At 70.4% G+C, this 85,721-nt stretch carries 77 protein-coding genes (1 of these 77 only partly in view); 32 read left to right on the top strand and 45 right to left on the bottom strand.

The window, feature by feature from the left end:
• The first annotated feature begins 425 nt into the window (after window positions 1–425).
• Entirely contained in the window at window positions 426–1,220 is a 795-nt protein-coding gene (locus ACSVDD_RS16565; protein WP_448190476.1) for a sulfite exporter TauE/SafE family protein, read from the top strand.
• Between the two features lie 7 nt (window positions 1,221–1,227).
• Here the strand turns inward: ACSVDD_RS16565 and ACSVDD_RS16560 are convergent, their stop codons facing one another.
• The 12 genes from ACSVDD_RS16560 to ACSVDD_RS16505 all read right to left on the bottom strand — a co-directional run bounded on the left by ACSVDD_RS16560 (window position 1,228) and on the right by ACSVDD_RS16505 (window position 11,241).
• A complete protein-coding gene (locus ACSVDD_RS16560; RefSeq protein WP_448190475.1) occupies window positions 1,228–1,356 on the bottom strand; it encodes a hypothetical protein in 129 nt (42 codons plus the stop codon).
• Between the two features lie 129 nt (window positions 1,357–1,485).
• On the bottom strand, window positions 1,486–2,640 hold the full coding sequence (locus ACSVDD_RS16555) for a thiolase family protein (protein ID WP_448190474.1): 1,155 nt from the start codon (window positions 2,638–2,640) through the stop codon (window positions 1,486–1,488).
• Window positions 2,637–4,121, bottom strand: a complete 1,485-nt coding sequence (locus ACSVDD_RS16550; protein ID WP_448190473.1) for an AMP-binding protein — start codon at window positions 4,119–4,121, stop codon at window positions 2,637–2,639. Before ACSVDD_RS16550 ends, ACSVDD_RS16555 begins: the two co-directional genes overlap by 4 nt.
• Window positions 4,121–4,669, bottom strand: coding sequence for a biotin transporter BioY (locus ACSVDD_RS16545; RefSeq protein WP_448190472.1), 549 nt, complete (start codon window positions 4,667–4,669; stop codon window positions 4,121–4,123). Before ACSVDD_RS16545 ends, ACSVDD_RS16550 begins: the two co-directional genes overlap by 1 nt.
• 28 nt (window positions 4,670–4,697) lie before the next feature.
• On the bottom strand, window positions 4,698–5,297 hold the full coding sequence (locus ACSVDD_RS16540; RefSeq protein WP_448190471.1) for an energy-coupling factor transporter transmembrane component T family protein: 600 nt from the start codon (window positions 5,295–5,297) through the stop codon (window positions 4,698–4,700).
• A complete protein-coding gene (locus tag ACSVDD_RS16535) occupies window positions 5,297–5,971 on the bottom strand; it encodes an energy-coupling factor ABC transporter ATP-binding protein (protein WP_448190470.1) in 675 nt (224 codons plus the stop codon). The genes ACSVDD_RS16540 and ACSVDD_RS16535 overlap by 1 nt, the downstream gene beginning before the upstream one ends.
• A 13-nt stretch (window positions 5,972–5,984) precedes the next feature.
• A complete protein-coding gene (locus ACSVDD_RS16530; protein ID WP_448190469.1) occupies window positions 5,985–6,968 on the bottom strand; it encodes a zinc-dependent alcohol dehydrogenase family protein in 984 nt (327 codons plus the stop codon).
• 72 nt (window positions 6,969–7,040) lie between these two features.
• Complete coding sequence (locus tag ACSVDD_RS16525; protein ID WP_448190468.1) at window positions 7,041–7,685, bottom strand: carbonic anhydrase; 645 nt, start codon at window positions 7,683–7,685, stop codon at window positions 7,041–7,043.
• Between the two features lie 204 nt (window positions 7,686–7,889).
• The gene (gene modC, locus ACSVDD_RS16520) at window positions 7,890–8,984 is read right to left on the bottom strand and encodes a molybdenum ABC transporter ATP-binding protein (RefSeq protein ID WP_448190467.1); all 1,095 of its coding nucleotides are present in this window, start codon (window positions 8,982–8,984) and stop codon (window positions 7,890–7,892) included.
• A gap of 8 nt (window positions 8,985–8,992) precedes the next feature.
• Window positions 8,993–9,661: a molybdate ABC transporter permease subunit gene (gene modB, locus ACSVDD_RS16515; RefSeq protein WP_448190466.1), complete on the bottom strand. Its 669-nt coding sequence runs from the start codon at window positions 9,659–9,661 to the stop codon at window positions 8,993–8,995.
• 25 nt (window positions 9,662–9,686) lie between these two features.
• Complete coding sequence (gene modA, locus ACSVDD_RS16510) at window positions 9,687–10,433, bottom strand: molybdate ABC transporter substrate-binding protein (RefSeq protein ID WP_448190465.1); 747 nt, start codon at window positions 10,431–10,433, stop codon at window positions 9,687–9,689.
• Window positions 10,434–10,449: 16 nt separating this feature from the next.
• Window positions 10,450–11,241, bottom strand: a complete 792-nt coding sequence (locus tag ACSVDD_RS16505; RefSeq protein ID WP_448190464.1) for a TOBE domain-containing protein — start codon at window positions 11,239–11,241, stop codon at window positions 10,450–10,452.
• Window positions 11,242–11,584: 343 nt separating this feature from the next.
• Here ACSVDD_RS16505 and ACSVDD_RS16500 point away from each other — a divergent pair, with 343 nt between their 5' ends.
• The 4 genes from ACSVDD_RS16500 to hcrB all read left to right on the top strand — a co-directional run bounded on the left by ACSVDD_RS16500 (window position 11,585) and on the right by hcrB (window position 15,903).
• The gene (locus tag ACSVDD_RS16500; protein ID WP_448190463.1) at window positions 11,585–11,791 is read left to right on the top strand and encodes a TOBE domain-containing protein; all 207 of its coding nucleotides are present in this window, start codon (window positions 11,585–11,587) and stop codon (window positions 11,789–11,791) included.
• 329 nt (window positions 11,792–12,120) lie between these two features.
• Window positions 12,121–12,594 (top strand): 4-hydroxybenzoyl-CoA reductase subunit gamma, encoded by a 474-nt coding sequence (hcrC, locus tag ACSVDD_RS16495; RefSeq protein ID WP_448190462.1) that lies wholly within the window; start codon window positions 12,121–12,123, stop codon window positions 12,592–12,594.
• Window positions 12,591–14,888 (top strand): 4-hydroxybenzoyl-CoA reductase subunit alpha, encoded by a 2,298-nt coding sequence (hcrA, locus tag ACSVDD_RS16490; RefSeq protein WP_448190461.1) that lies wholly within the window; start codon window positions 12,591–12,593, stop codon window positions 14,886–14,888. Before hcrC ends, hcrA begins: the two co-directional genes overlap by 4 nt.
• Window positions 14,889–14,892: 4 nt before the next feature.
• Window positions 14,893–15,903 carry a 4-hydroxybenzoyl-CoA reductase subunit beta gene (hcrB, locus tag ACSVDD_RS16485; protein WP_448190460.1) on the top strand — a complete coding sequence of 337 codons (1,011 nt, stop codon included), beginning with the start codon at window positions 14,893–14,895 and terminating at the stop codon, window positions 15,901–15,903.
• On the opposite strand, the gene ACSVDD_RS16480 is transcribed toward hcrB, so the two are convergent.
• From ACSVDD_RS16480 to ACSVDD_RS16435, 10 genes are all read right to left on the bottom strand, one after another.
• Entirely contained in the window at window positions 15,880–17,667 is a 1,788-nt protein-coding gene (locus tag ACSVDD_RS16480) for a PTS fructose-like transporter subunit IIB (protein WP_448190459.1), read from the bottom strand. The genes hcrB and ACSVDD_RS16480 overlap by 24 nt on opposite strands.
• A 17-nt stretch (window positions 17,668–17,684) precedes the next feature.
• Window positions 17,685–18,620: a 1-phosphofructokinase gene (pfkB, locus tag ACSVDD_RS16475; RefSeq protein WP_448190458.1), complete on the bottom strand. Its 936-nt coding sequence runs from the start codon at window positions 18,618–18,620 to the stop codon at window positions 17,685–17,687.
• On the bottom strand, window positions 18,617–21,118 hold the full coding sequence (gene ptsP / locus ACSVDD_RS16470; RefSeq protein WP_448190457.1) for a phosphoenolpyruvate--protein phosphotransferase: 2,502 nt from the start codon (window positions 21,116–21,118) through the stop codon (window positions 18,617–18,619). The genes pfkB and ptsP overlap by 4 nt, the downstream gene beginning before the upstream one ends.
• Window positions 21,119–21,238: 120 nt before the next feature.
• Window positions 21,239–21,499, bottom strand: coding sequence for a hypothetical protein (locus ACSVDD_RS16465; protein WP_448190456.1), 261 nt, complete (start codon window positions 21,497–21,499; stop codon window positions 21,239–21,241).
• A 92-nt stretch (window positions 21,500–21,591) separates the two neighbouring features.
• Window positions 21,592–24,522, bottom strand: coding sequence for a PAS domain S-box protein (locus ACSVDD_RS16460; protein ID WP_448190455.1), 2,931 nt, complete (start codon window positions 24,520–24,522; stop codon window positions 21,592–21,594).
• A gap of 557 nt (window positions 24,523–25,079) precedes the next feature.
• Window positions 25,080–25,298, bottom strand: a complete 219-nt coding sequence (locus tag ACSVDD_RS16455; protein ID WP_448190454.1) for a hypothetical protein — start codon at window positions 25,296–25,298, stop codon at window positions 25,080–25,082.
• A gap of 137 nt (window positions 25,299–25,435) precedes the next feature.
• Entirely contained in the window at window positions 25,436–27,430 is a 1,995-nt protein-coding gene (locus ACSVDD_RS16450; protein ID WP_448190453.1) for a methyl-accepting chemotaxis protein, read from the bottom strand.
• Window positions 27,431–27,547: 117 nt separating this feature from the next.
• On the bottom strand, window positions 27,548–28,516 hold the full coding sequence (gene egtD / locus ACSVDD_RS16445; RefSeq protein WP_448190452.1) for an L-histidine N(alpha)-methyltransferase: 969 nt from the start codon (window positions 28,514–28,516) through the stop codon (window positions 27,548–27,550).
• Window positions 28,516–29,793: an ergothioneine biosynthesis protein EgtB gene (egtB, locus tag ACSVDD_RS16440; RefSeq protein WP_448190451.1), complete on the bottom strand. Its 1,278-nt coding sequence runs from the start codon at window positions 29,791–29,793 to the stop codon at window positions 28,516–28,518. Before egtB ends, egtD begins: the two co-directional genes overlap by 1 nt.
• Before the next feature lie 156 nt (window positions 29,794–29,949).
• A complete protein-coding gene (locus ACSVDD_RS16435; RefSeq protein WP_448190450.1) occupies window positions 29,950–30,441 on the bottom strand; it encodes a PRC-barrel domain-containing protein in 492 nt (163 codons plus the stop codon).
• Between the two features lie 238 nt (window positions 30,442–30,679).
• Here ACSVDD_RS16435 and ACSVDD_RS16430 point away from each other — a divergent pair, with 238 nt between their 5' ends.
• The 4 genes from ACSVDD_RS16430 to ACSVDD_RS16415 all read left to right on the top strand — a co-directional run bounded on the left by ACSVDD_RS16430 (window position 30,680) and on the right by ACSVDD_RS16415 (window position 33,613).
• The gene (locus ACSVDD_RS16430) at window positions 30,680–32,197 is read left to right on the top strand and encodes a diguanylate cyclase (protein WP_448190449.1); all 1,518 of its coding nucleotides are present in this window, start codon (window positions 30,680–30,682) and stop codon (window positions 32,195–32,197) included.
• 92 nt (window positions 32,198–32,289) lie between these two features.
• Window positions 32,290–32,862: a hypothetical protein gene (locus tag ACSVDD_RS16425; protein WP_448190448.1), complete on the top strand. Its 573-nt coding sequence runs from the start codon at window positions 32,290–32,292 to the stop codon at window positions 32,860–32,862.
• Window positions 32,859–33,374 carry a hypothetical protein gene (locus tag ACSVDD_RS16420; RefSeq protein WP_448190447.1) on the top strand — a complete coding sequence of 172 codons (516 nt, stop codon included), beginning with the start codon at window positions 32,859–32,861 and terminating at the stop codon, window positions 33,372–33,374. The genes ACSVDD_RS16425 and ACSVDD_RS16420 overlap by 4 nt, the downstream gene beginning before the upstream one ends.
• A 116-nt stretch (window positions 33,375–33,490) precedes the next feature.
• Window positions 33,491–33,613: a hypothetical protein gene (locus ACSVDD_RS16415; protein WP_448190446.1), complete on the top strand. Its 123-nt coding sequence runs from the start codon at window positions 33,491–33,493 to the stop codon at window positions 33,611–33,613.
• 1 nt (window position 33,614) lies between these two features.
• On the opposite strand, the gene pspC is transcribed toward ACSVDD_RS16415, so the two are convergent.
• The 4 genes from pspC to ACSVDD_RS16395 form a co-directional block, all read right to left on the bottom strand.
• Window positions 33,615–34,022 carry an envelope stress response membrane protein PspC gene (gene pspC, locus ACSVDD_RS16410; RefSeq protein WP_448190445.1) on the bottom strand — a complete coding sequence of 136 codons (408 nt, stop codon included), beginning with the start codon at window positions 34,020–34,022 and terminating at the stop codon, window positions 33,615–33,617.
• A 12-nt stretch (window positions 34,023–34,034) separates the two neighbouring features.
• Entirely contained in the window at window positions 34,035–34,262 is a 228-nt protein-coding gene (gene pspB / locus ACSVDD_RS16405; RefSeq protein WP_448190444.1) for an envelope stress response membrane protein PspB, read from the bottom strand.
• Window positions 34,263–34,386: 124 nt separating this feature from the next.
• Window positions 34,387–35,058 carry a phage shock protein PspA gene (pspA, locus tag ACSVDD_RS16400; RefSeq protein ID WP_448190443.1) on the bottom strand — a complete coding sequence of 224 codons (672 nt, stop codon included), beginning with the start codon at window positions 35,056–35,058 and terminating at the stop codon, window positions 34,387–34,389.
• Window positions 35,059–35,078: 20 nt separating this feature from the next.
• On the bottom strand, window positions 35,079–35,234 hold the full coding sequence (locus tag ACSVDD_RS16395; protein ID WP_448190442.1) for a hypothetical protein: 156 nt from the start codon (window positions 35,232–35,234) through the stop codon (window positions 35,079–35,081).
• A gap of 153 nt (window positions 35,235–35,387) precedes the next feature.
• Here ACSVDD_RS16395 and pspF point away from each other — a divergent pair, with 153 nt between their 5' ends.
• From pspF to ACSVDD_RS16380, 3 genes are all read left to right on the top strand, one after another.
• Complete coding sequence (gene pspF / locus ACSVDD_RS16390; RefSeq protein ID WP_448190441.1) at window positions 35,388–36,368, top strand: phage shock protein operon transcriptional activator; 981 nt, start codon at window positions 35,388–35,390, stop codon at window positions 36,366–36,368.
• A gap of 140 nt (window positions 36,369–36,508) precedes the next feature.
• The gene (locus ACSVDD_RS16385; protein WP_448190440.1) at window positions 36,509–38,686 is read left to right on the top strand and encodes a transglycosylase domain-containing protein; all 2,178 of its coding nucleotides are present in this window, start codon (window positions 36,509–36,511) and stop codon (window positions 38,684–38,686) included.
• A 12-nt stretch (window positions 38,687–38,698) separates the two neighbouring features.
• Window positions 38,699–39,073, top strand: coding sequence for a cyclic nucleotide-binding domain-containing protein (locus ACSVDD_RS16380; protein WP_448190439.1), 375 nt, complete (start codon window positions 38,699–38,701; stop codon window positions 39,071–39,073).
• On the opposite strand, the gene ACSVDD_RS16375 is transcribed toward ACSVDD_RS16380, so the two are convergent.
• The 4 genes from ACSVDD_RS16375 to ACSVDD_RS16360 all read right to left on the bottom strand — a co-directional run bounded on the left by ACSVDD_RS16375 (window position 39,070) and on the right by ACSVDD_RS16360 (window position 42,509).
• Window positions 39,070–40,293 (bottom strand): BaiN/RdsA family NAD(P)/FAD-dependent oxidoreductase, encoded by a 1,224-nt coding sequence (locus ACSVDD_RS16375; protein ID WP_448190438.1) that lies wholly within the window; start codon window positions 40,291–40,293, stop codon window positions 39,070–39,072. The two genes, ACSVDD_RS16380 and ACSVDD_RS16375, sit on opposite strands and share 4 nt — an antisense overlap.
• Window positions 40,294–40,365: 72 nt before the next feature.
• Entirely contained in the window at window positions 40,366–41,514 is a 1,149-nt protein-coding gene (locus ACSVDD_RS16370; protein ID WP_448190437.1) for a serine hydrolase domain-containing protein, read from the bottom strand.
• A gap of 131 nt (window positions 41,515–41,645) precedes the next feature.
• Window positions 41,646–41,945, bottom strand: coding sequence for a hypothetical protein (locus ACSVDD_RS16365; RefSeq protein WP_448190436.1), 300 nt, complete (start codon window positions 41,943–41,945; stop codon window positions 41,646–41,648).
• Window positions 41,946–42,119: 174 nt separating this feature from the next.
• Window positions 42,120–42,509, bottom strand: coding sequence for a HEPN domain-containing protein (locus ACSVDD_RS16360; RefSeq protein WP_448190435.1), 390 nt, complete (start codon window positions 42,507–42,509; stop codon window positions 42,120–42,122).
• A 164-nt stretch (window positions 42,510–42,673) separates the two neighbouring features.
• Here ACSVDD_RS16360 and ACSVDD_RS16355 point away from each other — a divergent pair, with 164 nt between their 5' ends.
• Window positions 42,674–44,653 (top strand): methyl-accepting chemotaxis protein, encoded by a 1,980-nt coding sequence (locus tag ACSVDD_RS16355; RefSeq protein WP_448190434.1) that lies wholly within the window; start codon window positions 42,674–42,676, stop codon window positions 44,651–44,653.
• Window positions 44,654–44,663: 10 nt separating this feature from the next.
• Here ACSVDD_RS16355 and ACSVDD_RS16350 read toward each other — a convergent pair whose 3' ends face one another.
• The 3 genes from ACSVDD_RS16350 to ACSVDD_RS16340 all read right to left on the bottom strand — a co-directional run bounded on the left by ACSVDD_RS16350 (window position 44,664) and on the right by ACSVDD_RS16340 (window position 47,577).
• Window positions 44,664–45,512 carry a GNAT family N-acetyltransferase gene (locus ACSVDD_RS16350; RefSeq protein ID WP_448190433.1) on the bottom strand — a complete coding sequence of 283 codons (849 nt, stop codon included), beginning with the start codon at window positions 45,510–45,512 and terminating at the stop codon, window positions 44,664–44,666.
• A gap of 65 nt (window positions 45,513–45,577) precedes the next feature.
• Window positions 45,578–46,723, bottom strand: a complete 1,146-nt coding sequence (locus ACSVDD_RS16345) for a DUF5666 domain-containing protein (protein ID WP_448190432.1) — start codon at window positions 46,721–46,723, stop codon at window positions 45,578–45,580.
• Window positions 46,720–47,577 (bottom strand): DUF6502 family protein, encoded by an 858-nt coding sequence (locus ACSVDD_RS16340; protein ID WP_448190431.1) that lies wholly within the window; start codon window positions 47,575–47,577, stop codon window positions 46,720–46,722. Before ACSVDD_RS16340 ends, ACSVDD_RS16345 begins: the two co-directional genes overlap by 4 nt.
• Window positions 47,578–47,908: 331 nt before the next feature.
• On the opposite strand from ACSVDD_RS16340, the gene ACSVDD_RS16335 reads away from it, so the two are divergent.
• Both ACSVDD_RS16335 and ACSVDD_RS16330 read left to right on the top strand, forming a co-directional pair.
• Window positions 47,909–48,640, top strand: coding sequence for a hypothetical protein (locus tag ACSVDD_RS16335; protein WP_448190430.1), 732 nt, complete (start codon window positions 47,909–47,911; stop codon window positions 48,638–48,640).
• Window positions 48,641–48,753: 113 nt separating this feature from the next.
• Window positions 48,754–49,890, top strand: a complete 1,137-nt coding sequence (locus tag ACSVDD_RS16330; RefSeq protein WP_448190429.1) for a PQQ-dependent sugar dehydrogenase — start codon at window positions 48,754–48,756, stop codon at window positions 49,888–49,890.
• A gap of 112 nt (window positions 49,891–50,002) precedes the next feature.
• Here the strand turns inward: ACSVDD_RS16330 and groL are convergent, their stop codons facing one another.
• A complete protein-coding gene (gene groL, locus ACSVDD_RS16325; RefSeq protein ID WP_448190428.1) occupies window positions 50,003–51,646 on the bottom strand; it encodes a chaperonin GroEL in 1,644 nt (547 codons plus the stop codon).
• A gap of 58 nt (window positions 51,647–51,704) precedes the next feature.
• Window positions 51,705–51,995 carry a co-chaperone GroES gene (groES, locus tag ACSVDD_RS16320; RefSeq protein WP_448190427.1) on the bottom strand — a complete coding sequence of 97 codons (291 nt, stop codon included), beginning with the start codon at window positions 51,993–51,995 and terminating at the stop codon, window positions 51,705–51,707.
• A gap of 277 nt (window positions 51,996–52,272) precedes the next feature.
• On the opposite strand from groES, the gene ACSVDD_RS16315 reads away from it, so the two are divergent.
• A complete protein-coding gene (locus tag ACSVDD_RS16315; protein WP_448190426.1) occupies window positions 52,273–52,536 on the top strand; it encodes an usg protein in 264 nt (87 codons plus the stop codon).
• A gap of 40 nt (window positions 52,537–52,576) precedes the next feature.
• Here ACSVDD_RS16315 and ACSVDD_RS16310 read toward each other — a convergent pair whose 3' ends face one another.
• Entirely contained in the window at window positions 52,577–56,068 is a 3,492-nt protein-coding gene (locus ACSVDD_RS16310; RefSeq protein ID WP_448190425.1) for an FAD-dependent oxidoreductase, read from the bottom strand.
• 184 nt (window positions 56,069–56,252) lie between these two features.
• On the opposite strand from ACSVDD_RS16310, the gene ACSVDD_RS16305 reads away from it, so the two are divergent.
• On the top strand, window positions 56,253–57,320 hold the full coding sequence (locus tag ACSVDD_RS16305; RefSeq protein WP_448190424.1) for a COX15/CtaA family protein: 1,068 nt from the start codon (window positions 56,253–56,255) through the stop codon (window positions 57,318–57,320).
• Window positions 57,321–57,503: 183 nt separating this feature from the next.
• Here ACSVDD_RS16305 and ACSVDD_RS16300 read toward each other — a convergent pair whose 3' ends face one another.
• Both ACSVDD_RS16300 and ACSVDD_RS16295 read right to left on the bottom strand, forming a co-directional pair.
• A complete protein-coding gene (locus tag ACSVDD_RS16300; protein WP_448190423.1) occupies window positions 57,504–58,316 on the bottom strand; it encodes an endonuclease/exonuclease/phosphatase family protein in 813 nt (270 codons plus the stop codon).
• Window positions 58,313–60,493, bottom strand: a complete 2,181-nt coding sequence (locus ACSVDD_RS16295) for a VTT domain-containing protein (RefSeq protein ID WP_448190422.1) — start codon at window positions 60,491–60,493, stop codon at window positions 58,313–58,315. Before ACSVDD_RS16295 ends, ACSVDD_RS16300 begins: the two co-directional genes overlap by 4 nt.
• Before the next feature lie 162 nt (window positions 60,494–60,655).
• Between ACSVDD_RS16295 and ACSVDD_RS16290 the strand changes: the two genes are divergently transcribed.
• From ACSVDD_RS16290 to ACSVDD_RS16275, 4 genes are all read left to right on the top strand, one after another.
• A complete protein-coding gene (locus tag ACSVDD_RS16290; protein WP_448190421.1) occupies window positions 60,656–61,384 on the top strand; it encodes an ABC transporter permease subunit in 729 nt (242 codons plus the stop codon).
• 3 nt (window positions 61,385–61,387) lie between these two features.
• Window positions 61,388–62,158 carry an ABC transporter permease subunit gene (locus tag ACSVDD_RS16285; RefSeq protein ID WP_448190420.1) on the top strand — a complete coding sequence of 257 codons (771 nt, stop codon included), beginning with the start codon at window positions 61,388–61,390 and terminating at the stop codon, window positions 62,156–62,158.
• On the top strand, window positions 62,155–63,765 hold the full coding sequence (locus tag ACSVDD_RS16280) for an ABC transporter ATP-binding protein (protein WP_448190419.1): 1,611 nt from the start codon (window positions 62,155–62,157) through the stop codon (window positions 63,763–63,765). Before ACSVDD_RS16285 ends, ACSVDD_RS16280 begins: the two co-directional genes overlap by 4 nt.
• Before the next feature lie 129 nt (window positions 63,766–63,894).
• Window positions 63,895–65,754, top strand: coding sequence for a PAS domain-containing sensor histidine kinase (locus ACSVDD_RS16275; protein WP_448190418.1), 1,860 nt, complete (start codon window positions 63,895–63,897; stop codon window positions 65,752–65,754).
• 107 nt (window positions 65,755–65,861) lie between these two features.
• Here ACSVDD_RS16275 and ahcY read toward each other — a convergent pair whose 3' ends face one another.
• Together ahcY and ACSVDD_RS16265 are read right to left on the bottom strand one after the other, a co-directional pair.
• Window positions 65,862–67,160: an adenosylhomocysteinase gene (gene ahcY / locus ACSVDD_RS16270; RefSeq protein WP_448190417.1), complete on the bottom strand. Its 1,299-nt coding sequence runs from the start codon at window positions 67,158–67,160 to the stop codon at window positions 65,862–65,864.
• A 103-nt stretch (window positions 67,161–67,263) separates the two neighbouring features.
• A complete protein-coding gene (locus tag ACSVDD_RS16265; protein WP_448190416.1) occupies window positions 67,264–68,445 on the bottom strand; it encodes a YbfB/YjiJ family MFS transporter in 1,182 nt (393 codons plus the stop codon).
• Window positions 68,446–68,680: 235 nt separating this feature from the next.
• Between ACSVDD_RS16265 and fdxA the strand changes: the two genes are divergently transcribed.
• The 4 genes from fdxA (at window position 68,681) to ACSVDD_RS16245 (ending at window position 72,002) form a co-directional block, all read left to right on the top strand.
• Window positions 68,681–69,022: a ferredoxin FdxA gene (fdxA, locus tag ACSVDD_RS16260; RefSeq protein ID WP_448190415.1), complete on the top strand. Its 342-nt coding sequence runs from the start codon at window positions 68,681–68,683 to the stop codon at window positions 69,020–69,022.
• Window positions 69,023–69,359: 337 nt separating this feature from the next.
• Window positions 69,360–69,860, top strand: coding sequence for a CarD family transcriptional regulator (locus tag ACSVDD_RS16255; RefSeq protein WP_448190414.1), 501 nt, complete (start codon window positions 69,360–69,362; stop codon window positions 69,858–69,860).
• 128 nt (window positions 69,861–69,988) lie between these two features.
• The gene (locus ACSVDD_RS16250; protein ID WP_448190413.1) at window positions 69,989–70,807 is read left to right on the top strand and encodes a metallophosphoesterase family protein; all 819 of its coding nucleotides are present in this window, start codon (window positions 69,989–69,991) and stop codon (window positions 70,805–70,807) included.
• Window positions 70,808–71,114: 307 nt separating this feature from the next.
• Window positions 71,115–72,002 (top strand): RNA polymerase factor sigma-32, encoded by an 888-nt coding sequence (locus ACSVDD_RS16245; RefSeq protein ID WP_448190412.1) that lies wholly within the window; start codon window positions 71,115–71,117, stop codon window positions 72,000–72,002.
• A 146-nt stretch (window positions 72,003–72,148) separates the two neighbouring features.
• Here the strand turns inward: ACSVDD_RS16245 and ACSVDD_RS16240 are convergent, their stop codons facing one another.
• From ACSVDD_RS16240 to ACSVDD_RS16230, 3 genes are all read right to left on the bottom strand, one after another.
• Entirely contained in the window at window positions 72,149–72,595 is a 447-nt protein-coding gene (locus ACSVDD_RS16240; RefSeq protein ID WP_448190411.1) for a PRC-barrel domain-containing protein, read from the bottom strand.
• Between the two features lie 76 nt (window positions 72,596–72,671).
• A complete protein-coding gene (locus tag ACSVDD_RS16235; protein WP_448190410.1) occupies window positions 72,672–74,543 on the bottom strand; it encodes an adenylate/guanylate cyclase domain-containing protein in 1,872 nt (623 codons plus the stop codon).
• A gap of 74 nt (window positions 74,544–74,617) precedes the next feature.
• Window positions 74,618–75,988, bottom strand: coding sequence for a M48 family metalloprotease (locus ACSVDD_RS16230; protein WP_448190409.1), 1,371 nt, complete (start codon window positions 75,986–75,988; stop codon window positions 74,618–74,620).
• A gap of 126 nt (window positions 75,989–76,114) precedes the next feature.
• On the opposite strand from ACSVDD_RS16230, the gene ACSVDD_RS16225 reads away from it, so the two are divergent.
• From ACSVDD_RS16225 to ACSVDD_RS16195, 7 genes are all read left to right on the top strand, one after another.
• Window positions 76,115–77,008 carry a thermonuclease family protein gene (locus tag ACSVDD_RS16225; RefSeq protein ID WP_448190408.1) on the top strand — a complete coding sequence of 298 codons (894 nt, stop codon included), beginning with the start codon at window positions 76,115–76,117 and terminating at the stop codon, window positions 77,006–77,008.
• Between the two features lie 119 nt (window positions 77,009–77,127).
• Entirely contained in the window at window positions 77,128–78,078 is a 951-nt protein-coding gene (pip, locus tag ACSVDD_RS16220) for a prolyl aminopeptidase (RefSeq protein WP_448190407.1), read from the top strand.
• Window positions 78,079–78,214: 136 nt separating this feature from the next.
• Window positions 78,215–78,415, top strand: coding sequence for a 50S ribosomal protein L35 (gene rpmI / locus ACSVDD_RS16215; RefSeq protein ID WP_448190406.1), 201 nt, complete (start codon window positions 78,215–78,217; stop codon window positions 78,413–78,415).
• 17 nt (window positions 78,416–78,432) lie between these two features.
• On the top strand, window positions 78,433–78,801 hold the full coding sequence (rplT, locus tag ACSVDD_RS16210) for a 50S ribosomal protein L20 (protein WP_448190405.1): 369 nt from the start codon (window positions 78,433–78,435) through the stop codon (window positions 78,799–78,801).
• Window positions 78,802–78,904: 103 nt separating this feature from the next.
• A complete protein-coding gene (gene pheS, locus ACSVDD_RS16205; RefSeq protein WP_448190404.1) occupies window positions 78,905–79,972 on the top strand; it encodes a phenylalanine--tRNA ligase subunit alpha in 1,068 nt (355 codons plus the stop codon).
• Between the two features lie 16 nt (window positions 79,973–79,988).
• Window positions 79,989–82,397: a phenylalanine--tRNA ligase subunit beta gene (gene pheT, locus ACSVDD_RS16200; protein WP_448190403.1), complete on the top strand. Its 2,409-nt coding sequence runs from the start codon at window positions 79,989–79,991 to the stop codon at window positions 82,395–82,397.
• Window positions 82,398–82,702: 305 nt separating this feature from the next.
• Window positions 82,703–83,092, top strand: coding sequence for a response regulator (locus tag ACSVDD_RS16195; protein ID WP_448190402.1), 390 nt, complete (start codon window positions 82,703–82,705; stop codon window positions 83,090–83,092).
• A gap of 36 nt (window positions 83,093–83,128) precedes the next feature.
• Here the strand turns inward: ACSVDD_RS16195 and ACSVDD_RS16190 are convergent, their stop codons facing one another.
• Window positions 83,129–84,718 carry a DUF3369 domain-containing protein gene (locus ACSVDD_RS16190; RefSeq protein WP_448190401.1) on the bottom strand — a complete coding sequence of 530 codons (1,590 nt, stop codon included), beginning with the start codon at window positions 84,716–84,718 and terminating at the stop codon, window positions 83,129–83,131.
• 103 nt (window positions 84,719–84,821) lie between these two features.
• A protein-coding gene (locus ACSVDD_RS16185) for an SH3 domain-containing protein (RefSeq protein WP_448190400.1) crosses the window boundary here: on the bottom strand, window positions 84,822–85,721 show its 3' portion. It continues 24 nt past the right edge of the window; the window shows 900 of its 924 coding nt (coding positions 25–924); its start codon lies off the right edge, out of view — the gene reads right to left on this strand; its stop codon occupies window positions 84,822–84,824.

Here is an 85,721-nt window from a genome sequence, read left to right as displayed (position 1 = left end):
GGGATGGTCTGAACCGGTCGAACAAAGGGATAAGGGCACACGCGATACCAGCCGACATTATCGAAGAGCAGGCACGCTATCCGGCCTTGACCCCGTAACCCCAATCAGAGAAGACTCTCAGTTTTTCGGGTTAACGGATCTCTGATTATGAGCCGAAAGGACTCCGGCCAGCGTGGAATTGTGCGGGCGCCGAATCTCACTTTATCGGTCGAACCACATGTCGTGTCAAGACTTTCTCTCGGCCGTATCATGCTGCCGGGTTGAACCGAAGGCGCTTGATGGAAGACATCAAGCGCCTTCGGTATTTAGCCGTCGTGCGGCCGGACCGGACGAAACTCACCGTTGCGCCTGGGCGTGATGTGCGCGACGCTCACGCTTCCCGCCAAGGGAAGCCGGATGACGCGACGCCAGGACTGTGAGGACGAGTGAGTTTCCTTGATTCCATCAACCCGCTCTATTCGGTGTCCGGATTCGTGGTCGGCGTGCTGGTCGGCCTGACCGGGGTGGGAGGCGGTTCGCTGATGACGCCGCTGCTCATGTTGGTGTTCGGCATCAATCCGGCGACGGCGGTGGGAACCGACCTGCTCTACGCGTCCATCACCAAGGCCGGCGGCACCGTGGTCCACAGCCTGAACGGCACCGTCGATTGGCCGGTCACCGCATGGCTGGCGGCCGGCAGCGTGCCGGCGACGGTGCTGACGCTGGCGATCCTCCATCAGTTCGGCATCAACGCGGAGGGCACGTCCCGGCTGGTTTCGGCCGTGCTCGGGGTGACGCTCGTCCTGACGGCCTTGTCGCTGCTCCTGCGCCGGACGATCCAGGACTACGCCCATCACCATCAGCAAAATCGCAGCCGGCGCCGCACGGCCGTCCTCACCGCGCTGGGCGGGGCCGTACTGGGCGTGCTGGTGTCGCTGTCGTCGATCGGTGCCGGCGCCATCGGCATCACCATGCTGCTGCTGCTGTACCCCAACCTTCCGACCGCCCGGATCGTCGGCTCCGACATCGCGCACGCGGTGTTGCTGACGCTGATCGCCGGCGTCGGTCACTGGATGCTGGGCTCGGTGAGCTGGCCGCTGCTGGTGTCTTTGCTGCTGGGGTCGCTGCCGGGCATTGGCATCGGCAGCCTCGCCTCGGCCCGCGTGCCGGACCGCGTGCTGCGCCCGATCCTCGCCACCACCCTGGCGGCCGTCGCCGGCAAGCTGCTGATCGCGATGTAACGGCCGGTCAGGCGCCGAGCGCGATGGTCACGGCCGCAGCCAGCGGTGCCGCGACGAGGAGTGCCAGCGCCACGATGCGCTCAAGGCGGCTCCAGGTGGCCCAATCGCGCTGAAGCGAGTGAAGGAACGGCTGCATGACGGTCTCGGCGGAAACGATGCTGCAATGCACTTTATTTAGTGTATTGGCCGCCGGGCGTGGCGTGAGATCGACCGCCTTGTTGCAATAACATCGGCACTGATGCCGGAAAGCCACACAGGAAGCCGACTACACCGCCTCGACCAGCGTCGCCAGCCCAATGCCGCCGCCGATACCGAGCGTGGCGAGGCCGCGCCGACCGGGGCGAAGGTCGCTGAACAGGCGCGTCACCAGGACGCCGCCGGACGCCCCGTAGGGATGGCCGAGCGCCAGCGCGCCGCCGCCGACGCTGACCCGCTCCTCGGGAATGCCGAGCGTGTCGAGGCAGGCCAGCACCTGGGCGGCGAAGGCCTCGTTGAACTCCACCAGATCGATTTGGTCCAGCGTGAGGTTCGGCTGGCGCGCCAGCAGGCGGCGGACGGCGGGGATCGGGCCGGTGCCCAGCAGGTTGGGATCGACGCCGGCGGCGGCCGAATCCAGCACAACCAAGCCGCGCGCCCCGCCCATAGCGGCGAATCGCCGTTCCGACACCAATGCGACCACCGCCGCCCCGTCGTTGACCGGGCAGGCATTGCCGGCGGTCACCGTGCCGCCGGGCACGAAGGCCGGGGCCAAGCGGGCCAGCTTGTCCAGATTGGTGTCGGGGCGCGGGCACTCGTCGCGCTCCACCACCAGGCCGTCCGGCAGCGTCAGCGGCCCGATCTCGCGGGTGAAGCGGCCGGCGGCCTGCGCCGCCACCGCCTTGCGATGGCTGGACAGCGCGAAGGCGTCCTGCCGCTCGCGGGTGATGCCGTAGGCGCGCGCGACGTTTTCCGCCGCCACACCCATCTCCGGGTCGCCGATGGCGTCGGGCGCGAAGGCCGCGCGGTCGAAGAAGGTGGGGGTGCTGTACAGGCTGGCCGGCTTGGCGACGCGCCAGGGGGCGGTGCTGGTGCTCTCCACCCCACCGGCCAGGAAGATTTCCCCGGCGCCGGACTCGATCAGCCGGGCGGCGAGGTTGATCGCCTCCAGCCCGGAGCCGCACTGGCGGTCCACGGTGACGCCCGGCACCTGCATCGGCAGTCCGGCGGCCAGCGCCGACAGCCGCGCCACGTTGCCGCCCGGCCCGACGGCGTTGCCCAGCAGGACGTCGTCCACCTCCGCCGGGTCCAGTCCGGCGTCGGCCAGCACGGCGCGGATGACTGGCGCCGCCAGCGCCGCGACGGGCAGATCCCGCAGGCTGCCGCCGATGCGGCCGATGGGCGTGCGGCGAGCGGCGACGATGACGGCGCGTTGGCGGCTCATGCGATCTCCTCGACGCGGGGGTCGCCGGACGCGGCCCAGGCGCGCAGCGTGGCGACGGCGATTTTGCCGCTGGAGGTCAACGGCAGTTCGGCGGCGGCGTAGAAATGGCGCGGGCACTTGTGCGCGTCGAGCCGGCCGCGGCACCAGACGCGCAGTTCCGCGGCGTCCAGGCGCCGCGCGCCGCGCCAGCGCAGCACGGCGCACACCTCGTGCCCCCAGTACGGGTCGGGGCGGCCGAAGACGTGCGCCTCCTCGATCTCCGGGGCGGCCTTCAGCGCCGCCTCGACCTCGGCCGGGTAGATGTTGAGGCCGCCGGAGATCAGCATGTCGCCCTCCCGCCCGATCAGGTGCAGGAAGCCGCGCTCGTCCAGCCAGCCGCGGTCGCCGACCGTGGCCCAACCGCCTTCAGCTATGCGGAAGCCGGCGCCGTCGTGCCCGCCCAGATAACCGGCGCTGAGCATGGCGCTGCGCACGTACACCAAGCCGGTCTCGCCGGGGGCCGCGGGGGCGCCATCGTCGCGGCGCAGCGACAGGTCCACGCCGCGGAACGGCCGGCCAACGGAGTCCGGCGGGCAGCCCTCGCGCGACGAGGCAAGGCTGACGAAGCTCAGCTCCGAGGCGCCGTAATATTCGAAGGTGTCGGCCGCGGGGAACACCGCCGCCACCTCGTCGCGCAGCGCCGGGGAGAGCTTGGAGCCGGCCGATACCACCCGCCGCACGTCGGGGAACCGCAGCGAGCGCGCCGCCGCCTCGCGCCCCAGCGCCACCAGCATGGTCGGTACCGCGACGATGGCGGTCAGTTGATGCTCCAGCAGCCGGTCGGCGGCGGCCGTGGCGTCGAAGGCGGGCAGCAGGTGGACACAGGCCCCGGCGGTCAACCCCTCCACCGCGCCGTACAGGCCCAGGCCGTGCACCAGCGGTCCGGGCACGAGGATGCGGTCGTCGGCGGTGACGCCGAACTCGGCCCAGCCTGCCTCTAGCGTGGCGCTCCACGAGCCCTGGTCGCGGGTGAAGGCTTTGGGGCGCCCGGTGGTGCCCGAGGTGAAGCCGATCAGGAACGGCCGGTCCGCCGGCACCGGTGCCGGCTGGGCGGGCGGGTGCGCCGCCTTCCACGCCGCGAAACCGTCCGTGGACACCAGGGGCACGCCGGCCGGCAGGGCTTGGCCGCCAAGCAGGGCCGGGTCGGCGAACAGCCGGTCGAGGGGCGTGTCCTCCAGCACGGATGCCCTCTGCGGCGCGCTCCATTTCGGGTCGAGCACGACGGCGACGCCGCCGGCCAGCACCGTGCCGAGGAACAGTTCCAGAAACGCCGGCCCGTTGCCCAGGAGCAAGCCGATGCGCTGCCCCGCCCCCACCCCCGCCGCCACCCGCTGCGCGCCATCGGCAAGGCTGCCGAAGCTCACCGGGGCGTCGCCGATCCACAGCGCCGGCCGGTCGGGCCGGCGTGCGGCGTGGGCGAGGAAGGGGGCGGCGAAGGACATCAGCGGACGGCCAGCGCTGGGTAGCCGCGCCGCACCGCGGCGGTGACGAAGGCGGCGATGCCGGCCTTGATCAGGTCGCCAGGGATGAAGGCGAGCGAGCCGCCGACCGCCTTCTCCACCGGCAGGCCGCCGACCAGCACCAGCCAGGGCACGCCCAGCAGATAGACGACGCCAATGCCGCCGATCACGCAGGCGATGAACAGCGACGGCACGCTGCCGCTGCGCGGCAGGCGTTCGGCCAGCCAGCCGATGACGGCGGCGCCCAGCGCGAAGCCGAGCACGAAGCCGCCGGTCGGCCCGAGGAAGACGCCGAATCCGCCGCGTCCGCCGGCCAGCAGCGGCAACCCGGCCGCAACCAGCAGCAGGAACAGCGTCAGCGCCAGCCCGCCGCGCCGGGCGCCCAGCATGGTGCCGGCCAGCATCACGCCCAGCGACTGCGCGGTGATCGGCACGGGAATGAACGCCAGGGGGATGGGCGGCAGCAGCCCCAGCGCCGCCACGACGGCGGCGAACAGGGCGCAATGGACGATGTCGCGGGTGTCCACCATGGGTGCTCTCACTGTTTCACGAAACATTTCATCGCGGGTCGTAGCCGCGAGCTTCCAGCGCCTCGGTCAGATGGTCGGCCATGCGCAACGTCTTCACCATGAGCGGTACCAGCAGCGCCAGCGCGCTGCGTTCCACCCCGCGGGCACGTTGCGCCATGCGGATCTCCTGCACCAGCCCCAGCAGCACCGGGATCAGCCGGATGGTCAGCGCCAGCATCAGGCTGAGCTTGCCGGCGTTTACGCCCAGCGGACGTAGCACGCCCAGCGCGCGTTCCAGCGTGTCGATCATGTCCGAGGCGCGCGTGGTCAGCGTCACCAGACTGGCCAGCAGAACCAGCAGGGTGAAGCGGCCGACCATCACCGCTCCGGTCTGCCAATCGACGAAGATCGCCTGCACGGCGAAGAACAGCGCCAGCACCGGCAACAGTGGGCGGAGCTGGTCGGTCACCGCGCCCAGCGGCAGCCGCGCCAGCGCGAACAGCGCCAGACAGGCCGCCAGCGCCGCGCCCAGCAAGGCGGGGTCGGAGACGAAGAACGCCGCCGTCGCCGTCGCCGCCAGCGCGACCAGCTTCCACCCCGCGGGCAGCGCGTGAAGCGGTGAATCGCGATGGATGTACAGGCCCAGCATCAGCCCATCCGCTCGACATAGGCGGCGAGCGCCGGGGAAGGGGCGTCGTCGGCCACCACCCGGCCCTCGTCCAGCACGATGACCCGGTCGGCCTCGGCGACGAGGTCGAGGTCGTGCGACACCAAAATGGCGGTCTCCGGCAAATCGCGGATCACCCGGCCGATGTGGCGGCGGTTGCGCAGGTCGAGCAGCGTCGTCGGCTCGTCGAAGACCACATAGGCGGGTTCCAGCACCAGCACGGACGCGATGGCCAGCAACTGCTTCTGGCCGCCGCTCAGCAGGTGCGCCGGCCATGTGCGGTGCCCGGTCAGGCCGAAGCGCGCCAGGGCCGCGTCGACGCGGCGGGTGATCTCGTCGCGCGGCAGGCGGAGGTTCTTCAGGCCGAAGGCGATGTCCTCCTCGACCGTCGGGTAGACGATCTGCATGTCGGGGTCCTGGAAGACGAAGCCGACCCGGCGCCGCACCGCCTTGCCGTCGCGGCGCGTGTCGATGCCGTCCACCAGCACCGTTCCCTCGCTCGGCACCAGCAAGCCGTTGAGCAGGCGCGCCAGCGTGCTCTTGCCCGAGCCGTTGCTGCCGACCACCGCGACGCGGCGCTCGGCCAGCGACAGGTCGATGCCGCGGAGCACCTCGCGCTCGCCGAACCGGTGCCGGACGTTCCGCAACTCGATCACCGGGCTCTCCTCCTCAACCGACCAGCAGAACCTTGCCGGTGCGCCCCGACGCCTCGGCGGCGCGCACGGCCGGGGCGATGTCGGCAAGGTCGTAGGTGGCCGCGACCGGCAGCGCAAGCCGGCCGTCGCTCACCCGGTCGATGACCGCGCCGAACGCGGCGCGCCACTCCCCGGCCGAGCAGCGGTCAACCCAGCGGCGCAGCCAGTAGTCGCGCACGCTCACCCCCCGGCGCGCGAGGTCCGCCGGGTCCGGGCGCAGCAGCGCTCCCGACAGCAGGCCGTAGGACAGCAGCACCCCGCCGGGGGCGAGGTGGTCGAGCAGCGCCGCACCATCCGCGCCGCCGATGGCGTCCAGGCCCGCCGCCGCCCCCTGCGCTGCGCCGAGGCGGGCGAGCACGGGGCCGAGCGGCTCGCGCGTCGTGTCCACCACGGCGGTGGCGCCGAGCGCCATAAGCTCTTGCGTGTAGACGCCACTGCGCACGATGCCGACCATGCGCACGTCCAGTTCGCGGCAGAGCTGGGCGGCGATGCGCCCGCAGGCGGAACCGGCGGCGTTGACCAGCAGGACGCTGCCCGGTGCCAGCCGCAATTCCTCCGTCAGCATCAGCCAGACGGCGATGGGATTGATGTAGAGCTGGGCGGCGGCCGTGTCGGGAACCGCATCCGGCACCGGCACCGCCCATTCGGCGGGCGCCGTCACCAGCGCCTGCCATGTGCCGGCACCGCGCAGCGGCAGCACGCGCCGGCCGACCAGTTCCACCGGCGCGCCGGGACCGGCGGCGAGCACCGTGCCGACCCCCTCCCAGCCCGGCGTGGCGGGCAGTGGCGTGTGCTTGGCGTAGGTGCCGCGGATGGTCAGCAGGTCCGAGGGGTTGATGGAGCGGGCGGTCATGCGCACCAGCAACTCGCCCGCGGCGGGCTGCGCGTCCGGTGTGTCGAGCAGCCGCAGCACCTCCGCCGGCTCGCCGAACCGGTCGTACTGTATGGCACGGGCCATGGCGGGACTCCTCCTTCGGAGCGCAGACTGATGCCTTGTCCGGGTGCGGCTCGTCAATCCGGGCGTGGCGCCTTACGCGGCGGTCGACTGCGTATCGGCGGCGCCGAGGGAGCGGAAGGTGCCGGTGGCGGGGTCGTGCAGTAGCAGGTCGGCGGCGCCGACGTCGAACAGGCAGCCGTGCAGCGCCAGGGTTCCGGCCGCAACCCGGTCGCAGATCCACGGGAACGTCATCAAATTGGCGAGCGACTGGCGGATGACCTCACGCTCGGCCGCCGCGCGCGCCTCGTCGGTGCCGGCCGTGCCGTCAGCCAGAACGCGGTCGCGCACGGACCCGGCGATGGACATCCACGAGCCGATGAAGTCGCCGTTGTCGGCGGCGCGCTCCAGCAGCGACCGCACGCCGCCGCACTGCGTGTGGCCCATGACGATGATCTCCCGCACGTCCAGTTGCCGGACGGCGAACTCCAGCGCGGCGCTGGTGCCGTGGTAGTCGGCGCTGGGCGCGTAGGGCGGCACGAGGTTGGCGACGTTGCGGATGACGAACAGGTCGCCCGGCGCCGCCGAGAAGATCAGCTGCGGATCGACCCGCGAGTCACAGCAGGCGATCACCGCCGTGCGCGGGCTCTGCCCGGCGAGGGAGAGCTGGCGATAACGCTCCTTGTGGTCCTGGAACGCCGTCGCGCGGAACGTCCGAAAGCCGTCGATGAGCGTGTGCATGGAGAAAACCTCGTCCGTCGAACTGAACTGGGCGGCTTGCGAAGGCCCTCGCAACGCGGTGCGCCCGTGCTTAAACGCATTATTCGCAACCTTCGCCAATTCGCAAGGGCCCGGCCCGAGAAATCATGTGAACTTGCGAGGGAATGCGCTGGGCGAGAGGTGGCTTTGCGAAGGTTGCGAATAAGGAGGAGGCAACGGGCCGGCTCAGGCGGCCGGCGCCTCCTGGTGAATCAGGGCGACGCCCTTGATCTGCACGAACACCGGCTGGTCCGGCGCCAAGCCGAGAAAATCCCAGGACTTGCGCGTGACACGGGCCAGCATGCGGGCGCCGCGTCCGTCCTCGCCGAGCGCCACCACAGCCATTACCTGGACGCCGTCCTGCGGTTCGGCGGCGGTCACGCGGCCGGGCAGGACGTTGAGGATCGTGCTGTCCAGCGGCGGATGGCGGGCCAGACTGACGTCGGATGCGGCGATGCGCACCCGGCGTCCCGCCCCCACCGGGCCGAGGTCGCCCGGCACCAGCAGCCGCCCGCCGGCCAGCGACAGCGCGGTCAGGCCGTAGGCCGGCTCGTGCCCCTCGACCAGCGCCGGCAGCGTCACGCCGGCCTCCGGCATGCGGGCGATGGGCAGCGTCGGGTCGGCCTGCAACTCCTGCATCGGTCCGGCGGCCTCCACCCGGCCGTCGCGCAGCAGCACCAGATGGTCGGCCAGCCGCTCGACCTCGGCGATGTCGTGGCTGACGTAGAGCACCGGCACCGACAGCGCGTCGTGCAGCCGTTCCAGGTAGGGTAGGATCTCGTCCTTGCTGAAGCGGTCCAGGGCGGCCAGCGGCTCGTCCATCAACAGCAGCTTGGGCTGCGACAGCAGCGCCCGCCCCACCGCGACGCGCTGGCGCTCGCCGCCCGAGAGGTGCTGCGGGTCGCGGTCGAACAGGCGGCCGAGGCCCAGCAGCTCGATCACCTCGTCGACGCGGATGGTCTCCGGCACGCCGCGCCCGACCGTGCGGCGGTGGCCGTAGAGCAGGTTGGCGCGCACGGACAGATGCGGAAACAGGCTCGCCTCCTGGAAGACGTAGCCCATCGGCCGCTGGTGCGTCGGCCGGAAACGGTCGCCGTCCTGCCAGATTTCGCCGTCCAGCACGAAGCAGCCATCCAGCTTCTGGAGCCCGGCGACGCAACGCAGCACCGTGGTCTTGCCGCACCCCGATGGGCCGAACAGCGCGGTGACGCCGCGCGCCGGCGCCTCGAACGCCACGTCGAGCGCGAAGGAACCGAGGGTGCCGCGAAAGCGCGCCTCCATGCCGCCCGTCACCGCTTCGCCCGCCCGATGCGCTTTTCCAGCATCATCATCACCAGGATCACGGTGAAGGAGAACGCCAGCATGCCGCCGGCCAGCAGATGCGCTTGCGCCCATTGCAGCGTCTCGACGTAATCAAGGATGGCCACCGAGAGCACGCGGGTCTTGCCGGGGATGTTGCCGCCGATCATCAGCACCACGCCGAACTCGCCCATGGTGTGGGCGAAGCCCAGCACCGCCCCGGTGAGGAAACCGCGTCGCGCCAGCGGCACGGCGACGGTGAAGAAAGTATCGAGCGGCGAGGCGCGCAACGTCGCCGCCGCCTCCAGCGGCCGGTCGCCGAACGCCTCGAAGGCGTTGCGGATCGGCTGCACCACGAAGGGCATGGAGTAGAGGACCGAACCGATCAGCAGCCCCTCGAACGTGAAGGCGAGCGAGCGCGCGCCCCACAGCGACGCCAGCCAGCCGCCCGGTCCGTTCGGCCCCAGCAGCATCAGCAGATAGAAGCCCAGCACGGTGGGCGGCAGCACCAGCGGCAGCGCCACCACGGTGGCCACCGCCTCCTTCCACCACGCACCGGACCGCGCCAGCCACCACGCCAGCGGCGTGCCGACGAGCAGCAGAATCGCCGTGGCGAGCGTCGCCAGTTGCAGGGTCAGCAGGATCGGCTGCCAGATCATCGGCCGGTCGTCCCTTTGGCGGGCGTCAGTTGGTCGCCGCCGTGCCGTAGCCGTACTTGGCGATCACCGCGCCGGCCTCCGGCCCCTTGAGGAAGGCGAGGAATGCCTTGGCGGCCTCGTCGGACGCCCCCTTCTTCAGCAGCACGGCGTCCTGGCGAATGGGGTCGTGCAGCAGATCCGGCACCGGCCAGCGCGACCCCTCGTTCTTTGCGATGACCTGCGAGAGCGCGACGAAGCCGACCTCGGCGTTGCCGGTTTCGACGAACTGGTAGGCTTGGGCGATGGTGTTGCCCTGCACCAGCTTCGGCTGGAGGGCGTCGTACACACCCAGCTTCTTCATCGCCTGCACGGCGGCGGCGCCGTAAGGGGCGACGGCCGGATTGGCGATGGCGACCTTCTCGAAAGCCGCTTTCCTCAACGTCTCCTCGCCGCCGACCTTGGCGGGGTCCTTGCTCCACAGCACGAGGCGCCCGATGGCGTAGGTGAAGCGGGAGGAGGTCTCCGCCAGCCCTTCCTCCACCGCCTTCTTCGGCGTCTCGTCGTCGGCCGCCAGCAGCACGGTGAAAGGCGCGTCCTGCTTGATCTGCGCATAGAACTGCCCGGTGGCGCCGAAGCTCAAGACCGCCGTGTGGCCGGTCTTCGCGGTGAACGCCTTGGCGATCTCCTTGGCCGGCTCGGTGAAGTTGGCGGCCACCGCGACGTTGGTCTCGGCGGCATCGGCCGCACCGACGGCGGACAGCAGCAGGACGGTGGCGAGCAGAAGCGTCTTCATTCTTGAACTCCTCTCTTCAATCGACGGCGAGGATGATGTGCGACGCGTCGATCAGCGCGCAGGCGGGCTGGCCGGCCGCAAAGCCCAATTCGTCGGCGCTGTGCAGGGTGATGATGGCGGTCAGCGTCTTGCCGCCGCCGATGTCGAGGGTGATTTCGGTGTTGACCGCGCCGTCCTCGCGCCGGGCAACGATGCCCTCGATGCGGTTTCGCACCGACGTCCGGCGCGCCTCGTCCACCGGCGCGAGGATGACGAAGGGAGCCTTGATCAGCGCCGTCGCCTCGCGTCCCGGAAACAGGCCCAGGTCGCGCACGCTGTCGCGGGTGATGACGGCGGTCAGCGTCGTGCCTTCGGACACGGCCAGCGCGACCTCGGTGTTCACCGCCCCGTCGGCGATGGCCGTGATGGTGCCGCGCAGCGCGTTGCGTGCACTGGTGCGCATGAAGAATCCCCACATCAGGTTGGCCGCGGACACGCCGGTGCCGGTCAGGTCCGGCTCCAGCGCGCCGAAGGCGCGCGCCAGTTCCCCCTCCAGCCGGTGGAACGTCTCGATCAGCCGCACGCCCTCCGGCGTGAGGGTGGCGCCGCCGCCGCGTTTCCCGCCGGTCTGCCCCGCCACCAGCGGGCGGCCGAACAGGTTGTTCATGGCGTCGATGGCATCCCAGGCCGCCTTGTAGGTGACGCCCATCGCCCGCGCCGCGGCGGAGATGCTACCCTCGCGCGCCACCGCCTCCAGCAGGCGGATGCGCTCCGCGCCCAGGGGCGACGCGTTGGGACCAGCGAAGGAAACCTGTGCACGAACGGACATGACCGGCCCTCGGTCAAGGTGATATGTATCACGACTATATAACGCGATTGACGGCGAGAGGGAACCCTGTATTCTCTCCATGAACGTGGTGTGGCACTGCCAATGCAAAGAAACGGTATCGGCAGGCCGGCGATGTGGGAGATGATCTGGGGTAATTGGCAATTATGGCGCGCCTATTTTTTACGCAGAATACCCTTTGAATCGTCTGAATGTGGAATGCATTGCGTGCTTGCTTTAAGAATTGAAGGTTGATCTGAGGATTTCGTTTGTGGGGTTCTGTCGATTGCCGCCTCACGCGGCGCTTGCCCTTTGCGGCGCCGTGCCATTCACAGGAGAATCCATCATGAAGCTCAGCGCTCGCAATCAGCTGAAGGGCACCGTCATCTCTGTCGACAAGGGACCGATTTCGGCCAAGGTGAAGATCGACGTGGGCGGCGGCAACACCATCACCTCGACGGTGACCACGGAGACCATCGAGGACCTGGGGCTTGCGAAAGGCGACAGCGTCGTCGCCATCATCAAGTCCTCCGAGGTCATCATCGGCAAGTGAGCCGATGAACCGGGGGCGCCGGGTCGGCAACGTGCAGCGGCGCGCCCCTGGGGCCGTACTTCTTCAGAAAACGGGGTGGAACCTTGCGGTTCCGCCCCGTCTCATTTCATAGCCGCAATCGCCGCCGCCTGAGTTCGGAGAAAGGACGCGCTGATCCTGGCGCTGCCGGCGCACGGCGCACGGCGCACGTACACCGGACCGGGAGCGCAATCGCCGAAAAACAGCATTCCAGCACCAAAATACCATTGCGCTTAACTGTACGTATGACCAACAATGTGTCCGACCGGAAGCGCCTCAGCCTTTGCCGGTCTGCTGAGGGAGGACAGCGCGTGGAATCGGTTCTCGGACTCACTCTCAACGGCCGCTCCAGGCAGGATCTGGTGGCTGACACCATGCTGCTCGTGGACTACCTGCGCGAGGTCGCCGGGCTGACCGGCACCAAGCAGGGCTGTGACGGCGGCGAATGCGGCGCCTGCACCGTTCTGGTCGACGACCGGCCGAGGCTCGCCTGCTCGACGCTGGCCCATCAGGTGGCCGGCCGCCGCGTCGAAACCATCGAGGGGCTGGCGCGCAATGGCCGCATGAGCCGCCTCCAGCAGACGTTCCACGAGAAGCTCGGGACCCAATGCGGCTTCTGTACGCCGGGGATGATCATGGCCGCCGAAGCCCTGCTGCGCCGTGACCCCGACCCTACGGCCGAGCGGATCCGCGAGGCGCTGGCCGGCAACCTGTGCCGCTGCACCGGATACGTGAAGATCGTCGAGTCGGTCCAGGCGGCCGTTGCGCCGGGAGGCATGGCATGACCGTCCTCACCCGACCCCAACGCATCGGCACGCCGACGCCGCTGGTCGACGGCATCGAGAAGGTCACCGGCCGCGCCAAGTACACCGCCGACCTGCCGGCGCAGGGCGCGCTGGCCGGGCGCATTCTGCGCAGTCCGATCCCGCACGCCCTCATCCGCGGTATCGACACCGCCGAGGCCGAGCGGCTGCCGGGCGTCGTCGCCGTCATTACCGGCGCCGACTGCGCCGTTCCCTTCGGCGTGCTGCCGATCGCCCAGAACGAGTACCCGCTCGCCCGCGACAGGGTGCGCTACCGGGGCGAGCCGGTGGTGGCGGTCGCCGCCATCGACGAGGAGACGGCGGTCCGGGCGCTGGCGCTGATCCGCCTCGACCTCGAGCCGCTGCCGGCCTACTTCGAGAGCGCCAAGGCGCGGGCTCCGGGCGCCGTCCCGCTGCACGACAACAGGCCCGGCAACGTCGAGCGCGAGGTGCACAACGAGTTCGGCGACGTCGCCGCCGGCTTCGCCGCCGCCGACCTCGTGTGCGAGCGCCGCTTCAGCTTTGCCGAGGTCAACCACGCGCACCTCGAGCTGAACGCCACGCTCGCCGAGTACGACCCCGAGCGTGGCTGGCTGACGCTGCATTCCACCACACAGGTGCCCTACTACGTACACCTGATCGTCGCCCAGTGCCTGGAAATGGACACCGCGCGCGTGCGCGTGATCAAGCCGTTCCTCGGCGGCGGCTTCGGCGCCCGCACCGAGGCGCTGGGCTTCGAGATCATCGCCGCCCTGCTGGCCCGCAAGGCGGGCGGCCAAGTGCGCCTGTTGCTCTCGCGCGAGGAGACGTTCCTCTGCCACCGCGGCCGGCCGCAGGCGGAGATAACCCTCAAGCTCGGCATGACCCGCGACGGGCGGCTCACCGCCTGTGCGGCCGAGTGCACGCAGCGAGGCGGCGCCTACGCCGGCTATGGCATCATCACCATCCTCTACGCCGGCGCGCTGCTGCACGGGCTCTACGATATTCCGGCGGTCAAGTACGACGGCTGGCGGGTCTACGCCAACCTGCCGCCGTGCGGGGCCATGCGCGGCCACGGCACGGTCGACATGCGCGCCGCCTTCGAGGCGCTGCTCGACGAGATGGCCGTCGAACTGGGGCTCGATCCCTTTGCGGTCCGCCGCGCCAACCTGCTGAGCGCGCCCACGACCACGGCGATGGCGCAGAAGGTCATGAGCTACGGCTTGCCCGAGTGCCTGGATCGGGTCGAGAAGGCGTCGGGGTGGAAGGAGCGCCGCAAGCGGATGCCGCCGGGGCGCGGGCTGGGTATGGCTTGCTCGCACTTCGTCTCCGGCACCTCGACGCCGAAGCACTGGACCGGCGAGCCGCACGCGGTGATCAACCTCAAGCTCGACTTCGATGGCAGCGTCACCATCCTGACCGGCGCATCGGATATCGGCCAGGGCTCGTCCACCATCGTCACCCAGGTGGTGGGCGAGGTTCTGGGCTGCGACTGGTCCCGGCTGCGCGTGGTCAGCACCGACAGCGCGCTGACGCCCAAGGACAACGGCAGCTACTCGTCGCGCGTCACCTTCATGGTCGGCAATGCCGCCATCCAGGCGGCGGAGAACCTCAAGACGATCCTGGTCGCCGCCGCCGCCCGCAGGCTCGACGTTCCGCCGGAGGAGGTCGAGTGCCTGGGCGAGTCCTTCCGCGTCGCCGGCCGGCAGGACCCCGGCCTGTCCTTCTCCGAGGTGGTGAAGCAGGCGCTGATCGATACCGGCACCATCACGGTGAAGGGCACCTTCACCTGCCCGAAGGAGTTCCAGGGCGACAAGGCGATCCGCGGCAGCGCCATCGGAGCGTCCATGGGATTCTCCTACGCCGCCGTGGTGGCGGAGGTCTCGGTGGATCCTGTCACGGCCAAGGTGAGCGTGCACAAGGTGTGGGTCGCCAGCGACGTCGGCCGGGCGCTCAACCCGCTGGCGGTAGAAGGACAGACCCAGGGGGCGGTGTGGATGGGCCTGGGGCAGGCGCTGTCGGAGGAGACACGCTGGGACGAGGGCCGCGGGCTCGCCGTCAACCTGCTCGACTACCGTATGCCGACCATGGCCGAGAGCCCGGACATCGAGGTGCACATCGTCGAGAGCATCGACCCCAACGGCCCGTTCGGGGCCAAGGAGGCCAGCGAGGGGCCGCTGGCCGGCAGCATCGCCGCGCTGATGAACGCCGTGCACGCCGCCGCAGGCGTGCGCGCCCGCGCCGTGCCGCTGACGCCGGACCGCGTTGCCGACCTGCTGGACGCCAAGGGAGAATGACGCCATGACGCTGATGCCTTCGTTCCGCCTGCACCGCCCGGCTTCCGTCGCCGACGCGCTGGCCTCGCTGGACGCGACGCCGGGCGGGCGGCCGCTGGGCGGCGGCACCGATCTGCTGCCCAACCTGCGCCGCGGCATGGGCGAGCCCGCGGCGCTGGTCGACCTGTCGTCAGTGGCCGGGCTCGACGGGCTGGAGGCCGGCGATGGCGGCCTGCGGCTCGGCGCCACCGCCAGCCTGGCGCGGATCGCCGAGGACTCACGGGTTCGCGAGGGCTGGCCGGCGCTGGCGCAGGCCGCGGAGTCGGTTGCCGGGCCGACCCATCGCGAGGCGGCGACGCTGGGCGGCAACCTGTGCCAGGAGACGCGCTGTGTGTTCATCAATCAGAGCGACTGGTGGCGCGCGGGCAACGGCTATTGCCTGAAGCTGCGGGGCGAGGTCTGCCACGTGGTCAAGAAAAGCGAGCGCTGTTACGCCGTGTACGCTGGCGACGTGGCGCCGGCGCTGATGGTGCTCGGCGCCGAGGTGGAGGTGCAGGGGACCGGGGGGGCGCGCCGCCTTCCGTTGGCCGACTTCTACCGCGAGGAGGGGCGCGCGCACCTGATGCTGCATCCGGGGGAGATCGTCACCGCCGTCCACGTGCCGCCGCCGGGCGGGTTCGTCGCCGGTTACGCCAAGGTGCGGATCCGCGACTCCGTCGATTTCCCGCTGGCCGGCGTCGCCATCGCGCTGCGTCGCGAGGGCGGCCGGTTGGCCGGATTGCGGGTGGCGCTGACCGGCGTCGCCTCGGCACCGGTTGCCGTAGCTGGCCTCGACGGCCTGGAGGGGCAATCCTGGTCGCAGAGTGCGGCGACCACTCTCGCCGAGGCCGTCCGCAAAGCGTGCAACGCTGTCAAAACCACCGTCGTGACGCCGAAGTACCGCCGCCGCGTCGCCGCCGCCTCGGCTGTCCGGCTGGCTGAAGCGCTGTGGGAATCCGGCGGCACCGGTCATTCAATCCCCGGCGCCGCTGGGTGAGGGTGCGGTGCCGGCGGAGGTCGGCAGGCCCGTCACGTCGACCGGCCGCTTCAGCGCGATCAGCGCCAGCGTCGTCACCACGGTGCCGGCGAGGATCGCCAGCACATAGGGGCCGAGCGGCGCCACCGCGTTGGGGATGGCCAGCACGAACACGCCGCCGTGCGGCGCGCGCAACGCGCAGCCGAACCACATCGACACCGCCCCGGCCGTCGCCGACCCGGCGATGCACGCCGGAATGACGCGCAGCGGGTCCTTGGCGGCGAACGGGATCGCCCCTTCGGTGATGAAGGCGAGGCCGAGCACGCCGGCGGCCTTGCCCGCCTCCTGCTCCTGCAGGGTGAAGCGGTTCTTCGCCAGCATGGTGGCGAGCGCCAGCCCGAGCGGCGGCGTCATGCCCGCCGCCATCACCGCGGCCATGGGCGTGAAGGTGTTGGAGGCCAGCAGGCCGACCGCGAAGGTGTACGCCGCCTTGTTGACCGGCCCGCCCATGTCGAGCGCCATCATGCCGCCGAGCAGCAGGCCGAGCGCCACGGCGTTGGCCCCGGTCATGCCTTGCAGGAAGGAGGTCAGCCCCGCCATGATCGCGGCGACCGGCGTGCCGATCACGTAGATCATCATCAGCCCGACCACCAGCGTGGCGAGCAGCGGGATGACCAGCACCGGCTTCAGCCCCTCCAGGTTGACCGGCAGCTTGATGGTGTCGCGCAGCCAGCGCGCCACGTAGCCGGCGAGGAACCCGGCGACGATGCCGCCCAGGAAGCCGGCGCCGATCTTCGCCGCCAGCATGCCGCCGATGAATCCGGGTGCCAGCCCCGGCCGGTCGGAGATCGAATAGGCGATGTAGCCGGCCAGCACCGGCACCATCAGCCCGAAGGCCGCCTCGCCGCCGATCTGCATCAGCACGGCGGGCAGCGTACCCTTCTCCTTGAACGCCTCGATGCCGAAGACGAAGGACAGCGCGATGATCAGCCCGCCGGCCACCACGAACGGCAGCATGAACGAGACACCGGTCAGCAGGTGCTTGTAGGGGCCGGACTGCGCTTCCTTCTGCTGCGTCTTGGCCTGCGCGACGGTGTCGGCGTAGCCGGGGGCGGCGGCGGGCAGCGCCAGCGCGTCGGTGACGACGCGGTCCGGGTGCTTCAGCGCGTCGCCCACCGAGGTCTTCAGCACGCGCTTGCCGGCGAAACGCTCGGTGGTGACGTGGGTGTCGGCGCCGATGATGACGGCGTCGGCCTCGGCTATCTCCTCAGGGGTCAGGGCGTTCTTGGCGCCGACCGAGCCCTGCGTCTCGACCTTGATCCGGTAACCCTTGGCCTGCGCCGCCTGCTTCAGCGCCTCGGCGGCCATGAAGGTGTGGGCGATGCCGGTCGGGCAGGCGGTGATGGCGACCAGCAGCCCGCCGGACGGCGGGGCCGGGGGAGGGGGAGCCGCTGGTGCCGGGGCTGGCTGGGCGATTGCCGGGGCGTGGGCCACCGCCTCGTCCAGGACGTGGCCGGTCTCGCGGATGGCGCGGGCGGTGGAGGTGCGCAGGATCGGCTTGCCGGCGAAGCGGGATTCGTCCACGGCGATGTCGGCGGCCACGATGACCGCGTCCGCCGCCCCGATGGCCGCGTCGCCGAGCCGGGTGCCGACGCCCTCGGCGCCCTGCGTCTCGATCTCGATGGTGTGGCCCTTGAGCGCGGCGGTGCGGCGCAACGCCTCGGCCGCCATGATGGTGTGGGCGATCCCGGTCGGGCAAGCGGTCACAGCCACGAGCCTAGCCATATCGAACCTCCTTGCCCTCAAAGGGCCTCGACGGTCACGGCGTCCATCAACTCGGCGATGCGGTCAGGCGGCGGCAGTTCCGGGCCGAGGCGCGCCAGCGTCCCGGCCGCGAAGGCCGTGCCACGGCGCGCGCAGGAATCCAGATCGCCGCCCTCCAGCCGGGCGGCCAGCACTCCAGCCACCATGGCGTCGCCGGCCCCCACGGTGCTGGCGACTGTCACCCGAGGCGGCACCGCCAGCAGGGCGCGGTCACCCTCGACGAACACGGCGCCCTCGGCGCCCAGCGACACGACGACCAAAGCGATGCCCGATCCGGCCAGTTCCTGCGCGGCACCGACCACATCGGCGCGGTTGCCGAGCGGGCGGCCGAGCAGTTCGGACAGCTCGTGCGCGTTGGGCTTCACCATGTCTGGCCGCGCGGCGACGGCGTGGCGCAACGGCGCTCCGCTGGCGTCCACCACGACGAAGCTCCGGTGCCGGCGCAGGCGCGGGATCATGTCGGCGTACGCGGTCTCCGGCACCCCCGCCGGCACGCTGCCGGCCAGCACGACGGTGCCGTTGGAGGCCGCAAGAGTGTCCAGCGCCGCCAGCAGGCCGTGCCAGGACTCCGCCCGGATCTGGGGCCCATGCAGGTTGATGTCGGTGACCGAGCCGCCCTCGCGGTCGACCACCTTGACGTTGACCCGGCTGGCGCCGGGCACCCGCAGGCAACGGTCGGTGATGTGGCGGCGGCGGAACAGCGCCTCGAACACGCCCGTGTTGTCCTCGCCGAGGAAGCCGGTGACGGTTACCGGCACCGGCCCGCCGGAGAGGAAGGCGGCGACGTTGATGCCCTTGCCCCCGGCGGTGCGCGTCTCGGCCACCGCGCGGTTGACCGCGCCGGCCGTGAAGCCCGGCACGTCCAGGGTCTGGTCCACCGCGGCGTTCAGCGTGACGGTGAGGACTCCGCTCATGCCGCACCTCCGGGGAAATGGTCCCGCACCAGAGCGCGCACCTCGGCCGCGTCGGCGCAGTCCAGCGCCTGGGCCGCGACGCGTTCGGCGTCGGCCAGGGAGATGCCGCGCAGGCGCGCCTTGACCGAGGGCACGCTGGGGATGGCGACGCTCAGTTCGGTCAGGCCGAGGCCGGACAGCAGCACCGCCCCCGCCGGGTCACCGGCGATGCCGCCGCAAGCACCCACCCAGATGCCGGCCGCCCGCGCGCCGGCCACCGTGCGCTCGATCATGCGCAGGACGGCCGGATGCAGCCCGTCGGCCTGCGGCGCCAGCACCGGGTGGAGGCGGTCCATCGCCAGCACGTACTGCGTCAGGTCGTTGGTGCCGATGGAGAAGAACGCCACCTCGCGCGCCAAGCGGTCGGCCATCATCACGGCCGAGGGCACCTCGATCATGATGCCGATCTCGACCGGATCGACGCCGACCTCGCGCCGCACCTCCTCGGTGATGGCCTTGGCCTTGGTGAGTTCGGCGGGGGCGGCGATCATCGGGTACATGATGCGCACCGGCCCCTCGGCAGACGCACGCAGCATGGCGCGCAGCTGCGTGCGGAACAAATCCTCGCGCTCGAAGCACAGGCGGATGCCGCGCACGCCGAGGAACGGGTTGCCCTCCGCCGGCAGGTGCAGGTAGGGGACGTTCTTGTCGCCGCCGATGTCCAGCGTGCGCAGGATGATCGGCAGGCCGTTCATCGCCCGCACCATGGTGCGGTAGGCCTCGAACTGCTCGTCCTCGTTGGGCGGGAACTCGCGTTGCAGGAAGAGGAACTCGGTGCGCATCAGGCCGATCCCCTCGGCGCCGGCCTCCACCGCCGTGGCCGCCTCCTTGGGGTCGGAGATGTTGGCGGCCACCTCGACGCGCTTGCTATCGGTGGTGATCGCCGGCTTGTAGCGGTCGAGCCGTTCGGCCTCGCGCCGGGCGCCCACCGCCACGCGGGCGGCGGCGGCGCGGGTGCGGTCGCGGTCGGAGGGGCCGGCCACCAGCACGCCGTCGTCGCCGTTGAGGATCACCTCCTGGCCGTTCTCCAGGTCCAGCACCGATGGCCCAGCCGCCACCACCGCCGGAATGTCGAGCGAGCGCGCGATGATCGCCGTGTGCGAGGTGGCCCCGCCACCCGCCGTGCACAGCCCCAGCACCATGGCCGGGTCGAGCTTGGCGGTGTCGGAGGGCTCCAGATCCTCGGCCAGCAGGATCACGGGATGGTCGGGCAGGGCGGCCACGCTCTCGGTCGCGTCGGCCAGCAGGCGCAGCACCCGGCGGCCGACGTCGCGCAAATCGGCGGCGCGGCCGGCCAGCAGGGCGTCGGTGAGCTGGGCCAGCATGCCGGCCCGGTCCTCGTAGACCTCGCGCCACGCCCAGCCGGCGCTGGCGCCCTGGTCGATGCGGGCGTGGGCGTCGGCGGCCATCTCCGGGTCGTCGAGCAGCTCCAGGTGCGCCTTGAAGATGGCGGCCTTGGCGGCGCCGGCCTTCTTCCAGAACTCCTCGTGCAGGTTGCGCAGGTCGGCGGCGGCGCTGGCCAGCGCCTGATCGAGGCGGCGGTGCTGCACGGCCGGGTCGGGCGCGGTCCGGGCGACGGTCAGCTCCTCGCGCTGGAACTTCCAGGCGGTTCCGGTGGACACCCCCGGCGAGGCGGAAATCCCGGCGATCACCTTGCCGTCGTAGTCCAGGTCGGCCGGCGGTGCGGCGCGCGCCGGGGCGGGCGGGGGCGGCGTCTCGGAAACGGTCGGCTCGTCGAGCCCAGCGTCGAAGGCGGCGCGGATGGCGGCCAGCGCGGCGTCGGCGTCGTCGCCGGCCGCGGTGATGGTCAGCGGCTGCCCGCCCGACACGCCGAGGCGCAGCAGCGATACCAAGCTCTTGGCGTTGCCCACGCCGCCGTCATGCCGGACCGCGATCTCCGCGCGGAAACGCTTCGCCACCTCGACCAGCGCCGTCGCCGGGCGGGCGTGCAGGCCGTGCGGCACCGGGGCTGCGACCGCGATGGACGGGCCGGCAACCGGTGCGGCGGGCTCCGGTCCGGCTTCCACCGTCGCGGTGCCGTTCAGCACCGCCATGACGTCGCCGGGGTTGCCGGTGACGCCCAGCCGCGCGGCCTCGGCCGGGTTGCCGAGCACGCCGGTCAGCCGTTGCAGCACGGCGATGTGCTCGTCGGACTTGGCGGCGATGCCGACCACGATGCGGGCCGGCTCGCCGGTCCCCCAGTCCACGCCGTTCGGGAACTGCACGACCACGACGCCGGTTTGGCGCACCAGATCGCGGGCCTGGGGCAGGCCGTGCGGGATGGCGATGCCGCTGCCGAGATAGGTGCCGGCGATGGCCTCGCGGCCCAGCATGCTGTCGATGTAGCCGGGCTCGATCAGGCCGCTGTCGACCATGGCGCGGCCGGCGATGCGGATCGCCTCGGTCTTGTCCGCCGCCGAGAGCCCAAGGCGCACCTGCGTCTCGGATACCTGGAGCATCGGCCGTCCTCCCCCCACGGAGACCCTTTTGCCAATCGTGCTCCGCGCAGGGGGGAGCGGCAAGGGCTCTCATGGAGAGGTTCAACGCCACATGACCGATGGCGTTCCTGGGTGCAGGAGTCAGCCGGCGTTGCGGTGCAGGTGGACGATTTTGCTCTCGTCGTCGTCCTCGCCGGTGGTGTCGGCGACCCGGCGGACCTTTTTCAACTGGATGACGTAGCGCTCGGCGCCGTTCTCCATCACGGCGATGGCGGTCGGGCCGTTCGACCACTGGCTCGGCACCAGGTGGAACTCCTTGATCGTCGCCGTGCCGACGGTCAGCTCCGCCAGATCCAGAACGACGTCGCCGACGCAAAACCCCAGGTAACCTTCGATCTTCATCAACACTCGATCCGTTGTGGGCGCCGGGGATGCGGCGCCCCTCACTGTCCATATTGGGTGCACTAGGCACCTCTTCCCGCTTTTTCTCAAGCTCACTCTGCTGCCCGCAACTGCCGCTCCAGCGCGGCGACGAGCTGGCGGGGCGTGACGGGCTTGTGGATCAGGCCGAAGCCGTGGCGGGCGGCGTCGCGTTGCGCCTCCGGGCCGATCTCGCCGGTCAGGATCATGCCGGGCACGTCGGTGCCGTAAAGGCGGCGCAAGGTCAGGATCGCCTCGGTGCCGATGCGGCCCTGGCGCAGGCGGTAGTCGGCGACGATCACGTCCGGCACCCGCGAGGCGGCTTGCAAGCGCTCGACCATGGTGTCGGTGGAGGGGGCGATCAGCACCTCGTACCCCCATTCCTCCAGCATGCTCTTGAGGCCCATCAGCACGATGGCGTCGTCGTCCACCACCACCGCGAAGCGCCCGGCACCGGAGTCCGGCTCGTCGACCTCGGACGTTGCCGCGGCTGCGGGCAGGGAAACGGGGTCCGCCGCGACCAGCGGCACCGTCACCGTGAACACCGAGCCCCGGCCGGCCGCCGAGCGCAGATCCACCTTGTGCCCCAAGAGCTCCCCCAACCGCTTGACGATGGCGAGGCCGAGGCCGAGGCCCTGCGCGCGGTCGCGTTCCGGGTTGCCGACCTGATGGAACTCCTCCCAGATCAGGCTGACGTGGTCCTGCGGGATGCCGATGCCGGTGTCCTCCACGGCGATCAGCAGCGTGTCGCCGTGCGGCTGGCAGGTGATGGCGATGCCGCCCTTCTCGGTGTAGCGCAGCGCGTTCTCGATCAGGTTGCGCAGCATGCGGCCGAGCAGGTTGCGGTCGGAGCGCACCCGCATCGGGCAGGTGGACACCCGCCAGCCCAGCCCCTTGCCGGCGGCGATCGGCGCGTAGGCGGAGCCGAGATGGTCGAGCAGGTCGGTCAGCGGGAACTCCTGCACCTGCGGCTGCACGATGCCGGCGTCCAGGCGGGAGACGTCCAGCAGGCTTTCCAAAAGATCCTTCAGCGCGTCCAGGCCGCGTTGCAGGTGCAGCAGCTTGTCCCGGCCGCGCTCGGTGGACAGGTCGGAGCGCAGCGCCTCGGCGAAGAAGAACAGGCTTTGCAGCGGCTGGCGTAGGTCGTGCGCGGCGGCGGCGAGGAACTTGGACTTGGCGAGGTTGGCGCGCTCGGCCTCCTCCTTGGCGGCGGCGAGGTCGTCCTCCATCGCCTTGCGCAAGGTGATGTCGCGGCCCACCGCCTGGACCTCGGCGAAGCTGCCGGACTCGTCGACGATGCCGTAGCCGTCCCAGGTGTACCAGCGCGGCCCGTCCACGGTGAGCAACAGGTTCTCCACCGTGGCGCGGCGTTCCGGCGGCAGCAGGGCGCAGGCGATCGCTTCCACGGTGGCGGCGATGGTGTCGGGGTGCACGAAGCGGTGCCAAGGCTGGCCGGTGACCTCCTCGCGCGTCAGGCCGAGGACGCGGGCGGCCGTGTCGTTCACGAAGGTGAGGGAGCCGTCCGCGCTGCTCAGGCGCAGCACGATGTCGGACTGCCGCTCGACCAGACCGCGGTAGCGGCTCTCGCTGACGCGCAGCGCCTCCTCCGCGGCGAGCTGCTCGGTCACGTCGGTGTTGGTGCCGAACCACAGGACGTCGCCCTGCGCGTCCCGCACCGGCAACGCCCGCGACAGGAACCAGCGGTACTGCCCGTCCTTGCGGCGCATGGGGAAGGTGTCTTCCCAGGGCTCGCCGGTTTCCCACGAGCGCTGGAAGCGCGCCACCACCCGCTCCAGGTGGTCGGGGTGGTGGATGGAGCGCCAGCCCCAGCCCTCCATCTCCTCGAAGGTCGTGCCGGTGAAGTCGTACCAGCGCTGATTGAACCAGAAGATCCCGCGGTCCGGCCGCGCCATCCAGGCGAGCTGCGGGATGCCGTCGGCCATGATGCGGAAGCGCTGCTCCTGCTGGGCCAGGGCGTCGGCCATCTCGTCAAAGGCGCGGCCCAGCGCCCCCAGTTCGTCGCGTCGGTCGTGCAGACCGGTGCGGGCGGTCAGGTCGCCGTGCGTCCAGCGCTCGACGGCCCCGGCCAGGGCGCCCACCGGGCGCAGCAGGAAGCGCCGTGCCACGATCCAGGCGCATAGCAGCGCCAGCCCCCACCCCGCGGCGATGAGCAGGAGCCCGCGCACCGTCGCCCGATCCACGTCCGCGAACGCCGCCGCCCGGCTCATGCCGACGGTGATGGACAGCCCGACCGGTTCGGTCCCCAGCGGCAGGTAGCTGATCACCCGGTCGTCGCCGTCGATGCCCGGCATCTCCACCGTGCCCGGCCGGGGGGCGGTGAGCAGGGCCATGAAATGCGGCGGCACCGGCTTGCCGACCCAGCGCTCGCCGTCCGGCTCGCGGGCGAGGACGGTGCCGTTGCGGTCGGCGACGGCGAAGGCCATGCCCGGCGGCAGCGGCTTGGCGACCAGATAGCGGCCCAGCCAGTCCAGGTCGAGCGCCGCGCCGACCACGCCGATCACGGTGCCATCGGGGTCGTGGATGGGGGTGGAGATGTGCAGGCTGGGGCGCCCGCTCTGCCGGCCGACCACGTACTCGCCGATGGCGAACCCATCGTTCTCCACCGCCAGCCGGAACCACGCCCGGTCGGCGACGCTGAGGCGGTGCCCCGGCGCGCCGGCGCACCGGCCCTGGCCGCGGATGTCCGCGGCGTCGATCAGGACATAGTGCGGGAACTGGGCGCGCAGGCGCTCCATCAGGTCGTGGCAGGCGTCCTCGTCGAAGTCGCGGACGGAACTGACCTGGGACAGCGCGGCCACCAACTGGCGGGCACCGTCGAGGATGCGGGCGAGATCGCTCGCCAGCAGTTCGGCGTGGCGGGTGGTGTCGTCGCGAGCTTCGGCGAGACGGGAACGCCGCAGGTCGATCTCATTGTTCGCCTGGATCGCGATGGCCGGAAGCAAGGCCACGGAGACAAGCACGGTCAGGCGGGCGAACAGCGTCATGGAGTCATGCGGCGAACGGTCTCAGCGCAGCGGCTGCCCTTTCCTGAAGGCTGTTCCGGTGGCCGCGTAGGTGGTTCCTGCACCGGACCTTTCAAGGCAGCCACCCCCTTTGCGCGCCCATGAACGAAAAAGGCGGGCCGAAGCCCGCCTTTCCGTGCGAATCCCTGTCCGGCATGAAACGCCGTGTTTCATCCGGGACCGCCGGTGTTGCATTCGGGCTTCGGCGGCAATTCCTGGGTTTTGTGGAAGGTCAAGGGCTTGGTCGAGCCTGACGGCGGCGGATGAAACGCTATGCAACACTATGAAACACGATTCGATGGAGTGTTGCATCCGTTCCGCGTCGGCCGAGCCAAAGCGCTGACACACCGGCGGATGCCCAGTTTCCCTCCTCGTCCTGGCCGGGCTTGACGGTGTGGGGAATGGGTCAATAGGTTCGCTCGATGGTGTCAGCCGCTCGGCGGCGTGCGGACACACTTCCGCCGACGGAGACTTTTATCCTACGCCGAAGGGCTGGCAAGAGCAAGCGCTGTTCGAACCGGCGCCCGCAGGAAGCCCGGTCAGGCCGCGCGGCGGAACTCGTCGGCGGCTTCGCCAGCGGCTTCCTGGGCCAGCCACGCCAGCCAGCCGTTGCGGTCGAAGATCGTCGCCGTGCCGGTTGGCTCCGCCATGCCGCGCTCGTGCACGGAATGCTCCAGCGTCACCAGCTTGCCGTCACGCAGTTCCTGGGTCACGTGAATGTGCCGGACCGTCTGGTCCACGTTCGAAGCGCCGCTCATCTTGGTTCTCACTGTCCAATGGCTGGCCCGTCCGAACTCGTACCGCCATTGGTCGTAGGCGTGCTGTCCATTCGGGTGGAATGGTCATACCACTTTCGTTGGTGCGGTGCAACATACTCTCGTAGGGGCGGGGCGGATTACGCCGCCCGTGTGACGCCCAGGGTGCGCTCCAGCCGGTCGAAGCGGGTGTTGAAGTCGTCTTCGTTGATGGCTTCGGTGCGGAAGCTGATGTGCAGCATGTCGCCGTCAATGGCCATGACGCTGAACGGCATCGGCATGCCCAGCCCGTCGTAGGACAGCGTGCCGCGCCCGCCCGGACCCATGCCGGCACCGGCGCCGCGAATGGCGGCGCCGCAGCGCGACAGGTCGATCAGCGTGGCCTCGACCCGGCCGGAGGCGGTCTCGATGGAGCAGCGCGCCTGGACGTTGTGGCGCGGGAAGCGGCGGCGGTCCACCTCGGAGGTGGCGGTGCGCACCACGCGCACCAGCACGCGCTTCAGCTCGTCGATGCCGTCCACCACGGTGCCGGCGAGGGTGCGCATCTCGGCGGCGCGGTCGCCGGTCACCGACGCCTCGCGCGACACCTCATGGATGCGCGTCGCCACTTCGGTGGCGGCGGCGGCGGTCTGGTTGACGTTGCGGCTGATTTCCTGGGTGGCGGCGGCCTGCTCTTCGACCGCGGTGGCGATCATCGACGAGATGGTGTCTATCTCGGTGATGGTGCGCGCGATCTCCTGCACGGCGCTGACGGTCGCCTGGGTGCTGGACTGAATGCCGGTGATCTGCTGGGCGATCTCCTCGGTGGCGTGGGCGGTCTGGCCGGCGAGGTTCTTCACCTCGTTGGCGACCACCGCGAAGCCGCGCCCGGCCTCGCCCGCGCGCGCCGCCTCGATGGTGGCGTTGAGCGCCAGCAGGTTGGTCTGGGCGGCGATGCTCTGGATGAGGTTCGCCACCTCGCCGATGCGGCCGACCGAGGCGGAGAGCGACTGGATCGTCTCCTGCGTGCCGGCGCTGGTGGCGACCGCCTGACGGGTGATGGTGCTGGCCTGATTGACCTGCCCGCCGATCTCGCGGATCGAGGCGGAAAGCTGCTCGGACGCCGAGGCGACGGTCTGCGCGTTGCTCAGCGCCTGCGCGGCGGCGGCGGCCACCTCCTGGGCGTTGGCGCCGACGCGGGTGGCGGAATCGGCCATCTTGCCGGCGTTGCCGTCCATGGCCTCGGTGTGCTGGGCGACGCGGTCGACGGCGTCGCGGCTCTCGCGCTCGACGGTTTCGGCCATCATCTCCAGGGCGCGGCGCTTCAGTTCCTCGGCTTGCTCGCGCTGGCGCTCCTGCTCGGCGCGCATGCGCTCGGCCTCGACCATGCCGTCGCGGAAGACGACCACCGCGCGCGCCATGTTGCCGATCTCGTCGCCGCGCGCGGTGCCGTCGATGGCGGCCGACAGATCGCCGCGCGACAGCGCGTCCATGGCCTGCTTCAGCACGCCCAGCGGGCGCAGCAGGCGGCGCAGCAGCAGGAAGCCGGGGAACGCCAGCAGCACCGCGAAGCCGGCCACGCCCAGCGCCGCCAGACGCATGTTGCCGTCGAAGGACTGGAACACCACGCTCTTCTTGATGCCGACGTAGAGGATGCCGACGACCGCGCCGCTCTTGTCCTTCAGCGGGTCGTAGGCGGCGAAATAATCCTCGCCGAGGATCTGCACGACGCCGCGGTAGGGCACGCCCTGCTTCAGCACCGCGTCGTAGGCCGGGCCGGCGGCCAGCGTGGTGCCGATGGCGCGGCTGCCGTCGGCCTTCAGCACGTTGGTGGCGACGCGGACGTCGCCCTGGAACAGGGTGGCGGTGCCGCCGGTGATCTGCTTGATGTTGTCGACGATCTCGTAGTTCTCGTTCAGCACCATGTCGCCGCGCTTCAGCTTGCCGCCGGCCACGGCGAAGTCGCCGCCCAGGTGGTTCAAGGAACTCCAGGCGATCTGCATGGACAGCGTCTGCATATCCACGGCCTGCCGCTCAAGATCGCGGGCCAGAACCTGACCGATCACGATCAGCACGGCGGCGCTGAGCAGCAGCATGCCGATCAGGTTGAGAAACGTGACCTTGGTGGAGATGGAAATCCGCGAGATCGACTGCATGATGACACCATTGCGTTCCGGCTGCCCTACCTGGGAGAGCGGCTGAAAGCTAACAGAACCACTGGAACGCGCACAGGTCATAGTTCGTAAAATTTGCGTCAAATTAGCATGTCTGGCCTACGAAACTTGCAGCCACAGCACGCCGAACAGTCCGGCCCCGTTTGTACCGGTTGCGTCCGTCCAGGTGGACACCGTCCGCCAGCCGGCACTCTGCGCCAGACGTTCGAACTCCGGCAGGGCGTATTTCCAGGAGTTCTCGGTGTGGATCGTCTCGCCCGCCCGAAAACGGAAGCTGCGGCGGCCGACCGCAACGGTCTGCGCGCGACGGCTGACCAGATGCATCTCGATGCGGCCGAGGGACTCATCATAGAAGGCGTGGTGCGCGAAGCTCTCCAGGTCGAAGGTGCCGTCCAATTCGCGGTTGATGCGGGCGAGCAGGTTGAGGTTGAAGGCCGCGGTGACGCCGCGGGCGTCGTTGTAGGCGGCCTCCAGCACGTCGCCGCGCTTCTTGAGATCGACGCCGATCAGCAGCCGGCTCCCCGTGCCCAGCCGGCGCGCCAGCCGGCCGAGGAAGGCCGCCGCCTCGCCGGGGTCGAAGTTGCCGATGGTCGAGCCGGGGAAGAAGGCCAGGATGCGCTCCGGCGGCGCCACCGGCGGCAGCGGGAAGCCCTGCACATAGTCGGCGGCCACCGGCACCACCGTCAGTTCCGGGTAGTCGCCGGCCAGCCGCGCCGCCGAGGCCAGCAGATGCTCGCGCGAGATGTCCACCGGCACGTAGGCGGCGGGGGTCTCCAGCGCGTCCAGCAGGATGCGCACCTTGACGCTGGAGCCGCTGCCCAGTTCCACCACCGCGGCGCCCGGCCCGGCCAGTTCGGCGAAGTCGGCGGCGTGGCGGTGCAGGATCGCCGTCTCGGTGCGGGTGGGGTAGTATTCCTCCAGTTCGCAGATGGCGTCGAACAGCGCCGAGCCGCGGCGGTCGTAGAAGTACTTGCACGGCAAGGACTTGCGCTCGCGCGACAGGCCGTCCAGCACGTCGGACAGGAAGCTGTCGCCGGTGCTCGTTTGAAGGGCGCGTTCGCCGTCCATCACACATCCTCCGCAAGGCGCACGCCGGCGAACATCCAGCGCTGGTGGGGGTAGAAGAAGTTGCGGTACGTGGCGCGCGCGTGCCCGTCCGGGGTGGCGCAACAGCCGCCGCGCAGGACGAACTGGTTCGCCATGAACTTGCCGTTGTACTCGCCGACCGCGCCGGCCGCCGGGCGGAAGCCGGGGTAGCGGGCGTAGGCGCTGGACGTCCATTCCCAGACGTCGCCGAACATCTGCGACGGCCGGCCGTCGTCGCGGGCCGGCGCCGCGAGCGGGCGCAGGGCGCCGCTGCCCAGGGTGTTGCCGGCGGGTTCGATGCCGGTGGCGGCCACTTCCCATTCGGCCTCGGTGGGCAGGCGCTTGCCGGCCCAGCGGGCGAAGGCGTCGGCCTCGTACAGGCTGACGTGGCAGACCGGGGCGGAATCGTCCACCGGCCGCTCGCCCATCAGCGTCAGCTGGAACCACTCGCCGTCGCGCTCGCGCCAATAGCCGGGAGCCTCCCAACCCTGCGCCTGCGCGGTCGCCCAGCCATCGGACAGCCACAGCGCCGGGGTGCAGTAGCCGCCGTCCGCGATGAACGCGCGCCACGCCGCGTTGGTCACCGGGTGGGAATGCAGGCGAAAGGGCTGGAGCAGCACCGCGTGCCGCGGTCCCTCGTTGTCGAAGGCGAAGCGGCCGTCATCGCCGTGGCCGATCTCGCGGATGCCGCCGTCGAAGCCGATCCAGCGGCCGGGGTCGGGCGCGACCGCGGGGGCGGGGCGGAACGGGCGGTAGGCGGGGTTCAGCGGGTTCAGCGAGAACAGGTGCAGGAGATCCATCAGGATCAGTTCCTGGTGCTGCTCCTCGTGCGCGAGGCCGAGGTCGAGCAGCGGCGTCAGCCGCTCGTCCCAGTCCTCCAGCAGCCGGGCCATCGCCGCGTCCACATGGGCGCGGTAGGCGGCAACGTCGGAGATTCCGGGGCGGGTCACCATGCCGCGCTGCGGGCGCGGGCAGCGGCTGCCGACGGCCTCGTAATAGGAGTTGAACAGGTACCCGTAGGCCGGATCGAAAGGCCGGTAGCCGGGATGGTGCGGGGTCAGCAGGAAGGTCTCAAAGAACCACGCGGTGTGCGCCCGGTGCCACTTGGTCGGGCTGCAATCCGGCATGGACTGGACGGTCTGGTCTTCCGGGGTCAGCCCGCGCGCCAGATCCTCGGTGCGCCTGCGGACGCGGTGGTAACGCTGAGCCGGCCCGCCCGGCCGTTCAGCCGCGGCGGTCGCCGTCCGTGCCTGCCCCATCGGCTGTCCCCCTCCCTGCTCGCCGGGAAAGGTAAGGTGCGAGCCGGCGGCCGGGTTCCAAGGTCATAACGCCTTTCGGCAGACGCGAATGGGGGCCCCAAATGGAGGGCCGGCGGTCGGCCAGCCCTCCGGGGCAGGTGTCACTGCATGCCGGCGTTACTGCTTGACGGTGCCGCCGGTCTGTTTGCGGCTGCGGTTGTAGGACACCGCGTTGTCGCTGTACTGGAATTCCGGCATGGCCTTGGCCTGATCCTCGGTCACCTGCTTGGCGACAAGGCGGTCGCCTTCCATGCCCAGCAGCGTGTAGTCGATGCCGATGTTCTTGCCGCCGATGCCCAGAACGCCGCCACGCTCGATCACCGCCAGTTGCGCCTTGCCGGTCTGCGGGTCGAGGATGATGTCATCGATGGAGCCGAGCTTCTTGCCGTCGGCGCCGTAGACGTCCTTGCCCATCATCTTCTCGATGCTGGCGGCGTCGCCCATCGCCGACTTGTCGCCGACCGCGTTCGGCCCGGTGGCGGGGTTCTGCGACTGCTGGACGCGGTTCTGCTGGGTGGCGCTGTTCGGCTGGGCGCTCGACTGGGCCATGGCGATGCCGGCGCCGAGCATGAGGATCGTGGCCGTGCTCAGGAAAAGGGTGCGCTTCATCGTGTGTCTCCTTACGGGTCCGTGGAAACGCATGCGGAGGACGCGCCTGCACGTCCGGGCGCATCGCCGTCCGCCATGCCCTAGCCAACCGTAAGGACGTGCCGAAGGTTCCTGCCTCTCAATTCCATTGCATGCTCTCGGTGGAATGGATTACCGCTATGCGGTCGCGGGCGGGGTCGCCGATTCGCGTCGAACGCGCATATCCCGCGCCTTGCGGGTACGAGGTCAGCACATCCCCATGGCAAAGGAATTCCTCTTCGCCGACGATCTGCCGCCGCCGGTCCCGGCCGAGCCCGACGCGGGCGAGCCGTGGCGGGTGCTCATCGTCGACGACGACCCGGAAGTGCACGCGGTCACGCGGATGGCGCTCGCCAAGGTGCGTTTCAAGGGCCGCAGCCTGAACCTGCTCAGCGCCTTTTCCGGCGCCGAGGCCGCCGGCACGCTGCGCGCGACGCCGGATGTGGCGATCGTGCTGCTGGACGTGGTGATGGAAACCGACGACGCCGGCTTGCAACTGGTGCGCACCATCCGCGAGGAACTGGACAACCACGCGATCCGCATCATCCTGCGCACCGGACAGCCCGGTCAGGCGCCCGAGGACAGCGTCATCCTCGATTACGACATCAACGACTACAAGGCGAAGACCGAGCTGACCACCCAGAAGCTGTTCACCACGGTGGTGGCGGCGCTGCGCGCCTATTCCGACATCGTGGCGCTGGAGACCAGCCGGCGCGGCCTGCGGCAGCTCATCGAGTCCACCGACCGGCTGTTCGAGCTGCGCTCCATGCGGCAGTTCGCGTCGGGGGTGCTGACGCAGCTCACCGCCTTTCTGGGCGTGAAGGCCGACGGCATTTTGTGCGCCCAGAACGGCGATGCGGGGGGCAGCATTCATGTGCTGGCCGGGGCAGGGTGCTTCGCCGGCCTGGGCGAGGGGCCGCTGGACAGCCGGTTCGCCGGCGTCGGCGCCATCAAGGCCGTGACCGAGGCGTTCCGCGTCCGCGGCAACGTCTTCGGCCCCGACCACATCACGCTCTGCATCGCCATCCCCGATGGGCGGGAGGTCGCCGCCTGGGTGCGGACCGGCCGGCCGCTGGACGAGATGGACCAGGCGCTGGTCGGCGTCTTCGCCTCGAAGATCGCTATCAGCTTCGCCAACGTCTGCCTGTACGAGCGCCTGCGCGAGGCCAACGAGCAGCTGGAGGCCCGCGTCGCCGAGCGCACCCGCGAACTGGAGGACGCCAACGCCAAGCTGGCGCTGCTCGCCACCATGGACGTGCTGACCGCGGTGTGGAACCGCCGCCACTTCATGGAGCAGGCGGCGGGCGAGGTGGCGCGCGCGTGGCGCTATGGCCGGCCGTTGAGCGTGCTGCTGTTCGACCTCGATCACTTCAAGCTGGTCAACGACACCTACGGGCACGCGGCGGGCGACGAGACGCTGCGCACGGTGGTCCTGCGGGCGCGCGACGCGCTGCGCGCCAGCGACGGCATCGGCCGCTACGGCGGGGAGGAGTTCGTGGTGCTGCTGCCGGAAACCGACGCCGACGCCGCCCTGATCGCCGCCGAGCGCGTCCGCGAGGCCATCGCCTCGGCCCCGGTGGATTTCGACGAGCACCATTTCCCGGTCACCGCCAGCATCGGCGTCGCCACGTGGCGGGATTCCGAACCGTCCATCGAACAGGCGCTGCGGCGCGCCGACGCCGCGCTGTACGAGGCCAAGCTGGCCGGCCGCAATCGGGTGTCGATGGCCGGGATGTAGCGCTTAACCTGCGGCTGAAATGCTGCTAAAATTGTTGATATGATTCGGTCGTCGGGGTACCTACGGGTTTGTTCCCGCCGGGATAACCTTCCATGTGGCAGACATACGTCCAGGCCCTGTTCTCCGCGCTGGCATGCTCCGGCATGGCGTTCGGCATCGCCAAGCTGGTGGTGATCGTCGGCGAGCGCATGATCGAGAAGCGCCACGGCACCGTCGGCATCCGCGACATGCTGGTCCGCCGCGCCCGCCTGGAAACCGGTCTGGAGGCGCGCCGCGGCCAGCGCCACAAGGAAATCAAGGCGGCCGATGACGAGGCGCGCGAGGTGCTGCGCCGGCGCAGCCAGCTCGAACGGCAGATCTCCGACACGTTGCGCGACGGCGAGCGGATCATCCACCTCATCGGCGAGGAGCTGAAGGGCACGCCCTGCTTCCACGCCCAGGTGCTGAACAAGTATGTCGGCAGCGCCGCCCAGCACCAGAACTCCTTCATCGACCCGCGGTGGGCGCAGCCGCAGAGCATGGAAGTGTGGGCCCCCACCGTCTCGGAGGCGCGCAAGATGATCGAGGGCCGCTACCCGCCGGCCTTCGGCTACAAGATCGTCACCCTGCACGAGGTCGGCGGCCTGCCGTACGAGCAGGCGGCCGGGTCGGGGAAGGCGGCATGATCGCTTATCTGTTCGCCGGCCTCGTCGGCCTGACGGCGCTCGCCTTCGCTTTGCTCCAGGCGGTGAAGCGGCTGCGCGAGACCGAGCAGATGGTTGCCAAGGCCGAGGCCCGCCGGACCCAGCAGGTGGAGCGCATCAAGCGCGCCGCCCGCCAGACCCTGGGTCTCGCCCGCGAGCTGAGCGCCGCCCGGCGCCGCAAGACCTCCATGGAGTTCGCCTGCGCGGACCTGGAGGAGCGGCTGCGCGTGGTCAGCGCGGTGGACCGGCGCATCTTCGTGCTGGACGACCGGCACACGCAGAACGACCAGGGCTGGCTGGTTCGGGTGTCCAACGGCGACTACGCCGGGCGCGTCAACGCCAATCTGGAACGCTCGGCGCTCGACAGCTGGAAGCGCGGCCGGCGCTTTCTGGTTTGGGGCCTGGACGAGCACAAGGTGCGCGAGAAAGTCTCGGCCCGCTTCCCGCACGCCAAGGGCTTCACCATCCAGTCGGTCGAGCCGCGCGCGGAGTAGGGTCGGCAAAAAAAGTTCGCCAAACCGTCACGCTGGCGCTGCGTCCACTTTTTTGTCCACCTCTTGTCAACGATTTGCACCCACCATCGTTATGAAGGGTTAAGGAGGTGCACGCGATGGATCTGCTTCTGCTCGGTGCGATGGGTTTGGTGCTGGCCGGCATGGCCGTGACCGCCGGTTCCGGCAGCCTGAAACCGGTGCGCATCCGCACGGACGACCGCCGGCGGACGCGCCGGTAAATCACCGCTCCAGATCGCGGATGGCGCGGTTGAGTTCGTACTCCTTGGAGGCGACGTAGGCCTCCAGGCCGACGACGCGCTTCTCGACGTCGCGGAACCGTTGTGCGAGGCCGGCCAGCGAGCGGTCGGGCTTCATGGCGACGGTGCGCCAGAACACCTCATCCTCCTCGGTGCGGTAGAGCTGCTCCGGCCGCGGCGGCAGCGCCAGCGCCGCGATGATGTAGGCGATCAGCAGCGGCAGGGTGAAGAAGATCAGCCCGATCAGCATCGCCAGACGGACCAGGAACGGCTCGACCCCGAAATAGTCGGCGAGACCGGCGCACACCCCGGCCACATAGCCGCGCCGCGGGTTGCGGTAGAGCCGGTGCGGGTTCGGCGATTCGAACGGCGACGGGTGATGGTGGGTCATGACGGCCCTCCCTCAGGTCTTGTTGCGCCAGCCCGGCGCCTCGGCGTCGAGCACGCGTTCCAGCGTGTGGATGCGGGTTTCCAGGCGGTTGGCGATGTCCCACAGCTCGGCGAGCAGGCGCTCGTCCTGTGCGGACAGGCCGCGCTGGGTGCGCCACTTGGTGACGTAATGGAAGACGATCCACACCGGCAGCACGACGGTGACGAGAAGGATCGACAGCACGAAGCTGAAGAAGCCCATGGTGAGGTCAGCCTCTTATTCGGTTGGCCGGCATGCAGTGAAGCATCATTGCACGGTGTGGAAAAGTCCCCCTCCCCAGCCGTTGGCGGGGGGAAGTGTGACCGGGGAGGGGGCGAGGCAACCCTTACGACCCCTTCCGCCCGGCGATGCGGGCCTTGAGCGCGGCCAGCTCCTCGTCGGCCTTGTGGGCGGCTTCCAGTTCGGCGATCTCCTCGGCCACCGACTTCTTGCGGCCCATGTCGTGGATCTCGACGCGGCCTTCCAGCTCATCCAGGTTCCGCTCGACCTGCTCGAAGCGCGACAGCGCGTCGTTGATGCGGTCGTCGTTCAGGCGCTCGCGCACCTTCACGCGGTTGGCGGCGGTCTTGGTCAGCGCCACCAGCGCCTTCTCGCGGTTCTTGGCGTCGGTCAGCTTGGCCTGGAGGCGGGCGATGTCCTCGTTGGCCTTGGACAGCGCCTCCTCGACCTGCGTCAGCTGGTGGGACAGCGCGTCGGCCTCCTCGGCGGCCTTGGAGCGGGCCATCAGGGCGCCCCTGGCGAGGTCCTCGCGGTCGCGGGTCAGCGCGATCTCGGCCTTGCGCTCCCACTCGTCGCGCTCGCGGGTGAGGTCGCCAATGCGGCGCTCGATCTCCTTCTTCTCGGCGATGATCTTCACCGTGGAGGAGCGCACCTCGACCAGCGTGTCTTCCATCTCCTGGATGATCAGGCGGATCAGCTTCTCCGGCTCCTCGGCGCGGTCGAGAAGGGAATTGATGTTCGACTGAACGATGTCCGTCAGGCGCGAAAAGATGCTCATGGGAGAATGTCCTTCAGGGTTCAGCCGAGCAGCGCGCCGGCAATGATGCCGGCGAAGAAGAACAGCCAGGACTCGGTCGGCCGGCTGCTCAGGTAAGCGCGCACGCGCGCCAGGGTGTCGCGCGTGTCGTAGGTCGGGCGGCGGTGGGTGCGGGAACGGTAGAAGTCTTCGCTCATCTCGGTCTCCATTGCCTGACCCTCGTATGGCAAGGGCCGTGCCAAACGCGGAAACCCAGGGAATCCGCCGACCGCCTTGATCGGCGGCGTCCGCGGGATTAGCTATGGCGGCGATATGTTCGCCGATTCCGCCACTCATTGGCTGATTTCGCCATGACCATTGCGTCCCCGCCACCGCTGATCGGCCAGTCGCCGGCCTTCCAGGCCGCTCTGGCGCACGTCTCCCGCGTGGCGCCGCTGGAGCGGCCGGTGCTGGTGATCGGCGAGCGTGGCACCGGCAAGGAGCTGGTGGCGGCGCGCCTGCACTATCTGTCGCGGCGCTGGGACCGGCCCTTCGTCAAGGTGAACTGCGCCGCCCTGCCGGAAACGCTGCTGGATTCCGAGCTGTTCGGCCACGAGGCCGGCGCCTTCACCGGCGCCACCCGCCGCCACACCGGCCGGGTCGAACTGGCCGACAGCGGCACGCTGTTCCTCGACGAGATCGCCACCTCCAGCCCCGCCGTGCAGGAAAAGCTGCTGCGCGCCGTGGAGTATGGCGAGATCGAGCGCGTCGGCGGGCGTACCCAGACCGTGGACGTGCGGGTGGTCGGCGCCACCAACGCCGATCTGCCGGCGCTGGCCGAGGCCGGGCGCTTCCGCGCCGACCTGCTGGACCGGCTGGCGTTCGATGTGGTCACCCTGCCACCCTTGCGCGCCCGGCCCGAGGATATCCCGGTGCTGGCCGAGCATTTCGCCCTGGGCATGGTGCGCGAGCTGGACCGGCCGCTGTTCCCCGGCTTTACGCCGCGGGCGCTGGACGATCTGCGGGGCCATTCCTGGCCCGGCAATGTGCGCGAGCTGCGCAACGCGGTGGAGCGCTCGGTCGCCGCGGCGGACCCAGACGCGCCGGTGGAGACGATCATCCTCGACCCGTTCCGCCCGTCCTACCGGCCTCCGGTGCGGGTGGAGGTGCCGCCGGAGCCGGTTGCGGAGGAGGGCGGATTCCTTGAGCGGGTGAAGGCGTTCGAGACGGGCATGCTCGCGGCCGCGCTGGAGCGCAACCGGCACAATCAGCGGCGCACCGCCGAGGATCTCGGGCTTACGTATCACCAACTGCGCGGGTATCTGCGCAAGTATGGGCTGATTGGGGGGTAAACGTCACCGTTTCGCCACGTTGCCGGGACAAAACTCGGCCCCGAGGCCCTACCTCTTTCGCGCAGCGCGAGCACGGCGTATATCACGCACGCAACCCGCTGAACGGCTGGGTGGGCAAACAAAGGGGCTGCGGCGGCGCCGTGACATCGAACCGGTCGGACGAACTGTTTGCGGGGGCCAAGCCCGTCCACTCGCACGAGGAGGACTCGCCGCTCCGTCTGCCCAAGCTGAAGCTGCCGAAGCTTGCGCGGCGCGCCAAGCGGCCGAAGTCCGAGCGCCCGCCGCCGGACCGTCCCACGCCCCCGCCCAAGCCCCCGCCCAAGCCCAAGTCCAACAAGCCCAAGGCGGCCAAGCGGTCGCGCTCCTGGCTGCGCACGCTGGGCACCTGGGCGCTGGTGGCCGGCATCTGGTGCGGCATGGCGTTCGCCGCGGTGATGGCGTACTTCGCGTACGACCTGCCGGACATCGGCACGGTGGCGCAGGCCGAGCGGCGCCCGGCCGTCATCGTGCTGGCCGCGGACGGCACCGAGTTCGCCCGCTTCGGCGACCTGCACGGCACCGTGCTGGGCGTCAAGGAGCTGCCGCCGCACCTCGTCAACGCCGTGCTCGCCATCGAGGACCGGCGCTTCTATTCCCACTTCGGCGTCGATCCGATCGGGTTGCTGCGCGCCGTCTACGTCAACTGGCGGTCCGGGCGGGCGGTGCAGGGCGGCTCGACCATCACCCAGCAGCTTGCCAAGAACCTGTTCCTGACCTCCGAGAAGTCGCTGAAGCGCAAGATCCAGGAGGCGATGCTGGCGCTGTGGCTGGAGCGGCGCTTCAGCAAGGACCAGATCCTCACCGCCTACCTGAACCGGGTCTATCTGGGCGCCGGGACTTTCGGCGTCGACGCCGCGGCGCGCACCTATTTCGGCAAGCCGGCGACGCAGGTCGATCTGCGCGAGGCGGCGATCATCGCCGGCCTGCTCAAGGCGCCGTCGCGCTACGCCCCCAGCTCCAACCCCGACGAGGCGGCGGAGCGCTCCAAGGTGGTGCTGGGCGCCATGGTGGACGGCGGCTTCATCACCGCGCAGGAACTGGAGGCGCAGCGCAACACCCCGCCCTCGCCCAAGCGCAAGCCGGGCGGCGACGGGCGTTACTTCGCCGACTGGGTGACCGAGCTGGTCAACGGCTTCATCGGCTCCGACCACGGCGACGTGGTGGTGAAGACGACGCTGGACCTCAAGGCGCAGCGCGCCGCCGAGAACCGCGTGCAGGAGATCCTCACCGGCCCCGGCGCCCAGCAGAACGCCGGTCAGGCGGCGCTGGTCGCCATGACCACCGACGGCGCGGTGCGCGCCCTGGTCGGCGGCCGGGACTACGACGCCAGCGAGTTCAACCGTGCGACGCAGGCGCGGCGCCAGCCCGGCTCGTCCTTCAAGCCGTTCGTCTATCTGACGGCCCTCCAGCAGGGCTGGAGCGCGGAGAGCCCCATCGAGGACTCGCCGCTGCGCATCGGCAATTGGGCGCCCGGCAACTACGAGGGCAAGTTCCGCGGCTCGATCACGCTGGCGACGGCCCTGGCGCATTCGTCGAACACCGGCACGGTGCGGCTGATCGAGAAGGTCGGCGTGGACAACGTCCGCCATCTGGCGGCGCAGTTCGGTGTCGCCTCGACCCTGGGGCGCGACCTGTCGCTGGCGCTCGGCACCAGCGAGGTGACGCTGCTGGAACTGACCCGCGCCTACGCCGGCCTCGCCAACCGCGGCGTTCCGGTGTTGCCCTACGCCATCACCGAGATCGCCGACCGCAACGGCAAGATCCTGTTCCGCCGGCAGGCCGGCGGCGCCGATCCGGTGGCCGACCCGGCGCAGGTGGCGCAGCTCGTGCGCATGATGACCGGCGTGATCGAGTTCGGCACCGGCAAGGCGGCGAAGCTCGACCGCCCGGCGGCCGGCAAGACCGGCACCACGCAGGATTACCGCGACGCGTGGTTCATGGGCTTCACCGCCGATCTGGTGGCCGGCGTCTGGCTGGGCAACGACAACAACGACGAGATGAAGCGCGTCACCGGCGGCAGCCTGCCGGCCAAGCTGTGGCACGGCTTCATGGCCGACGCCCACGCCGGCCTGCCGCCGCGCGCCCTGCCGGGCCTGGACGGTGTCGCCGGGCCGGCCTATGTGGCGGCGGGCGGTGATCCGGCGGTGGTCCCGGCGCGCGGGCGGGCGGCTCCGGCGTCGGGTGGCGGTGGCGGCATCGGCGGACTGATCGACCGGCTGATCGGCGGTGGCCTGCCGGCGCCGAGCGCCCCGGCGGCCAAGTTCGACCACACGCGCTGACGGAGGAGGGCCATGCCGTCGCCGCCGGCCTTCGAACCGAAGGCGTTCCCGCCCCGCCGTTTCGAGGACGGTTCGTTCATCATCCGCGAGGGCGACCCGCCCGGCTGCGCCTATGTGGTGCAGTCCGGCAAGGTGGAGATCTTCCGCGGCAAGGGGGTGAACCGCCGGCAGCTCGGCACCGTGCTGCCCGGCGGGATCTTCGGCGAGATGGCGCTGATCGACAACAGCCCGCGCATGGCCGACGCCATCGCCGCCGAGGACACCGTGTGTCTGGTGATCCCGCCCGCGGCCTTCCGCGACAAGCTGGACAAGGCCGACCCGTTCATCCGCGCGCTGCTGCGCATCCTGGTGCGGAACACGCGCTCGCTGGCGGAAGAGTTGGATTAGGCGGCGGCGCCCACATACGCCACCACCCCCTTGCCGGCCCGCACCCCCGTGGCGAAGCAGCCCTGGAGCAGGTAGCCGCCGGTCGGCGCTTCCCAGTCCAGCATCTCGCCGGCCACGAAGACCCCCGGCAGGCGGGTCAGCATCAGCCGGCCGTCCACCGCGTCGAACCGCACGCCGCCGGCCGAGGAAATCGCCCGCTCGATGGGCCGCACGCCGGTCAGCGGGATCGCCAGGCCCTTGATGTGACGAGCCAGCGCCGCCGGGTCGGACAGGTCGGCGACGGGCGTGAACTCGCGCAGCAGGGTGGCGCGCACGCCGGTCAGGTTCAGCGCCTTCTTCAGGAAGGTCGACAGCGACTCCGCACCCCGTTCGCGCAGGCGCTTGCGAAGCTCATCCTCGCGGCGGTCGGGCATCAGGTCGAGGGTCAGGGTTGCCCAGCCGTCGCGCTCGATGGCGTCGCGCACCGGGGCGCTCAGCGCGTAGACGGCGCCGCCTTCGATGCCGGTCTCGGTGATGACGAACTCGCCCTTCAGCCGGCGCTCGCCGAAGGACAGGGTGACGCTCTTGACCGGCTCGCCGGCGTGGCGGGTGCGCAGATGCTCCGACCACGGCACCTCGAAGCCCATGTTGGAGGGCCGCAGCGGCGCCACATCCACCCCGCGCGCCGCCAGAATCTCCGTCCACGCCCCGTCCGAGCCGGTGCGCGGCCAGCTCGCCCCGCCCAGCGCCAGCACCACCGCCCGCGCGGTGACGGACACCGCCTCGCCATCGGCGCGCGTGAAGCGGAGCGCGCCGTCCTCGCCCCAGCCGAGCCAGCGGTGCCGGGCGTGCAGCGTCACCCCCAGCCCGCCGAGCCGGCGCAGCCACGCGCGCACCAGCGTCGAGGCTTTCATGCCGGTGGGGAACACCCGCCCGCTGGAGCCGACGAACGTCTCGACGCCCAACCCCGCGGCCCAGGCCCGCAAATCGGCCGGCGCGAAGTCGGCGAGGCACCCGGCGAAGAACGCGGCGCGGTCGCCGTAACGGCCGACGAAGCTCTCCAGCGGTTCGGAGTGCGTCAGGTTCAGCCCGCCGCGCCCGGCCAGCAGCAGCTTGCGGGCCGGCGTCGGCATGTGCTCGAACACGGCGACGGAAAGGCCGGTTGCGGCCATCGTTTCGGCCGCCATCAGCCCGGCCGGGCCGGCGCCGATCACCGCAACGTCGGTCTGAAGCGTGGTCATCGGCAACCCCGGATGAGACGGAATGAGATGCTGTGCACCGTGTAGCACACCCCGCCGGATCCACAATGGGCGTCAGAACTTGCCGAATGCCCCGGCCTTGGACAGGCCGCCCTTGGACCCACGCCCGGAGAACACCGCCGCCGCGACCGAGTCGAGGAAGGTGTCGTCGGACGACTGGTTGCCGTTGGTCAGGAAGATCAGCGCCGTCTGCCGGTCGGGGTAGTAGCGGACGTCCGCCTCGAACCCGTCGTACAGGCCGGTGTGCCCGACGCCGCGGCCCCAGCGGTCGTCCCACACCGACAGCCCAAGCCCTTCGCCGTCCTCGACCGTCGCGCGCGTCTGCATGCGCTCCAGCATCGCCGGGCCGAGCAGGCGGCCGTCGCGGAACAGCGCGAACAGGAAGCGCTCAAGGTCGCCCGCCGTGGTGACCAGCGGGCCGTCGCCGGTGGTAGCGGCCCAGGACCGGCGGCTGACGTCGCCCTCGTCACTGGTATAGCCGTGGGCGAGCGTGCGGTCGCGCGGGTCGGCGCCCACCGTCGTCGCGGTCATGCCGGCGCGGTTCAGCACGCGGCGTTCCAGCACCTGCCCGAAGGGGGCGCCGTCCGCCAGCCCGGCGATGTGGCCGAGCAGGACGAAATTGCTGTTCGAATAGGCGTAGTGGTTGCCGACCGGGCCGGTCGCCGCCTCGCCGTGGGCGTAGGCCAGCAGCGTCGCCGCGTCGCGGGACAGATTGGGGCGGGCCTGCTCGGCCGCATCGTAGTCGTCGGTGATGTAGTCCGGGATGCCGGAGGTGTGTTCGAGCAAATTGACCAGCCGCGCCCGGTTCGCGTTCGCCAGACGGCCGAGCGGCAGGTCCCCCACCATCTCGCGCACCGGCCGGTCGAGCGACAGGCGCCCCTCCTCGACCTGCTGGAGCACGGCGACCGCCGTCGTCATCTTGCCGGCCGAGGCGACGTAGAAGCGCGTGTCCTCGCCGACCGGGACGCCGCCCTTGCGGTTGGCGATGCCGGACACCACGACCTGCCGCCCTTCCGGCCCGGAGACGAGCAGGATGCCGCCGTCCAGTTCCTCGTCCCGCAGGAAGCGGTCGAGCATGCGCTGGAGCCCGTCGTCGGCCCGCGCCGACGCCACGGTGCCGGCCAATGTCACGGCCAGCACGGCCCCGGCGCATGCCGTCCTGATCAGGGCGGCGCCGATGCCGTGCCCGCTGCTCATGCCCATGGGAACTCCTGTCCGCGGCTGCTTCGATGATTGTGAATGATGCGGCACCGGCTCAAGCCGGCGCCACAAACAAAACGGGGCCGTCCAATGGACAGCCCCGCCTGAAGACAAGCAATACGGGATGAACCGTATTACATGCAGGTCGCCTGCGCCGTCATCATGATCTCCACGCCCTTGGCGTGCTTGCTGGTGGCGGCGGCGGCTTCTTCCGCCTTGCCGCTGGTCATGGCGGCGTTCACGGCCTTCATGGCTTCCATGGCGGCGGTGCGGTCGGCGCCGGTCAGCTTGCCCGACGCGCACTTGCAGGACTTGACGGTCTCCGGGGTGCTGACCGAGCCGACGCACAGAGCCTCGAAGTCATCGGCGAAAGCAATCGACGGAGCCGAGACGGCAGTGAAGGCGGCGACGGCGGCAATCATAAGCATGCGCATCTTGAAAAACCTTACAAGCGTTTAGGATGATCGACGGATATGTGAAAATTGTACACGGCGCAATCGAATAATTTCTTGGATTATCGGCCACGGTAACTTCATTCGAAGATTTTTTCAAATTCAGGAAAATTGCATCAATACCCGACATTGGAGCTTGGACTTGGGGGCGCCCAATCAAGGGGCGAGGTGCGCCCGGATGCGGTCCGCCGCGGCGATGGCACCCTCGGCTTGGGCGCGGGAGATCAGCTCGAACGGCGCCACACCGCTGTAGGTGCACTGGCCGCTGAGAATGCCCAGCACCTGCATGAGGTCGCGCGCGTCCTCGACAAGGTCGTCGGACACCGCCACGCCCGCCTCGTCCCGCACGCGGCCCAACAGGAGCAGCAGGTTCTGCGAGCCCAGCACCTTGCCGCCGTGCGCCAGCAGCACCGCCTTGATGGCTCCCTCGGCCGCCTCGCCCGCGGCCCGGCACGCCCAATCGCAGTCGCCCGCGGCCAGCGCGGCGCGCGCGTGTTCCAGATCGTGCGCGGATTGACGCATCCAGGCGGCCGATTTGTCGGACATGCGCTCGCTCCCCGATTCCCTCATCAAGGGCAACGCGGCGGCGGGTTGTCAAGGCGGGCGCGTGCGTTCGAAACCGCGCCAATTTGTCTCAAGTTACTTTGTATATCCGTTAATACATAGATGGTATCACCATCCGGTTTGTGCGTTGGCAATGGAGATGAAGCGTGCGCGACAACGGCCCCGTCACCAACCGGGAAGTGGAGCTCGCCGAGGGCGACCTGATCGTGTCGCGGACCGACCCTAAGGGGAAGATCACCTTCGTCAACAAGGCGTTCGTCGACATCAGCGGCTTCTCGGAAGATGAGCTGATCGGCGCTCCGCACAACATCCTGCGCCACCCGCACATGCCCGCGGGGGCCTTCGCCGATTTGTGGAACACCATCAAGGCCGGGCGCCCGTGGGAAGGTCTGGTCAAGAACCGCACCAAGTCCGGCGACCATTACTGGGTGCGCGCCAACGTCACCCCGGCCATCGAGAACGGCCAGATCACCGGCTACATCTCCATCCGCTCCAAGCCGTCGCGCGCGCAGATCGCCGCGGCGGAACACGTTTATGAGCTGTTCCGCACCGGCCGCGCCGGCAACCTCACCGTTCGTGAAGGTGTCGTGGTGTCGAGTGGGCTGTGGGCGCGCTTCGCCGACACCCGCGCCAGCGTCGTCGGGCGCACCGCCGGGGCGTTCGCGCTGATGGGCGTGCTGCTGGCGGTGGCCGGCGCCTCGACGCAGACCGACACGCTGATGGCGGCGCTGACGGCGGGTGGCGCGCTGGCGCTGGCCGGCGGCCTCGCCGCGCTGGTGCTGGCGACCGTGCGCAGCCCGTTGCGGCGCTTCGAAGATCATCTGGACGCGGTGGCCCGCGGCGAGCTGATGCACGAGGTGGAAACCGAGGCGACCCCGGAATTCCGCCGTCTGGGCGCGCTGCTGCGCACCATGAAGGCGACCATCGCCTATTCGATCCAGGAGCGCGCCGAGCGCGAGCGGCAGGCCGCCGAGGACCGGCGCCGGGCGCTGATGGACATGGCGAACACCGTCGAAAAGGAAGCCGGCGCCGCCGTCGAGCAGGTCGCCGTCCGCACCAAGACGATGGCCCAGGGCGCCGACGTCATGGCCGGCACCGCCGACCGTGTCTCCAACAACTCGCAGGGCGTCGCCGCGGCGGCCGAGGAGGCGCTGGCCAACGCCCAGGCGGTGGCCGCGGCCACCGAGGAGCTGGCGGCCTCCATCCGCGAGATCACCAGCCAAGTCGCGCACGCCGGCTCCGTCACCAAGACGGCGGTGGACGACAGCCGGCAGTCGGAGCAGACCATCGTGTCGCTGTCCGAGGCGGTCGGCCGCATCGGCGAGGTGGCGGGCCTCATTCAGGACATCGCGGCGCAGACCAACCTGCTGGCGCTGAACGCCACCATCGAGGCCGCCCGTGCGGGCGAGGCTGGCAAGGGGTTTGCAGTCGTTGCCGGCGAGGTGAAGAACCTCGCCAACCAGACCGCGCGCTCGACCGAGGAGATCACCCGGCAGATCGCCGAGATCCAGAGCGCCACGAAGAACGCCGTGGCCGCGGTTTCGGGCATCGGCCGCACCATCGCCGACATCGACCACATCTCCGCCTCCATCGCCGCCGCCATGGAGGAGCAGGCCGCCGCCACCCAGGAAATCAGCCGCAACGTGGCCGAAACCAGCGCCGCCGCGCAGGAGGTTGCGTCGCTGATCTCGTCGGTGTCGCGCGACGCCGAGGAGACGCGTGGGCAGGCGTCCGGCGTGCACTCCACCTCCGACGAGGTGGCGGACGGCATCCAGACGCTGCGCCAGGTGCTGGTGCGCATTGTCCGCACCTCGACCAAGGAGACCGACCGCCGCATGTCGACGCGGTACCGCTGCGACGTGTCCTGCACGGTCCGCGGGCCGAGCGGCGAGCAGCGCGGCAAGATCAGCGACTTCTCCGAGGGCGGCGCCACGCTGGTCGGGTTCCAGGGTCTGGCCGAGGGCCACAAGGCGACGCTGCTGGTGCCCGAATACGGCCTGGACGTGCGGTTCGAGGTCTGCTCGACCAGCGCCAACCGCCTGCACGTCCGCTTCCACGAGGTGGAGGAGCGGACGGCCGCCGCGCTGCGTGGCATGCTCGGCCGCATCGGCGGGCGGGCGGCGTAGGGCGGAAGCCCTACCCCAACTCGAAGGTCGTGATTCCGAACACCCGCTCCGCCGCCACCGGGCGCACCGGGGCGGTGTACATGCGGGCGGTCTCGAATACCGGGCGCAGGCCGCGGGATTCGGCCAGGGCGACGGCGGCGGCGTTGGGCTCCGGCACGTCGAGGAACAGCAGGCCGCCGCCCACCGCCGCCGCCAGCGCGTCGAACAGAGTCTCGGCCGCCGCGCGGTCGTCGGCGAACAGCGGGCCGATCTTGCCGCCCTCGCGGCAGGGGCGGACGACCCCCCAGCCGGCCAGCCGGCCGTCGCGCACCAGCGCCAGCGCGTGGTGGCCGGGGGCGGTCGTCCAGGCGCGCAGGAACTCCGGGCGCTCGGCCGGGAAGCACGCGGCGTCGTAGGCCGCCAGGGCGGCGAACGGCACGGACGCGGCGGGGACGACGGTGGGGGCGACGCGCTGCGGGACGGCGACGGGGCCGCCGTAGCGCACGTTGCGGTGCGCCAGGGTGAAGCCGGATTTGCGGTAATTGTCCTGCTGGGCGACCACGCCGTCGAGCCCGACCGCGCGCCCACCGGCGTGCGCCAGACCGGCCCGCCACGTGGCGATCCCGTGGCCGCGCCCGCGCCGGTCGGGCCGGACGATGTACAGGCCGAGGAAAGCGAACGCGTCGCCGTAGTTCACCACCGACACGGCGGACACCGGGGCGCCATCGGCGATGCCGATGAAGAACCCCTGCGGGTCCGCGGCGCGAAAGCAGGCGGCGTCGGCGGGGCCGGGGTTCCAGCCCTCCTCGGCGGCCCATTCGACGATCAGCGCCACCTCGCCAGGTTCGGCCACCCGCACCGTCAGGCCATCGTCCGCCATACAATCCTCCCTTGCCAAGATGCTGCGCCAGGATAGTGGAGGCGGCGGAGCCTTTGAAGCTGCGCTCAGCGCCCGCGCCCACCGCCGCCCGGTCCGCCACGTCCGGCACCGCCCATACCGCCCATGCCGCCGGGACGGCCGGCACCCGACGCGGCACCCAACGCGGCACCGGGTGCGGCGCCCGGCGCGGCGGCACCCGGCGCGGGACCCAACGCGGGACCGGTTGCAGGAGCGGCGGCTCGGCCGGCGCCCGGCGGGCCGCCCAGGCCAGGGGCGGCGGTCGTGCCGATGCCCGGCGCCGAGGCCGAACGGCCGGGGCTCAGGACGCCGAGGCTGTCCACCGCGCCCTCCACAACGATGCGGCCGCTCTTGGCAATGGGCGCCGCCAGCGCGGCTCCGCCCGCCACCGGGCGACCGGCCGTGTCGACGAAAACCTCCACCGACAGGGCGCGGATCGCGGCGCCGAAGGGGTTCAGCGGGTCGGGCGCGGCCTCCGTCGCGAACACCCCGTCGGAGCCCAAGCGACCGGCGGCGCGCACGGATTGGCCGGGCTCCGGCGCCGCGACGCCCGGCGCCAGCCGCGCGGTGAGGCCGGGCAGCGCCAGCGTGCCCGGCGCGGACGGGCCGGCACTGCCGCGCAGCAGCCAGCCGCGCGCCGCGTCCCAGGGCTCGATGCGGCCGGCGGCGATGCTGCCGTCCGGGCGGCGCAGGCCCGACACCGCCACCCAGACACCCGGCCGCGGCTCCACCGCCAGCAGGGCGCCGCCGGACTCGACGCGCTGGCCGAGCACGGTCAACACACCGTCGCGCGCCGTCTCGACCGGGCCGGCGACGGCGTAGCGCACCTCGACCGTCGCCGCGGAAAAGTCCATTCCGGCGTCCGCCGGGCCGGCGGTCACCGCCACCACGTGGCCGAGCTGCACGGCGCTGGCCGGGACCGGGTGACCCTCGATGCGGACGGCGGCCGAGGGGGGCAGCGCTACCTCCAGGCCGTTGACCCAGATGCTGCCGAAGGCGGTGACGGTGCCGACGATGCCGGTTCCGCCGATGCCGCGGTCGGCGGTTCGGATGCCGGTGCCGCCGATGCCGCGGTCGGCGCTGCGAATCCCCGTGCCGCCGATGCCACGGTCGGCGGTGCGGTTCGTCACGTCGGCGCCGCACGCCGCCAACAGCGCGCCGGCCAGCAGGCCGATCAGCCGCCGGCGGCTCACGGTTTGTCCTCCGGCGTTGGGTCGTCCGGCGCGCTGTAGGTGTAGAGCCCGGCGGTGAAGCGCTGTTTGGGGGCCGCGGAGAAGGCGTCGTGGGCGCTCAGCTCGTTCGCACGGCGGTTGAGGTGCACCAGCAGCTCCATGCCCAGCCGCTCGGCCTCGGTCCGCAGCTCCTCGATGGAGCGGAGCGACAGGCCGTCGTGGAACATGGCGCGCTCCAGGAAGGGCGGCGTGCCGCCCATCAGATTGTGCCCCGCCGCCGCCGCGTGGTCGGCGAGGTTGCGGCCGTAATAATGCGCAAGCTTGTTCAGGTCGCCATGCGGCAGATGCGCGCTGGCCGCCAGATCCAGCAGCCCGTCATCGCGCTCGCGCACCAGTTCGGCGCGCAGCAGTTCGTCCAGCAGGGCGCGCGGGCGGATGTCCTTGCTGATGCCGGCGACCAGTGCCTCGAACGACGGTTCGGCTCCGGCGCGCGGCAGCGGCAGCGGTGCGCCGTCCGGCGCGCGGAACGCCGAGTCGCCCAGCCAGCGCGCCACCACCTGCGCGGCCAGCGACGGCGACGCGGCGACCGCCTCCTGCGCCGGGGCGGGCTGGTCGCGCAGGCGGCTGACGTCCTTGCGGTGCACGCCGGTCAGCAGGGTGACGCGGCTGTCGGTCATCGGCCGGCCGGGCAGTGCGCAGTCGCGCTCCGCCACGTCCACGTACACGCCCTTCAGCAGCGTCGCCAGCGTCGGGAAGGTGATCCCGTAGTGGATCAGCACCCGCACCAGCGGCCGCAGCACGCGGCGCACCGCGCCCAGCACCGCGGGCGGCGGGCCGGGGGTGTCGTCGGGCGCTGGGAGGCGGTCGTCGGGCATGGGGTGCGGTTCAGCCGTGGGAAGCTTGCCCACAGAATATCGCATCGGCGGCGGCGGGGAAGCGAAAAGCGATTGACGTGGGAAATTATCACACGCACTCTGAAGTGGCGATGTGGGAAAACATCCCACAAACCGACGAGAGGAGACGACCGATGCCCATGCGCCCACAGACCACCCAGCAGAACGGCTTCCAGTCCGGCCCGCAAAACGGCGGGCGGTTTACCGGTGGCCAGCAGACGGGTACTCAGCAGATCACCGGAACCCAGCAGACGGGGCAGACCCAGGACTCGCCCCCCAGACGCAGCCCGATCCCACCCAGCGCGACACCGCGATGGTCACGTGGCTGGATGAGGTGATCACGGCCGGCGGCGTCACCGCCGACGCGGCCGACGTGACCCGGCTGCAAAAGGCCGCCGACCATCTGGCCGAGGTGATCGCCGCCAACGGCACCGAACTGGCCCCGGACCAGGAGAAGCCGCTCTCCGCCCTGGCGCGCGACTTGCGGCAGGTGTCCCAGAACGGCGACCGCACGCTGACCAACGCCAACGCCGACTCCAAGACGCTGCTCGGCCAGTCGGAAACCCGGTTGCAGGAATTCCTGGATGCCCAGGGGGACCAGCTGACGGACGCGGCTAAGACCCTGCTGACCGGCGCGCTGGCGACCATCGAAACGGTCTACGCCGACGGCGTGGTCTCGACGGCCGAGCGCACCAGCGTCGCCAGCGCCGCCGACGCGGTGTGCAGCGTGCTGAAGAACGACTTCGTCAAGCTGTCCACCACCGGTCTGGCGGCGTTGCAGGATCAGTCGGACGATCTGAACCTGCTGATCGACGACGGCTTCCTGTCCCTCGACGCCGACCAGCTGACGGCGGCCAAAACCGCCGACACCGCCCTGCACGCGCTGCTGTCGGGAGGCGGCGACACCGAGCGCACCGCCGCGCACGAGGCCATGACGGCCCTGCATGAGGTGTTGGCGGGGGCGATCACCGATCTGGCGAACCCGGCCGACGAGTTGCTCAAGCGCGGCCAGACCGGCGGCAGCGGCGACCTCTTCATTGTCTGATCCTCCGCGGCCGTCTCCCGTGCCGGGTGCCCCTCTCCGGTACGGGAAAGCGGCTTGCGCGCCGCGCGGTGCGGCCTACCTTCCGCTTGGGATAGCGAACAGGGGAGGACTCCATGCGCACCGCCGCCGTGGCCGCGATGATCCTGGCTTTGACGGGCGTGGGCGAGGCCGGCGCCGTCGATCAGGTCTTCAAGACGGAAAAGGCGACGCTCCGCGTGACCACCGTCGCCGGCGGGCTGGAACATCCCTGGGGGCTGGTGTTCCTGCCCGGCGGCGGGATGCTGGTGACCGAGCGGCCGGGTCGGTTGCGGCTGGTCTCGGCTGCGGGCGCGGTGTCCGAACCGCTGGCCGGCGTGCCGAAGGTGGACGCGCGGGGGCAGGGTGGGTTGCTCGACGTGGCGCTGGACCCCGATTTCACGCGCAACCGGCTCGTCTATCTCAGCTTCGCCGAGCCGGGGGAGGGCGGCAACTCCACCGCCGTGGCGCGCGGCACGCTCAGCGACGATGCGCGGGCGCTGGTCAATGTGCGGGTGATCTTCTCGCAGAAGCCCAAGGTGCAGAGCCGGCTGCACTTCGGCTCGCGGCTGGTGTTCGACCGGGCGGGAAACCTGTTCGTTACGCTGGGCGAACGCTCGGAGCCGCAGTTCCGCGTCCACGCGCAGGATCTGACCACGCATCTGGGCAAGGTGGTGCGCATCCGCCCGGACGGCTCGGTGCCGCCGGACAACCCGTTCGTCGGCCGCCAGGACGCGTTGCCGGAGATCTGGTCCTATGGGCACCGCAATTCGCAGGGGGCCGCGCTGCACCCGGTGACCGGAGCGCTGTGGACCAGCGAGCACGGCCCGCGCGGTGGCGACGAGATCAACATCCCGCAGCCGGGGAAGAACTACGGCTGGCCGGTGGTGTCCTACGGCGTCAATTACGACGGCACGCCGGTGGGAACCGGCCAGCAGAAGGCGCCGGGGATGGAGGATCCCATCTATTATTGGACTCCGGTGATCGCCGCGTCGGGGCTGACCTTCTACACCGCCGATGCGGTGCCGGGCTGGAAGGGTAATCTGTTCAGCGGCGGGCTGGTGTGCACCTGCGCCGTGCGCCTGGAACTGGACGGCACGCGGGTGGTGCGCGAGGAGCGGTTGTTCAAGGAGTTGGGCAAGCGCATCCGCGACGTGGTCCAGGGGCCGGATGGGGCGCTGTACCTGCTGACGGATGAGTCGCGGGGGGAGATCCTGCGGGCGGGGAACAACTGAGTTCCGGGTGTGGAGAGCTAAATTCCGTGTGAACCCTGTTGTCCCCAAAGAAAAAGGGGCGCCCCCAATCGGAGGCGCCCCTTCCCTTACAACGTCGTCGGATGACGTGAGCTTAGAAGCCCATGTCGTCCATGCCGCCCATGCCGCCCGGCATGCCGGCCGGCGGGGCCTTCTTCTCAGGCTTCTCGGCGACCATCGCCTCGGTGGTGATCAGCAGGCCGGCGACCGAGGCCGCGTCCTGCAGGGCGGTGCGAACCACCTTCACCGGGTCGATGATGCCCGCCTTCACCAGATCGCAGAACTCGCCCTTCTGCGCATCGTAGCCGAAGTTGCTGTCCTTCTGGTCCAGCAGCTTGCCGACCACGATCGAGCCGTCGGTGCCCGCGTTGTAGGCGATCTGACGGACCGGGGCCTGCAGGGCGCGGCGAACGATCTCGATGCCGACGCGCTGCTCGTCATTGGTCGGCTTCAGGGCGTCCAGGGCCTTGGTGGCGTACAGCAGCGCGGTGCCGCCGCCGGCGACGATGCCCTCTTCCACCGCGGCGCGGGTGGCGTGCATGGCGTCGTCAACGCGGTCCTTGCGCTCCTTCACCTCGACCTCGGTCGCACCGCCGACGCGCAGGACGGCGACGCCGCCGGCCAGCTTCGCCAGACGCTCCTGGAGCTTCTCGCGGTCGTAGTCGGAGGTGGTCTCTTCGATCTGGGCGCGGATCTGGCCGGTGCGGGCCTCGATGTCGGCCTTCTCGCCGGCGCCATCGACGATCGTGGTGTTCTCCTTGGTGATCTGGACGCGCTTGGCGGTGCCGAGCATGTCGATGGTCACGTTCTCGAGCTTGATGCCGAGATCCTCGGAGATCACCTGACCGCCGGTCAGGATGGCGATGTCTTCCAGCATGGCCTTGCGGCGGTCACCGAAGCCCGGCGCCTTCACGGCGGCGACCTTCAGGCCACCACGCAGCTTGTTCACGACCAGGGTCGCCAGGGCCTCGCCCTCGACGTCCTCGGCGATGATCAGCAGCGGGCGCGACGACTGCACGACCGACTCGAGAACCGGCAGCAGAGCCTGGAGGCCCGACAGCTTCTTCTCGTGCAGCAGGATGTACGGGCTGTCCAGCTCGCAGGTCATCTTGTCGGCGTTGGTGATGAAGTACGGCGACAGGTAGCCGCGGTCGAACTGCATGCCCTCGACGACGTCCAGCTCGGTCTCGAGGCTCTTGGACTCCTCGACCGTGATGACGCCCTCGTTGCCGACCTTGCCCATGGCTTCGGCGATCTTCTGACCGATCTCGGTCTCGCCGTTGGCGGAGATGGTGCCGACCTGGGCGATTTCCTCGTTGGTCGTGACCTTCTTGGCGCGGCTCTTGATGTCGTTCACGACGGTCTCGACCGCGAGGTCGATGCCGCGCTTCAGGTCCATCGGGTTCAGGCCGGCGGCCACCGACTTCACGCCCTCGCGGACGATGGCCTGGGCCAGAACGGTCGCGGTGGTGGTGCCGTCGCCGGCCAGGTCGTTCGTCTTCGACGCGACCTCACGCACCATCTGCGCGCCCATGTTCTCGAACTTGTCGGCGAGCTCGATCTCCTTGGCGACGGTGACGCCGTCCTTGGTGATGCGGGGAGCGCCGAACGACTTCTCGATGACGACGTTGCGGCCCTTCGGACCCAGCGTGACCTTCACAGCGTCGGCCAGGATGTCCACGCCGCGCAGCATCTTCTCGCGGGCGGAGGCGGAGAACTTGACTTCCTTGGCAGCCATAGGCTCGATTCCTCTGAATTCAGATCGTAGGGATAAGGACGGGAATGGACGTGAAGCCTCAGGCCTCGATAACGCCCATGATGTCGGATTCCTTCATGATCAGGAAATCCTCGCCGTCGATCTTCACCTCGGTGCCCGACCACTTGCCGAACAGGACGCGGTCATTGGCCTTCACGTCGAGCGCGACAACCTTGCCGGCCTCGTCACGAGCGCCGGGGCCGACCGCGATCACCTGACCCTCTTGCGGCTTTTCCTTCGCCGTGTCGGGGATGATGATGCCGCCCTTGGTCTTGGTGTCGGACTCGATGCGCTTGACGACGACGCGGTCGTGCAGCGGACGGAACTTCATGTGCGTGCCTCCATGAAAGGCTCAAAGGAATTTGGGTTTCGGGCGTTGTTAGCACTCTCGCCCGGTGAGTGCCAGACAGCTAATCGAAGCGCCGCCGCGATTCAAGAGGGTCGTTCGGAGATTTGCGCAAAAAGCTGGCAGCAATCGCTGAGGGTTGCTGCTAACCTGTTGATTGGGAACCGTTTTTCCTGATTGCGCGTTGACTCGTCAGGCGGCACGCCTTCGGGCGGGGACGAGAGGGGCCGCCGCCGGACGCAACCACCACGCAGGTGCGCGCATGACCGATCTGGCCCGCCAACTCCGGGATTACCGCCTGACCACGGCGGAAATCCTCTACCACATGCCCGACCATCCCGCCCTGTTGCAGAGCTTCATCTGGCAGGATCTCGATCTGGCGCCGGAGTACCCGGTGCTGAAGCGGTTCCTCGACTACTGGCAGCGCAACCTGGACGGCCCGCTGCACTCGGTCACGCTGGCAAGCATGGGGATCGTCACGCCCGGCGAGGTCCGGCTGGTCGCCGCCGAATTCCGCCTGCACTGACCGGTGTGACGGCCGCAGGTCCAGCTAGAACCGCCGCCGTTTACCGCCGCGTCCCCATCTGGCGCAGGCAGCGGTCGATCCACTGGGCGGTCAGTTTTTCCTGCACGGCGTTCTGCCTCAGCCGGTCGTTGAGGTTGGCGAAGTCCACGCGGTCGAGGTTCTGGTCCTGGTTGAAGCAGGAGAACACCACGCTCTCCTCGCCCGTCACCGGATCGCGGTGGCGTTGCAGGCACTGGGCGCAGATCTCCTTCATCATGCACTGCATGGGGGAGTTGATCGATCCGATGCCGATATGATCCGGCTTCAGATAGGGCTTCAGCACGCCGTGCCGCGCCGCGCCCACCGCCGCCATCATGCGGTCGGAGCCGATGGCGATGATGCGATCCACCGCGGACAGGGGGATGTCCGCCTCGCCCAGTTCACCCGCGGCGTAGGCGCGCATGGCCTCGACGATGTTGCCGACGATGGTCTTGTCGTGCGCGCGGGTGGGCTCGAAGCCCGGTGCCTCGTCGCTGCACCAGATGACGCGGTCGGCCGCCGCCTCGATCTGATCGACCTTGTAACGGTCGATCAGCTTCTTGTAGCCGGCGAAGTAGACCACCCGGCAGCCCTTGGCCCGCGCCGCCTGTCCGATGGAGAACAAGACCGCGTTGCCGAGGCCGCCGCCCACGAGGCAGACCGTCTCGCCCGCCTCCACCTCGGTCGGCGTGCCGGTCGGGCCCATGACGATGACGGGATCGCCGGTCTTCAGCGTCGCGCACAGGTCGGACGAGCCGCCCATCTCCAGCACGATCATCGACAACAGGCCGCGCGCCTTGTCCACCCAGGCGCCGGTCAGGGCCAAGCCCTCCATGGCCAGCGTCGTGTTGCCCACCCGATAAGACAGCGTCTCGAAATTTTGCAGGCGGTAGAACTGTCCGGGTTCGAAACGACGGGCGGCGGCAGGGGCCTTCACCACCACTTCGACGATGGTGGGCGTCAGGCGGTGCACGGCGTGCACGCTGGCGCGCAGATCGTGGTTGAGAATCTGGGCCAATCGCTCCGGCGCCACCGCGGTGGGGGAACGCTTTTCCAGCACGCGGCTGACCACCGGGTAGCCGCGCTTCGCCCCGCCCATGGCCTTCACCACGTTGCCGGAGAAGGACGGGTGCAGGTCGCCGAAGAAGGACAGGAAGCGCCCGTCCGCCGCCCTGGTCATCAGAACGTGCGCGGCGGCGGGCTTGGGTGTGCGCTCCGGCTTGACCGGGGTGCCGTCCTCGTCCACGGCGCGGAAGGTGCGGCCGTCCATCTCCACCCACTCCGGCTCCTCGCGGGCCAGCACGGTGTTGGGCTGGGTGCCGGCGGCGATCAGGATGGTGCGGGCGGGGATGGTGATATCCACCGCGGCCGGCGCGACCACGCCGTCCGGGCCGACCGGGTCGTGGGCGAGGTGCAGGGCCTTGGCGGCTCCCGTCTCGTCCATCTCCACGGCGCGCGGGGTGACGCACTCCAGGAAGCGGATGCCCTCTGCGAGGCCGTGCGCCACCTCCTCGTGGTTCAGCGTGTAGCTCGGCGCGTCGATCAGCCGGCGTCGGTAGGCGATGGTCGCCCCGCCCCAGGACTCCAGAAGTTCGCTCAGCCGTGGGGCGCGGGCCTCGGCGGTGGCGGCGGCGCGCTCCTCGCGGAGGACGCGGGCGTGGGTGAGGAACTCGTCGGCGAGCGTCGTCTCGTCCGGGGTCCAGCGGGCGCGCACCATGGCTTCGCCGCGCTCGGCCGACAGCGTCTCGTAGCGGGCGAGGAACTTCTCGACCTGGACGGGGTAGTAGGCCAATGATTCCGTAGCCGTATCGATTGCGGTCAGGCCGCCGCCGATCACCACGATGGGCAGGCGGACCTGAAGGTTGGCGATGGACTCGGTCTTCGCCGCCCCGGTCAGCTGCAAGGCCATCAGGAAGTCCGACGCCTGCCGCACGCCGCGCGCCAAGCCGTTCTTCATGGGCACGACGGTCGGCTTGCCGGCGCCCATGCACAGCGCGATGTGGTCGAAGCCCTGCTCGAACGCGTCGTCGATGGTCAGCGTGCCGCCGAAGCGCACGCCGCCGATGATGGTCATGCAGGTCCGCCGCTCCAGCAGCAGGCGGATCACCTTCAGGAAGTTCTTGTTCCAGCGCACGGTGATGCCGTACTCGGCCACCCCGCCGAAGCCGGCCATGACGCGCTCGTCGAGCCGGTCGTAGAGGTCGTGCACGTCGCGGATCGGCCGGAAGCCCACCCGCGTGCCGCTGGGCAGAACGCCGGACAGATCGGCCGGCAGCGGCTCGATCTTCAACCCGTCGATGCCGACCACGGCGTGCCCGTCGTTCATCAGGTGGTGCGCCAGCGTGAAACCGGCCGGGCCAAGGCCCACCACCAGCACCTTGTAGCCGCTGGCCGCCTTCATCACCGGGCGGCGCACGTCGAGCGGGTTCCAGCGGGTGAGCAGGCTGTAGATCTCGAAGCCCCAGGGCAGCTCCAGCACGTCCTTCAGCGTGCGCGTCTCGGCCTGCGGGATGTCGACGGGGTCCTGCTTCTGATAGATGCAGGCTTTCATGCAGTCGTTGCAGATCCGGTGCCCGGTGGCGGCGCACATGGGGTTGTCCACCACGACCGCGGCCAGCGCGCCGATCGGCACCCCCTCGGCCTTGAGGGTGTGCATCTCCGAGATCTTCTCATCGAGCGGGCAGCCGTGCAGCGTCACGCCGAACGCGCTCTTGGCGGTGCCGCCGGTCTTACGGTCGGGCAGGCCCTTGGAGCAGCTGTCCTTGCCCTGGTTGTGGCACCAGATGCAGTAGTTCGCCTCGTCCAGCGCGCCCTTCAGGTCGGTGCCGGCGTCGGTGAGGTGGAAGCCCTGGCGGGCGTGGCAGTGCTCCTCCGGCGCGCGGGCCATGGGGGCGCCGTGCACCTCCTCGACCGCCAGCGGCACGAGGTGCAGCGGGTCGGTCTTGTGCGGCACCTGAAACAGAACGCCGGCGCCGTGCCTGGCGCGGCCGGCCTCGGCGAACACCGCCCAGGCGGCGTAGCGGGCGGCGGTGTCCAACTGCTCGGCATGGTCCGCCTCCGCATCCATCCAGGCGAGCACCTGGCGGGCGAAACCCATGTCGGTCAGCGGTTCGCCAAGCCAATCCTCCAGCCGCGCGGCCAGCTCGGCGCCGTCGAGCGCGGCCACGTCGTCGGGCTTCACCGCCTTGGCGGCGCGGCGCTGCACGAACAGGCGTTTGGCGGCGTAGAGCGGGGCCAGTTCGTGATGGCGGGCGCGCAGATCGTCCAGCGCGGCGCGGATGCCGAACAGCTGGCCGATGAAGTCTTCGACATGCGGGGCCACGGCGATCAGCAGGTCGCTTTCGGCCTTGGGTTCCCGCGAGTCCGGTGCGGTGCGGGCGGCCTCCAGACGGGAGGCCAGGGCGGCGTCGGCCTCGGCGAGGTGGCCGAGGAACGCGCGGTCCACCCGCAGCAGCCCCTCCCGCCCGTACAGATCCGCGAAGTCGAGGCCGAAGCCGAGCGTAAGATCCGTCATCGCTGCCCTTGGGGGCTGTTCGCCCCAAATCATTGGTCGCACTGTTGATTTGTAACATTCCACGTCCGCGCGTACATCCAAAACCGGCGGGCAAAACCGGCGGGCATGTCTGGAGGCATTTGACGCAGAGCGGACCGGCCCCCACATCTCCACGGCTGATGGACGCGACCGGGGGCCACGCTTCGTGACAAGTCTGACCGACATTGCCTCTGCGCGCACCGCGTTCACGCCGACGACGCGGCCCATCGCCGTCTGGCTGCTGGTCTGCGCCGGCATGGTCTTTGCCATGGCGGTGATCGGCGCCGTCACCCGGCTGACCGAATCCGGCCTGTCGATGGTCGAGTGGAAGCCGCTGATCGGTATTCTGCCACCCCTTTCGGAGGCGGAATGGTCCCGCGTGTTCGAGCTGTACCGCCAGACGCCGGAATTCCGCGTCTACAATTCCGGGATGGACCTTGCCGGGTTCAAGCAGATCTTCTTCTGGGAGTGGTTCCACCGCCTGTGGGGCCAGTTGATCGGCTTCGTCTTCCTATTGCCGTTCCTGTGGTTCGTGGCGCGGGGGCGGGTGCCGCGGGCTTTGGCGCCGCGGTTGTTCGGGCTGTTCCTGCTGGGCGGCCTGCAAGGCGTCATCGGCTGGTTCATGGTGATGAGCGGGCTGGTCGATCAGCCGCACGTCAGCCACTACCGGCTGGCGCTGCACCTCGGCACGGCGATCCTCATCTATGGCGCGCTGCTGCGGGTGGGTTTGGGCATCCTCGCCCCGGCGCCGCTGGCCGGCTGGCGGCCGGAGGCGACGGCGTTGCGCCGGCACGCGCGCTGGGCGCTGGGGCTGGTGGCGGTCACCATCGTCTGGGGAGCGTTCGTGGCCGGGATCCGGGCTGGTTTCGCCTACAACACGTTTCCGCTGATGGCCGGCCATTGGGTGCCGCCGGAGGTCTGGAACCTGTCGCCCTGGTGGCTCAACGCTTTCGAGAACACCGCCGCCGTGCAGTTCCTGCACCGCGTGCTGGCGCTGACCACCGGCGCGGTGGTGCTGGCGCTGGCGTGGCGGGTGTGGACGGCGGGGCTGCCGGGGCGCGCCGGGCGGGTGGCGGGGCTGCTGGGCGGGATGGTGGCCGTTCAGATCGGCCTGGGTGTGGCGACGCTGCTGACCGTGGTGGCGATTCCCGTGGCGGCGGCGCATCAAGGGGGGGCGCTGCTGGTGGTGGGGCTGCTGGTCTGGCTGCTGCACGAGCTGAAGCCGGTGCGCTGACCTGGGGAACAACTAAGTTCACACGGATTTTGGGGATTTGAACACGGATTACACGGATTTTTTTATTCGTGCGTAGCAACGGCCTTCGGGATGACCCGACGCGCCCCAAGCATAAAAAAAATCCGTGTAATCCGTGCCAAAATCCGTGAAATCCGTGTAAACCCTGTTGTCCCCAAGAAGCAGTTACGGCACCGCAACGACAGCCCGTACCGGCAAGTGATCCGACGCCCGCCGGGTGATCGGCGTGCGGATCACCTCGAAGGCCGGGACCTTCAGTCCGCCGCGTACGTAGATGCGGTCCAGGCGCAGGGTCGGCATCCTCGCGTGGAAGCTGCGCGGGCTTACCCAATCCTCGAACGACTCGGCCAAGCGGCGCAGGCGCGGCGAGGTCGGGGTCCACTCGTTCAGGTCGCCCATGAACAGCGACGGCAGGTCCGGCTGCTGGTCCAGCAGGGCCAGGATGCGGGCGATCTGGCTGGCGCGCTCCCACGGGTCGAGGCCGAGGTGGGCGGCGATGACGCGCATCGGGCGGCCCTCCACCTCGACCACCACGTCGATGCCGCCGCGCGGCTCGCGGTGCCGCACGCAGAGGTCGATGGGGTTGACCGAGCGCACCGGCAGCCGAGTCAGGATGGCGTTGCCGTAGTGCGCGCGGATCGAGTGCTTGGTGGGCGCGGCGTGCGCCGTCAGGCCGGTGGCCTTGGCGAGGTAGTCGAACTGGTCCAGCCCGACCTCGCCGCGGTGGTGCCAGCCCACTTCCTGCAAGCCGATCAGGTCGATGTCCAGGCTGCGGATCACCTCGGCGATGCGGTCGGGCGCAAAGCGGGCGTCGAGGCCGACGCAGCTGTGGATGTTCCAGGTGGCGATGCGCAGCGCCGTCATGCCCTCCGGCACCGGGTTGGCCCGGCTGTCGGGCGGGCGCAGATGCCGGCGCGCGCGCGCCGTCCGCAGGGCCGACGCGATGCGCCGAACCCGCTCGTCGGTGAATCGGATCACGACTCCCTGTCCCCCCAGTTTGCCTTGCCCAAAACCCGGTCCAACACCCGGCTGGCCACCCAGCTCAGCCCGGCCGCCACCGCCGCCAGCCCGGCCAGCAGCGCCACGTCGGCCCCCGTCGGATTCCGCAGCGTTTGCTCCAGCTGGTGGCCGAGCAGGCTGAACGCCAGGATTCCCGGTGCCATGCCGGCCACCGTACCGATGACGAAGTCGCGGAAGCTGATGCGCGACGCCCCCGCCACCAGATTGATTACGGTGAACGGGGCCACCGGGACAATACGGATCGTTGTGACAGCGACAATTCCGTTGCGCGCCAGCCCCGCGCTGGCCCGCGCCACCGCCGGCCCGCCGAAACGCTCGATGTGCCGGCGCCCCAGCCGGCGCCCGATCCAGAACAGCACGCAGGCCGATGCCAGCGCCCCGATCATCCCGGTTGCGAAACCTTCCGCCGGTCCCAGAACGATGGCGGTGGCGGCGACCAGAACGGTGACCGGGAACACCACCAGCCCGGCCAGCACATAGAGCGCCACCAGCAGCAACGGCCCCAGCGGCGCGTCGTGCAGCGCCTGCAGCCCGGCCATCACCGAGTCCAGCGTCGCCCAGACCTTCAGGTCGGTGACGCTCCACAGCGCGTACAGCCCGCCCAGCACCAGCGCCGCGGTCAGCATCGCCTGCACCGTGTGGTGGCGCGGGATCAGCGACGGCAGCATGCGCCCGACCAATTCGGTGGCCGGCACCGGCCGCTCGGGGTCGAGGACGCGGGCATCGGCTATGGAGGCGGCGATGGCGCCGGGGTCGGGGGTCTCCAGCACCTCCAGCGTGCGGCCCATGCCGCCGGGCTGGCGCAGGGATTCGATGGCGCCGATCAGCGAGCCGGTGCGTTCGACCTCGCGCGCCAGCACCCCCGGCGTGGTGCCGAGATGCTCGCACAGCAGATCGTCACGCACGGCGGCGATGGCGGCCCGCACTTCCCTGTCGCGCGGATCGCCGGGCAGCGCTTCGATGGCGAGGTCGCACTCGCTGTCCAGGCCCATGGAGCGGTTGTTGAGGTTGGCCGAGCCGATACGCAGGACCCGGTCGTCGATCACCATCACCTTGGCGTGCACGGTGATGTGGCCCTGGTCGGTCACCGGCGCGTACAGCCGGAAGCGGCCGAAGCGGTCGCACTCCTTCAACTGGCGGGCCAGCCGGTTGCGCGCGCCGGCCATCACCTGGTTCTCCAGCCAGCTGTTCGTGCGGATCGGGTTGATGACCACGATCTCCGGGCCGTCCGGGTCGCCCAGGCGCCGGCGCAGCGCCTCGGCCACGGCGTGCGCGGCGAAGTACTGGCTCTCCAGGTAGATGGTTCGTTTCGCATGGGCAATGGCGTCGATGTAGAGTGCCTCCACCTCGCGCGCTTCCTCCCGGCCGCCCCAGTCCGGGTCGGTGCGCGCCACCGCCACGGGGTGGTCGCGCAGCAGCACGGGCAATTCCGCCGGCCAGGGGTCGTAGCCGGGCGGAACGGGCTGCACCGACTGGCCGGTGACGCGTCGCCAGCGCTCGCGGAACAGGTCGCCCAGCGCGCGGGCGGCGTGGCCGTCCACCGCCATCATGATGTCGTGGAAGGGTTCATAGCGCTCGCCGTCCGGCTGGCGGCGGTGCGGTTCGTCGCGGCGGTGGGCGCGGGTGTCCCAGCGGTTGGCGGTCAGGTCGATGCCGCCGCAGAACGCCAACGCGTCGTCGACGATCAGCAGCTTCTGGTGATGGCAGGCCCCGGTGGGGTGGTCGCTGTCCAGCCGGTAGTCGAGGCGGGGGTGGGTGAACAGGCGGCGGATCGACAGCGGGTGCTGGCCGCGCTTGAGGTCGAACAATTCCGCGTAGTCCCATTTGAGCACGCGGATCTCCAGATGCGGGCGCGTCGTCGCCAACCAATTGAGAAAGTGACCGAGCCGGTCGGGTCGTTTCGGTTGCCGCTCGTGTGGGGTGAGGCGCACGCGCGGGTCGAGGTCCCAGGCGGTCAGCAGGATCGACCGCCGCGCCCGCCGCATGGCCGCCTTGGCGGCGGCGAAGTAGTTTTCCGCGTCGATGGCGACGCCGATCCGCCCGGCGCGCTCGACCCGCCAGCAGGTGCGGCCGGGGACGAAGAGGCTAGTGTGGCCGGCGGCGGGGAGCGTGGTGTCGGGCGACGGGAGGGGCATGCGGTGGGGGCTCGCTGTGGGACGGTCCGGTAGAGAACGAACACGCCAGCGGTGGTTTCCGCTCCCGCACCGGCGCGATTCCCATTGCCCACCGCCGCGCTTCGCAATTACGGTCGAATCGTGCGTCATGCCGTTTCACCCCCTTTCCCCCGGTTTCCCGCCATGCTGAGCTTCGCCCTGCGCCGTTTCGCCGGCACGCTGCCGGCGGTGCTGCTGCTGGCCGCCGCGGCGGCCTTCGCCACGCCGGACGGCGCCGGCGCGCTGGCCCGCGCGGCGGCCGGGCTGCCGGCGACGCTGGCGCTGGTCGGTGGCGCGCTGGCCGCCGGGCTGGTGGTCGGCGCGCCGCTGGGGCTGATCGCCGGGTATCGGCCGGGCTCGGCGGCCGGGCGGGTCGGGGCGTGGCTGGCGGGGATCGGCGCGGCATTGCCGGGATTCCTGGCGGCGGCGCTGGCGTTCGCCGTGCTGGGCGCCGACTCGCCCGCATCGCCGGCCGTTGCCGCGCTGGCGTTGGCGCTGCCGGTGCTGGCCGAGGCGACGCGTTTGGGATGCGGGGGCGCCGGGGCCGTGGCGGCGCAGGGGTTCGTGTTGACCGCGCGCGGGCGCGGCGTGCCGGCGCGGCGTGTTTTCCTGCGCCACGCGCTGCCGGCGGCGTTGACGCCCCTGGCCGGCGCGCTGGGATCGCTGGCCGCCGGGACGATTGCCGGGGCCGCGGCGGCGGAGACGCTGTTCGGCCTGCCGGGCACCGGGCGGATGCTGGTGGAGGCGGCGCGCGCCGGGGATGCCGGCGGGACCGCGGCGGCGGCGGCGCTGCTGGGCGGGCTGGCCCTGCTGCTGCGCGCCGGTGGTGCGGTGGTGCGCGGCGGCTTCGATCCGCGCACGCGGGTGGGCTGACGCATGCAGGACACTCGTTTCGATGTGGCAACGGAATCGCCCTGGCGCGTCGCCCGCCACCGCTTCGCCAACCATCGCGCGGCGACGCAGGGTTTGGCGCTGGTGATGGCGGTGGTGCTGGGCGATGCGCTGGCGCCGCAACTGCGCAGCACCCTCGGGGACGAGCCCATCGTGCGGGCGCTGCAAGCCGGGCACACCACGCTGGCCTTCGCCGTCGCCGCGGCGCTGGCCGGGGTGCTGGCCGGGGTGGTGTGGGGGTGGCTGGCCGCCGCGTTGGGCGGGCCGGTCGGGCGCGGGCTGGTGCGGCTGGCGGGCTGGCTGGCGGCGTTGCCGCTGGCGCTGCTGCCGGTGCTGGTGGCGGGGATGAGCGGCGGCGACCCGCTGCTGTTCGACCTGTCGGTCGCCGCGGCGCTGGTTCCCGGCGCGGCGCTGGCCGTTCATGGGGTGGCGCAGGCGGCCTCCCGGCACGCTTTCCTGGCCGCGGCGCAGGCCGCGGGGCTGGGGCGGCGGGAGATTTTCCGGCGCCACACGCTGCCCAACGCGCTGGGGCCGCTGCTCGCCGCGTTGTGGCCGGCGCTGCCGCGCGCGGTGGCGGTGCTGAGCCTGGGGGCGTTCCTGGGGTTGGGCGGAGCCGGCACCTGGGGGGCGCTGATCGGGGCGGCGACGGGGTGGGCGACGCTGCTGCCGCCGGCCATCCTGCTGGCGGCGACGCTGGCGGCGCTGCACGCCATCGGCGGCGGCATCGTCGCGGCGTTTCGGACGGACGCGCCATGACCGCGCCGCGGCTCCGCGCCGACGGGTTGACCGTGCGCTGCGGCGGCACGGTCATCGTGCTGAACGCCGACTTCACGGTGGAGCCCGGCGCGGTGCTGGCGATCACCGGGCCGGCGGGCGCCGGCAAGAGCCTGCTGCTGCGCGGCGCCGCCGGCCTGCTGCCGCCGGGCTATGTCGCCGATGGGGTGGTTGCGCGGCCGGAACGGGTGGCGCTGGTGCCGCAGGACGCCGCGCTCACCCCGCACCGCACGCTGGGCGCCCAGTTCGCCGAGGTGCTGGGCCGCGACGCTCCCGCGCGGGCCGTGACGGCGCTGGAGCGTATGGAAGTGCCGCAGGCGGCGCGGCGCCTCGGCCTGTACCCGCACCAGCTGTCCGAGGGGATGCGCGTGCGCGCCGCGCTGGCGCTGGCGCTGGCCGGCGATCCGCGGGTGCTGCTGGCGGACGCGCCGGCCGCCGGGCTCGACCCCACGGTGCGGGCGCGGCTGCTGTGGCTGCTGGCCGAGTGGGCGCGCGAGCGCGGGGCCGGGCTGGTGCTGGCCGGGCGCAGCGCGGTGGGACCGGCCGATCGCGTGCTGCATGTGGAGCATGGGCGTCTCGGCGCGCCGCGGGAAACGGTGGACGTGCCGGGCGCGGAACCTTCGGAGGGCGGGGCGCCGGTGCTGTCGGTGCGCGACCTGCGCGTCGCCTTTCCGCTGGGGCGGAACTGGCGCGGCGGCACGCGCTGGCTGAACGCGGTGGAGGGCGTCGGCTTCGAACTGGCGGAGGGCGAAACGGCGGCGCTGCTGGGCGAGACCGGCAGCGGCAAGGCGATGATCGCCCGCGCCATCGTGCGGCTGATCCCGGCGGCGGGCGGACGCGTGGCGTGGCACGGGCGCGACCTGCTGGCGCTCGACGAGCCGGCCATGCGGCACGAGCGCCGCGATGTGCAGGCGCTGTTCCCCGACCCGCGCGCCGCACTCGACCCGCAACTCAGCGTCGGCGGCCACATCGCCGAGGCGGCTGCCGCGCTGATTCCAGAAGAGGAGTCGGCGATGCGTCCGCTGCGCGTCGCCGACGCGCTGTCGCGCGCCGGGCTGCCGCTGTCGGTGGCCGACCTGTACCCGGCCGGGCTGACCGCCGGTGAGGCGGCGCGGGCCGGGCTGGCGCGGGCGCTGGTGTCGCACCCCGGTCTGCTGGTCTGCGACGAGCCCACCGCGACCCTCGACGCGGCGGACCGCGAACCGCTGGTCGAGCATCTGCTGCATCTGCAAGCCCAGCACCGCACGACGCTGGTGATCGCCACCGAGGATGCGGCGCTCGCCTTTCGCATGGCGCATCGGGTGCTGGTGCTGCTGTCCGGCCGAATCGTCGAGGAGGCGGACCCCGCCACCCTGGCCGCCGACGCGCGCCACCCCTACACGCAGGCCCTGCTCACCGCCGCGGCGGGGGGCAAGCCGGAGCTGCACGGCGAGCCGGCCTCGGCCCTGCGCCCGCCCGGCGGCTGCGTGCTGCGGCTGCGCTGCCCGCGGGCGCGGGACGCCTGCGCCGACAGCGACCCGGTGCTGGAGACCGTCCGCCCCGGCCACCGCGTCGCCTGCCATTATTGGGATGAGCCGGATATTGCTTGATGCGCTGCGGTGGACAATAGGTCGCACCCTCGGCCGTACCCTGCGGGCCGCATGCGGTCGCGCCCACATTCCAGGGGTGTCGGCGATGTGGTATCTAGGATGCCCGTTCCTTAACCAGCACGCGCGCCGATGAACCTTCTCCAGCTCGAAGACGCCGGCCTCGACGGGCTCGGTCTGCTCGAAGGATTGGCGACGCCCCTGGGGCTGGTCGCCACCGACGGCCGGGCGGTGTGGTTGAACGGGGCCGCCCGCGCGCTGCTCGACCTGCCGGCCGATGCCGGTGTGGCCGCGGTGCGCGCCGCGCTGCCGCCGGACGCGCTGGGCGCGCTGGCCGGGCCGGAGCGGCAGGTCGAAGCGCGGGTGACGCTGCGCCATGGCCGCGCCGCGCTCGACATCGACGCCCGGCTGTCGATGGCGTGCGGTGTGGGCGGTGGGCCGCTTGTCCTCGTCGAGGCGGTGCCCGACACGCCGGCCCGCCAGGAGGTGCTGCGGCTGACCGAGCAGATGGTGGCGCTGTCCTACGCCTATCCCGACATGCGGTTCGAGCTGCGGCGCGACGGCACCATCCTGGACTTCGCCGCCGCCAGCCCGGCCGAACTGAACGTGCCGGCGGAGCGCTTCCTCAACAGCCGGGTGCAGGACGTGCTGCCGGCCCCGGCCGGCGGGATGGTCGCCGACGCCATCGCCCGGCTGGACACCGGCGAGGCGGTGGCCGGGGTGGACTTCGTGCTGCCCGGTTCCGATGGCGGTTCGGGTGGCGAGCGCTGCTTCGTGGCGCGGCTGGTGGCGCTGGCGGACGGCGAGCGCATCCTGTGCAGCGTGCGCAACGTTACCGAACGCGCGCGGGCCGAACGGCAGGCGCGCCACGCGCACGAGTTGCTGGTGGACGCCATCGAGAGCATCTCCGACGGCTTCGTGCTGTACGATGCCGACGACCGGCTGGTGCTGTGCAACGCCAAGTACCGCGAGCTGTACGCGCTGAGCGCGGACGTGATCCGGCCGGGCGCCACCTTCGAGACGATCCTGCGCGAGGGCGCGCTGCGCGGCCAGTACGCGGTGCCTCCCGCCGAACTGGAGGACTGGCTGCGCGAGCGCATCGCCCGCCATCACGCGCCCGCCGGGCCGTTCCAGCAGCAGTTGGCGGACGGCCGCTGGCTGCGGGTGGAGGAGCGGCGCACGCGCGACGGCGGCACGGTCGGCCTGCGCACCGACGTCACCGACCTTAAGCTGCACGAGGCCGAACTGCGCGCCGCCCGCGACGCGGCGGATCTCGCCAACCGCAGCAAGTCCGACTACATCCACCATCTGAGCCACGAACTGCGCACGCCGCTCAACGCGGTGATGGGGTTCGCGCAGCTCATCGCCGATCAGTTGATGGGGCCGCTGGGCAACCCGCGCTACGGCGACCACGCGCGGCAGATCGCCTCGGCGGGCGAATACATGCTGGACATGATCAGCCGCCTGCTCGACCTCGCCAAGGTCGAGGCCGGGGGCATGGAGCTGCGCGAGGAGTCCTGCGACCTGGGCCTGCTGACCGACATGACCTTCGCCATGATGCAGGCGCCGGCTGACAAGCGCGGCGTGGCGCTGGTCGGCGAGGTGCCGGAGGATGTGCCGCCGGTTGCCGGCGATCTGTCGCTGATCCGCCAGATGCTGACCAATCTGGTGGGCAACGCGGTGAAGTTCTCGAAAGAGGGCGGCCGGGTGACGGTGCGCGCCGGGCGGCTGGACGACGGCGCCGTGGTGCTGAGCGTCGCCGACACCGGCATCGGCATGTCGGCGGAGCAACTGCCCCGCGCGCTGGACGCCTTCGGGCAGGTGCACGAGCGCGCGGTGTCGGCCGAGCGCGGCTCGGGGCTTGGGTTGCCGCTGACGCGGGCGCTCATCGAGCTGCACGGCGGGCGGTTCGACATCGAGAGCGCGCCGGGAGTGGGGACGACGGTGCGGCTGGTGTTTCCGGCGACGCGGGTGGGGGAGGTGGCCGCGTAACATTCACCGTCATGCCCGGGCTTGACGGTGAACAAGAAGGGCTTCGGGCAAAACAAAAGCCCCTCCCTTGCGGGAGGGGCTTTCGCCGTTCGGGAACCGGCGACCGCTTAGTAACGGTAGTGGTCCGGCTTGTACGGGCCGGCGGCGTTGACGCTGATGTAGGCGGCCTGCTTCTCGGTCAGCGTGGTCAGCTTGGCGCCGATCTTCTCGAGGTGCAGACGGGCTACCTTCTCATCCAGGTGCTTCGGCAGCACGTAGACCTTGCGCTCGTAGGCCGCGGTGTTGGTCCACAGCTCGATCTGCGCCAGCACCTGGTTGGTGAAGGACGCGCTCATCACGAAGCTCGGGTGGCCGGTGGCGCAGCCCAGGTTCACCAGACGGCCCTTGGCCAGCACGATCAGGCGCTTGCCGTCAGGGAACACCACCTCGTCGACCTGCGGCTTCACCTCGTCCCACACCAGATTCTTCAGCGAGTCGATCTGGATCTCGCTGTCGAAGTGGCCGATGTTGCAGACGATGGCGCGGTCCTTCATGGCGCGCATGTGGTCCAGCGTGATCACGTCCACGTTGCCGGTCGCCGTGACGAAGATGTCGCCCAGCGGCGCCGCCTCGTCCATGGTGATGACCTGATAGCCTTCCATGGCGGCTTGGAGCGCGTTGATCGGGTCGATCTCCGTCACCATCACGCGCGCACCCTGGCTGCGCAGGCTGGCGGCCGAGCCCTTGCCCACGTCGCCGTAGCCGGCCACGACCGCGACCTTGCCGGCCACCATCACGTCGGTGGCGCGCTTGATGCCGTCCACCAGCGACTCGCGGCAGCCGTAGAGGTTGTCGAACTTCGACTTGGTGACGCTGTCGTTGACGTTGATGGCGGGCACCTTCAGCGTGCCGGCCTTCACCATCTCATACAGACGGTGCACGCCGGTCGTCGTCTCCTCCGACAGGCCGCGCACGTCGTCCAGCATCGCCGGGTACTTGTCGTGCATGATCTGCGTGACGTCGCCGCCGTCGTCGAGGATCAGGTTGGGAGTCCAACCGTCCGGGCCACGCAGGGTCTGCTCGATGCACCACCAGAACTCCTCCTCCGTCTCGCCCTTCCAGGCGAAGACCGGGATGCCGGCGGCGGCGATGGCGGCGGCGGCGTGGTCCTGGGTCGAGAAGATGTTGCACGAGGACCAGCGCACGGTGGCGCCCAGCGCGGTCAGCGTCTCGATCAGCACGGCGGTCTGGATCGTCATGTGCAGGCAGCCGACGATGCGCGCACCCTTGAGCGGCTTGGTGTCGCCGTACTCGCTGCGCAGCGCCATCAGACCGGGCATCTCGGTCTCGGCGATCGTGATCTCCTTGCGGCCCCACTCGGCGAGGCCGATGTCCTTGACCTTGTAGTCCGTGAAGCTGGCGGCCATCGCTAAGTCTCCTGGCAAAAATCGGGATAGGGAGGCACTGCACCCTCCCTTATGACCGATCCTCTACCAGCCGCCCCGGCCGCATGCAAGCATAAAGATATCTTTATGTTTGCGACCTTTGGGTTTGGCGGTTGGGCTCTCCGGCGGCGGTGCGGGCCAGCGCGGCGCCGAGCGCCAGACACACCGCGCCCAGCGCCACCACGCCCGCGGCGCCGATCAGCGCGGCGGCGAAGCTGCCGGTGCGTTCGACGGCGATGCCGGCCGGCAGCGGGCCGAGGATCTGGCCCAGGCCATAGGCGGCGGTGAGCGCTCCCACCACCTTGGCCGAGGCGCCGCTCGACAGTTGCCGGCCCAACGTGAAGGCCAGCGTGACGATGCCGACGAAGGTGCCGCCGAACAGCGCCGCCGAGGCGAAGCCGCCCACCGCCCCCAAGCCGGCCAGCGGCAGCACGATGCCGACCGCCTGCACGGCGTGGGCGAGGATCAGCGCCCGCCAGCCGCCAAGCCGGCGGCCCACCGCCGACCACAGCAGGGCCGAGGGGATGGCGGCCAGGCCGGCGACCATCCACGCCGCCTCGCCGATGGCGGCGGTGTCCGGCGCGCGCTTCAGCAGGGCGACCAGGAAGGTGCCGGTGATGATATAGCCCGCGCCCTCCAGGAAATACGCGGCGGTGAGCAGCAGCAGCGGCGCCGACAGCCCGCCGGCCGCGGCGGTGGCCTTGGCGGCGTGCTGCGGGGCGTGGTCGCTGACCCACAGCCAGACCGGCACCGCCAACGCGACGCACAGCGCGCCCAGCGCCAGCCAGTCGCCGTCCCAGCCCAGCCGGCCGCCGAACAGCGCCACGAACAGGCCGGAGCCGGCGATGCCCGTGCCGACGCCCATGTACATCCAGCCGGCGCGGGACTCGGCCCCGGCGCGCACCAGGGTATCCAGCACCATGGCGATGCCCAGGATGAACAGCCCGGCGCTGGCGAGGCCGGAGAAGAAGCGCAGCACCGACCACGCCACGAAGTCGGTGGTCAGCCCCATGGCGGCGGTGGTGCCGACGCTGACCACCAGCGCCAGACGGAAGGTCCAGGTGCGCACCGCGCCGTGCGGCACCCAGCCGGCGCCCGCCGCGCCCAGGAAATAGCCGAGGTAGTTGAGCGAGGCCAGCAGCCCGGCGCCGTCGCCGCCCAGCCCGGTCGCCGCCTGCATGGCCGGCAGGATCGGCGCGTAGGCGAAGCGGCCGATGCCCATCGCCACCACAAGCGTCAGCAGTCCGCCGACCAGCACCCGTGTCATGAAATCCGCCTCCCGTGTTGGCGGTCAGCATTGCGCGGTGGGCGAACCATCGCCAATGAAATGTTCCGATGGCTCCCATCTCCCGCGGCGAACGCGGGCAGGCTTGCCCATAGCGTCGGCAGGGTTGCAGGCGCGGATTCGGCGTGCTAGGCAACGCGCCAATGACGCTGTGTCGCGACTCGGGAACCTGCCGCGCGAACGGCGACGGAACAGGCGGGATCACGGAGTATCAAGCATGCCCTACGTCGTTACCGAAGCCTGCATCAAGTGCAAGTACACGGACTGCGTCGAGGTCTGCCCCGTGGATTGCTTCTACGAGGGCGAGAACATGCTCGTCATCCACCCGGATGAGTGCATCGACTGCGGCGTGTGCGAGCCGGAGTGCCCGGCCGAGGCCATCATCCCCGACACCGACAACGCCGCCGACAAGTGGATGGAGCTGAACCGCGAGTACGCGGGCAAGTGGCCCAACCTGACGCGCAAGAAGGACGCTCCGGCCGACGCCGACGCCAACAAGGGCGTGGACGGCAAGTTCGAGAAGTTCTTCAACCCGGCTCCCGGCTCGGGGAACGGCTGAGTCCGGGGGTAATCCTCGATTCGCGCCCGTACAGCCGTACGGGCGATTTATGCTGCTGTGCAAAAACAGAGGGTCAGCCATCCGTGGGCGGCGGAAAGAATCCGACTGCCTTTCGGTGTGTAACCTTTGTAACGCGGCCGTAACTTTGGTACACTCCGCGCCTGGAAGCCGGCCCCCGCGCCATTGCCGGTGCTCCCGAAGACAAAGAGGCTCAACGCCTCCATCGCAGCCGTGGCGGAGTCCATTCCCCCGGTGAGATGGCGGCTGTAGAGCCTTTTTCGCCCCGTTCCACCGGGGCGGCAAAATGGCATGGTCGCGAGAGTGAGAGCCAACCAAGATGTCGAACAAGCTTGAGTTCGAGGCGGGTGACTTTGTTGTCTACCCGGCCCATGGCGTCGGTCGTGTCGAGGGTATCGAAACCCACGTCATAGCGGGCCAAGAGATTCAGCTTTACGCGATCACCTTCGAAAAAGAGCGCATGACGCTCAAGGTGCCGGTCACCAAGGCCAAGAATTCGGGCCTGCGCCGGCTGTCCACGAAGGACCGCATCAAGGTGGCTCTGGAGACCCTGCAGGGCCGCTCGCGCATCCGCCGCACTATGTGGAGCCGCCGCGCCCAGGAATACGAAGCGAAGATCAACTCCGGCGACCCGGTGTCGATCGCCGAGGTGGTGCGCGACCTGTATCGCGGCGCCGACCAGTCCGACCAGTCCTACAGCGAGCGCCAGATCTATCAGGCCGCGCTGGAGCGTCTGGCCCGCGAGCTGGCCGCCGTCGAGAAGATCGACGAGCTGAAGGCCACCGAGCGCCTGGAGCAGGTCCTGAAGAAGGCCGCCTGATCAGGTGCTTTCCAGGGACACGAACGACAAGAGGGTGGCTTCGGCCACCCTTTTTCGTTTCCGCCCTTTTTCGCTTCCGCGGCCCTTTGCCGCTTCCTTTGCAGGGCGTGCGCTGCTTACATGCAGCCATGGCTGAAACGCACAAGTTCGCCGATCTGGGACGCCCGCGCCGCATCTGGGCGATCGGATCGGTGCACGCTCAACTCGACCGCCTGCACGTCATCCACGAGGCGGTCGGTTCCCGCTTCCGCCCCGGCGACCGGCTCGTCTATCTGGGCAACCTCGTGGGCTGGGGGGCGCCGGTGCTGGAGACGGTGGACGCGCTGCTGGCGTTTCGCCGGGCGCTGCTGTCCATCCCCGGCATGTACCCCACCGACATCATCTATCTGCGCGGCAGCCAGGAGGAGATGTGGCAGAAGCTGCTGCAACTCCAGTTGGCGCCCAACCCGCGCGAGGTGCTGGACTGGATGATGCGCCAAGGGGTGGCGGCGACGCTGGCGGCCTATGGCGGCTCGCCCGAGCAAGGCATCGCCGCGGCGCGCGGCGGGGCGGTGGCGCTCGGCCGCTGGACCGCGGCGCTGCGGGCGGCCATGCAGGCGCGGCCGGGGCATGAGACGCTGTTCCACGTGGTGCGCCGCGCCGCCTACACCGGCACCCCGGACGCGCCGGAGCCGGGCGGCGTGCTGTTCGTCAACGCCGGCGTCGATCCGTCGCGGCGGTTCGGCGCGCAGGGCGACAGCTTCTGGTGGGCGGGTGGCGGATTCGCCCGGCTGGACCGGCCCTATGGCGGTTTCAACCGAGTGGTGCGCGGCTTCGACCCGGCGCGCCAAGGCGTGCAGGTGACGGACTTCACCGCGACTCTGGACGCCGGCTGTGGATCCGGCGGGCCGCTGGTGTGCGGCGTGTTCTCCGGCACCGGCGAGACGCTGGAGATGTTCCAGGCCTGATCCCGTCTACTCATTCGTGGGCCGCAGGGCTGCCATGTCGGGCGGCTTGCCCGAGCAATGAAATGGCCTAGCTTGTTGGTCGGACATCCCAATTCCACCTCTCCGACCGGCTGAGCGCCGGGCGCAGGCGGTCGTCCTCCTTTTTCGTCACGCACCTGTGATCCGACCCGCCCGTTCTCTTCGTATACATAACGTAACAGGGCGGGTACCCGGCTGTTGTCCAAGGCGTCGGGCCCCTGAAAACGGAGCGGCAACGACATCAATTCCCCAAAGAGGGAGCCGCCGAGACGGAGGGAAGGGATACGGGATGGCGTACATCGACGATCCGGAGACTCAAAAGGCCAACCTCAGTTTCATCAAGGCCTCGATGCGTGAGCCGCTGCTCACGCGCGACCACGAGTTCGACCTCGCCCGCCGCTGGCGCGAGCAGGGCAACGAACGGGCGCTGCACGAGCTGGTCCGTGCCTACACCCGGCTGGTGGTCGCTACCGCCGCCCGCTTCCGCAACTACGGTCTGCCCATGGGCGATCTGGTGCAGGAAGGCAACGTCGGCCTGATGCAGGCGGCCAGCCGCTTCGAGCCGGATCGCGAGGTGCGGTTTTCCACGTACGCCGCGTGGTGGATCCGCTCGGCCATGCAGGACTACATCCTGCGCAACTGGTCGATCGTGCGCACCGGCACGACCGCTGCGCAGAAGTCGCTGTTCTTCAACCTGCGCCGGCTGCGCGCCCGCATCGAGAACGCCAGCGCCGGCAGCGGCCTGACCCGCGAGGGCCGCGAGTGGATCGCCAACGAACTCCAGGTCGACGTGACCGAAGTGGAGTCCATGGAGATGCGCCTGTCGGCCAGCGACCAGTCGCTGAACGCGCCGGTGGCCGATGGTTCCGATGACGACTGGCAGGACTTCCTGGCCGACCAGCGGCCGAGCCCGGAAGAGGTGGTCATCGGCATGCGCGACTCGCGCACACGCTCGGACTGGCTGGCCGAGGCGCTGGGCGAGCTGTCCCCGCGCGAGCGGACGATCATCCAGGAACGCCGCCTGCGCGAGGAGGGGGCGACCCTGGAGGAACTGGGGCGTGAGCTGGGCGTCAGCAAGGAGCGCGTGCGGCAACTGGAGCACCGGGCGCTGCTGAAGCTGCGCCAGTCGATGCTGAAGCGCGTGGAAGGCTATGAGGATTTGTTGGTCGAGGCTTGATTAACCCTCTCCCCCCCTGGGGAGAGGGTGGCCCGGAGGGCCGGGTGAGGGGGGGCGCGGGGGACGTGGAATGTCCGCAATGCGGGCCCCCCTCACCCTCCCGCTTCGCGGATCCCTCCCTCTCCCCAGAGGGGAGAGGGTTTTTATTACCGCCCGGCCGGGTCCGTCGCGCGGTACCAGTTCGTCGGCTCGGTCCCCACCGTGCGGCTCCCCAATGCCACCGCGCCCTCCTCGTAGCCGGCGTCCGGGCGGCTGGCGACCTGTTCGGGCGACAGGTCGCCGTTCAGAACGACGGCGTTCTGCGGCGCCGAGAAGCGCCCTTCGTTCACGCCCACCGCCACGTGCCGGGGGGTCATGGTCATCGGTGCGCCGATGCCGACGATGACCTGTTCCGGCCGCCCATCCATGCCCACGATCACGTCGTCGATCTGGCCGATCTCGCGGCCGGTGGAGGACAACACCTCGCGCCCCTGCAACTCCAGCGGCGTCAACGCCGTGACCGGCTGCGGCCTCATCACCTCGAAGCTGTTGCTGCACGCGCCCAGCAGCACCAGAGCGATGAGGGCGAGCAGGGTGGGCAGGGGACGGTGCATGGCGGTCCTCGGGGATGAACGTCTCCAAGGTTGGTGATCTAGGGCCGCGCGTTCGGCGCGCCATACCCAACAGAGGTTACCCCAGCGCGGACTCCTCCACCGGCAGCGCCAGCCGCCAGATCTCCGTGGCGCCGCTGCGGCCGCGCAGCGGGTAAGCGCCGACGCTCTCCAGGGGGGCTGCGTCGTCGCCGGCCTGCGCCGTGGCGGCGCTGGCCAGCACGGTCACCTCGGCGTCGCCTTGCAGGCTGGACGCCAGTTCCTCGATGCGCGCCGCCACGTTCACCGTGTCGCCGACGATGGTGTAGTTGATGCGGTTGGCCGAGCCGATGTTGCCCACCACCACCGGGCCGGAATGCAGGCCGACGCGCACGCGGATCGGCGCCAGACCGCGCTCGGCGCGCTCGGCGTTGTCGGCGTGGATGGTCCGGGCGATGGCGTGCGCGGCGCGCAACGCGCAGGCGGCGTGGTCGGCCTGCTCGTCCGGGGCGCCCCAGAACGCCATGATGGCGTCGCCGATGAACTTGTCCACCGTGCCGCCCTCGGCCTCGATGCAGGCGGCGACCCTGGTGAAGTGGTCGTTCAGCAGCGCCGCCGTCTCAGCCGCCCCTAGATGCTCGGCAAGGCGGGAGAAGCCGCGGATGTCGGTGAACATCACCGTCACCGCGCGCTCCTCGGAATTCAGCCCGGCGGCGGTCATGCCGCGGCGGTGCATGAGGCGCAGCACCAGCGCCTTGGGCACGTAGGTCTCGAACCATTGCAGGCCGGCGACCATGGCGTTGAAGGCACTCGACGCGCGGCTCAGCTCCTGAAGGCGCGAGTCGGGCAGGTCCCCGATGTCGCGGAAATCGAAGGAGCGGACGCGGTCGGCGGCCTCGGCTAGCCGGGCGACCTGCCGGCTGATGCGCCGGCCGACCAGCAGCGCCACGGCCACCGACACCAGAAGGATGCCCAGACCGGCGAAGCCGGTGGTGTACAGGCGCGTCACCTCCGTCCCCATCTGCGCGGCGGGGACGGTGATGCCGACGGTCCACTCCTGCCGGCCGTAGCCGGTCATCTTGCGCATGAGGAACAGCATGTCCTCGCCGCCGACGCGCACCATGCGGGCCTCGGTGCGCTTCTTCAGGCTCTCGGCGGGCTGGCCGCGGGTGCGCAGCGCCGACAGCGCCGGGTCCTGCACCTGATCGACGCGCGGCAGCGGCGGGCCGCCGGCATCGCTGGAGAAGTCGAACTTCAGAACCGCCAGCGACGGGTGCGCCAGCACGTGGTCGTCGTCGTAGAGGACGAAGGCGTTGACGCCCTGCTCGACGTAGAGGTTCGACAGGAAGCGCGACAGATCGCCCAGCGACACGCCGACCGCCACCTGCCCGACGTACTTGCCGTCCCGGCGCACGGGGTGGAACAGCGAGACGAAGCTGGTGCGCGCCTCCTTCGACCACAGGGGCTCGGCCCACTGCGGCGTGCTGCGGTCGGCGCCGTTGAACACCTCGGCCGGGACGTCGGTGGCGCCGCGCAGGTCGAGGTCGTGCACCTTCAAAAGGCCGTCCAGCCGGCCCACCCGCACGCCGGTCAGGTCGGGGGCGATGAAGGCCACGCCGGTCACGTCCGGCGCGCTGCCGAGCGCACCGCGCAACGTGTCTTCGAGGCGGCGGGTGTCGGCGGGGTTCAGCTCGTTGCGCTCGATCAGCTTGGCGACGAACTTTGCCATGTCGGCGGCGGGGTCGAGCTGGTGGCGCACCCGCACCTCGACGCCGGCAAGCGCGAGGTCGGCCTTGTCGCTGAGCAGCGCGAAGGTGTTCCGCCCGGCGCTGACCAGCCCGAGGATCAGCACGCTCGCCACCGCCGCCAGCATCAGCGAGCCGAAGCCGGCCACCAGCACCGCCGCGATGGGCAGGCGGAAACGGCGCGTCCGGGGGCTGGGTGCCGGCGGGGGTGGGGCGGGGTCGGCCATGATGGCGGGGAAGGTATCCGCGCAATCGACGGGGGGCAACGGCGCAGAAGCCCTCTCCCCGCTGGGGAGAGGGATCAGTCCCCGATCACCTTGACCACCGGCCGCGCCTGCACCGGTGTGCCCGGCGGGATGTCGTTGATGATGCGGAACAGCTCCTCGGCGTGCGGCTCGTTGGCCATGCGGGCGACGAACTGCTCGACGCTGTCGCCGGGGCGCACCGGCAGCGTGCGGACGCGCTCCGGCCGGTAGCTGGCCGCCTCGCGCTGCGACAGGCGGTGGAAGCTCATGGTCGTCTGCTCGAACGCCGGGTCGTAGCGGCGCAAGGTGCCGGGCGGCGCCAGGAAGGTGAAGCGGTAGATGGTCTCGCCGCCGCCGGACACCGCCACCAGCCGCGCGTCCACCTGACCCTGCTCGGTCTCCGCCTGAGCGGTGGCGGTGGCGGCGGGCAGGCCGTTGATGTTCAGGCGCTGCACCCCCTGCGTCCGGGCGCCCTGGAGCGCCTGGGCCAGGAAGTCGGCCGGATCGCGCACACCCGGCGCCGCCCCGCCGTCGAACACCATGATCGCCCCGCCCGGCCCCTTGGCCGCCACCTGATCGGCGCCGTTCAGCAGGCTGAAGCCCTCCGGCACGCTGAAGCCGATGCCGAGCTTCGGGTGCACGAAGCTGTTGCCGCGCACGAAGCCGTTCTCCGGGCTGTCGCCCCAGATGGCGCCGTTCATCGCGGCCATGTACGGCTCGACCGGCCGGGCGCCGCCGCGCGGCATCCGGCGGGCGAGATCGGCGGCGTGCTGGACGCGGTCCTCGGTCTGCGGGTGGCTGGCCAGCATGTCGAAGCCCTCGCTGTGCTTCTTGCCGCTTTTCAGCGACTCGTACTGGCTGTAGCGGTTCATCGTCTCCAGAAAGGTCGCCATGGCGAACGGGTCGTAGCCAGCGGCCTGGAGCAGCTCGACGCCGACCTCGTCGGCCTCGGTCTCCTGCCCGCGCGAGTAGCTGGCGATGTAGAGGTTGGAGCCGAGGCCCAGCACCTGCGCGATCTCCGGGCTGCCGAGCACGGCGCCGACGCCGGCCGCCAGCAGCTCGGCGATGGTCGAGCGGTTCATCCGCGACGAGGAATGGTGGCGGATCACGTGCCCCATCTCGTGCGCCATCACGCCGGCCACCTCCGCCTCGTCCTTGGCGAGCGCCAGCAGGCCGCGCGTCACGTTCACATAGCCGCCCGGCAGCGCGAAGGCGTTGACCACGTCGCTGTCCAGCACCGTGTAGGTCCACTGCACCTTCTCCCGCGTCACCGAGGCGAGGCGGCGGCCGACGGACTGGATGAACGCCTGCACCTTGGGGTCGCGGTACTCGCCGCCGTACTGAGCGATGAGCTTGGGCAGCTCCTGGGCGCCCAGCGCGTCCTCGCGCGATTGCGCGGGGGCCGGGCCGGTTCCGATGAAAAGCAAGAGCGCGGCCAGGAGGCCGAGGATTGGCCCACGGATTCGATTGCGGCGGGACGGCATGGGCGGCATACCCTGAATGGAGACACTCCAATGACGGTGAACCGCGGGGCGCCGCGGAATGTTCCGCCCATGCTTGGCCGCCTCTCCTTGTTGCTGGCAGCGCTGTTTCTGCTGACCGCCGCCTCGCCGACCGACCGGCTGGCGGCGGGTGCGCGCGGGCGCGTGGCGGCGGTGGTGGACGGTGACACGCTGGATCTGGACGATGGCCGGCGCGTCCGGCTGGCCGGCATCGAGGCGGCCAAGCCGCCTGCGGGGCGCGCGGGGGAGCGGCGCTGGCCGCTGGCCGAAGCCGCCACCGCGGCGCTGAAGGAATTGGCGCTCGGCCGCACGGTCGAGCTGCGCGGTGCGGGGGGCGAGGACCGGTACGGCCGGCTGCTGGCGCAGGCGGTGCGCGAGGATGGGCTGTGGCTCCAGGGCGAACTGCTGCGCCGAGGCCATGCCCGCGTGCTGACCCGGCCCGACGCCCGCGACTTGGCGCCGGAGATGCTGGCCGCCGAGGCGGAGTCCCGCGCCGCCAGGCGCGGCGTCTGGCGCACGCGGGTCTACGCGGTGCGGGCTGCCGACGATCTGGAGCAGCTGAAACGCGACCGCGACAGCATCCAGGTGGTCGAGGGGCGGGTGCTGAAGGCGTCCAAGGTGAAGGCGCAGATGTTCCTGAACTTCGGCGAGGACTGGCGCACGGACTTCTCCGTCCACATCGGCCGCGACGCGCAGAAGCTGTTCGCCGGCGCCGGGGTGAAGCCGCTGGCGCTGGAAGGCAAGGTCGTTCGCGTGCGGGGGTGGATCACCCAGCGCAACGGCCCGCTGATCGAGGCGACGCACCCCGAACAGATCGAAGTGGTCGGGGAAGCCGGCGCGGCCCCGCCGAGCCCCGCTCCGCGCAAGGACCGGGCGAAACCGGTTCCCTCCCAGGAGGTGGGGCAAGGGGAAGACGGGCAGAATGCCCCGGAGGAGAACGACTGATGATCGCACGCTGGCTGGCGGCCTTGCCTGCGGGAGGCGACGGTGTCGCTTTTCCAAACGTCTTGGCGGCGCGGGCGTGCTCGCCCTACACTCCGCTGGCCCGATGACAGGACGCCCTCATGCCGCGCAGCGAGCTTTTCCCGCCCATCGACCCCTTTGCCTTCGGCATGCTGCCGGTGGACGATCTGCACACGATCTATTGGGAGCAGTGCGGCAACCCGCGGGGCGTGCCGGTGGTGTTCCTGCACGGCGGGCCGGGGGCGGGCGCGTCGCCGACCCACCGGCGCTTCTTCGACCCGCACCATTACCGCATCATCATCTTCGACCAGCGCGGCGCCGGGCGCTCGACGCCCCTGGGCGAGGTGCGGCGCAACGACACCGACTTGCTGATCGGGGATCTGGAGGCGCTGCGGCGCCATCTGGCCGTCGAGCGCTGGCACCTGTTCGGCGGTTCCTGGGGCTCGACGCTGGCGCTGGCCTACGCCCAGGCGCACCCGCAGCGCTGTCTCGGCATGATGCTGCGCGGCATCTTCCTGATGCGCAAGGCGGAGATCGACTGGTTCCTCTACCAGATGCGGGTGATCTTCCCCGAGGCGTGGCTGTCCTTCGTCAGCCACATCCCGCTGGCCGAGCGCGGCGACCTGCTGGAAGCCTATTGGAGGCGCCTGGATTCCCCGGAGCCGGCGGTGCGCATGGCCGCGGCGCGGGCGTGGAGCATCTATGAGGGGGCGTGCTCGTCGCTGCTGCCGTCGCCGGAGCTGATAGCGGCGAGCGGCGAGGACAACCACGCGCTGGGGCTGGCGCGCATCGAGGCGCACTATTTCCGCGCCAACCGCTACACCCCGGAGGACCGGCTGCTGCGCGACCTGCCGCGCATCCGCCATCTGCCGGCGGTGATCGTGCAGGGCCGCTACGACATCGTCTGCCCGATCACCACGGCCGACGAGCTGCACCGCGCATGGCCCGAGGCCGACTACCGCATCGTCGCCGACGCCGGGCATTCGGCCATGGAGCCGGGCATCCGCGCGGCGCTGGTGCAGGCGACGGAACGGTTCAAGGATCTGCGGTAGGCACCCCTTTCACTTGCCCTTGCACTGGGGTGCGGTGCCGCGTATAACGCGCCCTCCACATGGCGGCGAGGCCGGGCTGTGCGCCCGGGGCATGCCCAACCGCCATCCGTTCGAACCCTTTACCCAAGGATCGAAAATGCCCAAGCTGAAGACCAAGAGCGGCGCCAAGAAGCGCTTCAAGGTGACCGCCACCGGTAAGGTGCGCGCCCAGGCCGCCTACAAGCGCCACTGCCTGTCGGCCAAGAGCCCGAAGATGAAGCGCAAGGCGCGCGGCATGATGACGCTGGCCGACCAGAACGGTCGGACCGTGTTGAAGAACTGGCTGCGCAACGCCTGATCGGAAGGACCTGACTTATGGCTCGTGTTAAGCGCGGCGTCACGACGCACGCCCGTCACCGCAAGATCCTCAAGCTCGCCAAGGGCTATCGGGGTCGCAATTCCAAGAATTTCCGCATCGCGATCGAGAAGGTCGAAAAGGCGCTTCAATACGCCTATCGCGACCGCCGCAATAAGAAGCGCGCGTTCCGCGGCCTGTGGATCCAGCGCATCAACGCCGGTGTCCGCCAGTACGGCCTGACCTACTCGCGCTTCATCAACGGCATCAAGCTCGCCGGCATCGAGATGGACCGCAAGGTCATGTCCGATCTGGCGGCGCGCGAGCCGGAAGCCTTCAAGGTCCTGGTCGACCAGGCCCAGGCCGCTCTCACCGCGAAGGCCGCCTGATCCGCGTTCCGCGGGTCACTGCGCCTGACAGACCAAGGGGAGCCGCGCCGTAGGGCCGGCTCCCCTTTTTTCTTCATTCAGGGTACTCCCAGACGGGGTTGTCATGCCGGACGCGCTGAAGAACGAACTGCTGCAACTCGTCGCCGACGCGCCCGACCTCGCCGCGCTGGAAGAGGTGCGGGTCGCAGCACTCGGCAAGAAGGGCCGCGTCACCGGCCTGATGAAGGAGCTGGGTGGCCTGTCGCCGGACGAGCGGCGCGAGCGCGGCGCCGCGCTCAACGTGCTGAAGGACGAGATCGCCGCCGCCATCGAGGCGCGCAAGGCCGACCTCGCCGCGCTGCACCTGAAGGCCAAGCTGGAAGCCGAGCGCATCGACGTGACGCTGCCGGTGCGCCCGGAGACCGAGGGCCGCATCCACCCGATCACCCAGACCATCGATGAAATCGTCGCCATCTTCGCCGAGATGGGCTTCACGGTCGCCGACGGCCCGGACGTCGAGGACGACTTCCACAATTTCACGGCGCTGAACTTCCCGCCCGGCCACCCGGCGCGCGACATGCACGACACCTTCTATCTGCCCGATGCGGGCGACAAGAAGATGCTGCTGCGCACGCACACCTCGCCGGTGCAGGTGCGCACCATGCTGTCGAAGAAGCCGCCGATCCGCGTCATCATCCCCGGCCGCACCTTCCGCTCCGACTACGACATGACCCACACGCCGATGTTCCATCAGGTGGAGGGGCTGGTCATCGACGAAGCGACCAACATGGGGCACCTGAAGGGCTGCCTGATCGACTTCTGCCGCGCCTTCTTCGACGTGGACGACCTGCCGCTGCGCTTCCGCCCGAGCTTCTTCCCGTTCACTGAGCCCTCGGCCGAGGTGGACATCGGCTGCTCGCGCAAGGGTGGCGAGCTGAAGCTCGGCAACTTCGGCGACTGGCTGGAGATCCTCGGCTGCGGCATGGTGCACCCGAACGTGCTGGAGGCCTGCGGCGTCGACTCGACGCGCTACCAGGGCTTCGCCTTCGGCATGGGCATTGAGCGCATCGCCATGCTGAAGTACGGCATCCCCGACCTGCGCACCTTCTTCGAGGCCGATTTGCGGTGGCTGAAGCACTACGGCTTCGTGCCGCTCGACGTGCCGTCGCTCGCCCAAGGCCTGACCCGCTGATCCCAGGAGCCGGACCATGAAATTCACGCTGTCCTGGCTGAAGGACCACCTCGACACCGACGCCTCGCTCGACCGGATCGTCGAGGCGCTGACCAGCCTCGGCCTTGAGGTCGAGGGCGTTCATGACCGCTCCAAGGAGCTGGCGGCCTTCCGCATCGCCCACGTCGTCTCCGCCGAGAAGCACCCGGACGCCGACAAGCTGCGCGTGCTGGTCGTCGACACCGGCACGGAGAAGCTCCAGGTCGTCTGCGGCGCGCCCAACGCGCGCGCCGGCCTGAAGGGCGTCTTCGCCACCGAGGGGACCTACATCCCCGGCTCCGACATCACGCTCAAGAAGGGCAAGATCCGCGGCGTCGAGTCCATGGGCATGATGTGCTCGGAGCGCGAGCTGAAGCTCTCCGACGAGCACAACGGCATCATCGACCTGCCGGAGGACGCGCCGGTCGGTGCCTCGTTCGCCGAGTACGCCGGCCTCAACGATCCCGTGATCGACATCAGCCTGACCCCCGACCGCGCCGACTGCGCCGGCGTGCGCGGCATCGCCCGCGATCTCGCCGCCGCCGGTCTGGGCACGCTGAAGCCGCTGGCCGAGGGCCGGCTGAACGCCGCGCCGGTCAAGGGCGCGTTCAAGAGCCCGCTGGACGTGCAAATCGAGCGACCGGACGCCTGCCCGCTGTTCGTCGGCCGGTACATCCGCGGCGTGAAGAACGGTCCGAGCCCGAAGTGGCTTCAGGACAAGCTGACGGCCATCGGCCTGCGGCCGATCTCGGTGCTGGTGGACATCACCAACTACATGACCTTCGACGCGGCGCGCCCGCTGCACGTCTTCGACGCCGACAAGGTCAAGGGTGGCGTCCTCGTCCGTATGGGCCGCCCCGGCGAGACGCTGAAGGCGCTGAACGGCAAGGAGTACACGCTGGACGGCGAGATGACCGTCGTCGCCGACCACGAGCGGGCCGAGGCGCTGGCCGGCATCGTCGGCGGCGAGGAGACCGGCTGCACCGAGTCCACCGTCAACGTCTTCCTGGAAGCCGCGTGGTTCGACCCGACGCGCACCGCACACACCGGCCGCCGCCTCGGGATCGACAGCGACGCGCGCTATCGCTTCGAGCGCGGCGTCGATCCGGCCGCCGTGGTGACGGGCGCCGAGCGCGCCACCCGCCTGATCCTCGACCTGTGCGGCGGCGAGGCATCGGAGCTGGTGATCGCCGGTTCCGAGCCGGAGTGGCGCCGCACCATCCCGCTGCGCCATGGCCGCGTGCTCGGCCTCGGCGGCGTCGATGTGCCGGCGGCCGAGCAGCACCGCATTCTGGAGGCGCTGGGCTTCCGTGCGGTGGAGCAGGGGGCCGACCGTACCGTCTATGAAGTGCCGTCCTGGCGCGCCGACGTGCACGGCGAGGCCGATCTGGTGGAAGAGGTGCTGCGCGTCCACGGCTACGACGCCATCCCGGCGACGCCGATGGAGCGCGACGGCACGGTGCCGAAGCCGGCGCTCAACCCCGGCCAGCGCCGCGCCGTCACCGCCAAGCGGGCGCTCGCGTCGCGCGGCCTGTTCGAGGCGGTGACGTGGTCGTTCATGTCGTCCGAGGTGGCCGGGCTGTTCGGCGCGAACGATCCGGGGCTGCGGCTGGTCAACCCGATCAGTTCGGATCTGGACGTCATGCGCCCGTCGATCCTGCCCAACCTGATCCAGGCCGCCGGGCGCAACGCCGACCGTGGCTTCGCCGACGTCGGCCTGTTCGAGGTCGGCCCGGCCTATCGCGACCCGACGCCCAAGGGGCAGGATCTGGTGGCCGCCGGCGTGCGCGCCGGCAACGCCGTGCCGCGCCACTGGGCCGAAAAGAGCCGTCCGGTGGACGCCTTCGACGCCAAGGCCGACGCGCTGGCCGTGCTGGAGGCTGCCGGTGCGCCGACCGCCAACGCGCAGGTCACCACCGACGCGCCGGGCTGGTACCACCCCGGCCGCTCCGGCGTGCTGCGCCTGGGGCCGACGGTGCTGGCGCGCTTCGGCGAGCTGCACCCGGCGGTGCTCGACACGCTGAAGGTCAAGGGCCCGGTGGTCGGCTTCGAGGTGTTTCTCGACGCCGTGCCGCAGCCCAAGAAGAAGGGCGGGACGGCCAAGCCGCTGCTCCAGCTCGCGTCGTTCCAGCCGCTGGAGCGCGACTTCGCTTTCGTGGTGGATGCCGCGGTCGAGGCCGACAAGATCGTCCGCGCCGCCAAGGGGGCCGAGAAGGCGCTGATCAAGGATGTCGGTGTGTTCGACGTTTACCAGGGCGCCGGCGTGGGCGAGGGCAAGAAGTCAGTGGCGGTCGCCGTCACGCTCCAGCCCACCGACCGCACGCTGACCGAGGAGGACATCGAGGCCATCGGCCAGAAAATCGTCGCCGCGGTCATCAAGGCGACCGGCGGGGCGTTGCGCGCCTGATCCGAGCCCGGACGCTGGCCCTGCGGGGGCAGCGTCCGGGCACGGTGATTCTCCCGAGATTGGTTTGCATTGCAGCATATGCAGTTTTGCCGAGTTGAGACGTTGCGGTTCCTCGGCTAAAGCGGAGGCAAGACATTGGCTTGCGCCGCCTTGGGCTTGCAAAAGAATTTGCGGCGAATTTTGAGATTACTTAACATAGGCCCAATCGTTTCATTATACCACCTCTTGGCGAGGTTATGGACGTATCGGGCAATCAGCGGCCGCGACGTTTGTGGTCTGGTAACGGTACCTGGGATGGGAATGGCATGACCTCATCGGATGCACAGAGCCGGCTGATCGTGGTTGTCGACGACGACCCGTCGATCGTCGAAGGCTTGGCGATGGTCCTGGAAGGCTGGGACTATGAGGTGCTGACCGCGCTGACGGTGGACGACCTCGCACGGCGGCTGTCGGGTTTGTCCGCCCAGCCCGGTCTGGTGCTCGCCGACCACTTCCTGCCGGCCAACCGCACCGGCGCCGACGCGGTGGAACTGGTGCGCGCCCAGTGCGGCCGGCCGGTGCCCGCCATCATCCTCACCGGCGACACCACGCCCGAGCGTCAGGCCGAAGCCGCGGCGGCGGGCTATCGCCTGCTGCACAAGCCCGTGCAGGTGCTGGCGCTGCGTGCGGCGGTGGACGAACTGTTCCAGAGCTGAGCGCCGTCCGGCGTTCGGTTCAGGCCTTTACAGCCCTTACAGCCCCGCAACCTCGTTGGCCACGGCCAGGAACGCGTCGACCACGGTGGGGTCGAAGCGGTGGCCGCTCGCCTTGCCGATCTCCGCGACGGCGGCGGCGTGGCTCAGCGCGCGGCGGTGCGGGCGGTGCGAAGTCATGGCGTCGTAGGCGTCGGCCACCGCCGCGATGCGGGCACCCAGCGGGATGGCGTCGCCCTTCAGGCCGTCCGGGTAGCCGGTGCCGTCCCAGTTCTCGTGGTGGTGGCGGGCGATCTCCATGCCCAGGTGCAGATAGGTGCGGCTCTCGGCCAGCGGCGTCGTGCTCTCCAGCAGCCGGCTGCCGGCCGTCGTGTGCGCCTGCATGGCGGCGCGCTCGTCGGCGTCCAGCGGGCCGGGCTTGCCGAGGATGTCCGGGTCCACCGTGGCGTTGCCGACGTCGTGCATGATGCAGGCGAGGCCGACCATCTCCAGGAACGGCTCGTCCAGCAGGGCGCGGTAGTGCCCGTCGGCGTGCAGGCGCCGGGCGATGCGCTCGGCCACGGCGGCGATGCGCAGCGTCGGCTCAGTGCGCGGTTCGGCGTGGCCGCGCTCGGCGCCCCGCTCGGCCAGATCGGCCAGCAGCGCCAGCGTGCCTTCCTGCGCCTTGCGCAGCTGTTCGTAGAGGAACAGATTGTCGAAGCCGACCGAGATCTTGCCGCAGAACAGTTCGATCAGATCGCGGTCCAGTTCGGACAGCGGCCGGTCGGAGCGCAGGTACACCACGTTCTCGCGGTCGTTCGGCGTGCGGATGTACAGCGTGCAGTGGTCCGGCTCGTAGGAATGCCGGCGCTGCTCCAGGCAGCCCAGCACGGACTTCAGCACGGCGGGCTCGATGTGGTCCGACGCCGGTTCGTTGATCAGCGACTCGAACCGGCCCGAGCCGGCCAGCACGTACAGGCCATCCTCGGTGCGGCCCAGCACGCGGCCGCGCTGCACGCACAGGATGGCGTCCGGCCCGACGCCAAGGATGCCCGAGAGCTGCGTCAGCACACCGGCGGCGAACAGCTTCATCGAGCGCGCCTTGAACAGCGACGACGACGCCTCGATGATCTTCACGAGACCGCGCCGGTTGGTCTCGATGGTCATGATGTCTTCGTACGACCGCAGCGCCGCCACCGTGGTGGTGAACAGCTGCTGCGCGGTCAGCTGCGTCTTCGCCTTGTAGTCGTTGATGTCGTAGTCGAGGATCACCGCCCGCTCCGGCGCCTGTCCGGGCTGGCCGGTGCGCAGGATGATGCGCACGTGGCGGTTCTTCAGCTCCTCGCGGATGTGGTGGACGAGCTTGAGACCGGCATCGTCGGTCTCCATCACCACATCCAGCAGGATGATGGCGAGGTCGTCCTCGCGCGTCAGGATGTCGCGGGCCTCGGCGGCCGAATAGGCGGACAGGAACTGCGCCGGGCGGCCCTTGTAGACGAAATCGGCCAGGACGAGCTTGGTGATGGAATGGACTTCCGGCTCGTCGTCGACGATGAGCATCTTCCAGCGCGGCGACGTGGCCGCCGTCGGCGCCTCGGACTGGGCGTCCTGGTCGTCGAAAAACAGCAGGTCTTCTTCGGCGTCGGTCATCGCGCAGGCTCTCTCCGAACCCATGTTGCAGGGCACAATAACATGGCTGGCAGCCCGTTCATACGGTTGTACCGGAACACTTTCGAGGACAAATGTTAAAAACTCAAAAGGCTTCCAGTTCGATGATCGAACAATCCCGCCCGCGTTGCGCCAGTGTCGTGCAGGCGGTGTCGATCTGCAAGCGGGTGAAGGGGCCGACGGCCATGTCGTAGGCCACCCGGCCCTCGCGGAACACCGGCCAGACCATGGGCGGGCGCTCTCGGTACTGGGTGCCGGGGCCGCCGGTGAAGTCGGTCCAGGCGCGCACCCCCTCGGCGTAGGAGGCGTACTCGCCCAGCTTGACCGCGTAGATCGGCCCGGTCGGCAAGGCCGGCTCGCCGGGCAGCGGGTAGGGGGAGGCCACGCCCATCAGCCCGTCCAGATCGGCCACCACCTTGGCGCGGCCGGGCACCGCCAACTCCGCGCGCCCCTCCCTGACCTCGGCCAGGGCGACGACCTGTCCTTTTTTCAGGGTGAAGCCGACGCGTTTGCGGGAATCCAGCACCTCGGTGGCGTGAACGGCGCGGGTGGCGACGACATAGCCTTGCGCCGGGGCGGGGGCGGCGGCTTCCCACGCCGAGCGCGGCACCAGCGCGCCGACTCCGCGCCGCGCCGGTGCGGGGGGCGTCTTGGCGTCCTTGTCCGGCGCGGGCGGCGGCGCGGCGGGCGTGACCGGGACTGTGCGCGGCACGTAGACGGGGTCGAGCGAGTCGGCCGGCACGTAGCCGATGGGCTGGCCGCCGATGGCGACCTGCGTCCAGGTGGTGCCGCGCGGCGTGCCCAGCGCGTTGACCGCCTTGCCGCTCTTCATCGTCATGATGATGCGGGCGTCCTGGTTGGGGCCGATGCGCACCTCGACGTCGCGGTTCAGCACGACGGGGCCTTCCAGCGGTGCGCCGATGGCGACCGGGCTCTGCGCCTGCGCGGGGGGGGAGCCCAGCGCCAGCAGCACCGCCATCATCGC

It is taken from the genome of Azospirillum terrae (assembly GCF_053470425.1).
The sequence above is the reverse complement of the archived record's forward strand: the minus strand, read 5'-3'. Positions and strand labels throughout refer to the sequence as shown.

Bases quoted from the DNA above. Each gene is read 5' to 3' on its own strand.
- ACSVDD_RS16350 (WP_448190433.1), bottom strand. From the start codon at position 45,512: ATGGCGGACGATGGCCTGACGGTGCGGGTGGCCGAACCTGGCGAGGTG.
- ACSVDD_RS16275 (WP_448190418.1), top strand. From the start codon at position 63,895: ATGAACCTTCTCCAGCTCGAAGACGCCGGCCTCGACGGGCTCGGTCTG.
- ACSVDD_RS16330 (WP_448190429.1), top strand. From the start codon at position 48,754: ATGCGCACCGCCGCCGTGGCCGCGATGATCCTGGCTTTGACGGGCGTG.
- ACSVDD_RS16530 (WP_448190469.1), bottom strand. From the start codon at position 6,968: ATGGCCCGTGCCATACAGTACGACCGGTTCGGCGAGCCGGCGGAGGTG.
- pheS (WP_448190404.1), top strand. From the start codon at position 78,905: ATGCCGGACGCGCTGAAGAACGAACTGCTGCAACTCGTCGCCGACGCG.
- ACSVDD_RS16460 (WP_448190455.1), bottom strand. From the start codon at position 24,522: ATGACGCTGTTCGCCCGCCTGACCGTGCTTGTCTCCGTGGCCTTGCTT.
- ACSVDD_RS16190 (WP_448190401.1), bottom strand. From the start codon at position 84,718: ATGACCGACGCCGAAGAAGACCTGCTGTTTTTCGACGACCAGGACGCC.
- ACSVDD_RS16265 (WP_448190416.1), bottom strand. From the start codon at position 68,445: ATGACACGGGTGCTGGTCGGCGGACTGCTGACGCTTGTGGTGGCGATG.
- ACSVDD_RS16310 (WP_448190425.1), bottom strand. From the start codon at position 56,068: ATGACGGATCTTACGCTCGGCTTCGGCCTCGACTTCGCGGATCTGTAC.
- ACSVDD_RS16195 (WP_448190402.1), top strand. From the start codon at position 82,703: ATGACCTCATCGGATGCACAGAGCCGGCTGATCGTGGTTGTCGACGAC.
- ACSVDD_RS16435 (WP_448190450.1), bottom strand. From the start codon at position 30,441: ATGAAGCGCACCCTTTTCCTGAGCACGGCCACGATCCTCATGCTCGGC.
- modA (WP_448190465.1), bottom strand. From the start codon at position 10,433: ATGAAGACGCTTCTGCTCGCCACCGTCCTGCTGCTGTCCGCCGTCGGT.
- pheT (WP_448190403.1), top strand. From the start codon at position 79,989: ATGAAATTCACGCTGTCCTGGCTGAAGGACCACCTCGACACCGACGCC.
- ACSVDD_RS16500 (WP_448190463.1), top strand. From the start codon at position 11,585: ATGAAGCTCAGCGCTCGCAATCAGCTGAAGGGCACCGTCATCTCTGTC.
- pspA (WP_448190443.1), bottom strand. From the start codon at position 35,058: ATGAGCATCTTTTCGCGCCTGACGGACATCGTTCAGTCGAACATCAAT.
- ACSVDD_RS16425 (WP_448190448.1), top strand. From the start codon at position 32,290: ATGTGGCAGACATACGTCCAGGCCCTGTTCTCCGCGCTGGCATGCTCC.
- groL (WP_448190428.1), bottom strand. From the start codon at position 51,646: ATGGCTGCCAAGGAAGTCAAGTTCTCCGCCTCCGCCCGCGAGAAGATG.
- ahcY (WP_448190417.1), bottom strand. From the start codon at position 67,160: ATGGCCGCCAGCTTCACGGACTACAAGGTCAAGGACATCGGCCTCGCC.
- pspC (WP_448190445.1), bottom strand. From the start codon at position 34,022: ATGACCCACCATCACCCGTCGCCGTTCGAATCGCCGAACCCGCACCGG.
- ACSVDD_RS16525 (WP_448190468.1), bottom strand. From the start codon at position 7,685: ATGCACACGCTCATCGACGGCTTTCGGACGTTCCGCGCGACGGCGTTC.
- ACSVDD_RS16395 (WP_448190442.1), bottom strand. From the start codon at position 35,234: ATGAGCGAAGACTTCTACCGTTCCCGCACCCACCGCCGCCCGACCTAC.
- modC (WP_448190467.1), bottom strand. From the start codon at position 8,984: ATGGAGGCGCGCTTTCGCGGCACCCTCGGTTCCTTCGCGCTCGACGTG.
- ACSVDD_RS16285 (WP_448190420.1), top strand. From the start codon at position 61,388: ATGCAGGACACTCGTTTCGATGTGGCAACGGAATCGCCCTGGCGCGTC.
- ACSVDD_RS16340 (WP_448190431.1), bottom strand. From the start codon at position 47,577: ATGCCCGACGACCGCCTCCCAGCGCCCGACGACACCCCCGGCCCGCCG.
- egtD (WP_448190452.1), bottom strand. From the start codon at position 28,516: ATGGACGGCGAACGCGCCCTTCAAACGAGCACCGGCGACAGCTTCCTG.
- ACSVDD_RS16370 (WP_448190437.1), bottom strand. From the start codon at position 41,514: ATGGGCATGAGCAGCGGGCACGGCATCGGCGCCGCCCTGATCAGGACG.
- ACSVDD_RS16295 (WP_448190422.1), bottom strand. From the start codon at position 60,493: ATGCCCCTCCCGTCGCCCGACACCACGCTCCCCGCCGCCGGCCACACT.
- ACSVDD_RS16235 (WP_448190410.1), bottom strand. From the start codon at position 74,543: ATGGCCGACCCCGCCCCACCCCCGCCGGCACCCAGCCCCCGGACGCGC.
- egtB (WP_448190451.1), bottom strand. From the start codon at position 29,793: ATGGGGCAGGCACGGACGGCGACCGCCGCGGCTGAACGGCCGGGCGGG.
- hcrA (WP_448190461.1), top strand. From the start codon at position 12,591: ATGACCGTCCTCACCCGACCCCAACGCATCGGCACGCCGACGCCGCTG.
- modB (WP_448190466.1), bottom strand. From the start codon at position 9,661: ATGATCTGGCAGCCGATCCTGCTGACCCTGCAACTGGCGACGCTCGCC.
- rpmI (WP_448190406.1), top strand. From the start codon at position 78,215: ATGCCCAAGCTGAAGACCAAGAGCGGCGCCAAGAAGCGCTTCAAGGTG.
- ACSVDD_RS16545 (WP_448190472.1), bottom strand. From the start codon at position 4,669: ATGGTGGACACCCGCGACATCGTCCATTGCGCCCTGTTCGCCGCCGTC.
- ACSVDD_RS16465 (WP_448190456.1), bottom strand. From the start codon at position 21,499: ATGAAGATCGAAGGTTACCTGGGGTTTTGCGTCGGCGACGTCGTTCTG.
- ACSVDD_RS16480 (WP_448190459.1), bottom strand. From the start codon at position 17,667: ATGGCTAGGCTCGTGGCTGTGACCGCTTGCCCGACCGGGATCGCCCAC.
- ACSVDD_RS16415 (WP_448190446.1), top strand. From the start codon at position 33,491: ATGGATCTGCTTCTGCTCGGTGCGATGGGTTTGGTGCTGGCCGGCATG.
- ACSVDD_RS16365 (WP_448190436.1), bottom strand. From the start codon at position 41,945: ATGCGCATGCTTATGATTGCCGCCGTCGCCGCCTTCACTGCCGTCTCG.
- ACSVDD_RS16250 (WP_448190413.1), top strand. From the start codon at position 69,989: ATGGCTGAAACGCACAAGTTCGCCGATCTGGGACGCCCGCGCCGCATC.
- ACSVDD_RS16315 (WP_448190426.1), top strand. From the start codon at position 52,273: ATGACCGATCTGGCCCGCCAACTCCGGGATTACCGCCTGACCACGGCG.
- ACSVDD_RS16225 (WP_448190408.1), top strand. From the start codon at position 76,115: ATGCTTGGCCGCCTCTCCTTGTTGCTGGCAGCGCTGTTTCTGCTGACC.
- ACSVDD_RS16555 (WP_448190474.1), bottom strand. From the start codon at position 2,640: ATGAGCCGCCAACGCGCCGTCATCGTCGCCGCTCGCCGCACGCCCATC.
- ACSVDD_RS16455 (WP_448190454.1), bottom strand. From the start codon at position 25,298: ATGAGCGGCGCTTCGAACGTGGACCAGACGGTCCGGCACATTCACGTG.
- pip (WP_448190407.1), top strand. From the start codon at position 77,128: ATGCCGCGCAGCGAGCTTTTCCCGCCCATCGACCCCTTTGCCTTCGGC.
- ACSVDD_RS16240 (WP_448190411.1), bottom strand. From the start codon at position 72,595: ATGCACCGTCCCCTGCCCACCCTGCTCGCCCTCATCGCTCTGGTGCTG.
- ACSVDD_RS16420 (WP_448190447.1), top strand. From the start codon at position 32,859: ATGATCGCTTATCTGTTCGCCGGCCTCGTCGGCCTGACGGCGCTCGCC.
- groES (WP_448190427.1), bottom strand. From the start codon at position 51,995: ATGAAGTTCCGTCCGCTGCACGACCGCGTCGTCGTCAAGCGCATCGAG.
- ACSVDD_RS16375 (WP_448190438.1), bottom strand. From the start codon at position 40,293: ATGACCACGCTTCAGACCGACGTTGCGGTGATCGGCGCCGGCCCGGCC.
- pspB (WP_448190444.1), bottom strand. From the start codon at position 34,262: ATGGGCTTCTTCAGCTTCGTGCTGTCGATCCTTCTCGTCACCGTCGTG.
- ACSVDD_RS16335 (WP_448190430.1), top strand. From the start codon at position 47,909: ATGGTCACGTGGCTGGATGAGGTGATCACGGCCGGCGGCGTCACCGCC.
- pspF (WP_448190441.1), top strand. From the start codon at position 35,388: ATGACCATTGCGTCCCCGCCACCGCTGATCGGCCAGTCGCCGGCCTTC.
- ACSVDD_RS16430 (WP_448190449.1), top strand. From the start codon at position 30,680: ATGGCAAAGGAATTCCTCTTCGCCGACGATCTGCCGCCGCCGGTCCCG.
- ACSVDD_RS16540 (WP_448190471.1), bottom strand. From the start codon at position 5,297: ATGCTGGGCCTGTACATCCATCGCGATTCACCGCTTCACGCGCTGCCC.
- ACSVDD_RS16505 (WP_448190464.1), bottom strand. From the start codon at position 11,241: ATGTCCGTTCGTGCACAGGTTTCCTTCGCTGGTCCCAACGCGTCGCCC.
- ACSVDD_RS16280 (WP_448190419.1), top strand. From the start codon at position 62,155: ATGACCGCGCCGCGGCTCCGCGCCGACGGGTTGACCGTGCGCTGCGGC.
- ACSVDD_RS16290 (WP_448190421.1), top strand. From the start codon at position 60,656: ATGCTGAGCTTCGCCCTGCGCCGTTTCGCCGGCACGCTGCCGGCGGTG.
- rplT (WP_448190405.1), top strand. From the start codon at position 78,433: ATGGCTCGTGTTAAGCGCGGCGTCACGACGCACGCCCGTCACCGCAAG.
- pfkB (WP_448190458.1), bottom strand. From the start codon at position 18,620: ATGAGCGGAGTCCTCACCGTCACGCTGAACGCCGCGGTGGACCAGACC.
- ACSVDD_RS16255 (WP_448190414.1), top strand. From the start codon at position 69,360: ATGTCGAACAAGCTTGAGTTCGAGGCGGGTGACTTTGTTGTCTACCCG.
- ACSVDD_RS16380 (WP_448190439.1), top strand. From the start codon at position 38,699: ATGCCGTCGCCGCCGGCCTTCGAACCGAAGGCGTTCCCGCCCCGCCGT.
- ACSVDD_RS16360 (WP_448190435.1), bottom strand. From the start codon at position 42,509: ATGTCCGACAAATCGGCCGCCTGGATGCGTCAATCCGCGCACGATCTG.
- ACSVDD_RS16550 (WP_448190473.1), bottom strand. From the start codon at position 4,121: ATGTCCTTCGCCGCCCCCTTCCTCGCCCACGCCGCACGCCGGCCCGAC.
- ACSVDD_RS16560 (WP_448190475.1), bottom strand. From the start codon at position 1,356: ATGCAGCCGTTCCTTCACTCGCTTCAGCGCGATTGGGCCACCTGGAGC.
- ptsP (WP_448190457.1), bottom strand. From the start codon at position 21,118: ATGCTCCAGGTATCCGAGACGCAGGTGCGCCTTGGGCTCTCGGCGGCG.
- ACSVDD_RS16245 (WP_448190412.1), top strand. From the start codon at position 71,115: ATGGCGTACATCGACGATCCGGAGACTCAAAAGGCCAACCTCAGTTTC.
- ACSVDD_RS16450 (WP_448190453.1), bottom strand. From the start codon at position 27,430: ATGCAGTCGATCTCGCGGATTTCCATCTCCACCAAGGTCACGTTTCTC.
- fdxA (WP_448190415.1), top strand. From the start codon at position 68,681: ATGCCCTACGTCGTTACCGAAGCCTGCATCAAGTGCAAGTACACGGAC.
- hcrB (WP_448190460.1), top strand. From the start codon at position 14,893: ATGACGCTGATGCCTTCGTTCCGCCTGCACCGCCCGGCTTCCGTCGCC.